This is a genomic window from Microbacterium sp. NPDC090014, assembly GCF_044748285.1.
GTDB lineage: Bacteria > Actinomycetota > Actinomycetes > Actinomycetales > Microbacteriaceae > Microbacterium.
Window position 1 is genome coordinate 226257 of the sequence record NZ_JBIVFS010000002.1, and the last position, 109115, is coordinate 335371.

116 protein-coding genes (2 of these 116 cut by a window edge) are annotated in these 109115 nt (G+C 69.3%); 59 read left to right on the forward strand and 57 right to left on the reverse strand.

What is annotated here, in order from left to right; translation table 11 throughout:
- The 9 genes from ACIPV5_RS14435 to ACIPV5_RS14475 all read left to right on the forward strand — a co-directional run.
- Positions 1-979: the 3' portion of an MFS transporter gene (locus tag ACIPV5_RS14435; RefSeq protein WP_083569375.1), read on the forward strand. It extends 383 nt beyond the left edge of the window; only the last 979 of its 1362 coding nucleotides appear in the window; the start codon falls outside the window, past its left edge; the stop codon is at positions 977-979.
- A 27-nt stretch (positions 980-1006) separates the two neighbouring features.
- Complete coding sequence (locus ACIPV5_RS14440; protein WP_187250226.1) at positions 1007-1834, forward strand: SDR family NAD(P)-dependent oxidoreductase; 828 nt, start codon at positions 1007-1009, stop codon at positions 1832-1834.
- A 78-nt stretch (positions 1835-1912) separates the two neighbouring features.
- Positions 1913-3706: a beta-glucuronidase gene (uidA, locus tag ACIPV5_RS14445; protein ID WP_400341561.1), complete on the forward strand. Its 1794-nt coding sequence runs from the start codon at positions 1913-1915 to the stop codon at positions 3704-3706.
- A 29-nt stretch (positions 3707-3735) separates the two neighbouring features.
- The gene (manD, locus tag ACIPV5_RS14450) at positions 3736-4974 is read left to right on the forward strand and encodes a D-mannonate dehydratase ManD (RefSeq protein ID WP_072591781.1); all 1239 of its coding nucleotides are present in this window, start codon (positions 3736-3738) and stop codon (positions 4972-4974) included.
- Positions 4971-5486 carry a gluconokinase gene (locus ACIPV5_RS14455; protein WP_232224474.1) on the forward strand — a complete coding sequence of 172 codons (516 nt, stop codon included), beginning with the start codon at positions 4971-4973 and terminating at the stop codon, positions 5484-5486. The genes manD and ACIPV5_RS14455 overlap by 4 nt, the downstream gene beginning before the upstream one ends.
- Before the next feature lie 23 nt (positions 5487-5509).
- The gene (locus tag ACIPV5_RS14460) at positions 5510-6547 is read left to right on the forward strand and encodes a LacI family DNA-binding transcriptional regulator (RefSeq protein ID WP_400341564.1); all 1038 of its coding nucleotides are present in this window, start codon (positions 5510-5512) and stop codon (positions 6545-6547) included.
- A gap of 141 nt (positions 6548-6688) precedes the next feature.
- Positions 6689-8128, forward strand: a complete 1440-nt coding sequence (locus tag ACIPV5_RS14465) for an MFS transporter (protein ID WP_400341566.1) — start codon at positions 6689-6691, stop codon at positions 8126-8128.
- On the forward strand, positions 8121-9092 hold the full coding sequence (locus ACIPV5_RS14470; protein ID WP_400341568.1) for a Gfo/Idh/MocA family protein: 972 nt from the start codon (positions 8121-8123) through the stop codon (positions 9090-9092). The genes ACIPV5_RS14465 and ACIPV5_RS14470 overlap by 8 nt, the downstream gene beginning before the upstream one ends.
- Positions 9093-9121: 29 nt before the next feature.
- Positions 9122-9922: an SDR family oxidoreductase gene (locus ACIPV5_RS14475; protein ID WP_072591778.1), complete on the forward strand. Its 801-nt coding sequence runs from the start codon at positions 9122-9124 to the stop codon at positions 9920-9922.
- Positions 9923-9958: 36 nt separating this feature from the next.
- Here the strand turns inward: ACIPV5_RS14475 and ACIPV5_RS14480 are convergent, their stop codons facing one another.
- The 3 genes from ACIPV5_RS14480 to ACIPV5_RS14490 are packed head-to-tail and all read right to left on the reverse strand — an operon-like array spanning position 9959 to position 11802.
- Entirely contained in the window at positions 9959-10819 is an 861-nt protein-coding gene (locus tag ACIPV5_RS14480; RefSeq protein ID WP_400341570.1) for an NAD(P)H-hydrate dehydratase, read from the reverse strand.
- On the reverse strand, positions 10803-11531 hold the full coding sequence (locus ACIPV5_RS14485) for a histidine phosphatase family protein (RefSeq protein ID WP_400341572.1): 729 nt from the start codon (positions 11529-11531) through the stop codon (positions 10803-10805). Before ACIPV5_RS14485 ends, ACIPV5_RS14480 begins: the two co-directional genes overlap by 17 nt.
- A gap of 1 nt (position 11532) precedes the next feature.
- Positions 11533-11802: a hypothetical protein gene (locus ACIPV5_RS14490; protein WP_053097657.1), complete on the reverse strand. Its 270-nt coding sequence runs from the start codon at positions 11800-11802 to the stop codon at positions 11533-11535.
- A 109-nt stretch (positions 11803-11911) separates the two neighbouring features.
- Here ACIPV5_RS14490 and ACIPV5_RS14495 point away from each other — a divergent pair, with 109 nt between their 5' ends.
- From ACIPV5_RS14495 to ACIPV5_RS14505, 3 genes are all read left to right on the forward strand, one after another.
- Positions 11912-12304 (forward strand): hypothetical protein, encoded by a 393-nt coding sequence (locus tag ACIPV5_RS14495; RefSeq protein ID WP_400341575.1) that lies wholly within the window; start codon positions 11912-11914, stop codon positions 12302-12304.
- A gap of 17 nt (positions 12305-12321) precedes the next feature.
- On the forward strand, positions 12322-12942 hold the full coding sequence (locus ACIPV5_RS14500) for a cyclodeaminase/cyclohydrolase family protein (protein WP_400341576.1): 621 nt from the start codon (positions 12322-12324) through the stop codon (positions 12940-12942).
- 84 nt (positions 12943-13026) lie between these two features.
- Positions 13027-14022, forward strand: coding sequence for an NADP-dependent oxidoreductase (locus ACIPV5_RS14505; RefSeq protein ID WP_400341578.1), 996 nt, complete (start codon positions 13027-13029; stop codon positions 14020-14022).
- Positions 14023-14102: 80 nt separating this feature from the next.
- Here ACIPV5_RS14505 and ACIPV5_RS14510 read toward each other — a convergent pair whose 3' ends face one another.
- On the reverse strand, positions 14103-14819 hold the full coding sequence (locus tag ACIPV5_RS14510) for an SDR family oxidoreductase (protein WP_400341580.1): 717 nt from the start codon (positions 14817-14819) through the stop codon (positions 14103-14105).
- A gap of 154 nt (positions 14820-14973) precedes the next feature.
- Between ACIPV5_RS14510 and ACIPV5_RS14515 the strand changes: the two genes are divergently transcribed.
- A complete protein-coding gene (locus ACIPV5_RS14515) occupies positions 14974-15576 on the forward strand; it encodes a TetR/AcrR family transcriptional regulator (protein ID WP_053097652.1) in 603 nt (200 codons plus the stop codon).
- A gap of 7 nt (positions 15577-15583) precedes the next feature.
- On the opposite strand, the gene ACIPV5_RS14520 is transcribed toward ACIPV5_RS14515, so the two are convergent.
- Genes ACIPV5_RS14520 through ACIPV5_RS14540 form a run of 5 tightly spaced genes read right to left on the reverse strand, consistent with a single transcriptional unit; the run spans position 15584 to position 20246 of the window.
- Complete coding sequence (locus ACIPV5_RS14520; protein ID WP_233277240.1) at positions 15584-16111, reverse strand: hypothetical protein; 528 nt, start codon at positions 16109-16111, stop codon at positions 15584-15586.
- A 52-nt stretch (positions 16112-16163) separates the two neighbouring features.
- On the reverse strand, positions 16164-17006 hold the full coding sequence (locus ACIPV5_RS14525; RefSeq protein WP_056279528.1) for a galactosyltransferase-related protein: 843 nt from the start codon (positions 17004-17006) through the stop codon (positions 16164-16166).
- Positions 17003-18013 carry a glycosyltransferase gene (locus tag ACIPV5_RS14530; protein ID WP_400341583.1) on the reverse strand — a complete coding sequence of 337 codons (1011 nt, stop codon included), beginning with the start codon at positions 18011-18013 and terminating at the stop codon, positions 17003-17005. The genes ACIPV5_RS14525 and ACIPV5_RS14530 overlap by 4 nt, the downstream gene beginning before the upstream one ends.
- Positions 18010-19149, reverse strand: a complete 1140-nt coding sequence (locus ACIPV5_RS14535) for a glycosyltransferase (protein WP_320490530.1) — start codon at positions 19147-19149, stop codon at positions 18010-18012. The genes ACIPV5_RS14530 and ACIPV5_RS14535 overlap by 4 nt, the downstream gene beginning before the upstream one ends.
- The gene (locus ACIPV5_RS14540) at positions 19146-20246 is read right to left on the reverse strand and encodes a hypothetical protein (protein WP_400341585.1); all 1101 of its coding nucleotides are present in this window, start codon (positions 20244-20246) and stop codon (positions 19146-19148) included. Before ACIPV5_RS14540 ends, ACIPV5_RS14535 begins: the two co-directional genes overlap by 4 nt.
- An 85-nt stretch (positions 20247-20331) precedes the next feature.
- Between ACIPV5_RS14540 and ACIPV5_RS14545 the strand changes: the two genes are divergently transcribed.
- Genes ACIPV5_RS14545 through ACIPV5_RS14560 form a run of 4 tightly spaced genes read left to right on the forward strand, consistent with a single transcriptional unit; the run spans position 20332 to position 23858 of the window.
- Positions 20332-21261, forward strand: coding sequence for a WcbI family polysaccharide biosynthesis putative acetyltransferase (locus ACIPV5_RS14545; protein WP_400341587.1), 930 nt, complete (start codon positions 20332-20334; stop codon positions 21259-21261).
- Positions 21258-22232, forward strand: a complete 975-nt coding sequence (locus ACIPV5_RS14550) for a hypothetical protein (RefSeq protein WP_187250241.1) — start codon at positions 21258-21260, stop codon at positions 22230-22232. The genes ACIPV5_RS14545 and ACIPV5_RS14550 overlap by 4 nt, the downstream gene beginning before the upstream one ends.
- Positions 22226-23548 (forward strand): glycosyltransferase family 2 protein, encoded by a 1323-nt coding sequence (locus ACIPV5_RS14555; protein WP_400341590.1) that lies wholly within the window; start codon positions 22226-22228, stop codon positions 23546-23548. The genes ACIPV5_RS14550 and ACIPV5_RS14555 overlap by 7 nt, the downstream gene beginning before the upstream one ends.
- A 16-nt stretch (positions 23549-23564) precedes the next feature.
- Positions 23565-23858 carry a hypothetical protein gene (locus tag ACIPV5_RS14560; protein WP_053097644.1) on the forward strand — a complete coding sequence of 98 codons (294 nt, stop codon included), beginning with the start codon at positions 23565-23567 and terminating at the stop codon, positions 23856-23858.
- Positions 23859-23868: 10 nt separating this feature from the next.
- Here ACIPV5_RS14560 and dinB read toward each other — a convergent pair whose 3' ends face one another.
- Together dinB and ACIPV5_RS14570 are read right to left on the reverse strand one after the other, a co-directional pair.
- Entirely contained in the window at positions 23869-25065 is a 1197-nt protein-coding gene (gene dinB, locus ACIPV5_RS14565; protein ID WP_400341592.1) for a DNA polymerase IV, read from the reverse strand.
- A gap of 60 nt (positions 25066-25125) precedes the next feature.
- A complete protein-coding gene (locus ACIPV5_RS14570; RefSeq protein ID WP_315985312.1) occupies positions 25126-25788 on the reverse strand; it encodes an ArsR family transcriptional regulator in 663 nt (220 codons plus the stop codon).
- Positions 25789-25904: 116 nt separating this feature from the next.
- On the opposite strand from ACIPV5_RS14570, the gene ACIPV5_RS14575 reads away from it, so the two are divergent.
- From ACIPV5_RS14575 to ACIPV5_RS14590, 4 genes are all read left to right on the forward strand, one after another.
- Positions 25905-26165 carry a DUF6458 family protein gene (locus tag ACIPV5_RS14575; RefSeq protein WP_053097641.1) on the forward strand — a complete coding sequence of 87 codons (261 nt, stop codon included), beginning with the start codon at positions 25905-25907 and terminating at the stop codon, positions 26163-26165.
- Between the two features lie 7 nt (positions 26166-26172).
- Positions 26173-26847, forward strand: a complete 675-nt coding sequence (locus ACIPV5_RS14580; protein WP_053097640.1) for a phosphatase PAP2 family protein — start codon at positions 26173-26175, stop codon at positions 26845-26847.
- Positions 26844-27656, forward strand: a complete 813-nt coding sequence (locus ACIPV5_RS14585) for a DUF1206 domain-containing protein (RefSeq protein ID WP_053097639.1) — start codon at positions 26844-26846, stop codon at positions 27654-27656. Before ACIPV5_RS14580 ends, ACIPV5_RS14585 begins: the two co-directional genes overlap by 4 nt.
- A 95-nt stretch (positions 27657-27751) precedes the next feature.
- Entirely contained in the window at positions 27752-28108 is a 357-nt protein-coding gene (locus tag ACIPV5_RS14590) for a hypothetical protein (RefSeq protein WP_053097638.1), read from the forward strand.
- Between the two features lie 66 nt (positions 28109-28174).
- Here the strand turns inward: ACIPV5_RS14590 and ACIPV5_RS14595 are convergent, their stop codons facing one another.
- Both ACIPV5_RS14595 and ACIPV5_RS14600 read right to left on the reverse strand, forming a co-directional pair.
- Positions 28175-29200, reverse strand: coding sequence for a zinc-dependent alcohol dehydrogenase family protein (locus ACIPV5_RS14595; protein WP_056280243.1), 1026 nt, complete (start codon positions 29198-29200; stop codon positions 28175-28177).
- A 41-nt stretch (positions 29201-29241) separates the two neighbouring features.
- Positions 29242-30486, reverse strand: a complete 1245-nt coding sequence (locus tag ACIPV5_RS14600; protein WP_400341596.1) for a multidrug effflux MFS transporter — start codon at positions 30484-30486, stop codon at positions 29242-29244.
- A 102-nt stretch (positions 30487-30588) separates the two neighbouring features.
- On the opposite strand from ACIPV5_RS14600, the gene ACIPV5_RS14605 reads away from it, so the two are divergent.
- The 11 genes from ACIPV5_RS14605 (at position 30589) to ACIPV5_RS14655 (ending at position 39786) form a co-directional block, all read left to right on the forward strand.
- Positions 30589-31479: a helix-turn-helix transcriptional regulator gene (locus ACIPV5_RS14605; protein WP_372984907.1), complete on the forward strand. Its 891-nt coding sequence runs from the start codon at positions 30589-30591 to the stop codon at positions 31477-31479.
- Positions 31480-31586: 107 nt separating this feature from the next.
- Positions 31587-33308, forward strand: a complete 1722-nt coding sequence (locus ACIPV5_RS14610; RefSeq protein ID WP_082297877.1) for an MDR family MFS transporter — start codon at positions 31587-31589, stop codon at positions 33306-33308.
- A 1-nt stretch (position 33309) separates the two neighbouring features.
- Positions 33310-33765, forward strand: coding sequence for a MarR family winged helix-turn-helix transcriptional regulator (locus ACIPV5_RS14615; protein WP_053097635.1), 456 nt, complete (start codon positions 33310-33312; stop codon positions 33763-33765).
- 124 nt (positions 33766-33889) lie between these two features.
- Positions 33890-34624: an ABC transporter permease gene (locus ACIPV5_RS14620; RefSeq protein WP_400341598.1), complete on the forward strand. Its 735-nt coding sequence runs from the start codon at positions 33890-33892 to the stop codon at positions 34622-34624.
- Positions 34621-35391 (forward strand): ABC transporter permease, encoded by a 771-nt coding sequence (locus tag ACIPV5_RS14625; RefSeq protein WP_072591759.1) that lies wholly within the window; start codon positions 34621-34623, stop codon positions 35389-35391. The genes ACIPV5_RS14620 and ACIPV5_RS14625 overlap by 4 nt, the downstream gene beginning before the upstream one ends.
- Entirely contained in the window at positions 35388-36335 is a 948-nt protein-coding gene (locus tag ACIPV5_RS14630; RefSeq protein ID WP_053097631.1) for an ABC transporter substrate-binding protein, read from the forward strand. Before ACIPV5_RS14625 ends, ACIPV5_RS14630 begins: the two co-directional genes overlap by 4 nt.
- A gap of 84 nt (positions 36336-36419) precedes the next feature.
- The gene (locus tag ACIPV5_RS14635; protein ID WP_053097630.1) at positions 36420-36893 is read left to right on the forward strand and encodes a MarR family winged helix-turn-helix transcriptional regulator; all 474 of its coding nucleotides are present in this window, start codon (positions 36420-36422) and stop codon (positions 36891-36893) included.
- A gap of 92 nt (positions 36894-36985) precedes the next feature.
- Positions 36986-37561: an NADPH-dependent FMN reductase gene (locus ACIPV5_RS14640; RefSeq protein WP_053097629.1), complete on the forward strand. Its 576-nt coding sequence runs from the start codon at positions 36986-36988 to the stop codon at positions 37559-37561.
- Positions 37562-37594: 33 nt separating this feature from the next.
- On the forward strand, positions 37595-38230 hold the full coding sequence (locus ACIPV5_RS14645) for a DUF1684 domain-containing protein (protein ID WP_056279558.1): 636 nt from the start codon (positions 37595-37597) through the stop codon (positions 38228-38230).
- 62 nt (positions 38231-38292) lie between these two features.
- Positions 38293-39381 carry an alkene reductase gene (locus ACIPV5_RS14650; RefSeq protein WP_400341601.1) on the forward strand — a complete coding sequence of 363 codons (1089 nt, stop codon included), beginning with the start codon at positions 38293-38295 and terminating at the stop codon, positions 39379-39381.
- Between the two features lie 60 nt (positions 39382-39441).
- Positions 39442-39786, forward strand: a complete 345-nt coding sequence (locus tag ACIPV5_RS14655) for a cupin domain-containing protein (protein WP_400341603.1) — start codon at positions 39442-39444, stop codon at positions 39784-39786.
- 19 nt (positions 39787-39805) lie between these two features.
- Here ACIPV5_RS14655 and ACIPV5_RS14660 read toward each other — a convergent pair whose 3' ends face one another.
- Both ACIPV5_RS14660 and ACIPV5_RS14665 read right to left on the reverse strand, forming a co-directional pair.
- Positions 39806-41209 (reverse strand): threonine/serine exporter ThrE family protein, encoded by a 1404-nt coding sequence (locus ACIPV5_RS14660; RefSeq protein WP_053097625.1) that lies wholly within the window; start codon positions 41207-41209, stop codon positions 39806-39808.
- 66 nt (positions 41210-41275) lie between these two features.
- Positions 41276-41620 (reverse strand): hypothetical protein, encoded by a 345-nt coding sequence (locus tag ACIPV5_RS14665; RefSeq protein ID WP_053097624.1) that lies wholly within the window; start codon positions 41618-41620, stop codon positions 41276-41278.
- 192 nt (positions 41621-41812) lie between these two features.
- Between ACIPV5_RS14665 and ACIPV5_RS14670 the strand changes: the two genes are divergently transcribed.
- Positions 41813-42997 carry an alcohol dehydrogenase catalytic domain-containing protein gene (locus ACIPV5_RS14670; RefSeq protein ID WP_056280245.1) on the forward strand — a complete coding sequence of 395 codons (1185 nt, stop codon included), beginning with the start codon at positions 41813-41815 and terminating at the stop codon, positions 42995-42997.
- Positions 42998-43000: 3 nt separating this feature from the next.
- Here the strand turns inward: ACIPV5_RS14670 and ACIPV5_RS14675 are convergent, their stop codons facing one another.
- Both ACIPV5_RS14675 and ACIPV5_RS14680 read right to left on the reverse strand, forming a co-directional pair.
- The gene (locus ACIPV5_RS14675; RefSeq protein ID WP_400341605.1) at positions 43001-43825 is read right to left on the reverse strand and encodes a lysostaphin resistance A-like protein; all 825 of its coding nucleotides are present in this window, start codon (positions 43823-43825) and stop codon (positions 43001-43003) included.
- Between the two features lie 62 nt (positions 43826-43887).
- The gene (locus ACIPV5_RS14680) at positions 43888-44325 is read right to left on the reverse strand and encodes an SRPBCC family protein (RefSeq protein WP_072591755.1); all 438 of its coding nucleotides are present in this window, start codon (positions 44323-44325) and stop codon (positions 43888-43890) included.
- Positions 44326-44500: 175 nt separating this feature from the next.
- Here ACIPV5_RS14680 and ACIPV5_RS14685 point away from each other — a divergent pair, with 175 nt between their 5' ends.
- Together ACIPV5_RS14685 and ACIPV5_RS14690 are read left to right on the forward strand one after the other, a co-directional pair.
- Entirely contained in the window at positions 44501-45859 is a 1359-nt protein-coding gene (locus tag ACIPV5_RS14685; protein WP_400341607.1) for a cytochrome P450, read from the forward strand.
- An 89-nt stretch (positions 45860-45948) separates the two neighbouring features.
- Positions 45949-46110 carry a hypothetical protein gene (locus ACIPV5_RS14690; RefSeq protein ID WP_285364633.1) on the forward strand — a complete coding sequence of 54 codons (162 nt, stop codon included), beginning with the start codon at positions 45949-45951 and terminating at the stop codon, positions 46108-46110.
- Positions 46111-46225: 115 nt separating this feature from the next.
- On the opposite strand, the gene ACIPV5_RS14695 is transcribed toward ACIPV5_RS14690, so the two are convergent.
- Both ACIPV5_RS14695 and ACIPV5_RS14700 read right to left on the reverse strand, forming a co-directional pair.
- Complete coding sequence (locus ACIPV5_RS14695; RefSeq protein WP_400341609.1) at positions 46226-47206, reverse strand: cation transporter; 981 nt, start codon at positions 47204-47206, stop codon at positions 46226-46228.
- Positions 47203-47793: a hypothetical protein gene (locus tag ACIPV5_RS14700; RefSeq protein WP_320490499.1), complete on the reverse strand. Its 591-nt coding sequence runs from the start codon at positions 47791-47793 to the stop codon at positions 47203-47205. The genes ACIPV5_RS14695 and ACIPV5_RS14700 overlap by 4 nt, the downstream gene beginning before the upstream one ends.
- A 39-nt stretch (positions 47794-47832) precedes the next feature.
- Here ACIPV5_RS14700 and ACIPV5_RS14705 point away from each other — a divergent pair, with 39 nt between their 5' ends.
- On the forward strand, positions 47833-49116 hold the full coding sequence (locus tag ACIPV5_RS14705; RefSeq protein ID WP_400341611.1) for a hypothetical protein: 1284 nt from the start codon (positions 47833-47835) through the stop codon (positions 49114-49116).
- Positions 49117-49466: 350 nt separating this feature from the next.
- Here ACIPV5_RS14705 and ACIPV5_RS14710 read toward each other — a convergent pair whose 3' ends face one another.
- The 7 genes from ACIPV5_RS14710 to ACIPV5_RS14740 form a co-directional block, all read right to left on the reverse strand.
- On the reverse strand, positions 49467-50024 hold the full coding sequence (locus ACIPV5_RS14710) for a hypothetical protein (protein WP_400341613.1): 558 nt from the start codon (positions 50022-50024) through the stop codon (positions 49467-49469).
- Complete coding sequence (locus ACIPV5_RS14715) at positions 50021-50722, reverse strand: hypothetical protein (protein WP_400341615.1); 702 nt, start codon at positions 50720-50722, stop codon at positions 50021-50023. The genes ACIPV5_RS14710 and ACIPV5_RS14715 overlap by 4 nt, the downstream gene beginning before the upstream one ends.
- Before the next feature lie 37 nt (positions 50723-50759).
- Positions 50760-51542 carry an endo alpha-1,4 polygalactosaminidase gene (locus ACIPV5_RS14720; RefSeq protein WP_400341617.1) on the reverse strand — a complete coding sequence of 261 codons (783 nt, stop codon included), beginning with the start codon at positions 51540-51542 and terminating at the stop codon, positions 50760-50762.
- A gap of 32 nt (positions 51543-51574) precedes the next feature.
- Complete coding sequence (locus ACIPV5_RS14725; RefSeq protein ID WP_400341619.1) at positions 51575-52270, reverse strand: DUF899 family protein; 696 nt, start codon at positions 52268-52270, stop codon at positions 51575-51577.
- A 61-nt stretch (positions 52271-52331) separates the two neighbouring features.
- Positions 52332-53738 (reverse strand): MFS transporter, encoded by a 1407-nt coding sequence (locus tag ACIPV5_RS14730; protein ID WP_053097614.1) that lies wholly within the window; start codon positions 53736-53738, stop codon positions 52332-52334.
- A 38-nt stretch (positions 53739-53776) separates the two neighbouring features.
- On the reverse strand, positions 53777-54847 hold the full coding sequence (locus ACIPV5_RS14735) for a YbdK family carboxylate-amine ligase (protein WP_372984025.1): 1071 nt from the start codon (positions 54845-54847) through the stop codon (positions 53777-53779).
- A gap of 10 nt (positions 54848-54857) precedes the next feature.
- Complete coding sequence (locus ACIPV5_RS14740) at positions 54858-55124, reverse strand: Rho termination factor N-terminal domain-containing protein (protein ID WP_053097612.1); 267 nt, start codon at positions 55122-55124, stop codon at positions 54858-54860.
- Positions 55125-55247: 123 nt separating this feature from the next.
- Between ACIPV5_RS14740 and ACIPV5_RS14745 the strand changes: the two genes are divergently transcribed.
- Positions 55248-55412, forward strand: coding sequence for a hypothetical protein (locus tag ACIPV5_RS14745; protein ID WP_167347464.1), 165 nt, complete (start codon positions 55248-55250; stop codon positions 55410-55412).
- A gap of 48 nt (positions 55413-55460) precedes the next feature.
- On the opposite strand, the gene ACIPV5_RS14750 is transcribed toward ACIPV5_RS14745, so the two are convergent.
- Positions 55461-55667, reverse strand: coding sequence for a CsbD family protein (locus ACIPV5_RS14750; RefSeq protein ID WP_053097611.1), 207 nt, complete (start codon positions 55665-55667; stop codon positions 55461-55463).
- Between the two features lie 167 nt (positions 55668-55834).
- Complete coding sequence (locus ACIPV5_RS14755; protein ID WP_232224473.1) at positions 55835-56095, reverse strand: hypothetical protein; 261 nt, start codon at positions 56093-56095, stop codon at positions 55835-55837.
- Between ACIPV5_RS14755 and ACIPV5_RS14760 the strand changes: the two genes are divergently transcribed.
- The gene (locus tag ACIPV5_RS14760; RefSeq protein ID WP_232224472.1) at positions 56094-56273 is read left to right on the forward strand and encodes a hypothetical protein; all 180 of its coding nucleotides are present in this window, start codon (positions 56094-56096) and stop codon (positions 56271-56273) included. The two genes, ACIPV5_RS14755 and ACIPV5_RS14760, sit on opposite strands and share 2 nt — an antisense overlap.
- A gap of 24 nt (positions 56274-56297) precedes the next feature.
- Here the strand turns inward: ACIPV5_RS14760 and ACIPV5_RS14765 are convergent, their stop codons facing one another.
- Entirely contained in the window at positions 56298-56645 is a 348-nt protein-coding gene (locus tag ACIPV5_RS14765; RefSeq protein WP_400341623.1) for a hypothetical protein, read from the reverse strand.
- 311 nt (positions 56646-56956) lie between these two features.
- On the opposite strand from ACIPV5_RS14765, the gene ACIPV5_RS14770 reads away from it, so the two are divergent.
- Positions 56957-57442 carry an FBP domain-containing protein gene (locus tag ACIPV5_RS14770; RefSeq protein ID WP_053097609.1) on the forward strand — a complete coding sequence of 162 codons (486 nt, stop codon included), beginning with the start codon at positions 56957-56959 and terminating at the stop codon, positions 57440-57442.
- Positions 57443-57446: 4 nt separating this feature from the next.
- On the opposite strand, the gene ACIPV5_RS14775 is transcribed toward ACIPV5_RS14770, so the two are convergent.
- From ACIPV5_RS14775 to ACIPV5_RS14790, 4 genes are read right to left on the reverse strand one after another with little or no spacing between them, the layout of a single operon-like run.
- Positions 57447-59747: a beta-glucosidase gene (locus tag ACIPV5_RS14775; protein ID WP_400342156.1), complete on the reverse strand. Its 2301-nt coding sequence runs from the start codon at positions 59745-59747 to the stop codon at positions 57447-57449.
- 52 nt (positions 59748-59799) lie between these two features.
- Positions 59800-60690 carry a carbohydrate ABC transporter permease gene (locus tag ACIPV5_RS14780; protein WP_400341625.1) on the reverse strand — a complete coding sequence of 297 codons (891 nt, stop codon included), beginning with the start codon at positions 60688-60690 and terminating at the stop codon, positions 59800-59802.
- Complete coding sequence (locus ACIPV5_RS14785) at positions 60687-61718, reverse strand: carbohydrate ABC transporter permease (RefSeq protein WP_400341627.1); 1032 nt, start codon at positions 61716-61718, stop codon at positions 60687-60689. The genes ACIPV5_RS14780 and ACIPV5_RS14785 overlap by 4 nt, the downstream gene beginning before the upstream one ends.
- The gene (locus ACIPV5_RS14790) at positions 61699-62994 is read right to left on the reverse strand and encodes an ABC transporter substrate-binding protein (protein WP_400341629.1); all 1296 of its coding nucleotides are present in this window, start codon (positions 62992-62994) and stop codon (positions 61699-61701) included. Before ACIPV5_RS14790 ends, ACIPV5_RS14785 begins: the two co-directional genes overlap by 20 nt.
- A gap of 163 nt (positions 62995-63157) precedes the next feature.
- Here ACIPV5_RS14790 and ACIPV5_RS14795 point away from each other — a divergent pair, with 163 nt between their 5' ends.
- Positions 63158-64156, forward strand: a complete 999-nt coding sequence (locus tag ACIPV5_RS14795) for a LacI family DNA-binding transcriptional regulator (protein WP_053097606.1) — start codon at positions 63158-63160, stop codon at positions 64154-64156.
- Here the strand turns inward: ACIPV5_RS14795 and ACIPV5_RS14800 are convergent.
- From ACIPV5_RS14800 to ACIPV5_RS14825, 6 genes are all read right to left on the reverse strand, one after another.
- Complete coding sequence (locus tag ACIPV5_RS14800; RefSeq protein ID WP_400341632.1) at positions 64134-65021, reverse strand: PaaX family transcriptional regulator C-terminal domain-containing protein; 888 nt, start codon at positions 65019-65021, stop codon at positions 64134-64136. The genes ACIPV5_RS14795 and ACIPV5_RS14800 overlap by 23 nt on opposite strands.
- Positions 65011-66276, reverse strand: a complete 1266-nt coding sequence (locus tag ACIPV5_RS14805; RefSeq protein ID WP_400341634.1) for a kynureninase — start codon at positions 66274-66276, stop codon at positions 65011-65013. Before ACIPV5_RS14805 ends, ACIPV5_RS14800 begins: the two co-directional genes overlap by 11 nt.
- A 1-nt stretch (position 66277) precedes the next feature.
- Positions 66278-67336, reverse strand: coding sequence for a hydrolase (locus ACIPV5_RS14810; RefSeq protein ID WP_400341636.1), 1059 nt, complete (start codon positions 67334-67336; stop codon positions 66278-66280).
- The gene (locus tag ACIPV5_RS14815; protein ID WP_053097603.1) at positions 67336-68190 is read right to left on the reverse strand and encodes a tryptophan 2,3-dioxygenase; all 855 of its coding nucleotides are present in this window, start codon (positions 68188-68190) and stop codon (positions 67336-67338) included. Before ACIPV5_RS14815 ends, ACIPV5_RS14810 begins: the two co-directional genes overlap by 1 nt.
- A 98-nt stretch (positions 68191-68288) precedes the next feature.
- Positions 68289-70004: an amidase gene (locus tag ACIPV5_RS14820; RefSeq protein WP_400341638.1), complete on the reverse strand. Its 1716-nt coding sequence runs from the start codon at positions 70002-70004 to the stop codon at positions 68289-68291.
- The gene (locus ACIPV5_RS14825) at positions 70001-71041 is read right to left on the reverse strand and encodes an agmatine/peptidylarginine deiminase (RefSeq protein WP_400341640.1); all 1041 of its coding nucleotides are present in this window, start codon (positions 71039-71041) and stop codon (positions 70001-70003) included. Before ACIPV5_RS14825 ends, ACIPV5_RS14820 begins: the two co-directional genes overlap by 4 nt.
- 91 nt (positions 71042-71132) lie before the next feature.
- Here ACIPV5_RS14825 and ACIPV5_RS14830 point away from each other — a divergent pair, with 91 nt between their 5' ends.
- Together ACIPV5_RS14830 and ACIPV5_RS14835 are read left to right on the forward strand one after the other, a co-directional pair.
- A complete protein-coding gene (locus ACIPV5_RS14830; RefSeq protein WP_053097600.1) occupies positions 71133-71840 on the forward strand; it encodes a TetR/AcrR family transcriptional regulator in 708 nt (235 codons plus the stop codon).
- Positions 71841-71849: 9 nt separating this feature from the next.
- Positions 71850-73223, forward strand: a complete 1374-nt coding sequence (locus ACIPV5_RS14835; protein ID WP_400341642.1) for a pyridoxal phosphate-dependent decarboxylase family protein — start codon at positions 71850-71852, stop codon at positions 73221-73223.
- A 41-nt stretch (positions 73224-73264) separates the two neighbouring features.
- Here the strand turns inward: ACIPV5_RS14835 and ACIPV5_RS14840 are convergent, their stop codons facing one another.
- Both ACIPV5_RS14840 and ACIPV5_RS14845 read right to left on the reverse strand, forming a co-directional pair.
- A complete protein-coding gene (locus ACIPV5_RS14840; RefSeq protein ID WP_400341644.1) occupies positions 73265-74317 on the reverse strand; it encodes an alpha/beta hydrolase in 1053 nt (350 codons plus the stop codon).
- A 108-nt stretch (positions 74318-74425) separates the two neighbouring features.
- Positions 74426-74950 (reverse strand): TetR/AcrR family transcriptional regulator, encoded by a 525-nt coding sequence (locus ACIPV5_RS14845; protein ID WP_400341646.1) that lies wholly within the window; start codon positions 74948-74950, stop codon positions 74426-74428.
- 82 nt (positions 74951-75032) lie between these two features.
- Between ACIPV5_RS14845 and ACIPV5_RS14850 the strand changes: the two genes are divergently transcribed.
- Entirely contained in the window at positions 75033-75743 is a 711-nt protein-coding gene (locus ACIPV5_RS14850) for an MBL fold metallo-hydrolase (protein WP_400341648.1), read from the forward strand.
- On the opposite strand, the gene ACIPV5_RS14855 is transcribed toward ACIPV5_RS14850, so the two are convergent.
- Genes ACIPV5_RS14855 through ACIPV5_RS14865 form a run of 3 tightly spaced genes read right to left on the reverse strand, consistent with a single transcriptional unit; the run spans position 75740 to position 79064 of the window.
- Complete coding sequence (locus ACIPV5_RS14855) at positions 75740-76291, reverse strand: cysteine hydrolase family protein (RefSeq protein WP_400341650.1); 552 nt, start codon at positions 76289-76291, stop codon at positions 75740-75742. The two genes, ACIPV5_RS14850 and ACIPV5_RS14855, sit on opposite strands and share 4 nt — an antisense overlap.
- The gene (locus ACIPV5_RS14860; protein WP_400341652.1) at positions 76288-77733 is read right to left on the reverse strand and encodes a purine-cytosine permease family protein; all 1446 of its coding nucleotides are present in this window, start codon (positions 77731-77733) and stop codon (positions 76288-76290) included. Before ACIPV5_RS14860 ends, ACIPV5_RS14855 begins: the two co-directional genes overlap by 4 nt.
- 47 nt (positions 77734-77780) lie before the next feature.
- On the reverse strand, positions 77781-79064 hold the full coding sequence (locus ACIPV5_RS14865) for a M18 family aminopeptidase (protein WP_394194593.1): 1284 nt from the start codon (positions 79062-79064) through the stop codon (positions 77781-77783).
- A 262-nt stretch (positions 79065-79326) separates the two neighbouring features.
- On the opposite strand from ACIPV5_RS14865, the gene ACIPV5_RS14870 reads away from it, so the two are divergent.
- The 3 genes from ACIPV5_RS14870 to ACIPV5_RS14880 all read left to right on the forward strand — a co-directional run bounded on the left by ACIPV5_RS14870 (position 79327) and on the right by ACIPV5_RS14880 (position 82747).
- Positions 79327-80190 (forward strand): EamA family transporter, encoded by an 864-nt coding sequence (locus ACIPV5_RS14870; RefSeq protein WP_072591732.1) that lies wholly within the window; start codon positions 79327-79329, stop codon positions 80188-80190.
- Between the two features lie 162 nt (positions 80191-80352).
- On the forward strand, positions 80353-80754 hold the full coding sequence (locus ACIPV5_RS14875) for an N-acetyltransferase (RefSeq protein ID WP_261987849.1): 402 nt from the start codon (positions 80353-80355) through the stop codon (positions 80752-80754).
- A gap of 466 nt (positions 80755-81220) precedes the next feature.
- Positions 81221-82747, forward strand: coding sequence for a DUF222 domain-containing protein (locus ACIPV5_RS14880; RefSeq protein WP_400341656.1), 1527 nt, complete (start codon positions 81221-81223; stop codon positions 82745-82747).
- Positions 82748-82902: 155 nt separating this feature from the next.
- Here the strand turns inward: ACIPV5_RS14880 and ACIPV5_RS14885 are convergent, their stop codons facing one another.
- A complete protein-coding gene (locus tag ACIPV5_RS14885; protein ID WP_222839407.1) occupies positions 82903-83556 on the reverse strand; it encodes a response regulator transcription factor in 654 nt (217 codons plus the stop codon).
- Between the two features lie 226 nt (positions 83557-83782).
- Here ACIPV5_RS14885 and ACIPV5_RS14890 point away from each other — a divergent pair, with 226 nt between their 5' ends.
- Positions 83783-84925, forward strand: coding sequence for a sensor histidine kinase (locus ACIPV5_RS14890; RefSeq protein ID WP_187250275.1), 1143 nt, complete (start codon positions 83783-83785; stop codon positions 84923-84925).
- A gap of 316 nt (positions 84926-85241) precedes the next feature.
- Here ACIPV5_RS14890 and ACIPV5_RS14895 read toward each other — a convergent pair whose 3' ends face one another.
- Positions 85242-85985 carry a GntR family transcriptional regulator gene (locus ACIPV5_RS14895; RefSeq protein WP_400341658.1) on the reverse strand — a complete coding sequence of 248 codons (744 nt, stop codon included), beginning with the start codon at positions 85983-85985 and terminating at the stop codon, positions 85242-85244.
- Between the two features lie 170 nt (positions 85986-86155).
- On the opposite strand from ACIPV5_RS14895, the gene ACIPV5_RS14900 reads away from it, so the two are divergent.
- From ACIPV5_RS14900 to ACIPV5_RS14925, 6 genes are all read left to right on the forward strand, one after another.
- Positions 86156-87085 (forward strand): phosphate/phosphite/phosphonate ABC transporter substrate-binding protein, encoded by a 930-nt coding sequence (locus ACIPV5_RS14900; RefSeq protein ID WP_053097587.1) that lies wholly within the window; start codon positions 86156-86158, stop codon positions 87083-87085.
- Positions 87086-87214: 129 nt separating this feature from the next.
- Complete coding sequence (gene phnC, locus ACIPV5_RS14905) at positions 87215-88060, forward strand: phosphonate ABC transporter ATP-binding protein (RefSeq protein WP_363521041.1); 846 nt, start codon at positions 87215-87217, stop codon at positions 88058-88060.
- Entirely contained in the window at positions 88057-89793 is a 1737-nt protein-coding gene (locus ACIPV5_RS14910) for an ABC transporter permease (RefSeq protein WP_056279620.1), read from the forward strand. Before phnC ends, ACIPV5_RS14910 begins: the two co-directional genes overlap by 4 nt.
- Positions 89790-90938, forward strand: coding sequence for a TIGR03364 family FAD-dependent oxidoreductase (locus ACIPV5_RS14915; protein WP_400341661.1), 1149 nt, complete (start codon positions 89790-89792; stop codon positions 90936-90938). Before ACIPV5_RS14910 ends, ACIPV5_RS14915 begins: the two co-directional genes overlap by 4 nt.
- A complete protein-coding gene (locus ACIPV5_RS14920; protein ID WP_400341664.1) occupies positions 90935-91666 on the forward strand; it encodes an HAD family hydrolase in 732 nt (243 codons plus the stop codon). The genes ACIPV5_RS14915 and ACIPV5_RS14920 overlap by 4 nt, the downstream gene beginning before the upstream one ends.
- A gap of 9 nt (positions 91667-91675) precedes the next feature.
- Positions 91676-92764 carry an alcohol dehydrogenase catalytic domain-containing protein gene (locus ACIPV5_RS14925; RefSeq protein ID WP_285363914.1) on the forward strand — a complete coding sequence of 363 codons (1089 nt, stop codon included), beginning with the start codon at positions 91676-91678 and terminating at the stop codon, positions 92762-92764.
- Between the two features lie 33 nt (positions 92765-92797).
- Here ACIPV5_RS14925 and ACIPV5_RS14930 read toward each other — a convergent pair whose 3' ends face one another.
- Both ACIPV5_RS14930 and ACIPV5_RS14935 read right to left on the reverse strand, forming a co-directional pair.
- Positions 92798-93376: a CinA family protein gene (locus ACIPV5_RS14930; protein ID WP_400341666.1), complete on the reverse strand. Its 579-nt coding sequence runs from the start codon at positions 93374-93376 to the stop codon at positions 92798-92800.
- Complete coding sequence (locus ACIPV5_RS14935) at positions 93373-93894, reverse strand: FHA domain-containing protein (RefSeq protein WP_053097580.1); 522 nt, start codon at positions 93892-93894, stop codon at positions 93373-93375. The genes ACIPV5_RS14930 and ACIPV5_RS14935 overlap by 4 nt, the downstream gene beginning before the upstream one ends.
- Positions 93895-94065: 171 nt before the next feature.
- Here ACIPV5_RS14935 and ACIPV5_RS14940 point away from each other — a divergent pair, with 171 nt between their 5' ends.
- The 3 genes from ACIPV5_RS14940 to ACIPV5_RS14950 all read left to right on the forward strand — a co-directional run bounded on the left by ACIPV5_RS14940 (position 94066) and on the right by ACIPV5_RS14950 (position 96470).
- Positions 94066-94416 carry a hypothetical protein gene (locus ACIPV5_RS14940; protein ID WP_053097579.1) on the forward strand — a complete coding sequence of 117 codons (351 nt, stop codon included), beginning with the start codon at positions 94066-94068 and terminating at the stop codon, positions 94414-94416.
- Between the two features lie 153 nt (positions 94417-94569).
- Complete coding sequence (locus ACIPV5_RS14945) at positions 94570-95454, forward strand: SDR family oxidoreductase (protein WP_400341669.1); 885 nt, start codon at positions 94570-94572, stop codon at positions 95452-95454.
- A 44-nt stretch (positions 95455-95498) separates the two neighbouring features.
- Entirely contained in the window at positions 95499-96470 is a 972-nt protein-coding gene (locus ACIPV5_RS14950) for an EamA family transporter (protein ID WP_400341671.1), read from the forward strand.
- 12 nt (positions 96471-96482) lie between these two features.
- On the opposite strand, the gene ACIPV5_RS14955 is transcribed toward ACIPV5_RS14950, so the two are convergent.
- Together ACIPV5_RS14955 and ACIPV5_RS14960 are read right to left on the reverse strand one after the other, a co-directional pair.
- On the reverse strand, positions 96483-97244 hold the full coding sequence (locus ACIPV5_RS14955) for a membrane protein insertase YidC (RefSeq protein WP_053097576.1): 762 nt from the start codon (positions 97242-97244) through the stop codon (positions 96483-96485).
- A gap of 62 nt (positions 97245-97306) precedes the next feature.
- Positions 97307-97579, reverse strand: a complete 273-nt coding sequence (locus ACIPV5_RS14960; RefSeq protein ID WP_053097575.1) for a DUF6412 domain-containing protein — start codon at positions 97577-97579, stop codon at positions 97307-97309.
- A gap of 103 nt (positions 97580-97682) precedes the next feature.
- Here ACIPV5_RS14960 and ACIPV5_RS14965 point away from each other — a divergent pair, with 103 nt between their 5' ends.
- Positions 97683-98729, forward strand: coding sequence for an NAD(P)H-dependent flavin oxidoreductase (locus ACIPV5_RS14965; RefSeq protein ID WP_400341673.1), 1047 nt, complete (start codon positions 97683-97685; stop codon positions 98727-98729).
- 96 nt (positions 98730-98825) lie between these two features.
- Here ACIPV5_RS14965 and purU read toward each other — a convergent pair whose 3' ends face one another.
- Positions 98826-99677 carry a formyltetrahydrofolate deformylase gene (gene purU, locus ACIPV5_RS14970; protein ID WP_056279633.1) on the reverse strand — a complete coding sequence of 284 codons (852 nt, stop codon included), beginning with the start codon at positions 99675-99677 and terminating at the stop codon, positions 98826-98828.
- 93 nt (positions 99678-99770) lie between these two features.
- Here purU and ACIPV5_RS14975 point away from each other — a divergent pair, with 93 nt between their 5' ends.
- Entirely contained in the window at positions 99771-100985 is a 1215-nt protein-coding gene (locus ACIPV5_RS14975) for a cation:proton antiporter (protein WP_053099225.1), read from the forward strand.
- Positions 100982-101440 carry a hypothetical protein gene (locus ACIPV5_RS14980; protein WP_053097572.1) on the forward strand — a complete coding sequence of 153 codons (459 nt, stop codon included), beginning with the start codon at positions 100982-100984 and terminating at the stop codon, positions 101438-101440. Before ACIPV5_RS14975 ends, ACIPV5_RS14980 begins: the two co-directional genes overlap by 4 nt.
- 54 nt (positions 101441-101494) lie before the next feature.
- Here ACIPV5_RS14980 and ACIPV5_RS14985 read toward each other — a convergent pair whose 3' ends face one another.
- The 6 genes from ACIPV5_RS14985 to ACIPV5_RS15010 form a co-directional block, all read right to left on the reverse strand.
- Positions 101495-102217: a glutamine amidotransferase-related protein gene (locus tag ACIPV5_RS14985; protein WP_053099224.1), complete on the reverse strand. Its 723-nt coding sequence runs from the start codon at positions 102215-102217 to the stop codon at positions 101495-101497.
- 100 nt (positions 102218-102317) lie between these two features.
- The gene (locus ACIPV5_RS14990) at positions 102318-103058 is read right to left on the reverse strand and encodes a LysR substrate-binding domain-containing protein (protein WP_285363933.1); all 741 of its coding nucleotides are present in this window, start codon (positions 103056-103058) and stop codon (positions 102318-102320) included.
- A 52-nt stretch (positions 103059-103110) separates the two neighbouring features.
- A complete protein-coding gene (locus tag ACIPV5_RS14995; RefSeq protein ID WP_053097570.1) occupies positions 103111-103518 on the reverse strand; it encodes a DapH/DapD/GlmU-related protein in 408 nt (135 codons plus the stop codon).
- 81 nt (positions 103519-103599) lie between these two features.
- Positions 103600-104373 carry a DNA-formamidopyrimidine glycosylase family protein gene (locus ACIPV5_RS15000; RefSeq protein ID WP_056280260.1) on the reverse strand — a complete coding sequence of 258 codons (774 nt, stop codon included), beginning with the start codon at positions 104371-104373 and terminating at the stop codon, positions 103600-103602.
- On the reverse strand, positions 104373-105212 hold the full coding sequence (locus ACIPV5_RS15005) for an EI24 domain-containing protein (protein WP_400341677.1): 840 nt from the start codon (positions 105210-105212) through the stop codon (positions 104373-104375). The genes ACIPV5_RS15000 and ACIPV5_RS15005 overlap by 1 nt, the downstream gene beginning before the upstream one ends.
- A 33-nt stretch (positions 105213-105245) precedes the next feature.
- Positions 105246-109115 carry the 3' portion of an ATP-dependent helicase gene (locus tag ACIPV5_RS15010; RefSeq protein ID WP_056279639.1) on the reverse strand. The gene runs 723 nt beyond the window's last position, so the window shows 3870 of its 4593 coding nt (coding positions 724-4593); its start codon lies off the right edge, out of view; it ends in the stop codon at positions 105246-105248.

The window sequence follows — 109115 nt, forward strand, 5'->3', positions numbered from 1 at the left end:
CGGTCTGCTGATCGGTGCGGCCTCTGTGCCGGTCATGGCCCTCGCCCCGGATCTCAGCGTGCTCACGATCGGGTGGACGCTCTCGACTGTGGGGTGGGGAACGGCGGCTGCGTCACTCGGAAACTGGCAGGCGGATCGTCTGCCGCCGCACCAACGCGGCCGTGTGTCCGGCCTCACCGGCGTCACCATGCAGGTCGCGCCCGTTGTCGGGATCATCCTCGTCGGACTCTTCCGCGATCAGGTCATCCTCGTGTTCGCGCTCCCTGCGGCGATCGGTGTCGTACTGGTGATCGCATTCCTCGCGGTGGTGCACGACCCCGACAGCAGGGGGATGCTGATCGAGCGGCGGCTGACTGTCGGCGGACTGCTGCGGAGCTACGGCTTCGATCCGCGTGAAGCCCCGGACTTCGCATGGAACTGGCTCGGGCGCTTCATCTTCTTCTCCGGGCTGACCCTCACCACCAGCTTCACCGTGTTCTTCGTCGCCCAGCGCCTCGAGCTGCGCGTGCCCGATGTAGCCGGAGTGCTCGCGATCGTCTCGGCGTCGAGCATCGTGACGGCCACCGTCGGCTCCCTCGGGGGCGGATGGCTGAGTGACCGGGTGGGCAGGCGCAAGCCGTTCATCCTCGCGGGTGCCGCTCTCTTCGCGGCGGGATGCAGCGTCTCGGCGTTCGCCCACGACCTGCCGACGCTCATGGTGGGCACCCTGCTGAACTCCCTCGGCATCGCCACCTTCTCGGCTGTGGCTCAAGCCCTTCTGCTCGACGTGCTGCCCGATCGCGAGAGGGAAGCGGGTCGCTACATGGCCATCGCCCTGTTCGCGCAGAAGATACCCGGCGTCTTCGCGCCGGTGCTCGGCGGGGCGGTGCTGGCCATCGGTGCCGGCGCCGAGAACTTCACCGCGCTGTATCTCCTCGCTGCCGCGCTCGCCTTCGCCGGCGGTCTCCTCATCACCCTCTCGGTGCGCAGCGTCCGCTGAGCATCACCCATTCGAAACGGAGCAATGATGTCCTTTCCCTTCCCCGACGTCTCGTCGACCCCCCTCGGCTCGCTGATCGATCTGACAGGACGCACCGCGCTCATCACAGGAGGCGCTCAGGGCCTCGGTCGTGCCATCGCGGATCGGCTCGCCGAGGCCGGTGCGAGCATCGTGATCGCCGACCTCGACGAGGGCCGTTCGCGAGCGGCGGCAGACGAGATCGGCGAGCGCTTCTCGGTGCGGACGGTGGGCGTGCGCATGGATGTGACCGACTCGGCGTCGGTGGCTGCGGCGACCGACGCCGCGGCGGCTGAGGTCGGTGCCCCGGATGTCTGGGTGAACAATGCCGGAATCTTCCCCAGCCAGTCCCTTCTCGAGATGAGCGACGAGACCTGGGAGCAGGTGTTCGCCGTCAACACCCGAGGTGTGCGCAACGGTGCTCGCGAGGCGGCCCGTCGGATGCCGCAGGGCGGCGTGATCGTCAATATCGTCTCGACCGCAGGCTTCCGGGGGACTGCGCCCGGTCTGTCGGCCTATGTGTCGTCGAAGCACGCGGTGCGGGGGCTCACGAAGCAGCTCGCTCTGGAGCTCGCGCCCCAGGGGATCCGCGTTCTCGGTGTCGCTCCCAGCTACGTGCCGACCGAGGGGAACATGGCGATGGCAGCTGCGGCGATGGAGCAGATGGCAGCAGCCGGCATCGACCCCTCGACCATGCCTTCGGCGATGTCGCAGAGTCTGATCGGCCGTCAAGGCACGCCCGACGACATCGCGCGCGTGGTGCTGTTCTGCGTCAGTGACCTCTCGGTGGTGATGACCGGCAGCACGCTGCTCGCAGACGCTGGCGAGACGATCTGACTGGCAATCGGTTGCCATTTCTCCCGAACTCTGCTGTACTGAAACCAAGAACGCAAAGAAGCGCACGAAAGGCCATTGATGCTCAAGCCCATCGCCACCGCGACCCGTGACCTCGTCAAGCTCGACGGAGTCTGGAAGTTCGGGATCGACTCCCGCCTCCCGGAGGAGCCCTGGCTCGCCTCTCTCGACACGCCTCTCGAAGCAGCCGTTCCCGCGAGCTACAACGACCTCTTCACCGATCCGGCGATCCGCGACCACGTCGGCTGGGTGTATTACCAGCGGTCGGTGCAGGTGCCGCGCGGCTGGGCGGGGGAGCGGATCCTCCTGCGTTTCGACGCCGCGACGCACTCGGCGAAGGTCTATGTCGACGACCGGCTCGTCGGTGGACACGTCGGCGGGTACACGCCGTTCGACATCGACGTCACCGATGTCGTGAAGCCGGGCACTGCGTTCCGGCTCACGGTCGCGGTCAGCCCCGACCTCAGCAACACCACCATTCCGCCGGGCAAGATCGAGGTCGGCATGACCGGTGCCAAGACCCAGACCTACTTCCACGACTTCTACAACTACGCGGGCCTCGCCCGGTCGGTGTCGCTGTACTCGCTGCCGCAGGTGCATGTCGACGACGTCACGGTCGTGACGACGTTCGAGGGCTCGACCGGATTCGTCGACTACCGCGTCGAGACCGTCGGCGGCGCCGCCGTGCGGGTGAGCCTGGCGGATGCCGCGGGCAGCATCGTGGCCACGGCATCCGGCCCGGAGGGACGGCTCGAGATCGCAGACGTCGTGCTCTGGAAGCCGGGTGCCGCGTACCTCTACGAGCTGACGGTCGAGGCCGTCGACGGAGAAGACGTGCTCGACACGTACTCCGTGGCAGTCGGCGTACGCACGGTCGCGGTGCGAGGGGAGGAGTTCCTCGTGAACGGCGAACCGTTCTACTTCACCGGATTCGGCAAGCACGAAGACACGTTCGTGCGCGGCAAGGGGCACGACGACGCGTACATGGTGCACGACTTCCAGCTGATGGAGTGGACGGGCGCCAACTCGTTCCGCACCTCGCACTACCCGTACGCCGAGGACGTTCTCGACTTCGCCGACCGCCACGGCATCCTGGTCATCGACGAGACCGCGGCCGTGGGTCTCAACATGGGGGTCGTCGGCGGTCTGAGCGGCACCCCGCCGTTCCCCACCTTCTCGGAGCAGTATGCCGGGGCGGAGACGCACGCGGCGCACGCGCAGCATCTGCGTGAGCTCATCGGACGCGACAAGAACCACCCGTCCGTCGTGCTGTGGTGCATCGCCAATGAGCCCGCCTCGAACGAGGACGGCGCACGCGAGTACTTCGAGCCGCTGGTGGAGCTGGTGCGCGAGCTCGACCCGACGCGTCCGATCACCTATTCGATGGTGATGTTCGCGACCTTCAAGAACGACCAGATCATCGATCTGTTCGACGTCGTGAGCCTCAACCGCTACTACGGCTGGTACATCAACGCGGGCGATCTCGCGACGGCCGAGATGTATCTGCAGGGCGACATCCAGGGCTGGATCGACCGCACGGGCAAGCCGATCATGATGCTCGAGTACGGCGCCGACACGATGCCGGGCCTGCATTCGGTGTGGGACCAGGTGTGGACCGAGGAGTACCAGACCGACCTGCTCGCGATGTACCACCGCGTCTTCGATCGCTTCCCGCAGTTCGTCGGCGAGCAGATCTGGAACTTCGCGGACTTCGCCACGACCAACGGCCTGCACCGTGTGGGAGGCAACAAGAAGGGCATCTTCACCCGCGAGCGCCGACCGAAGTCCGCGGCCTTCGCTCTGCGTCAGCGCTGGCGCGGACTCGACGGACGCAAGCCCGGCTCGGACGCCTGACCGATCGCCTTCACGCAGAGGAGAAGCACATGACCATCGACAGGGCCGACGTCATCGTCACGAGTCCCGACCGCAACTTCGTCACGCTCAAGATCACGACCGCAGACGGCGTGACCGGACTCGGTGATGCGACGCTGAACGGACGTGAGCTCGCGGTCGTCGCCTACCTCACCGAGCACGTGGTGCCGTTGCTGATCGGCGCCGACGAGTCTCGCATCGAAGACACCTGGCAGTTCCTGTACCGCAGCGCATATTGGCGTCGCGGACCCGTGACGATGGCGGCCATCGCAGCCGTCGACATGGCGCTGTGGGACATCAAGGGCAAGGTTGCCGGGCTTCCCGTGTACCAGCTGCTCGGCGGAGCCAGTCGGAAGGGCTTGATGGCCTACGGTCACGCGTCCGGCAAGGAGCTGCCCGAGCTGTTCGACTCGATCCGGGCGCATCAGGCACAGGGATATAAGGCGATCCGGGTGCAGACCGGGGTGCCGACCCTCAAGGCGATCTACGGCATCGCCGCGCAGGGTGCGGACGTCGGCGATGCCAGCGTCCGGTACGACCACGAGCCGGCGCGTCGAGGCGCGAAGCCCGTAGAGGAGGACTGGGACACGCGCGCCTACCTGAATCACCTGCCGGGTGTCTTCGAAGCCGTGCGCAACGAGTTCGGCCCTGACATCCCGCTGCTGCACGACGGCCACCACCGGATGACGCCGATCCAGGCCGCACGCCTCGGCAAGGACCTCGAGCCCTACGACCTGTTCTGGCTCGAGGACTGCACTCCGGCCGAGAACCAGGAGGCGCTGCGCCTCGTGCGCCAGCACACCACGACGCCGCTGGCGATCGGCGAGATCTTCAACACGGTCTGGGATTTCAAGGACATCATCCGCGATCAGCTCATCGACTACGTGCGTGGAGCCGTCACCCACATGGGTGGCATCAGCGCCCTGAAGAAGACTCTCGACTATGCGGCGATGTACCAGATCAAGTCGGGCATGCACGGGCCGACCGACATCTCGCCGGTGGGCATGGCGGCGGCGATGCACCTCGGTCTCGCGATCCACAACTTCGGCATCCAGGAGTACATGCAGCACGGGTCGCGCACCGACCAGGTGTTCCAGCAGTCGTTCACCTGGACCGACGGCTACCTGCACCCCGGCGACAAGCCCGGTCTGGGTGTCGACCTCGACGTCGACGAGGCGGGCAAGTACCCGTACGAGCAGGCCTACCTGCCCTACAACCGGCTGCTCGACGGCACCGTCCACGACTGGTGAGCGCACACGCATCGCCCCCGATCGTGGTGATGGGGGTGTCTGCCGCGGGCAAGTCGACCGTGGGGCGGCTGATCGCGACGAACCTGGGCGCCGAGTTCCTCGATGCGGACGACCTGCATCCCGCATCCAATCGGGCCAAGATGACTGCCGGCATGCCGCTGACGGACGATGACCGGATGCCGTGGCTCGACCGTGTGAGCGACGAGCTCGCCGCGCGATCGGCAACGGGAGCGGTGATCGCGTGCTCGGCGCTTCGGCGCGTCTATCGGGATCGGATACGCGGGCGAGTGCCGGGCGTCGTGTTCGTGCACCTGCACGGCAGTGATGCGCTGCTCGCGGAGCGCGCGGCGGGCCGGACCGATCACTTCATGCCTCCTTCGCTCCTCCGATCTCAGCTCGACACCCTCGAGATGCTCGACGCGGACGAGGTCGGGATGGTCGTCGATGTCGGTCGACACCCCACGGAACTCGCCCGCGCCGCCGTCGAATGGCTCGAATCGCGCCCGACATGACACGCTGGGAGCTGGGAGGAACCATGGACGACGATCTGCCCGGCGAACTCGCGGAGCGCATCAGGCGGCGCGGCGGCGCCGCGACCATCTACGACATCGCGGAGCTCGCCGGCGTGAATCCGTCGACGGTGTCGCGTGCGCTCAGCAAGCCCGGGCGGATCAGCAAGAAGACGGAGGAGCGGATCCGTCTCGCCGCCGACCGCCTGGACTTCCAGTTCAACCCGATGGCGCGTGCCCTGCCGACCGGACGCAGCCACACGATCGGGTTGATGGTCGCGGACATCACCAACCCCGTGATCTTCGGCATCGTCCGCGGCGCGGAGCACACGGCAGCCGCGGCCGGATACACGCTGGTGATCGCCGAATCGCAGGAGTCCGGTGAAGCGGAGGCCGAGGCCGTCTCACGGCTGCTGCCGAGCGTCGACGGGCTGATCCTGGCCACGACCCGTCTCTCAGACGACCGGATCAGCCGGATCTCCGAGCGCAAGCCGGTCATCCTGATCAACCGGCAGGTCGACGGCGTCGTCGGCGTGCTTCCGGCAGTGGAGCAGGGCGTCTCCGACCTCGTCGCCCATCTCGCCGACCTCGGACACCGCTCGATCGCCTACCTCTCGGGCCCCGAGACGTCGTGGATCAGTCGCAGGCGGTGGGAGTCGATGCTCGATGCGGCCGAGGCCCGCGGCATCGCCGTCGTCGAGATCGGACCGCTCATGCCCACGATCGAGGGTGGTCGCGAGGTTCTGCGGCGCGTGCAGGCGTCGCGGGCGACCGCGGTGATCGCCTTCAACGACCTCATGGCGATCGGGCTGATCCAGGCCTCCGCGGCCGCTGGCATCGTCGTGCCCGACGACCTGAGCATCGCGGGTTTCGACGACATCTTCGGCAGCGAGCTCATCGTCCCCGCGCTGACGACAGTGCGGGCCCAGCTGCAGCTCGCGGGCGAGCGCGCGGTCGGCAAGGTGCTCCAAGCCCTCGGCGACGCGAGCGAGCCGGTGAGCGACGACCCGCTGGCGACGACGCTGGTGGTGCGGGAGAGCACGGGCCACGCGGCGCGAACCTGAGCGGACGCCGCTGACTGCAACGATTCTGCATCCCGTAGTGGCAATCGGTTGCCGAATCGGGAGAATCCTGCTTTGATGGAACCGTCTCGAGAGCGAGGCGGTCTGGAGTCCTTCGATGAAGAATGCACAGAGGCTGCGGGTATGAGCGAGCAGATGACCCATCCCACCGGCGAAGAAGCGCGGTGGACCTCGAACATCGGCGTGCACTACGACGCGAAGAAGCCGCTGTCCCGCTACATCCGGTGGTATCTGCTGCTCTCGCTCGCGGTCTCGGCGGTGTGGGCGGCGACCAACGGCATCCTCATGCCGAACCAGATCCAGATGATCGAGTTCGGGTCCTTCTTCAGCGGGGCAGACGCCGGCGTCGATCTGCAGGCCCTCACCGAACTCGGGCGAGCCGTGGCCGCCGGCGACATCACGCCTGACGCGGACCAGGCGCGACAGCTCGCTCTGCTCTCGGACTTCGAGGCGGCCCGAGCGAACGGGCTCGCGTTGGTCACGACGACCAGCGCCATCATCGTGATGATCCTGCAGCCGGTTATCGGGGTGCTGTCCGATCGCACGCGCTCCCGACTGGGGCGCCGGGCTCCCTGGATCCTCTACGCCGGACTGATCGGCGCCGTCCTGCTCGTCGCCGTCCGCTACGCACCTTCGCTCGTCGTGCTCGTCGTGCTGTGGTCTGCCACCGAGCTCGCGTTGAACGTCGCTGGCAACCCGCTGCAGGCCACGGTCGCCGACAGAGTGCCGCGCGACCGACGCGGCCGCGTGACGTCATGGACCAGCATGGGGGCGATCATCGGCGGCATCCTCGGCGGCATCGGTGCCGGCGCGCTGTTCGGACTCGTCGGCCTGGACTTCTATCTGATCCTCGGTCTGCTCGTGGCGATCGCGACGGTTCTCTTCGTGACGCGGAACCGTGACGCATCGTCGGTGGACGTCGAGCGCGAGCCCTTCGCCTGGAAGCCCTTCCTGCTCGGCTACGCGAGCGCTCTCAAGGCCCGCAATTACCGGTGGCTGTGGATCTCCCGGGTGCTCTTCTTCTTCGGCTACAGCACGTCGACGGTCCTCAACCTCTACATGCTGCAGAGCTACATCTCCCCGGCGCTCAGTGCCGCCGAGGCATCGGCGATGGTCCCGATCCTCGGGCTCGCGGGCATCCCCTTCACGCTCATCGCCGTGGCGATCTCGGGGCGGCTCTCCGACCGTGTCGGCCGTCGCAAGCCCTTCATCGTCGTTGCGTCGCTGCTCATGGCGGTGTCGATGGCGATCCCGCTGATCTCGCCGACGCTCCCGGCCCTCTTCGCCCAGGTGATCATCACTGGCCTCGCCTTCGGCATCTACCTGCCGGTCGACAACGCGATGTTCATCGACGTGCTCCCTGATCCGGCGCGCGCAGGGCGGGATCTCGGTCTCGCGATCGTCGCCATGAACCTCGGTCAGGCGCTGGCACCGGCGCTCGCTGCGGTCGTCGTCTCGGCGACCGGCGGCTATCAGCTCGTCTGGGGAGCCGCGCTCGTGCTCGTCGCCCTCGCGACCCTCACGGTGGCACCGATCCGCGAGCGGAAGGCCGTCGATGCCTAGGTGGGGCATCGTCGGCACCGGCGACATCTCCGATCGCCTCGTCTCCGATCTGCTCGCCATCGGCGGTGGCATCTCAGCCGTCTGGGGGCGAACCGCCGAGCGCGCGTCCGACTTCGCGACGCGGCACGGCATCCCGACGTCGACCGACGATCGGGCAGCGCTGTTCGCTCGCGACGACGTCGACGTCGTCTACATCGCCACCCCTGCCGTCACGCATACTGCGATCACGCTCGAGGCCCTCGACGCGGGTAAGCATGTGCTGGTCGAGAAGCCGATCGCGACCTCGGCCGCTGACGCCGAATTGCTCTTCGCCCGCGCGGCTCAGGTGGACCGATTTCTCATGGAGGCGATGTGGATGCGGTTCAACCCGCTGCACGTCGAGATCATCGACCGGATCGCCGCGGGAGAGCTCGGTGCGATCAGAAACGTGCGGGCGAGCTTCGGCACCCCGTTCTTCCCGCGCCCGGGCAAAGAGCGGCCGGAGGACGGCGGAAGCATCCTGCGCGACAGGGGGATCTACCCGGTCACGCTGGCCCATTGGTTCCTCGGTGCGCCCGACGTAGTGCAGGCGCGAGGAGTCCTCTCTGAGGGGGTGGATCTCGCGGGGCATGCCACGCTCGAGCGCGCCGACGGCGCCTTCGCGCAGCTCGCGTGGTCAGGAGTGGACTTCCTTGATCTCTCGGCGGCGATCAGCGGCGAGCGCGGCTGGATCACGCTCGATCCCATGTTCTGGGCGGGCAGCGACGCCCGAGTTCATGCAGGGTCGGCGGAGCGTATCTTCCGCGAGCCGGAGCAGCTGCGGCATCCGCGGGTCGGCAACGGCTACGGCCCGATGCTCGAGGCAGTGACCGCGGCGATCGCATCCGGTCTGCGCGAGCACCCCTGGCACGATGCGGCGACGACGATCTCGATCACCCGTACCCTCGACCGCATCCTTGCGGACATCTCCTCCGAGTCGCGCTGATCGCGGCCCGACCCACCCAGAAGGAAACCATGGACATCTCAGGCAAGGTCTTCGTCGTCACGGGCGCAGGAAACGGCATCGGACGCGAGGTGACGCTGCGTCTGCTTGCCGGTGGCGCCTCGGTTGCCGGCGTCGACCTGAACGCCGCAGGCCTTGAAGCGACCGCAGCACTCGCGGCTGTCGGCACGCGATTCACTCAGCACGCGGTGAACATCACCGACCGGAATGCGATCGACGCGCTTCCCGACGCTGTGATCGCGGCTCATGGACAGGTCGACGGCGTCGCGAACATCGCGGGGGTGATCCAGAAGTTCGTCACGGTGAACGAACTGCCGTTCTCGGAGATCGAGAAGGTCATGAATGTGAACTTCTGGGGAGTGATGAACGTGTGCAAGGCCTTCCTGCCTCACCTTCTCGCCCGACCGGAGGCGTCGCTGCTCAATGTCGCGAGCATGGGTTCGTACGCCCCGGTGCCCGGTCAGGCGGTCTACGGGGCATCCAAGGCCGCGGTGAAGCTCCTCACCGAGGCGCTCTATGCCGAGCTGCTCGAGACGAACGTGCATGTCACGGTGATCTTCCCCGGCGCGATCAGCACCGGCATCGCTGCGAATTCCGGAGTCGATCTCGGAGGGGACGCGACGGCGGAGAGCAGCGCCTACAAGACGACGACGCCGCAGGAGGCGGGCCGCGTGATCGTCGACGCGATAGTGAAGGATCGGTTCCGCGCCACGATCGGTTCGGATGCCGCCGCGATGGACCGCCTCTCACGCCTCAACCCGAAGTTCGCGACGAGGATGATCGCGAAGCAGATGAGCGGTCTTCTCGCCTGAGCATCCGGTCGACGGGACCCAGCCGTGGTGACGCCGTCAGTCGACGTCGCCTCGAGCCCCGTCGACGTCGAGCACGGCGGCGGGGAGTTCGCGCACCAGCTCGCGGGCGAGGTAGCCGAGACCCCTGCGCTCGGCGAGTCGGTCTCCTGCGCGGGCGTGCGCCCATGCTCCCCAGACGGCGGCGCGTTCCGGGGCGAGTCCTCGGGCGGCGAAGCCGGTGATGGCGCCCGCGACGACGTCGCCCGATCCGGCCGTGCCGAGGCCGGGGCCGCCGTCGTCGAGTCGCCATGCGGCGCCCGAGGGTGAGACCACGGCGGAGTAGCAGTGGATCACGGCGTCGAGCTCCTGAGCGAGTCCCGGCAGCTCCGAGAAGAGGTCGTCGACGGGGCGGCCCAGCAGGAGCTCGGCCTCGTCGAGATTGGCGTTGACGATCAGGGACGCCGGAAGATTCGAGCGCGGCACGTCGCGCAGTGCACCGACGGCGAAGGCGTCGACCACGAGGCAGGAGATGTCGTGGCCCGCCAGCCGCCGCAGCCACCCGAGGGCATCCTCGGGGTCGTCCAGCCCGGGCCCGACCAGCACCGCATCCGCTCCCTCGCAGGCGCTGCGCAGGTCGTCGGTCATCGGTTCGCCCGGATCGGGCGATTCGTAGACCCCGGCCTCGGGGAACGCGATCCGCACGACATCCGCGACCGAGGCGTCGGTCGTGACCGCGACCTTGCCCGCTCCGACGCGCAGCATGGCCTCTCCGCCCAGCACGACCGCGCCGGCCGAGAGAGACGAGCCGCCGATGATCATCGCCGTGCCGCGGGACTTCTTCGAGTCGCCGGGGTCGGGCAGACCCCACTCCTGCAGCAGCTGCGGCGTCACCCGCGTCGGCTCATCCCGGGCCGACATCGGGGCTTCCCGGGTGCACGGTGATATCGGCGCCCAGCTGCGCGAGGTGGCGCACGTCGGAGAAGTCCTCGAGCTGCCACTGCCGGCCGTCCAGGCGCAGCCGCGTCACCGAGGCGTTGAGCACCGGGTTCGTCGAGGCGAACTGCATGAGGCGCGTCTCGTCCATCCCGGTCAGCAGTGCGACCAGCAGCATCACGACGGCGTCATGCGCGACGACGAGACCGACGCGGGCGTCGTCGGCCAGTGCGTCTCGCAGGAACGACCGCAGGCGCAGGGACACATCGGCCCACGACTCTCCTCCGGGCGGCCGGTGGTAGTACTTGCCCAGTCGCGCCCGACGGTCGGCCTCTTCGGGATGCCGGGCGGCGACGCCCCACCGGGTCAGCAGATCGAGGATGCCGAGCTCTCTGTCGCGCAGCCGTTCGTCGGTGAGCACCCGCTCGACGCCGGCGACGCCCTCCACGCCCTCCATGCTGAGCGCGAACGTCTGCTGGGCCCGCACGTACGGCGACAACCAGGCGACCTGGGGCGTGACAGGGCCGCCGTGCAACGCGGCCGCCAGCGCTCGCGCCTGCTCGGCACCGGTGGTCGACAACGGCACATCGGCGTCTCGGGTCGCGAGGTCGATCACCTCGGCGCGGACGGTCTCCGCGGCTGTCGCGGCGACGTTGCCGATACTCTCTCCGTGCCTGACGAGCCACAGCTCCTGCACGTCACATCTCCCAGTCTTCGAACGGGAGGTCCCATGAGGCGTGGTCCGGCTCGATGCGTCCGGTCGTATCGACGTGCGCGGCCTTCTCGACCGAGATCACCACGCGCGTCGTGGGGCGGATGAGCACGCTGATGCTGCGGTCGTCGCCCGACAGGGTGATGAAGGTCGGCGCTGCGGATGCGGCGGCCTCGATCTCGTCCATCACCTGCCTCAGAGGGCGATCGTCACGCAGCACGAAATTCCGGCCGTCGATCTCGATGTTCGTGCTCATTGTGCGCTCCTCCCTCTCGTGTGGCCGACGCTATGCGATCGAAGCGAGTGTGCCGAGGGCCTTGCGTCAGAGGCCGACGAGGGTTAACCGAACTCTCTACGATGAGATCATGCAGATGCTCGACACCCTCGCGCTCGTCGGCGAGGTGCTGTCGTGGGTCGGCCTCGGGCTCGGTCTGCCGATGCTGCTGATCGCTGTCCTCATCCGGACGATCGAGGGGCCGTGGCTGCCCGCAGAGATCGCCGTCATCGAGCGCGACGGGGCGTTGCTCGCCCGCTGGTTCGCCGGGGGAGACTTCCATGAGCGACCGCTGAGCCGGCAGGAATCGGCGACCGCGGAGGCCGGCTGGGCCGACGGAGTGGTCAGCGCGAACAACCCCTCCCGCGCACGAGTGGGGGAGCCGCCGCACGCACGGCGCGTCGTCCTCACCCTCGGGATCGTGTTCGCCGGCGTCGGGTTCGTGGGTCTCGTGGTGTCGCTGCTCCCGCTGCTCTGGTCGTAGCTCGTAGGGTGACGGTCATGGAGGACTCCGCCGACATCCCCGCATCCACCCCGATGGACGACTGGTTCGACGCGCTGAGTCGTCCGACCGGTTCTCCCGGGGGAGGCGCCGCGTCGGGAGTGATGCTCGCGATCGCCGCCTCGCTGATGAGCATGGTGGGCGGGTACTCCGATGACGACCCTCGAGCATCGGAGCGCCTCGATCCGCTCACCGGGCGACGCGTCGAGGCGCTGCGGGCGGTCGAGGCGGACGGCGTCGTCTCGGCCTGCTTCGGGGCTGCCCTCGCACTGCCGAGCGACGACCCGTCCCGCGACGAGCGCGTCCGCGAGGCGGCCGTCGAGGCGGCCGAGTCCGCGGCGCAGGTCGGTGGCATCGGCGTGCGGATGCTGCGCGACGTGCGGGTGCTCGTCGAGGCGGGCAACCCTCACATCGCCGTTGATCTCGCCGTCGCCGCAGAGGCCCTGGGCGCCGGATTGTCGGGGGCGTCGCTGAACGTCCGGGCGAACCTGCAGATCGCACGCCGTCACGGATCGTCCGACACCGCGCTCGCCGGCCTCGACGCGGAGATCGAACGGTTGGCGGATGCGCGACGCGAGGTCGCGCAGATCATCGAGGAGCTGTCCTCTCGACTCGACTGAGAGCATCTCGCCGTTGACAATAAAACTGAGTGCGCTCATAATAGAGTTCAGTCGTTATTCTGCGACGGATTCCGGAGATCACCCATGAGAGCTTTCGTCCTCTCGAAGTACGACACCGCCGTGCACGCGGCCGACGTGCCCGAGCCCTCCGTGGGCGAGCGCGACGTGCTCGTCCGCGTGCAGGCGGCGGGTGTCAACCAGCTGGATGAGAAGATCCGCGCCGGCGAGTTCAGAGCGATCCTGCCGTACCGTCTGCCGATCGTCCTCGGGCACGACGTCGCGGGGACGGTCATCCGCGTCGGCGCCGGCGTGAGCCGTTTCGCGATCGGCGACGAGGTCTACGCGCGTCCACGCGATCGTCGCATCGGGACCTTCGCCGAGCGGATCGCGGTCGACGAGAGCGACGTGGCGCTGAAGCCCGCGTCGATCACGATGGACGAGGCGGGGTCGCTGCCGCTCGTCGCGCTGACGGCCTGGCAGGCCCTGGTCGAGATCGGCGAGGTGCGGCCGGGCCACAAGGTGCTGATCCATGCGGGAGCCGGCGGCGTCGGATCGATCGCGATCCAGCTCGCGAAGCACCTGGGTGCGGAGGTGGCGACGACCGCGAGCGGCGCGAACGCCGACTTCGTGAGGATGCTCGGCGCCGACCATGTCGTCGACTACCGGTCTGAGGACTTCGAGGAGGTCCTCAGTGGATACGACGTCGTGCTCGACAGCCTCGGCGGCGAGAACCTCGAGAAGTCGCTGCGCATCCTGCGGCCGGGAGGCAGGGCGGTCGGGATCTCGGGTCCGCCCACACCCGAGTTCGCCCGCGCAGCCGGCCTCAATCCACTGCTCCGACTGGCCATGGCCGTGCTCAGCCGCAAGGTCCGGGCCCAGGCGAAGCGCCTGGGCGTCGCCTACACGTTCCTCTTCATGCGGGCGAGCGGCGAACAGCTGCGCCAGATCGTAGAACTCGTCGACGCGGGAGCCATCCGCCCGATCGTCGGTCGCGTGCTCCCGTTCGAGGAGGCCGCCGACGGCATCGCGTCGCTGACCCGGGGCGGAATCCGCGGCAAGGTCGTGATCAGGGGAGCCTGAGTCCTGATCGCTGCAGAGCATCCGGACGCACGAAGGCCCCGGGAGCGATCCGATCGCTCCCGGGGCCTTCGCCGTGTGGACTACTGCTCCGAGGTGCGCGCCAGCTGCGGGTAGAGCGCCTCGAGCGGGGCGCTCAGGGCGGCCCTGACCTGCACCGAGGTGTCGTCGGCGAGCACCTCGTACTCGCCCGCCTCCGTGGCATCCAGCACCTTGGTCACGAGCACGGCCGGGTCGAGCTTCGGGTCGGTGACGTTCGCCGCCATGGCCGTGTCGACGTATCCGACGTGCACCCCGACGACGTGCACTCCGGCCGGGGCGAGCTCGAGGCGCAGCGAGTTCGTCGCCGACCACAGCGCCGCCTTGGTCGCGCTGTAGATGCCGGCGACGGCGTACCAGCTCAAGGCCGAGTGGATGTCGATGAGCGCCGACTGCGGCTGGGCCGAGAGGATCGGCGCGAAGGCGCGAGCGAGGAACAGCGGGCCGAGGAAGTTGGTCTCGACGTTCGCGCGGATCTCCTCGTCGCTGTGCGAGAGGATGCCGGGGCTCGAGGGCGAAGCGCCGGCGTTGTTGATGAGCACCGTGACGTCGGGTGCGGCCGCGACGGCTGCGGCGATCGATGCCGGATCGGTGACGTCGAGGGCGAGCGGCACGATGCGCTCGTCATCCCACTCGCGGGGCGTGCGTGCGGAGGCGTAGACCTTCGAGGCGCCGCGCGCGAGGGCTTCGCGGACGAAGTGCGTGCCGATCCCTGCGTTCGCGCCGGTGACGAGGACTACTGCTCCAGAGAGAGAAGGCATGAGGGTGGGCTTTCTGTCGGAGGGATCGAACGGATGCCGTCACGGCTTCACCATGGATCGATGAGGCGCTCGTGGGAGAATGGGCGGACCGAGCCCACGCCCTGGTGACTATGATCAGAACTGAGCGTGATCATTATTTATTCCGGAGGACGCCATGACTGTCGACTCCCGCCCTCTCGGTCGACGTGAGCGCAACAAGCTCGACAAGCTCGAGCGCATCACGACCGCTGCCGGCGAGCTCTTCGCCGAGCGAGGGGTGGACGACGTCACGACGCAGGAGATCGCCGATCGCGCCGACATCGGCACGGGAACGCTCTTCCTCTATGCCAAGACCAAGGGCGAGCTCCTGCTGCTCGTGCAGAACTCGATGTACGCCGAGGCGCTCGAGCGCGGACGCGCCGCCGCCGCCGACGCGGACGGTGTTCTCGAGGGTGTGCTGGCGGTGATCCGGCCGGTCATCGAATGCAACCGCACCCAGATCGACAACGGCCGCACCTACCTGCGTGAGATCGTGTTCGGCGACCCCGAAGAACCGCATCACGGTGAGGCGCTCGCCCTCACCGGGCAGACCGAGCAGCTGGTCGCCGACGTCATCGCCCGTGATACGCGGGTCTCGGCCGACGAGGCCGCGGCGCTCGCCCGCATCGTCTCGGCCGTCATGTTCCTGACCATGTCCGCCACGATCAACATCGCTCACTCGGTCGAGCAGATCGTCGACGAGGTCGCCGCGCAGATCAGAGTGATCCTGCCGGCCTGACCGGACGTCAGTGCACGAACGCCTTCAGCACGACGAAGGCCACCCCGAACAGCGCTGTGCTCAGCGCCCCGAGGATGCGGACGGGGATGGAGCTGCCCCGACGGAGGAAGGCCACGTAGCCGAGGAAGGCCAGGATGACGGTTCCTGACCACAGGGCGACGTCGTTCGCGGCATCGTCGGGAATGACCCGCGTCGTGCCGGCGACGAGGATGAGCGCGGGGATCCCGGCCGAGCTCAGCATCCCGAGTGAATGGCGCACCGAGCGGCCGATGGCCGTGCGCACGCCCATCTGCTCGGGATCGTCTCGGCCGAGCCGGGCGACGGCACCCGCGTAGACATGCGCCGCCCAGAAGACGATGACGGTCACTCCGACCGACAGGAGCACCGCGGCAGACGTCTCTCCGTGTGCGGACGAGACGGCGATCAGTCCGCTCACGAGGATCGTTCCGTAGACCGCCGCTTCGGTGCCGAATCCCGGACGCAGGGTGCGGTGCGCGCGAAGCAGCGGGTGCTCATCGGGGGAAGACGCCGTCATGCTGCCGAGCGTAGTGCGGATTCCCCGGCATCCGAACCTCCCGTCGAGCGGTTCAGCGACGGGATGCGCTCGCGCGATCGACGCGGCGGAAGCCGTCGCCGTGAGGTTCCACGGCACCGCCCTCGATGAAGCTGTCTATCCAGCCGCGCATCGGCCACTCGCCCCATCGCTCGGCGAACAGAGCGCCGTTGCGCAGGATGTCGTCGAGGTGGCGCCAGGGCGGAGAGCCGGCCGGATGCCACTGGTGGTAGGCATGCGCGCCGCCGACCCAGCGCAGCCCGATGCCACGCGCCCGTGCGCGTCGACCCAGGTCGGTGTCTTCGGCGCCGTAGCCCTCGTACACCTCGTCGAATCCGCCGAGACGCGTCCAGGTCTCGGGGGTCACCGCGAACGAGAGCGACCAGAACAGGTCGAACTCGTCATCGGTCGCCGCCACGACGGCGTCACCCGCGGGCAGCGGGCGAGCAGGGTGCGGACGGGTCAGGATGCCGAGATCGTGCGGTGTCGACGGGCGCTGCACACTGTGGAGATAGGTCACCGGGCCGCAGAGGAGGTCCTGCGGGTGCGTTCGCGCGGCACCGATATATCGCTCGACGAGCCCCGGTCCCGGCAGGCAGTCGACATCGAGGAACACCAGCAGGTCGACGTCCTGAGCGAGCGCGAGCGAGGCCGCCGCGTTCCGCGCCGCGCCGACGCGCATGCCGTGGTCGCCCGGCGGCACATGCACGAACCGGGCTGCGGGCGGTGACGGCGGCGCGTCCGCATCCAGCCACGCCTCGATGCGGACGATCTCGACGCCGGGCGTGCTCACCTCGTCGAGGAACCGCCGCTGACGCTGCAGATGGTCGAGACGGTTGACCGAAGCCGGCGTGATGACGGCGACGCGGACGCTCATCGCGCCACCTCCTCGATCGCGCTCGCGGCGCGGGCGGCAGCCCCGTGCACCTGCCACGCGTGCCAGCGGGGAGCGGTCTCGGCAGCTCGGCGGATGCCGTCCCCGACCTGGGAGGGCTCCGCATCGACCGGAAGACTCTGGGCGAAGCCCTGTGCGGCGAGCACGCGGGCCATGTCCTCCTGCTCGCCGAAGGGCCTCTCCTGGGCGATCACGACGGCGCGGGCATCGGCGGCGGCGAGGTCGGCGATGCTGTTCTGGCCCGCCGCGCTCACCACGACCGTGGCACGGCACAGCAGGGGCCAGACGTCGTCGACCCGGTCGTCGCCGTTCACACCGGCGGTCTCGACGTCCCACCCGTCCGCTCTGAGCAGCTCGACGGTCTCCGAGAGCGCGTCACGGTCGAGAGCGCGACCGAGGAACAGCACGCGACGAGGGTGCTCATCGCCGGTGTCGACGCGGGCTCGGCCGTCATAGCGAGACACGCCGCCGACCGCTCGCACGCGCTCGCGGCCGACGAGCGCCGTCGCCTCGATGGTTCCCTGCGGCCAGGGCGTCAGGATGAGGTCGGCGAGGTCGTATCCGAGCCGGTGCGGGGCGTCGGTGCGCTCGCCCGGTTGAGCGAAGACGATCGTCGGCACGCCCATCAGGCGGGCGAGCATCGTGATCTCGACGCTGACGTCGACGACGAAGGCCGCGGTCGGGTGGACGGCCACCCAGTCGGCGATCACCGAGAGGCGAGCCTGATGCCCGGGATGCCCGAGGGGTGCCCAGTGCAGGCTGCCGTTCGCGGTGACATCGCCGAGCTCGTGCGCCTCTCGGCGCACTCCGTCGGCCCCGACGACCGGGTCGGAGTCGGAGGGCAGCTGCACCCATGTCGTCCGCGGTGCCAGGGACTCGGGCTCAGGCAGGCTCGAGAACACCGTGACCTCGTCGGCGAGATGCGGGCGGATCGCCTGCATCCGCGTCAGGTGGCCCCACCCGTGATGGTGCACGTACCACGCGATCATGCTCCGACCGCCTCCACGAACTCGTGGGCGGGCATCGCGCTCTGAGCGGCGACGGTGAGGACCCGTTCGATCTCGCGATGCCGATGGTCGAGCGAATGCCGCGCGGAGGCGGCGTCGCGCACATCCCGTCGGCGCAGTCCGCTGCGCGACTGCGCGACCAGGTTCGTCGCGGCGCGCGCGAGCGCCTCGGTGTCGGCAGACGGCACCACGGCGGTGCCGGGGATTCCGGCGAGCACCTCACTGGTGCCTCCCGAGTCGAACGCGGCGACGGGCGTGCCGGTCATGAGCGCCTCGGCCATCACCAGCCCGAAGGGCTCCGACCACACCGGTGTCACGAGGGCGACCGATGAGGCCCCGACGAGCGCGGCGAGCTCGGGCTGTCGCAGCGCGCCGACGTAGTCGATGCCCCGGCCGAGACGTGGGCGCACCTCGCGGTCGAAATAGGCGGCGTCGCCGACGCGGCCCGCGAGCTTCAGCCGCGCGCCGGCGCGTCGAGCGGCGTCGATGGCGAGATGGGGTGCCTTCTCGGGCACGATCCGGCCGAACCACACCCAGTCCCCTCCGCCCGATCCCAGACTCCACTGTGCGGTGTCGACGCCGTTGGTGAAGACGAACGCCTCGACGCCCTCGGCCGACCACGCGCGCGCCGTGTACTGGCTGACCGCGAGGAACCTGTGCGGCGACGAGCCGTCGAGAGCATTCGACGCGATCACCATGTCGGCGAGGGGAGGGGTGTGCAGCGTCGTGACGACCGGAACCCCGATCTCACGGCTCCACAGGATCGGATCGCCGTGGAGGCTGTGGTTGTCGACGACATCGACGCGGGTCTCCGGCGCGTCGAGCCGATCCCGTACCCGCGCGAAGGCGTCGGTCATGAGACGGCGGTGCCCCTCGGGGAAGTCGGTGTCGGACGCATCCCGCGCCCGGTGCCACCGCGGACTCGGCAGGTGCAGGTCTATGTCGGCGTCGAGGAAGTCCGATCCCTCCGCCGCGCACAGCTCCACATGGTGGCCGCGGCTGCGCAGCCAGCGCACGCGGTTCCAGACCACGGCCTCCAGCCCGCCCGCGTGCGGTTGGCGAAGAGGATGACGTTCGGGCGCCACGACCAGCACCCGCAGCTGCTCGCGACCGATCATGCGCGGGCCCCCTCGGTGACGCGCGCACATGCCTCGGCATACAACCGCGCATGGGCGGTGCGCACCGCCTGCCGCTCGGCCAGCCTCTCGGACCTGCGCGTGTCCATCGGCGACCTGGGCGGCGCGTCCGACGCGCGCGACACGGCCTCGGCCAGCGTCCGCGCGTCGTCGAACCCGATGATGAAGAAGTCGTCGGGATGCTGCGAGCCGATGTGCCCCACCTCGGTCCCGGCCACGGGGACCCCCAGGTCGTGGCAGAGCTCGACCCATCCCGAGTGGGTTCCGTGCAGGTACGGCAGGACGAAGAGGTCGAGGCCGCCGATCCACGCGGCGATGTCCGCGTCGCTCAGCCGCGGGGTGCGCCGCACGTGCACGGACGGGTGGTCGGCCGCGGCGGCGACCACGCGGGCTGCCGCCTCGTCATCCCGCGTGCGCTCGTTTAGCAGGATCTCGAAGTCGACGGCGCGACCCGCCTCGGCGAGCTGTCCGGCCGCGTCGACAGCCGTGCGGACCGCACGCTCCGCGTCGATGTTGGGACGCAGGTCGCGCAGGTGGATGCCGACCCGCACGGTCGCGTCGTCCGAGCGCCCGATCACAGGCGCATCGTCGAGCAGGGTGGGGTGCGCCAGCACATCGCTGCTCCGGTGCCACCGTCGTTCGATCTCGGCCGTCGCCGTCGCGGTGAGCGTGACCAGGTGATCGGCCGACGGGATGATCACATCGAGCAACTCTCGGTACGGCGCCTGGTCGACCAGCTGCGGGTTCTCGAGGTCGTGCACGGTGTACACGACCGGGCGGCCGAGCCGGTGCGCGGTCTCGAGCGCCTCGCGCAGCTCGTCGGGCGAGAAGGATTCGAGGCCGAAGTGCACGTGCAGCACATCGAACTCATCTGCGTGCGACACCAGCCACTGCGGGGTGAGAGCCACCGGAGGCCACCAGACGCCCGCAGCTGCGCCGGGAACGGGCGGATCGGGGAGGACCTTCACTCGCTCCGTGTCGGCGATGGCGCGCACGTAGGGATGGGTGGCCGGGATCGAGGCGACGCGGATGAGGGCGGGTTCGGTGACGATGTGGTTCTCCGTGGGCGGGCAGAGCATCGACGTGCGGGGTCGCGATGACGGGGGTGACCGCACAGCAAAGGGGGCGCACGACTGATGCGATCGAAGGGGGTACGTTCGAATCATGAGCCACGATCCCGAACCGCGCACGGGCGTTGCGCCGACCGGCTCCGTGGTGCTAGCGCGTCAGAGGCACTACTCGGAGTTCTACGGGCTCACCCCGCTTCCCGAACGATTCGGCGTCGTCCTCGGCAACTGCCAGGCCGAGTCGCTGCGCGTGGTGATGGATGCGCCGGAGCACCGATTCGTGCGCGTCCCCGCCGTGCACGAGATGACCGCCGCCGACGCCGCGCGCCTGCACGAGATCGCCGGCCTCGCCGACGTCGTGGTGAGCCAGCCGATCCGCGACGACTATCGCGATCTGCCGCTGGGGACGCAGCAGATCGCCGCAGTGACCGATGCCCGGGTCATGACCGTGCCCCCGGTGCGCTTCGCCGGACTGCATCCCTTCCAATCCGCCTTCCGGGTTCCCGGCGTCGAGGGAGATCCGCCCGTCGTGGCGTACCACGACGTGCGCACTCTCGCCGCCGCCGCGGGCATCCCCGTCGTCGCCGCGCTCGCGCCCGCTGAGGTGCGGGCCGTGGGACAGACGTCGATCGACACGCTGCGCCTGCGCGAGCAGAGCGCCGACGTGGCGGTCTCCGACCTCTTCGACTCCGTCACGGCCGATCACATGCGCACGGTCAATCATCCGGGCGATGCGGTGTGGATGCCGTTGGGTGCCCGCATGCTCGAGATGCTCGGCCATACGGGCGGCCCGACCGACCCCGGGCGCCCGCTGCTGAACTCGGTGCGCGCGCCGTTGGAGCCGGAGGTCGTCGACGCGTGGGGGCTGGCGGACGAGCCGCGCGCGCACTGGATCGTCGACGCCGTTGCGGTCGACGACGCCGAGGTGCGTGCCGCTCACCGCGAGTGGTACGCCACGCACCCGGAGTTCGTCGACGCCGCCGTGACCCGTCTCGCGCCCCTTCTCGACGTCTGGCGAGCACGATGAGCGTCACCCCGCTGCTGCTCGTCCACCCTGGGACGCACGGCGTCGCCATGTACGGACGGCAGATGGCCGATGCGGTCCGCGTCGCGGATCCGTCGATCCGCACCGTGGAACCGCACGACCTGGATGCGGACGACGACCGCGCCCCGTTGCACGTGCACTTCACCGACCGGCTCTGGGGTCGCTCTCCCGAGGAGGCGGCGCAGGCGTTCGGGGACCTCGCCGCCGGGCGCGCGATCAGCGTCACCCTGCACGATGTGCCGCAGGCGTCGGACGGCGAGCGCAACCTGCCCCGGCGGCGGGCCGCGTACGCGGCGGTTGCGGCGGCGGCGCGTGGAGTGGCGGTGAACAGCGACCACGAGCGTGCGCTGCTGCGCGAAGAGCGGGTGTGGACGGGCCCGGCGGTGAGCATCCCGCTGCCCGTCGAGCTGCGGCCCGACGTGCCGCGGACGCCGGCTGACGCGTCGATCGGAGTGCTCGGCTACTTCTACCCGGGCAAGGGACACGACGAAGCGGCCCGCGCAGCCGCGTCCGCGGGCATCACGAGGATGACGGTTCTCGGCCGGGCGTCCGACGGCCACGCCGCGGAGCTCGAGGAGTTCGTCCGTCGCGCGGGCGCCCTCGGGGTCGAGGTCGACGTGACGGGCTGGCTCGACGACGAGGAGATCGCCCGGCGGGGACGCGCGGTGTCGGTGCCGGTGATCGCCCATCGCCATGTGTCGGCGTCGGGGTCCCTCGCATCGTGGATCGGCTGGGGGCGTCGTCCCGTCGCCGTGCGCAATCGCTACATGGACGAGATGGCGGCGCTGCGTCCGGGAACCGTGCAGACCGTCGACGGATCAGAGCTCGCCACCGCGGTGCGGGCGGCGTTCGAACGACCCGAGACGACCTGGCACGGACTCACTCGGCTGCCGATGTCGTGGCCGGACGCGGCGGAGGCCTACGTGCGCTGGTGGGGCGGGCTGGCGTGGTGACACGGCGCCCGTGGGTCGTCGGCAACAGGTGGGACTCGCTCGACGGGGTCCGGCCGCAGACGCTGCCGAAAGTGTCGGTGATCGTCGCCCACTACGAGCAGCCCGGGGAGCTCGCCCGCACGCTGTCGGCGCTGTCGACGCAGGACTATCCGCGCGAACTCCTCGAGATCGTCGTCGCCGACGACGGCTCCGCCGGGGATGTCCTCGTGCCGCCGGGGGTCACCCTCGTGCGGCAGGACGACCGGGGCTTCCGCCTCGCCGCTGCGCGCAATCTCGGCGCACGAGCGAGCACCGGGGACGTGCTCTGCTTCCTGGATGCCGACACCGCTCCGGAACCCGGATATGTGCGGGCTCTCACCCGTCTTCCGGCGCTGCTTCCCGAGGCGGTCACGGTCGGACGGCGTCGCCACGCCGACTTCTCGGGCATCGATGCGGAGACGCCCGTGATCGAGGCGGTGATCGGCCGTGAGCTCCCGGAGCCGGCCTGGCTCGCCGAGGAGTACGCGCGCAGCCGTGACCTGCTCGACGCCGACGACCGCTCGTACCGGTTCGTCATCGGCGCGGTGATCGCCTGCTCGCGTCGCCTGTTCGAGGAGACCGGCGGCTTCGACGAGTCGTTCTCGACCTACGGCGGGGAGGACTGGGAGTGGACGCATCGGATGTGGCAGGCCGGCGCCGTGCTGGCGCACGTGCCGACGGCCGTGGCCTGGCACGACGGGCCCGAGTGGGCCGAGCGCACGGATTCCGGGCTCGAGCGCGCGAACGCCCAGACGATGACACTCGTCTCGTCGATCCCGGTCGACGGCTCGGCTCCGCGGGGACTGCTGTCGGCGGTCCCGGATCTCGTCGTCCGGCTGCGCGGCACGCACACCCGGGAGGCGCTGTTCATCGCGGTGGACTCGATCCTCACCGCGTTCCCGCGGTCGCGCGTGATGCTCGATGCGACGTCCGGACTCGACATCGACGACCCGCGCATCGTGATCGACGGCGACGGCGACGGCGACGGCGACGAGCCCGAGGCCAGGGTGCTCTGGGAACTCGACCGCCCGGTCGTGGTCCTCGAGTCGGCAGGGATCGCCGAGCTCGTCGCGGGCCTCGGTGCGGGTGACGTCGGCACCGTCGATCTCGTCGACTCCGCCGGCTCGTCCGCCGGTGTGCTGCACTCGCGCCGAGCGCTGCGGCGAGCCGCGCGATGGGGCACGGCAGAGGGATTCGAGACCCTGACCGTCCGTGCGGAAGGCGTGCATCTGCTGCGCTCCAACCCGCACGTGGAGGCATGGGTCGGAGGATGGGGCGGTCCCGATCGGTTCCGCTGAGCGTACAGTTCTCATCATGGGGAAATTGGAGTACAACAGCTCGCGGCCCGCGATCGAGATCGAGGACGCCACTCTGGCGCACGTGAAGATCGTGATCGGCACGAAGCTGCGCCGCAATGAGAGCTTCATGATGACCTGGCTCTCGAAGCCCGAGGCATCGTCCGGCCGCATGACCATCTGGGTGCACCCCAGCATCCCATTGGTGCTCGAGTTCGATGATCCGACGATGCCCGCGATCGACCCCAAACGGGTCGCCCACATGATGGATCAGCTGAACTCGCGCGGCGAACTGGTGCTCGACCAGCTCTGACGTCGAGCGCTCACTCGTGCTCGGGGAGGATCGGAGTCGACCACCCCGGGTCGCGCCCCAGCTGAGCGGCGCGCGAGACGGATGCCGCGCCGAAGCGACCGCGCAGGGTGTCGAGCACCGTGTCGAGCCGTTCGTCGTCGCCCCAGTCGATCGGCAGTTCGGGTGGCGCGTACTCGGCGCGGTCGAGCTGCGACAGCGAGATCCCGATGAGGGTGATGCCCCGCGCCTCGATCTCGGGCCAGGCCGCGGCGAGCAGGGTCCGCGCGACGTCGAGCAGGATCGCGGTGCGATCGGTCGGCACTCGGAGAGAGCGTGATCGGGTCGCCTTGGCGAAGTCCCCGTAACGAAGGCGCAGCACGACCGTGCGGCAGACGCGCTCGCCGTCGCGGAGCCGGCGGGCGAGCCGGTCGATGATCTGCGTGAGGAAGAGGTCGAGCTCGTCCGCTGTGCGGGCGCGCGAGCCGAGGGCGCGCTGCGAGCCGATCGAGCCGCGGCGCCGGGTCGTGTCGACCGGGCGCGGGTCGCGCAGGCGGGCGAGGGCGTGCAGGTGCGAGCCCGCAGCCTTGCCCAGCACCCGTTCGGCCGTCGCCGCCTCGAGCTCCGCCAGCTGACCGACCGTGTGCACCCCGTAGCGGTGCAGCTTCTCGGCCGTCACCGCCCCGACGCCCCACAGGCGCTCGACCGGCAGCGGCAGCAGGAACTGCTCCTCCCGGTCGGGTTCGACCACGAGCAGCCCATCGGGTTTGCTGACCGCGCTGGCGACCTTGGCGAGGAACTTGGTGCGCGCCACGCCCACCGAGATGGCCAGGCCGACCTCGGTGCGCACCCGATTCCGCAGCCGCACTGCGACCTCTTCGGGGGTGCCGACGATGCGCCTCAGCCCGCCGACCTCGAGAAAGGCCTCGTCGATCGAGAGGCCCTCCACGAGCGGGGTCGTGTCGCGGAAGATCGCGAACACGTCCTTGCTCGCCGCCGAGTACGCCTCCATGCGCGGCGGGACGACGACGGCATCCGGGCAGAGCTCGAGCGCCTGGCGGCCGCCCATCGCAGTGCGCACCCCTCGGGCCTTGGCCTCGTAACTCGCCGCCAGCACCACGCCTCCGCCGACGATGACGGGCCGGCCGCGCAGAGCAGGCGCATCGCGCTGCTCGACCGAGGCGTAGAACGCGTCGAGATCGGCGTGCAGCACGGTGGCTTCGCCCCGCATCGTGTTCTCCCGTCGACGTGCAGATCGTCGCACGGGCCGGGGACATCCGGGCCGGGGCTGTCAGGCCGCGATCAGCCGCGACGACAGCGCGCGGATCCTCTGGCAGAGCGTGTCGAAGGCGCTCTCGAAGGCGGCGGCCGTGCCGACCCTGGCAGGATCCCGCACCGACCAGTGCAGGTCGTCGCCCGTGAGCATCCGCTCGTGCGCGTCGTCGCACACCGTGATCACCAGGTCGTCGTCGGTGCGCACCTCGTCGACGTGGCGGGGTGGCCGCGCCGGGTCGATGATCAGCCCGTGGCGTTCGGCTGTCGCCAGCGCCTCGGGGTTCACCGCGGAGGCGGGCTGGGTGCCGGCGGAGGCCACGTCGATCGCGCTCATGTCGCGCCAGATGACCTCGGCGAGCTGCGATCGTGCCGAGTTCGCGGTGCACACGAACAGCACCCGGCGCGGGGGAGCGACGCTCGGCGGTGCGAGCGTGTCGAACACCTCGGGGCGGAGCCCGATGTAGCTGCGCCGCCTGTCGAACTCCGAGCGCGTGCGCGTGATGATGCGCGCGGACTCGAGGACGCCGAGATGGTGGGCGATCAGGTTCGATCTCAGGTCGAGCGTCGTGCCGATCTCCGACGACGAGAGGTCGCCGAGGGTGAGCAGGTCGACGATGCGCAGGCGCGTCTGATCGGCGAGTGCGGCGAAGATCGCCACGCGGCGTTCGAGATCAGTCATCGTTCCCATCCATATCACGGGATGATGGACGTGTCCACGGGTATTGACTCAATCGGTGTTGACCATATTCTGGTCGTCGCGAGACCGCGGACGCGGTCTCGGAGAGGAATGGACATATGGGCATCGGCAGCGGCATCGCGCTCTTCGTCATCGGAGCGATCCTGGTCTTCGCACTCAACATCGACACCGGCGGCTACGTCGATCTCGATCTGATCGGCTACATCCTCATGGGCGCAGGAGTCGTCGTCTTCCTGATCAGCCTCATCCTCACGATGCGCAGCCGTCGCACCGAGACCGTCGACCGCACCGCCGTCGACCCGGCGACCGGCGACCGCGTGACCCGTCGCAGCATGCGCGACAACGAGCCCCTCGCCTGATGTCGGCGTGACCGAGGTGCAGCGCGGCACCGGCGCGATCGTCGTCGGTGTCGCGGCGACCCTCGCCTTCGTCGTGCTGCGGGCGGTGGTCGCCCTCGGCGGTCACGAGCCGCTCGCGATCGACGTCTGGTGGCACGACCTCATGGTCGCGCTGACCAGCGACATCTGGGTCGTCGTCGCCTGGGTCCCGGCGGTGGTCGGCGGCACCATCGGCATGATCGTCGTCGGAGCGCTGCTGATCGCTGCGCTCATCTGGCGCGGTCGGCGGTGGGATGCCGCGACGCTGGCGATCGCGATGGTCGCCGTCGTGGCGATCGGCGCGACCATGGCGGCAGTGATCGGGCGCACGCGGCCGGCGGATTCGCTCGCCGAGAGCGTCGCGACGTCCTTCCCGTCCGGGCACACGGCTGTCGCCACGACCGTCGTGGTCGTCCTCGCACTCGTGCTCCGTCGTCGATGGGTCTGGGTCGTGGGCGTCGTGTGGGTGCTCCTCATGATGTGGAGCCGCACCTACCTGCATGCCCACTGGCTCAGCGACGTCGTCGCGGGAATGCTCGAGGGCGTCGCCGTCGCGACATTCGTCTGGGCCTGCATGGAGGCGATCCGTGCGCGGCGCCTCGCGTCTGCGACCCCCACTCCCGACATCTCCGAAGAACCGATCGAAAGCACCGTGAACCCATGAACACTCGCGACTCGGCCGCCTCCACCGCGAGAGCTGCCCAGGACTCGACCGCCTTCCGCGTCCTCGCCCGCGTCGGCTACGTCGTGCTCGGCATCCTGCACATCCTCATTGGGGGCATCGCGATCTCGATCGCGACCGGCGGCGGCGGCGAGAACGCCGATCAGGGCGGTGCCATGCAGCAGATCCAGGAGTCTCCCGCCGGCGTGTTCCTGCTGTGGCTGATCGTGCTCGGCCTGCTCGCTCTCGCGATCTGGCAGATCGCCGAGGCGGTCGTCGAGCGCGATCCCGATGCGAAGAAGAAGTGGGCGCACCGGGCGAAGTTCCTCGGCACGGCTGTCGCCTATCTCGCGATCGGCGCGACGGCTCTGGTCTATGCGCTCGGGGGCCAGTCGCAGTCGTCCGAATCCTCCCAGTCGTTCAGCGCGAAGCTGCTCGCGGTGCCGGCCGGCGTCGTGCTCCTCGTGCTCGTCGGACTCGGAGTGGCGGCCGTCGGCGTCGCCTTCGTCGTCCGGGGCATCACTCGCGCGTTCATGGAGCATCTGTCCGTGCCGTCCGGAAAAGCGCGATCCGGCATCGCCGCCTTCGGAACGGCCGGCTATGTCGCCAAGGGCATCGCGGTCGGGGTCGCGGGTGTGCTGTTCGTCATCGCGGCGCTCACGCATGACCCCGAGACCGCCGGCGGCCTGGACTCGGCGCTGCGCGCTCTGGCCGGACTCCCGTTCGGCGCCGTCATCCTGTGGGTGGTCGGTGCCGGCCTCGCTCTGTACGGCCTGTTCTGCTTCGCCCGCGCCCGCTACGCCCGGATGTGAGCTGACCCCGCCGGTCGGGCTTCGCCCGCATATCGAACCGTGCGTCGCCGCGCAACCCTGCGCTGCGGATCGGCCGAGTCGGCCAGAATGGATCCATGAAGATCGTCTCGTACGCAGGCCAGCAGCTGGTGACCACGGATGACGTGGCGGACTCTCTCGTGACTCTCGCCGCAGCCGTCGCCAAAGAGGGGGAGGCCGACGCCGTCGAGATCCCCATCCTCGTCGGCGGGCGCGAGGACTGCGCCGACCTCGTGATCGGCGTGGGGAACGACCTGCTGGTCGGGCCGCACGAGTTCGATGACGACGAGCCCGACTTCAGCGAGCACGCGGCGAAGCTGCAGGCGCACCGCCTCTATCCCGATTCTCCGGACTCGGGAGAGCACGGCGGCCACAGCGACTGGTACGTCGATGTGGACCTCGACCTCGACGGCTCGGCCGCGGCGGCACGCTGACCGCGAGGTTCCTTCGCCGACGGCGGAGGGCACGAGGAAGGCGCCCGCCGCCGTCGGAGGTTCTGATCAGTCGGTGGTGAGCAGCACCTTGGTGGCGCGGCGCTCGTCCATGGCCCTGTAGCCCTCGGCCGCCTGCTCGATCGGCAGCGTCAGATCGAAGACGGCCCCCGGATCGATCTGATCGGTCATGATGAGGTCGATCAGCTGGGGCAGGAAGCGGCGCACCGGCGCCGGCCCGCCCAGAAGGCTGACGGTCGAGAAGAACAGGTCCAGGCCGTCGAGCTCGACGCCGTGGCTCACGCCGACGTACCCCACGTGTCCACCCGGACGCGTGGCGTGGATGGCCTGCATCATCGACTCCTGGGTGCCGACCGCCTCGACGGTGGAGTGGGCGCCGTATCCTCCGGTGAGCTCCTTGATCTTCGCGACGCCTGCGTCGCCGCGCTCCTCGACGATGTCGGTGGCCCCGAACTTCGTCGCCAGAGCCTGACGGTCGGCGTGGCGGGACATGGCGATGACCCGCTCGGCTCCGAGCTGCCTGGCCGCGAGGATCGCGAGCAGGCCGACGGCTCCGTCGCCGACCACGGCGACGGTCTTGCCCGGCCCCGCCTCGGCGGCCACGGCGGCGAACCATCCGGTGCCCAAGACGTCGGATGCCGCGAGCAGGCTGCGCGTCTGCGCGGGGGTCGGATCGCCCTCGACGGCGACGAGAGTGCCGTCGGCGAGAGGGATGCGGGCGTAGTCGGACTGGGTGCCGACGCCGCCCATCATGACCTGGTGGATGCAGCGCGACTGGAATCCCGCCTGGCAGATCTCGCACGTGTTGTCGGACGCGACGAACGACCCCACGACGAAGTCGCCGACCGCGATGTCACGGACCTCGTCGCCGACCTCCTCGACGACGCCGATGTACTCGTGACCCATCGGTGTGGGGTGGTCCACCGGCTCGATGCCGCGGTAGGGCCAGAGGTCCGAGCCGCAGATGCAGGCGGCGGTGACGCGGATGACCGCATCCGTCGGCTCGACGACGGAAGCGCGGGGGACCTCCTCGACGCGGACGTCTCCGGGGGCGTGCATGACGACGGCGCGCATGGTGCGGGTGCTGACGGTGTCCGTGCTCATGATGTTCTCCTTCAGTGGGTGAGGGCGGCGGATGAGGTCGTGTGCGGCGAGTGCCGTGGCGTGCGCCCGCGTGCGGTGCCGATCAGCACCAGGGTGACGGCCGCGAGCACGGTCGCGGAGACGGTGACCACGCCGAGCGGCAGGATGCTCAAGGCACCGGCGACGCCGACGAGCGGGGCGGCGATGCCCCCGAAGCCGAACCGCACCATCCCGAGAAGCGACGAGGCGGTGCCGGCGATCTGCGGGTATCCGACCAGAGCGAGGGTCGTGGCCGGGGGAGACGAGATGGAGACGCCCGCGGCGAGGGCGAACAGCGACGCGAGTACGACCCACAGCGGCATCGTCGTGAGTCCGGCGGCGAGCAGGCCGAGAGCGCCGGCGGTCGCGACCACGGCACCGGCGGCGAGGACGGCGTGCACGTGCCCTCGTTCGGAGAATCGGCCGGCCAGGTGGCCGAAGACCATGAATCCCGCGGAGTTCGCGCCGAACGCGAGGGCGTAGCCGAGGGGCGACAGGCCGTAGATGTCCTGCAGCACGAACGTCGCGCCGGACAGGTAGGCGAAGAGCGCGGCGTACATCAGCCCCTGATTCAGGACGGCGCCGACGAAGACGCGGTCTCGCAGGAGCGTCCGATAGTCGCTCAGGGTGCGGGTCAGACCGCCGGTCGTCCGTGCCTCGATCGGCAGGGTCTCCCCGAACCGCGCGAGCGCGATGATCAGGATGGCGGCGCCGATGACGGCGAGGAAGACGAAGAGTCCCCGCCAGTCGATGATCGTGTTGAGGAGGCCCCCGAGCAGCGGGCCGACGATCGCCGCGAAGCCGCCGACGACGGTGAGCCGCGCGTAGAAGCGGATCAGCGTCCCGCCGGAGAAGACGTCACGCCCGGCCGCCTGTGCGATCACGATGCCGACGCCGCCGGCGAGTCCCTGCACGAATCGGGCGGCGATCAGCAGCTCGACCGTCGGACTGATCGCGCACAGCATCGACGTGACGATGTACGCCACGATGCCGATGAGCAGGACGCCGCGGCGGCCGTATCGATCCGACACCGGCCCGGCGATGAGCTGACCGGCCGCCAGACCGATGAGGCAGGCGGTCACGGTGAGCTGCGCGACCGACGTGGCGGCGCCCAGCGCTGCCGTGAGAGCCGGAAGAGCGGGCAGGTAGAGGTCCATCGAGATCGGCCCGAAGACGGTCAGCAGAAGCAGCAGGGCGGGGAGCACCCGGTCGACGGAGGGGCGGGCTGCGGATGTCATGCTGTCCACTCTGCGCCTGTCGGGTGCTCCGAGGGAGTCCCTGTCGAGGGGTGTACTGCGAGAACCTCCCTCCGAAGCACGGTCGGGGGTAGCGTCCTGAGCATGGACAACAGATCCGAGGTCCGCGAGTTCCTGATGACCCGCCGCGCGCGTGTCGCGCCCGAGTCGGTCGGCATCCCGGCCGGCGGGAACCGACGTGTCGCCGGCCTGCGGCGCAGTGAGGCCGCAGCGCTCGCCGGAGTCAGCGTCGAGTACTACGCGAAGCTCGAGCGCGGCGCGATCGCCGGCGCCTCCGCCGCGGTGCTCGACGCGCTCGCGTCAGCCCTTCAACTCGACGACGCCGAGCGCGCGCATCTGCTCGATCTCGCCCGCGCCGCCGACGGCATCCCGTCGAGCGGCCGCTCGCGTCGCCGGTCGGCGAAGCCCGGGGCTGCACGACCCAGCCTGCAGTGGGCGCTGTCGTCGATCACCGATGCGATCGCGTTCGTCCGCGACCCCCACCAGAACCTGGTCGCCACGAACGATCTCGCCCGAGCCTTCTATTCGCCGGTGATCGGCGACGGCGGCCGCACCCCGAATCTCGCGCGCTTCCAGTTCCTCGACCCGGCAGCGCACGACTTCTATCCCGACTGGGATCTCTTCGCCGAGATGTGCGTCGCGATCATGCGAGCCGAAGCCGGGCGGGATCCGCACGACAAGGGTCTGCAGGATCTCGTCGGCGAGCTGTCGACGCGCAGCGAGACGTTCCGCCGGCTGTGGGCGGCGCACGATGTGCGCATCCACGGCGCGGGCACGAAGCGATTCCGGCATCCGCTCGTCGGCGAGCTGACCCTGGCGTACGAGGAGCTCGCGATCACCGCCGAGCCGGGCAATGTGCTGCTGATCTACTCGGCCGAGCCGGGCTCGCCCTCGGCCGAGCGTCTCGCGCTGCTCGCGTCCTGGTCTCTGGACCAGCGCGTCGTCGAGCCGACCAAGGACGAGAGCCGCGGCTAGCGTCCCACTCCATCGACAGATGGTTGCCTCCGGTCTACAGTTGCACTTTCGCAACCAATAGGCGTATAGTTGACTCTTATCAACTTTCTACACAGGAGCTCTCCACTGTGACACACATCTCACCCACCTCCTCAGGCGACGCGGTGCGCTCGCCTCGCGAGGTCTTCACCGCGATCTCGGGCCTCGTCGTCGGCATGTTCGTCGCCGTGCTCTCGGGCACCGTGGTGTCGACCTCCATGCCGGTCATCATCGCCGACCTCGGCGGCACCCAGTCGCAGTACACCTGGGTCATCACCGCCAGCCTCCTCGCGACCGCCGTCTCGACCCCCATCTGGGGCAAGCTCGCCGACCTCGTCGATCGCAAGATCCTCGTGCAGCTGTCGCTGATCATCTTCACGGTCGGCACCGTGATCGCCGGCTTCTCGACCGACACCAACATGCTCATCGCGGTCCGCGTGATCCAGGGCATCGGCGTCGGCGGACTGATGTCGCTCGTGATGATCGCGGTCGCCCTCATCATCTCGCCGCGCGAACGCGGCAAGTACATGGGCGTCGTCGGCGGAATCATGGCCCTCGGCACCATCGGCGGCCCGCTGCTCGGCGGACTCCTCACCGACGTCTGGGGCTGGCGCTCCAACTTCTTCGTCGGCGTGCCCTTCGCCATCCTCGCCCTCGTGCTGCTGCAGTTCACCCTGCACCTGCCCAAGCCCCAGCGCGACCGCAAGGTGTCGATCGACTACTTCGGCATCGTGCTGCTCGCGGTCGGCGTCTCGACCCTGCTCATCTGGGTCTCGATGGGCGGCAGCCAGTTCGACTGGGACTCCTCGACCAGCATCATGCTCGCCGTCACCGCGGGTGTCGCGATCGCCGCGTTCATCACCGTCGAGTTCTTCGTCAAGGAACCGATCGTGCCGATGTCGCTGTTCCGCAACCGCACCTTCACGCTGTCGGTCATCGCGTCGATCGCCATCGGCGTCTCGATGTTCGCGACCTCGGTGTTCCTCGCCCAGTACTTCCAGCTCGCCCGCGGTGCCACACCGACCGAGTCCGGCCTCATGACGATCCCGATGATCGTCGGACAGATGGGTGCGTCGATCATCATCGGCCAGCTCGTCAGCCGCTTCGGCAAGTGGAAGGGATGGATGCTCACAGGCTCCGTGCTGACCACGATCGGCGTCAGCCTGATGGCGACCCTGCGCTACGACACCCCGTTCCCGCTGGTCGCGACCTACATGTTCGTGCTCGGCGCAGGTCTCGGCATGGTCATGCAGAACCTCACGCTCATCGTGCAGAACGACACCGCGCCGCAGCAGCTGGGCGCCGCCTCGTCGAACGTCAACTTCTTCCGCACGATCGCCGGCACCATCGGCGTGACGGTCATGGGCGCCTCGCTCTCGACCAGCGTCGGCAACTACATCTCCGACGCGCTCGAGGGATTCACTCCCACGACGCCCGATGAGATCGACGCGCTGAAGCACCTCGCCTCCGGCGATGTGCCCAAGGTCACGCAGCTGCCCGACACGATCCGCACGATCGTCGAGGGAGCCTACGGCCACGGCATCGCGGATGCGTTCATCATCGCCATTCCGCTCGCAGTGATCGCCATCATCGCGATCGCGTTCATCAAGAACAAGCCGCTGTCGACGAAGAACGCCGCCGAGCAGCTGCGCGAGCAGGCCGAGGAGTCCGTTCTCGAGGTCTCCGAGGCCGAGGTCGGCGCCACCATGTCGACCGGAGCCATCCGCATCTCGGGCACCGAGTCCGCCTCACCCTCGACCGGCTCGGTGACGACCGTGCTCGAGCGAGACGAGCGGGAGTCGGGGCGCTGACATGGTCACCTCCGAAGCGGCGGCGCCCGCCGACGTCGACACCGCCCTCGGCGACCTCCAGACGCATCTGAATCTCATCTTCGCGAGGACTCGGACGCTCTGGAGGGAGTCGGCGGCGCGCATCGACCCCGAGCTGCAGGTGGGCGGCTACAAGCTGCTGACCTTCATCGATCGGGCGGGCTCCGCCAGCGCTCACGAGCTCGCCGAGCGCTTCGAGATGGACAAGTCCGTCATCAGTCGCCAGGTGCGGATGCTGGAGGAGCTGGGCCTGATCGAGTCGAGGCCGGACGAGCGTGACGGCCGGCTGCGGGTCCTGACGGCGACGCCGTCGGCCTGCTCCGCCCTCACCGAGCTGCGCAGCGACCACGCCTCGCGCCTGCGCACGGTCGTGGCCGAGCTCACGCAGGACGAGATCCACGCGGCATCCAAGGTGTTCCGTCTGCTCTCAGAGGTCTGACCCAGAGCCCGGGCCGATCACGCGACGTGTCGGCCCGGGTTGTCGAGAGCGATATTCTGTGGTTCAGTCGAATGTCTTGACTTCGCGATTCGGCGTCCCAAGACCGTAAAGAACGGTACTTCGGATGAACTGGATCGCCTCCAACCTCGGATTGATCGTCGATCTGACGATCAATCACGTGCGTCTGGCGATCATTCCGATCATCCTCGGCTTCCTGATCGCGGTGCCGCTGGGCTGGGTGGCCAGCCGCAATCGCGTCGCCCGGACGTTCATCATCACGACGGGCAGCCTGCTCTACACGATCCCGTCCCTGCCGCTCTTCGTCATCCTGCCGGTCATCCTCGGCACCCGGATCCTCGATGACACGAACCTGGTCGTGGCGCTGACGATCTACGCGGTCGCGATCATGCTGCGCTCGGCGACCGACGCCTTCGGATCCGTCGATCGGTCGATCATCGAGTCGGCGAAGGCCATCGGCTTCTCGCGCAGCGGCCGGTTCTGGCGCGTCGAGTTCCCTCTCGCCGGCCCCGTGCTGATCGCCGGTCTCCGCGTGGTCTCCGTGTCGACCATCGCCCTCGTCTCGGTGGGCGTGATCATCGGCTCGGAGAACCTCGGCTACCTCTTCCAGAACGGCAAGCAGCGCGGCATCCTCGAGGAGGTCGTCGTCGGGATCGTCATGAGCCTGCTCATCGCTCTCGTCTTCGACCTGATCCTCGTGGCGATCGGGCGGGTCCTCATGCCCTGGAGCCGCGCCGCCGGCGTGCGCGGCAAGAGCGGCGACCCGACCGACCCCGACCCCGCGACCGACAGTGTCAGCACCCGTCGGGTGCTCGCGCCCCCGGGGGCTGGTGTCCGATGAACTTCTTCCTCGACGCCATCGCCTGGATCCTCGACCCCGCCAATTGGGTGCCGGGCTCGCAGAGCCCGCTGCCCATCGGCGACCGACTCGTCGAGCACCTCATCTACTCGGGCGTCTCGCTCGTCATCGCGATGCTGATCGCTCTGCCGCTCGGCTTCTACATCGGGCACACCGGGCACGGTCGCCAGTTCGTGATCGGCTTCACCGGTGCGATGCGCGCTCTCCCGACGCTCGGGCTCCTGTTCTTCCTCACGATGGTGCTGCGCTCCGGTCTCAGCACCACTCCGGCCGTCCTCGTCGGCTCCGTCGTCGCTTTCGTGCTGCTGGCGATCCCGTCGCTGCTCGCCGGCGCCTACGCCGGGCTCGAGAGCGTCAGCCGCGAGTCGATCGATGCGGCGCGCGCGATCGGGATGACCGAGATGCAGATCCTCCGCAAGGTCGAGATCCCTCTCGGGCTGCCGGTGATCATCGGCGGGATCCGCTCGGCCACGCTGCAGGTCATCGCGACCGTGACGATCGCGTCGTACGTCGGACTCGGCGGCCTCGGGCGGATCATCTCGTCGGGCATCGGCCTCAACGACTACACCGTGATCCTCGGCGGGGCGCTCCTGGTGACCGTTCTCGCGCTGAGCGTCGACGGCGTCTTCGCGCTCCTCCAGCGCCTCACCCGTACTCGGGGGCAGACGAGCCGTCCCCTCCGCAGTGTGCAGCGAAACAGGTCGGAGGCCGCTGTGGCGCCGATCGTCGACGAAAGGACCCCCGCATGACCTCTCGAGCCCGTAAGACCTGGCTGACGGCCTGCCTGCTCGCCGTCAGCACCACCGTCGCGCTCGCCGGCTGCGCGACCGCCGACCCGACGTCCTCGGGCGGTGACGCCGCCGAGGGCGACGCGATCGTCGTCGGCTCCTTCGCCTTCCCCGAGAGCGAGATCCTCGGCGAGATCTACGCGCAGGCGCTCGAGGCCGAGGGCTTCGACGTCTCGACCAAGTTCAACATCGGTCCGCGCCAGCAGACGATCCCCGCGCTGCAGGACGGGTCCATCAACCTCATCCCGGAGTACAACGGCAACCTGCTGGCGTACTACGACACGGCGTACGAGGAGCGGACGACCGAGGACGTCGATGCGGCGCTGCCGGATGCGGTGGGCGCGGACGACCTGCAGGTGCTCGACTCGGCCGAGGCCGAGGACAAGGACGCCTACGTGGTGACGAAGAAGACCGCCGAGGACAACGACCTGACGGCCATCGGCGACCTGAAGGCTCTCGAGCCGTTCTCCCTGGCGTCGAACCCGCAGTTCGGCGAACTCGGCTACGGGATCCCGGGGCTGCGCGACGTCTACGGCGTGGGCGTCGAAGCGGGACAGGTCACGTTCGTCCCGTACGAGGACTTCGGCGGTCCCGACACGGTGCAGGCGCTCGTCGACGGCACGGTGCAGGTGGCCGACATCTACACGACGTCGCCGGCGATCAAGTCAGAGGACCTCGTCGTCCTCGAGGACCCGGAGAACATGATCTCGGCGCAGAACGTCATCCCGCTGCTCTCGAAGGACATCTACACCGACAAGCTCGCCGAGGTGCTCAATGCGATCTCCGCGAAGCTCACCACCGACGACCTGATCGACTTGCGCGAACGGGTCGAGGGCGACGAGAAGGCGTCGGCTGCGACCGCGGCGGAAGAATGGCTCACCACCGCAGGTCTGCTCGACAAGTGATCGTGCGGACGGATCACGAGTCGGTGATCTGATCGAAGCCCCGCCGGCACAGCGCCGGCGGGGCTTCATCGTAAGCTGGCGAGCATGAGTGCCTCGTCCGACGAAGTCGCCCCGAAAGACGGCGCCGCAACCCCTGACCTCGATCAGGCGATCTCGAGGGTCGAGCACGAGCTGGGCAGGCTCTTCGCCCGCATCCGGGTGAGCTGGCGCGAAGCCGCGACCACCGTGCATCCCGACCTGCAACCTCTCGGATACCAGGTGCTCACGTCGATCGCCACCGGCAAGGCGACCTCGGCCGGCGCCATCATCGAGCGGCTGCAGACCGACAAATCGGCCGTCAGTCGGCACGTGCGCCAACTCGAGCAGCTCGGTCTCGTCGAGAGCGTCCCCGACCCGGACGATCGCCGCGCGCGGGTGCTCGTCGCCACGGAGCTGGCGCAGGAGCGGGTGGCCCTCGCCCGCGCTCGGTACGAAGAGCGCCTCGGCGAGAGGCTGCGCCGCTGGACGGCCGAGGATCTCGACCACTTCGCGGAGCTGCTCGCCGCCTTCGGCGACTGAGCCGAAGGCGGCGGACCGTTCGCCACGGGGGCTGGACGCAGACGCGAGCCCGGACGAGACTGATCTCACGACTACGGGAATGAGGAACAGTCATGGCATACAGGGTCGGATACTTCGTCGGAAGCCTCTCGTCCACCTCGATCAACCGCATCCTCGCGACGGCGCTGATCAGGCTGGCGCCGGATGATCTCGAGTTCTTCGAGATCCCGATCCGAGACCTCCCTCTCTACAGCCAGGACTATGACGCCGACTACCCCGCGGTGGCCGTCGATCTGAAGGAGTCCATCGCCTCGGCGGATGCCGTGCTCTTCGTGACGCCCGAGTACAACCGCTCGATCCCCGGCGGCCTCAAGAACGCGATCGACTGGGCGTCGCGGCCGTGGGGGCAGAACTCCTTCGACCACATCCCCGCCGCGGTGATCGGCGCCTCGGTGGGCGCGATCGGCACGGCGGTCGCCCAGCAGAGCCTGCGCGGGGTGCTGAGCTTCTGCAACGCCCGTCAGATGACGGCGCCCGAGGCCTACATCCAGTTCTCGCCCGACACCTTCGCCGATGACGGGACGGTCCACAACGAGGGCACCGCGACCTTCCTCCGCGACTACCTGGTCGAGTTCCGAGACCACATCGAACGCGTGCTCACGGTGCTGCCGCGCGACACCGACGTGTGAACCCGGGGGCGCGAGCCGCGTAGCCTGAACCACATGACGCTCACGAAAGCCCGCACCGCCGCAGAGGTCGTCGACTGGCGACGCCGTGTCTTCGCCCTCTACGACGCCGTGCGTCGGGCGGACTCCGCCGAAGACGCGCACGAGCTCTGGCGCATCGAGCGCGACGACCTGCTGCTGCACCATGCGGCGACCCCGCTGATGGCCGACGATCGACCGCTGTTCGAAGGGCTCCCGATCGCGTCGTACGATCCGCAGTGGCGCTTCGAGCTGCCGATCCTCGAGGCCGAGCCCGGGGGCTTCGAGTTCGCGACCGGCACCGACGGCGTGGTTCCCTTCGAGCGCATCGGCAGGGTCGAGGTCCCCGACACCGGGTCGCTCGACGTGTGGCGTCTGACGACCTACGGCGGCGGGATCTTCATCCCCGTGCGCGACGCTCTCGCCGGTCGTCCGGGAGGAACCTACGGAGGCGGCCGCTATCTGATCGACACGATCAAGGGCGCCGACCTCGGGTCGGATGCCGAGCGCGGCACGATCGTGCTCGACTTCAACTTCGCCTACAACCCCTCGTGCGCCTACGACCCGGCGTGGGCCTGCCCGCTCGCCCAGCCGGGCAATGTGCTCGAGGTCGCGGTGCCCGTGGGGGAGATGTACGGCCGCGTCGCCGACTGAGCATCCGGTCTGCATATCTCCGCAGGGGAATACTCGGCACCCCAGGGCGCTTGTCCCTGAGCGTGACCCTCTTCGAATCGGCCGTCTTCGGCGCCCTCCCGCTGTCCAACCGCGTCGTCATGGCGCCCCTCACCCGCACCCGTGCGGATGACGACGGTGTGCCCACCGAGACGATGGTGGAGTACTACCGCCAGCGCGCTGGCCAGGGTCTCATCATCTCCGAGGGCACGTGGCCGGCTGCCGAGGGCAAGTCGTACTCCGGGCAGCCCGGCATCGTCACTCCCGCGCAGATCGACGGATGGCGGCGGATCGCCGACGCCGTGCACGAGGCCGGCGGCACGATCGTCATGCAGCTGATGCACGGCGGCCGCGTCTCGCACCCCGAGATCTCCGGTGAGCCGCGTGTCGTGGGCCCGAGCGCGCTCGCCGCCCCCGGCCAGACGCACACCCCGGTCGGCAAGGTCGACATGCCGGTCGCTCACGCTCTCACGCTCGACGAGATCCCGATGGTCGTCGAGCAGTTCGTCCAGGCCGCACGCAACGCGATCGCCGCGGGCTTCGACGGCGTCGAGGTGCACGGCGCGAACGGCTACCTCGTGCAGGAGTTCCTCTCGCCGGTGTCGAACATCCGTGACGATCAGTACGGCGGATCGCCCGAGAACCGCGCGCGGTTCGCGATCGAGGTCACGTCGGCGGTGGCTGAGGCGGTCGGGGCCGACCGCACCGGCATCCGTCTGTCGCCGCAGCACAACATCCAGGGCGTCCTCGAGGGGGACGACGCCGACGCACTCGCCACCTACCTCGCCGTCGCCGAGGGCCTCGCACCGCTCGGCCTCGCATTCATCGACGTGCTCAGTGCCGTGCCGACCAGCGAGCTCGTGCAGCGCATCCGCCGCACGGCCGGTGCCCCGCTGATCGTCAACTCCGGATTCGCCGCACAGACCACCCGCGACGAGGCCGAGATGCTCGTCTCGGAGGGATGGGCCGACGCCGTGGCAGCGGGCCGTCCGGTGATCGCGAACCCCGACCTCGTCGAGCGCTGGCGTCAGGACGCCGAGCTCAACGAGCCGCGCCCTGCGCTGTTCTACGGACGCACGGCCGAGGGATACACGGACTACCCGTCGCTCGAGAGCGTGCGCGCCGACGCCTGACGCGCGCGGCTGCGCGAAGTACCCCTGTCGGCGCGGAATATCGGGGCGTACTGTGACCGCATGGTCACCGACGATCCCACTGTCACCAACCCCGATCACTACCGCACGCTCTGGGAGAACGATCTCGTGCGCGTGCTCGAGTACACGGATGAGCCGGGCGACCGCACGACTCCTCACGATCATCCGAACAGCGTGATGGTGACCCTCAGCGATTTCTCGCGCCGTCTGTCAGCGGGGGAGCGCACCTTCCACACGTCGTTGACCGCGGGTCAGGCCGTCTGGCTGCCGGCCCAACGCCACTGGGGAGAGAACACGGGGGCGACGTCGACGCACACCATCCTCGTCGAGTTGAAGGGCGACGCCGCGGGGGAGCCCGGCGGCGGCGCGCTCGGACCCCAGGTCTGAGGCGCGCGCGTCGTTCAGCTCAGCGCCGGACGACCCGCGCCCGGTTCTTCGCGACGCTGCTGAGGGTGGCGCGCACGGGCGTTCCCAGATACAGGCCGAGCGATGCGCCCGAAGCCAGTGCGATTCCGATCACCGCGGCATCCACCAGAGAGCCGCCGATGCCGACGACCCCGGATGCCGACCCTGCCGCGTGGATCATCTCGAGCAGGCCCTGGAACACCGCGACACCGGGCACGAGCGGCACGATCGCGGCCGTGGTGACCGCGACCGACGGGACGTGCAGCTTCACCGCGATCAGCATCCCGATGAAGCTCGCGAGCAGGGCGCCGATCGCGCTCGCCGCAGCCGGATGCAGGTTCAGACCGACCATCGTCGAATAGCCGGCGATGGTGACGGCGCTGAGCAGCGCGCTGACGAGGATGATCCGAAGACCCGCGCCGTTGAAGACGGCGACGGCGATCGCGATGATGATCGCCCCCGCGAACTGGTTCAGGAGCGGACCGAACGGGGCCGGGTCATCGGGCAGACCCATCGTGAAGCCGAGCACGCTGCCGAGTTCGAGGCCGACGAGGATGCCGATCACGACTCCGAGCGTCTGCATCGTCAGATCGAGGATGCGTCCGCCTGCGGTGAGCGCGAATCCGTCGATCGCATCCTGCGCGGCCCCCACCACGGTGAGTCCGGCGAGCATGAGCACGATTCCCGACGCGACGATGATCGATGGTCGGATGCCGACGAAGGGCTCGATACCGGCGGCCCCGAGGGCCGAGACGGCGACCGCGACGACCGTGGTGACGAACCCTCCGGCGATCTGACTGAAGAACAGCGGAACGCGCACGCGCGCGAGGCCGGCCTGGGTCAACGCCGCGCAGAGCGCCGCGATGAACGTGAGCCCGACGATGAGCGGCGAGGCCCCGAGCATGATGCTCACTCCGACGGCGAGCAGCGCTCGTGCCACGATGACCACCGGCTGCTGGTAGCCGAAGGGCACGCGCCGCAGGGCACGGAACGTCGAGCGGGCCGATTCGAGATCCAGTCCGTCGTCGATGTCGGCGACCAGGGCCTGCACTCTCTGCAGCTTGGCGTGGTCGGGTGCGGCGACGCGCACGACCCGCACGAGCGTCTCGGGCCAGACCTCGCCGCTCAGGTGGAACGAGACCGTGATCGAGTTGTAGGTGACATCGACCTGCACGTCCCGCATGCCGTACGCGGCGCAGATGCGGGTGATGGCGAGCGTGACCTCGTGCGCCGAGGCGCCGACCCCGAACATCGATTCGCCGATGCGGGTCGCGAGGTCGAGCACACGCGGCACGGTGCGTTCGTCGATGATCGGCATCGCCTCGGTGTGGGCGACGGATGAGGGGTCGGTGTGCAGGATCCTGCGCACGGAGGCGAGCAGTCGCCGCTGGGGATTCGGGGACACGATCCCATTCTTCCTCCTCGCGACCGGTGCATCCGACGCCGCGAGGACTGGGGAGGAGAAGATCCGTCAGGCCTGCGCCGGAACCTCGACGCGCTCGACCGGCGGCGCCGTGCCTTCGGCCGGCTCGCTCACCAGGCGCAGACCGCCGGGGGCGTTCGCCGTGAATGCCAGCGCTTCGATCCACGCGCGGTTGATCTGCGGCTGACGGCTCCCGCTGTACTTGAAGACGAGGGAGCTGCCGGCGTGCACCCAGACAGTCGTCCGACCGCCGCCGACAGCCATGTCCTCGCGCCAGGAGAACGAGAAGGGCTCGCCTCTCCTGAGCTTCGCCGTCATCACGAGCTGCAGGTGCGTGAGCGCCCTGTCCTCGATGTCCGATTTGACGGTGCCCTCGTAGATGAACTTGCCCATGATTATCTCCCCAGTACGCCACAGTGCCCGCGAGACGAGGCGTATCGAATGATCACCGATGGTGGATCCAGTTTCCCATATTCCGATGTGCACCGCGCCTGTCGAACGTTCAGGAACCGCCTGTCAACCCTCTGTCACTTCGCGCGCCGTCGATGGAGGGTGGCCGTTCGACACGTAACGAGGAGGATGACGATGAAGGCACTCACCTGGCAGGGAACGCGCAACGTGGCGGTCGAGGAGGTACCGGATCCGACCATCGAGCACGCGACCGATGCGATCGTCCGGATCACCTCCTCGGCGATCTGCGGTTCGGACCTGCACCTCTACGAACTGCTCGGACCGTTCCTCGACAAGGGCGACATCCTCGGCCACGAGCCGATGGGGGTCGTGGTGGAGGTGGGCAGCGGTGTGCGCGACCTCGCGGTCGGCGATCGCATCGTCATCCCCTTCAACATCTCGTGCGGGCACTGCTTCTTCTGCCTGCGCGGCCTGCAGTCGCAGTGCGAGACGACGCAGGTGAAGGAGTACGGCAGCGGCGCCGCGCTGTTCGGCTACACCAAGCTCTACGGCCAGGTGCCGGGCGGGCAGGCCGAATACCTGCGCGTCCCGCTCGCCGACTACAACCACATCAAGATCGCGTCCGATCTCCCCGATGAGCGGTACCTGTACCTCAGCGACATCCTGCCGACGGCCTGGCAGGGTGTGGAGTACGCGAACGTGCCGGAGGGCGGGACGCTCGCGGTGATGGGGCTCGGCCCCGTCGGGCAGTTCGCAGCCCGCATCGGAGCGCACCGCGGATACCGGGTGCTGGCCGTGGACCCTGTCGCGGAACGCCGGGAGATGGCGGCACGCCACGGAGTCGAGGTCTTCGACCTCACGGACGACGTCGTGGCCGAGCTGCGCGACCTCACCGACGGACGCGGCGCGGATTCCGTGGTCGACGCCGTGGGCATGGAGGCGCACGGCAACGCCGGCGTCGCCCTCGTGCAGAAGGCCGTCGGACTGCTGCCGGATCCGGCCGCCCGCGCCGTGTTCGACAAGGCCGGGATCGACCGACTCGCCGCCGTGTACGCATCGATCGACGTCGTGCGCCGGGGTGGCATGGTGTCGCTCAGCGGCGTCTACGCGGGCGATGCCGACATCCTGCCGATGAAGACCCTGTTCGACAAGCAGATCGGCATCCGTATGGGCCAGTGCAACGTGAAGCGCTGGACCGACGATCTGATGCCGCTCGTCGAAGACCTCTCCGACCCCCTCGGCGTGATGGATCTGATGACCCACGATGCCCCGCTCGAGGATGCGCCGGAGCTGTATCGCACCTTCCAGCGCAAGGAGGACGGCTGCATCAAGGTCGTGCTGCGACCGTCGGCCGCGTGAGAGTCAGGCGGCGGCCCCGACACCCGGGGCCGCCGCCTGCGTCCGCTCGACGCGACCGCGGATGAAGAACAGGCAGATCACGCCGACGACGATCACCACGATGTTGCCGAGGTTCGCGATCGAGCCGAACGCGCTCTCCGCCGGGTACGCCGTGTGCAGGAAGATGCTCGGGTCGGTGCTGGCGTGCAGCAGGATCGGCGCGACGATGGTCCCGGTCACGCGCATCGCGAGGTACATGCAGATGCCGAACGCGAAGGTGTAGGCCAGCTGGATGAGGGTCGCGAACAGGGACTGGCCGGTGAGCAGATTGCCGGCGTGGAGCAGGGCGAACAGGGCCGAGGAGATCACCGCGACGACGAGCTCGCGCTGACCCGCCTTGCGCAGCAGGTTCACCACGAGGCCGCGCGTCAGCACCTCCTCGGCGAAGCCGATGAACAGTCCGGCGAGGAGCCAGGTCGCGACGACCTCGAATCCGGCCGCTCCGTAGTCGATGGCGAACAGGTGGAGCACGTTGAAGAGGAGCACGACGGCGATCGCGATCCACATCCATCCGCGTCCGCGGATCGGCTGCGGACGGAAGATCTCACCCAGCCAGCCGACGGATGCCGCGAAGCCGATGAGCAGCAGGCAGCCGACGAGAACCGGGATCGCGTAGAACACGAGGATCCCCGCCGCGCTCTGCGGATCCTCGATCTGAGCCGCGAACGGGGTCAACAGCAGCGACAGCCCGTTGTAGAGCACGAAGTAGACGACCACGAGGATGACGGCCCGCCACCAGCCGCCCTGTTCCCAGAAGCGTCGCCAGGCGGACTGCGTCACATCGGTCATCGTGCGTCCCTCCGCATCCGCGGAGGTCGCGGCTCACAACCCAATATATGGGCAGGAGTGGGTCAGGACGCGCGCCCCTCCGCGAGGTAGGCGAGGCGGTGCAGGGTCTCGGAATTGCGCCAGCGCAGCAGGGGAGCGGTCACCAGACCGGGCAGCAGCGTGGCGGGGCCGTTCACGGGTTCCTCGTCGATGCGCACCATCGTGCCGCCGTCATACGACCGCACCCGCAGAGTGACGCGGGCCTCGCCGATCGGCCAACCCTTCGCGCGCATGACCATGCGGTTCGGCGGCGACCATTCCTCCACCACGGTCGTGTCGTCGAGCAGAGCGGGCCAGACGCCGACCGAGTGATGCAGCTCAGCGCCCGGCTGCGGCCACGACTCATCGACGTCGCGCATGCGCGAGGCGCCCACCACCCACGCCGGGTACAGCCAACCGTTGCCCAGCACCCGGAAGACATCGTCGGGCTGACAGTCCATCGTGCGCACGTTCTTCGCCATGTCGGAACTCCTCTCGCGTCGTGACGATGATCGCGTGGCTTCCGATTCGCAGACAGGGGGTTGACGACCGCGCGTGGGGGAGTGCGGGTCGCGAGGCACGAGTGAGGCACTAGCACAGAGGCCCCGCTCGCGCCTCCCCCTGGTTCGGCGACCACGTCTCTGCGAACGTCGCAGCATGGCACTCATCGACATCCCCGCGCGTGCGGCGCGAAAGCTCGGCGCACTGGCACAGGACGACGCTCCCACCCTGCTGACCCGCGGCTACGGGTTCGGGGCTCGGATCTGGCGACGGGTGCCGCCGGGTGCGAGATCGGCGCCGATGCGGCTGCTCGGCAGTGACGCGGTCTTCGTCAGGGGAGTGGAGGGGGTCGAGCTCTTCTACGACGAGACCCGCATCGCGCGCTCCGGAGCCATGCCCGCGATCGTGCAGGAGAGCCTGTTCGGGCACGGCTCCGTGCACAGCCTCGACGGCACAGCCCACCGGCACCGCAAAGCCGCCTTCGTCGGCGCCCTCTATGAGGACGAGCAGGTCGCACGACTCACGCCCTGGCTCGAGCGCGAATGGCAGAGCGAGCGCCGGGCGTGGCTCGACGGCGGCACCCGCAGCGCCTACGACGCGGCCGTCGGCGCGCTGGGCCGGGCGATCATGGGCTGGGCGGGTGTGCCGGGCACGCCGGCGGCCCAGACCCGATGGGCGGCGCGGCTCGCCCAGATCGTCGACGGCTTCGGCTCGCCGTACTCGCCGTTGTACATCGCCGCCCTGGCGAACCGGTGGTGGTCGGACCGTCATTCCGCTCGGCTCATCGAGGCGGTGCGACACGGCTCGCTGCGCGCCGAATCGGGCACGGCGCTCGAGGTGTGGGCGCATCACCGCGACGAGGACGGCGAGCTGCTCCCGGCGCGCGTCGCCGGTGTCGAGCTGCAGAACAGCATCCGTCCGATGATCGCAGTCGCCCGGTTCGTGGCCTTCGCCGCGAAGGAGCTGCACGAGCGTCCCGACTGGCGCGAGCGCATCGCCGCCGAGGCCGTCGAGCGCGGGTCGCTCGTCGGCGGACCGCTGTCGATCATGTTCGCGCAGGAGATCCGTCGCACCTCTCCCTTCGTGCCGATGCTTCCCGGTTGGGCCACCGCGGACATCGAGATCGACGGTCAGACGGTGGATGCCGGAGGACGCGTCGTCCTCGACCTGCAGGGTACCAACACGGACGACCGCTTCTGGGCGCGTCCCCAGCGGTTCGACCCCGAGCGCTTCCGCGACATCGAGGACTACGAAGCGCTCGCCGCATTCGTTCCTCATGGTGGCGCCGACGTCCCGACGGGGCACCGCTGCCCGGGCGAGAAGCTCGCGATCGCAGGGCTGGCCGCGGCGATCACGGTGCTCAGCGACCCCGACTTGCGGATCCTCGACGAAGGGCTCGACGTCGACCGGCGTCGGCTGCCCACCAAGCCGCGGTCCGGCGGAGCGGTGCGCTCGGCGGCATCCGTATCGGCATCGTCATCGGCACCCGCGTCCCGTGGGTGCCCCTTCCACTGAGTGGGTGAGCGCGTTCTGTCAAGGGGCGCGCATCGGCTGCTCCGCCCCGGCATGCTGACCGGACTGCGCACACCGACGAAGGGAGCACCATGTCAGACATCGAATCCACCCCCGACGGCGGGCGATCCGAGGCGGACGAGACGCCGATGATCCCCGACGAGCTCGCGCCGCGTCAGCAGTCCGAGGACCCGGTCCCGAACGATCCGGACGCCGCGGGCTCGGAGGACGGCGACGACGAGGACGACCTCTGACGCCTGCCGAGAGCGGCCGGTCGCCCCGAGCGACCGGCTACGGCGCCCGCCGCACGGACTCCCCCTAACTGGTGCGGTGGGCGTCCTGCCGTCCGGGGTCTCGCTCCGAGCGCGGTCAGTCGCGGCCCGAGGTGTCGACGCCCTGGGGGAGCTCCTCCACCGGCACGACGACCACATCCTGCACCTTCCAGTCGAGGTCGGTGATGCGTGCCGCGAGGTCGGTGACGTCGCCCATCGACACCTTTCCGCGATGCGGGACGACGAACGCCTCGATGTGGAAGACCTGCCCCTGATCCCGCATCCGCACTCCCGCCTGCGCGACCCAGGGGCGGGAGCGCATGGTCGAGATCACGTCACCGGCGAGCGGATGCGGGTGCTTGCTGTCGTACGTCCTGGCGCGCTGGTCCATGAGATCGATCACGGCGGTCTTGGTGTTGCGCCAGCCGTCCCACACGATCCCGAGCGAGATCACGAGAGCCGCAGCGCCGTCGAGCCACCACACGCCGGCACCCACACCGAGCACGCCGACGATCGAGGCGACCGTGGTCTGCCAGTCGGCCTTGGCCATGTCGGCGTCGGCGAAGAGCAGCTTGTTGTGAAGCACGGGCGCGAGCTTCGCCTTCGCCGGTCCGTAGAAGAACACCGGGCCGACGATGACCACGGCCATCACGGCGACCATCAGCCAGCCGAGCCAGATCGTCTGCCCGAACAGCTGCACCGTGCCGATGGTCGGGTGCTCGCGGGCGATGAGCCCGGTCACCGCTTCGACCGCCAGATTGAGTCCGACCGCCAGCAGGGCGACGCCCGCCACGAGGTGTCCGATTCCCATCACGCGGTGCAGGCCGTAGGGATGCTTGACCGAGGGGCGCTTGCGGATGAAGATCAGCGCGACGAGGAAGGCGATCTGCGGGATCAGCGACAGCATGTCCTCGATCCACGCGGTGCGCATCGCCTGCGAGTTGCCGACGACAAGGGCGATCACCGCGATCGTCACCGACGTGTAGGCGATGGTGAACCATTCCCACCCGATCGCTCGGCGCAGCGCTGCGCGCTGCTCGTCCGGCAGCTCGGTGCGGCCGATCCGCTGCACGGTCATCGCGACCCCACCGCCTCGTCGAGGTGACGTTCGAGAGCGCTGAGGAACGCGTTCTCGCCGAGTGGCACGAGCATCACGATCTCGCGACCGTCGGCTCCGTCGATCTCGGGATAGCCGCGGGTGACCCCGGCCTTGTCGATCCAGGGGGTGTCAGAGGTGAAGCCGCCCGCCACGAGGTCGAGGTCGCCGCGCTCGAGCATCCCGACCAGCGTCTCCTCCGACCCGTAGGTCCAGTCGATGTCGGCGTCGATGCTGTCGGCGAAGCCTGTCACGAGGTCGGCGATGCTTCCTGTGGGGGTGTCCCGATCAGTGTCGACCAGCCCGGGATCGGCCGAGACGCCGACCCTCAGGTCAGCGCCGGTCGCCGACGCGAGAGTGCCGTCCGGGTCGGCCGGGATGGTCAGGCCGCAGCCCGAGAGTGCGGCGGCGAGCAACAGCGCCACTGCGGCCGAGACCGCGCGGCGGGGAGTCCACGTCGATGCGTTCACGACGCCATGGTGCCCCCGCAGGGCGGCGGTGAGAACCGGGTTGACGCCCGATGTGGCGCGAAGTATGCCGCTGGCGTGAGCGGGGGTCGGTGTCCTCATGCCGCTCGACGACGGTGATCCACCGGTACGGTAGGGCACATGTCACAGGCCCTCCGCACGTTCGGGCGCATCCTCGCCCGACACTGGCCTGCGCTCATGGCCTGGTATCTCGGGGGCGAGGCGCTGCATCGCGTACTGATCGAGCTCGCCGGCTTCGTCGGCGGTCACACCACGCTCGGGGGCCTGCTGCTGCTGCCGCTGGCGGTCGCCGCCCGACTCGTCGCGTACGTCGCGATGTATCTCACTGTGCGCCCCTCCTTGCCGCACAGCCGGAGGGAGGATGCCGGCGGCCTCCGCGAGTTCGCCTCCGCGACTCTCGCCGCGATCCTGCCGTTCTTCGCCTTCTACACCGCGTGGGGTCTGCTCGATGCCGACCAGATCGAGTTCTTCCAGATCGCGAGCGCGATCGCGCTGGCCGATTCCGGGTACGACCTCGTCCAGATGGGCGATCGCGGTGGTGTCATCGCGGTCGGCGTGCTGCCGGTGACGGTGCTCGTGATCGCGTTGATCGCACGACTGCTCTTCACGCGCTTCGCCGACCGGCTGCCGCGGTGGACGATCATCCTGGCCACCTATGCCGAGGTGCTGTGGACCTTCATGCTCTTCACACTCGTCGCACGGTGGTGGGTCAGCGTCCTGGACTGGTTCGGTGAACGAGAGGCGGCCGGGTGGCTGCAGAGCCTCGGCGACTGGTTCTCGGTGAACATCGAACCCATCGCCGCCGTATGGGAAGGGGCGACCTGGCTGGCCGGAATCCTCGTCGCCGCACTCCTCGTCCCCGCGGCCTGGCTCACGGTCGCCGGTGTGATCTTCGGCACGACCTTCGACTCGACTCCGCCGTTCGCACGCTTCGGCGGGGGAGCGGCGCGAGGGGCGGCCCTGAGCATCGCGCGCACGCTGGTGATGCGACTCGAAGGCCTCTGGGCTGCCGTCGCGGTGATCTGGCGTGGCGGGCCGTTGCTCTTCGGCGTCTACGCACTGGCCTACGCCGCGTGGGGCTTCGCCGAGCAGGCGGGCACCCGGGGAGTCCTGCTGCTGATCGGGGGCCACGAATCGTCGTTCTGGGCGGGGTTCTTCCCGCTCGTCACCGTCGCCATCGGTGCCGTCGCCGAACCGCTCAGGGTGGCGATCGTCGCCACGGCCTATGACGCCGTCATCGGCCGGCCCCGGTCTGGCCTCGACACCCGCCCGTCAGGGCTCGATACGGAAGCGGGCGAGGTCGTCGTCACTGCCCTCGATATCGAGCAGGAACGGGCCATCGGCGTCGTCGGGAAGCAGGAAGGTCAGCAGGATGCGGTACGACGCCGGCTCGGCGATGCATGAGCTCTCGCCCTCGTCGTAGGGCACATCGAGGTCTGCGCGAGAGCTGAGCCAGGTGCGATCGGCGTCGATCTCTGTGAGCGTCGTCTGTCCGCAGAGCGATGCCGCGGATTCGCCGCTCGACGACAGTCGGACGCTGAGGGTGCGGGTCCCCGCAGGCGCCTCGAACTCCGCCCATTCCGTGGGCCCGAGCGTGAGGGTCTGTCCGGCGATGTCGACCGTCGTGTCGGCGTCGATCACCCGATCCGTCGGCCGGATGCTCGGCGCGATGTCGAGCCATGCCGTGGCGCTGACCATCGCGACGGCCGCGATCGACAACGCGATCAGCCCGGTCCGCTGCGTCCGCCACCAGCTCATGGGATCCGCAGTTCGGGGTCATCGAGCTCGAGACTCGGCGTGCGAGGAAGGTCGTCCAGTTCGACCGCGATCGCGATCACGTCGTCGAGCTCGGCGGTGAAGTACGAGGAGATGAGACGCAGGTCCGCCTGCCCCGATGTCAGATCCGCTGGCAGCTCGAAGGCCAGCGTTCCGACCGTGTCGATGCCGAGTCGCAGCGGGGTCGACGTCAGCGTCGCGTCGGGTCGCTCGCTGGCCTGGAACACGCGATCGTCGATCGTCAGCGTCGCGAGCTGGATGGCGGCATCCACCTCCGTGCGGGGCGCCGAGGCGATCACCGTCACGACGAGCCAGTTCCCCTCCGCGCTCCAGTCGCCACCGGACACCGCCACCTGGTCCGCGAACGTCGCGTCCGTCGCTGCCGCGATCAGAGTGCGGGATTCGACGGGGTCGCCGAAGGCGCCACGCACGACGGTCGGACCGATGACGTCGTCATCGGTCGGTGTGACGGCGGTCAGCACGCCGGCCGCGACCACCAGCGCAGCGCCGACCAGCCAGGGGGTCGCGCGTCTCATCGTGTCTCCTGGGCGGTGACCGAGATGCGTGCGCTGAGGGCGGCAGGGCGCCACGTGACCGCTCGTGAGGAGAGGATCACCGCTCCACGCTGGATCTGCACCTCGTGCACGTCGAGCGCGACAGAACCGTCGAGGAATGCGTCCTCGGGTATGGTCCAGGCGAAGGTCACCTGGCTGGGGACGCCCGGCTGCAGGATGACCTGGCCGGATGACCCGTCCGCTCGCCAGACCGCCACCGAGTCACTCGCGGGGACGCCTGCGAGGTCGAGAAGCGGACGGCCGGTGTTGACGAACCCGGTGCTTATGCGGTCGACGGTGGTGCCGACTCCGATCGGAGCATCCGAGAGATTCTCCATGCGCGTGCTCATCACGAGCAGCTTCTCGCCGGGCTCCGCCTCGAGATACTCCGACTCGACCTCGGTGGCGAACTCGGCGTCGAGCACGGTGATCGCGTACTGCGAGGTGCGCACTTCCTCATCCGCGCCGAGCAGCGTCGGCGAAGCCTCTGCACGGGCGAACCCGCCCATCGCCGCGACGACGATGGCCACGGCGGCGACCGCGACTGCGGCGAACCAGATCCATCGGGGCAGCTCGGCGATCCCGCGCTTCCACCGGGAGGCAGCGTGCCGCACGACCTGCGCGGGCGCCGGGCGCGAGGCCGCAGGCGTGGCGCCACCGTGATCCCCCGTCATGCTCACGGGGCCAGCATATCGATGTGCATTGCTGAGGCGACGGTCAGCGATCGCAGGTCTCGAACACGTACCCGTCGTCCGACGGCGTGACGAGGTCGCGGTCTCGCAGCACCATCGACGAGGGGGCGTCGTCGTCGGCGCACATCTCGTCGAACGACCGCGGCAGCTCGTCGGAGTACTCGATGTCGATCACGGCGTCTCTGTAGACGTCGGTGAACGCCCCGCACTCGTCGAAGACGCTGCACTCCTCGACGACGGCGAAGTCGAATCCCGCGCGCTCGCGCAGCACCGGTGCGTCTTCGGCGGCGTTCTTCTGCCCGGCCGCGAGTCCGGAGTCGTGGGCGACGTCGACAAGCAGCGCCGCGAGGGCGAGGTTGTCGTCGAGAGTGAGCGCGTCGTCCGAGCGGGTGTACGAGTCGAGGTTGTCGAACTCGACCGCGTCGAATCCCGACTCGGCGCACCCCTCGATCCACGGTCCGACGATCTCGGCGATGCGCTCGCGGCGCTCGTCCGTCGACGTGTCGAGCAGAGCCTCATCGGGCCAATCGGGGTCGAACACCGGCTCGCCGTCGCTCTGCAGCACGAGGTCGTCGGGCCAGGTGTCGAGCTCGCCCGGCTGGGTCTGGAATCCGTTCACGTAGCAGACCGAGTACAGCCCGTCGGCGGGCTCATCCGAGCGGTCCCGGCCGACGATGCCGACTCCGTCGGCGGGGTCGTAGCCGCCGCCGAGCTGATAGTCGGGGGTCGCCCCCGCGGGGGGAAGGGCGAACTGCGCCGGAGGGTCGGAGATGGTCGTGACGCACCCTGTGAGCGTGAGGACCAGCACGGCGATGGCGGCGACCGCGACCGTCGCGCGCCTCAGCTGCCGGCCCCGTACAGTGCGGCGATCTCTTTCGAACCCATCCCTTGAGAATACGTCTCATGCTGGGGCCAGCCGGCGGGGGAGTCCTCCCACTCCTCCTGTCGGCCGAAGGGCAGCAGATCGACGAGACCCTGCAGCTGGCTCATGCGCTCGGTGCCACGGCCGTTCGTGTGCCACGTGCGATAGACCGTGTCGCCGTCGCGGAGCAGCACGTTCACGCCGAAGCCCTCGTTCGGCCCGGCGTCCATGTCGGCACCGAAGGTGCTGTCGGCGCTCGAATACCAGGTCATGCGGTTGCCCACCATGTCGCGGTAGGCCAGTGCCTCATCGATCGGTCCGTTCGTCACGATCACGAAGCGGGCGTCGTAGTAGCGCTCGAGGAAGTCGAGGCGGGTGAACTGCGACGTGAAGCCGGTGCAGCCGGGGCATTGCCACTCATTGCCGTCGGTCCACATGTGGTTGTAGACGATGAGCTGGCGGTGCTCGCCGAAGATCTCGGGCAGCCGCACCGGCCCGTCTTCGCCGACGAGCGTGTAGTCGGGCAGCTCGACCATCGGCAGTCGTCGTCGTTGCGCCGCGATCGCATCCAGTTCTCGCGTCGCCGCCTTCTCACGCACGCGCAGTGCGTCGAGCTCGCGACGCCACGTGTCGACGTCGACGACGGGCGGAAGGGGCGTCTGGGGCGTGCTCACGGTGGACCTCCGGGTGCTCGGTAGGACGATGCCCCCAGTGTGCGCCCGACCACCGACATCGTCAACCGATCGGCGAGGGCGCCCCGTCGACGGCCGGAGCCTCGGCCTCCTCGGCCGGATTGCGGCGGATGCCGATCCACGACACCACACCGCCGAGCACGAGCAGCGCGGCGGTGACCCAGGCCGCGTTGTGGAAGCCCGCGAGATCGAGCGTGCCGCCGATGATGGTCGACAGCATCGCGACGACGAGCAGCCCGGCGACGCGGGAGACCGCGTTGTTGACCGCGGAGGCGATGCCCGAGCGGGATTCGTCGATGGCGCCGAGGATCGCCGAGGTGAGCGGAGCCACGGTGAGCGAGAGCCCGAGGCCGAGCACGATCATCGCCGGCAAGACCTGCCACCAATAGTCGAAGTCCTCGCGGACGAGCAGCAGCATCAGCGCGCCGACCGCCATGATGAGCGGACCGACGGTCATGAAGATGCGGGGCCCGAAACGACCGGCCCAGGATCCGGCGCGCGAGCTGACGAGGATCATCAGGATCGTCATCGGCAGGCTCGCGAGGCCGGCCGCCGTGGCACTGAGACCTGCGCCCTGCTGCAGGTAGACGCCGACGACGAAGCCGTTGAGCGACAGTGCGGCGTAGACGAAGAGGGTGGCGAGGTTGCCCCAGGCGAAGTCGCGCACCCGGAACAGCGACAGCGGCATCAGCGGCGAGGCCGAGCGCTGCTGGCGCACGAGGAACCAGGCGAACAGCGCCGCTCCGGCGATGCCGGGCATCCAGATCGCGGGGGACTGCCACCCGAGGTTCGGCTGCTCGATCAGCGCGAAGACCACAGCGCCCAGACCGATCGCGCACAGCGCCCCGCTGAGCCAGTCGACCCGCACACCGCTGGGGTGCTCCTTCAGCTTCAGGCGCGAGAGCAGCACGAGCGTGACGGCGATCGGCACCACGTTGATGAGGAAGACGAATCTCCACGAGAGGAAGTCGACGAAGAGCCCGCCCAGCAGGGGGCCGACCAGCTGGGCCGCCGTCGTGAACGCGGTCCAGACGCCGATCGCCCGCGACTGCACGTCGGCGCGCATGGTCGCCGTGATCAGCGCGAGCGAGCTGGGCACGAGCAGCGCACCCGCGGCGCCCTGCGCCGCGCGCGCGATGATCAGGATGAGGGGATCGGGTGCGGCGGCCACCGCGACCGATGCCACGCCGAAGGCGATCAGACCGATGCGCATGACGAGCACCCGGCCGTAGGCGTCCGACAGCGACCCCGCGAGCAGGATCAGCGCGCTGAGGGTGATGAGGTACGCGTCGACCACCCACTGCTGAGTGGTGATGCCGCCGCCGAGCTCTCGGCTGATCGCGGGCAGGGCGACGGTCACCACGGTGCCGTCGAGGAAGGTCACGAAGGACGCGAGGACGGCGACGGATATCACGAGCCGCTGCAGCGGCGCGAAGCGAGAGGATGCCACACGGCGACACTACTGCCGCCGGGAGACCTCCGGGGCGGTCAGCGGGTCGCGGTGCTCGTCCGATACAGCTCGCGGAGTCCGGCGGCGCCGTCATCCGCGTAGGCGCGGTGCTGGCGCTGGGCGCCGGTGCCCTCGGATCGGAGGCGGGCGAGGCCGTCGACCACGAAATCGTCGTCGCCGAGCTGGGCGAGCGCCGGGCGCAGCCGTTCGAGCAGCCGGTCGGCGATCGTCCAGGCCGGTTCGATCGATCCGTCCACCGGGTCGACGAGGCGAGCATCCGTGCCGTATCTGGCCGCGGTCCACAGCGAGGCGTCGATCGCGTCGAGGCTCAGACCGTGACAGTCGTCGAGGGCGTCGCTCACCAGCAGCGCGCGAGTCAGGGCCACGGCGAGCAGAGTGTCGTCGACCGTCAGCTGCGCATCGAAGACGCGCACCTCGACGGTGGGGAACCTCTCGGACAGGCGGACGGTCCATGACAGCGAGCTGGCTTCGGCGATGGCCCCCATCGAGACCAGCTGATCGACGTGCGAGCGGTAGTCGCTCAGATCGTGGAAGAGAGGAGGACTCCACGAGGCAGGAAGTCGACGGATCAGGATGCTGCGCCAACTCGCGTAGCCCGAATCCCGCCCGTGCGCGAACGGCGCATTGCCGGTGATGGCGAGCAACGGAGGCAGCCAGGCCCGCACGCGGTTGACCACGCGGACGCGCTCCTCCTCGTCCGGCACCTCGACGTGGATGTGCAGGCCGTTGACCTCGTGCTCACGCGTGATCTCGACGAGCTGGGCGGACACCGCGTCGTAGTGGGGCGACGACGAGACCACGAGGCGGTTGGGCGAGATGAAGGGGGTGCCGGAGGCGGCCACGATCGATCCCTGCTCCGCAGCGACCTCGCCGAGAATCCCTCTCGTGCGACGCAGCTGCCCCTCGGCATCCGCTCGCGTGACGCACGGCTCGGTCGCCGACTCGAGCTGGCAGGTCAGATACTCAGGGGTGAGACCGGAGCCCGCCGCGTCGAGGATGCGCTCGCGCGTCTCGGGAGTCATGGCCGACGGCACGAGTGTCTGTTCGTCGAGGAGGACGAACTCCTCCTCGACACCGAACCGGGCCACAGACGCGGACCTAATGATCGCGCAGCGCCGAGATGAGCTCGGCCTTGCGCTTGCCGCTGTAACCGGTGAGGCCGATCTCCTTGGCGCGCTTGCGCAGTTCGTCGACGGTCCAGTCCTCGTAGTCGCCGTGCTCGCCGCCTCGGCGCCCGACCGTGCTGCGGCCGTCTCTGGCTGCGGCGTTCGAGATCCTGGCGGCCTTCTCCTTCGAGGCGCCGTCATCGCGGAGCTCTTCGTACAGCTCCGGATCCTTCAGTGAGTTGTTCCTGCGTCCTGGCATGTCGTCTGCTCCTCTCGCACGGCGGGAAGCCCCGCGTCAAGGCCCTCCGGTGACAGGCCCCGGGGGTCTAGGTTGAGTGACCGATGGGCGCACTCCCCCGCGCCCCCAAGAAGGGAAAGACCGATGAACATCCTGCTGATCATCATCATCGTGGTCGCCATCATCCTGGCGATCACCGGCGGGCTCGTGCAGTCCCTGCAGTTCCTCCTGTGGGTCGGCCTGGTGCTGCTGGCCATCGCGGTCATCGCCTGGTTGATCCGAGCGATCTCCGGCAGCCGCACCCGCTGATCCACGCAGTGAGGCCCGCTTCGGCGGGCCTCACTCCGTTTCAGGGGATCAGTCCCGGGAAGCGTCCCGCAGACCGTCGCCGACGTTGTGTGCGGCGTCCTTGACGTTCTCTCCGGCCTGCTTGACCGAAGCCTTCGTCTGGTCGGCGCGACCCTCGGCTTCGAGGCTCTCGTTGTCGGTCGCCTTTCCGACGCCCTCCTTGATCTTTCCGCCGGCCTTCTCGGCTGCGTTCTTGATGTCGTCTGCTCCACTCATGGCGCGATTCCTTTCATCAGTCGATCAATGGATGTCCACCGTCGCACGGACCGAGAATCCTGCACACGGGATTGACAACCGCGGTCGGGCGTGACAGCGCCACCTCCCCGTCGACGCGGACGTCGGCGACGACTAGCCTGGCCCCAGGCGGGTGGTCCTGCCCGCTCTCACCTCGGCTGCGGTCGACGAAGGAAGCGGTAGAACATGGACTCGATGATGATGGGCGCCATGCGCTCGAACATGATGTCGATGCCCGACATGGCGACCATGGACATGTCGGTCATGCAGGCCTGCATGGACGCGTGCTCGGCCTGTGAGCAGGCGTGCACGGTGTGCTCGACGCAGATGATGGACTGCTCACCGGCATGCATGAACTGCGCGGACATGTGCAACACCATGATGCGGTCGATGATGCGGATGCAGGGCATGACCCCTGCGTCGATGATGGCGATGCTCGACGCCTGCATCGCGATGTGTCAGACGTGCATGGACGAGTGCATGGCGCACGCCGACCACAGCGAGGTGTGCAAGATGTGCGCTCAGACCTGCAAGGACTGCATGGACGCGTGCATGGCCGTCAAGGACATGATGATGGCGACCGCCTGAGCGGCAGCGAGGCGCACGGCGCCCTCAGGAGAGCGCGACGTTGAACTGCGTGCGACCGACGGCCAGCACGCCGTAGCGCACGTGCAGCGCGATCGGCGTGCCCGCAGGAGCCTCGAGCGCTGCGCCGCCGCTGTTCCACAGTGCGTGAGTCGCCCCGTCGAGGGTGCGCACGGTCAGCTCGCCGGTCGCCGCATCGGCGTGCTCGACGATCGCGTCGGCCCACTCGGTCGGGGTCGCCGATGCGATGCGCGCCTGGATCAGGTGCAGCGCGTGACCCGCCTGGAACGAGGAGCACGCGAAGCCGTGGTGGCACATGCACGCAGAACGCTCACGCACCGAGAGGGGCGAAAGGCGGTTCAGCGGCGTGGACACGATGGTCTCCTTCATGAGCGGACGTTCCGGCAAGAGTAGGTCGGCCGTGGCATCGAGGAAACCCGAGCCGACATGCTCCGAAACAAACGGGCGTAGACTCTCGGGGTGCTGTTGTCGAAGAGCGCTCTCCGGATTCCGGATCGAGCGCGGAATGGAGTCGTGGGCGCGTTCAGCGCCACGGACAGAGGCTGACGATCGGCCGGAGGCGGAACATCCCGTCCCCGGAACCACGTCGTACCCGGCGTCCGTGCGGATGCCGTCCTCCATTCCTCTTCCGCCGCCCGCTGCGGCCCACACGAAAGCACCGACCCATGCGTCCCATCGACGAGCGCACCCTGCGCGCCTCCTTCATCAACGCCTCCCGCAAGGAGGTCTCCGATCTCACCCTGCCCGCCGGCTTCGCCGACCTCGACGTCGAGAAGCTCGACTACCTCGGCTGGGTCGACCCCAAGCTCCCTCGACGTTCCTATGTCGTCGCCTGGGTCGATGACGTCCTCACCGGCGTGATCCTGCAGCGCGCCGAGCAGCGCGTCACGGCCAGAGCCCAGTGTTCCTGGTGCGAGGACGTCACCCTGCGCAACGACGTGCAGCTGTACGTCGCCCGCAAGGCGGGTCCGGCCGGCCGCAAGGGCGACAGCATCGGCACTCTCGTCTGCGCGGAGTTCGGATGCTCGCAGAACGTGCGCGTGCTGCCGCCGCTCGCGTACGAGGGCTACGACCGCGAGCTCGCCCGCGAGATGCGCATCCTGAAGCTCCAGGAGCACGTGAGCGCGTTCATCGCGGGTGTGAAGGGCTGACGCCTCACACGATCTCGAGCCGGGCGACCGTCTCCTCCTCGTCACAGGCGCCGCCGACCCACAGGCGTATGGCTCCTGCTTCGACCCGCTTGACGCCGTCGAGCCCGGTGAAGGCCAGCCGGTCGATGGGCACGTCGAACTCGACGATCTGCTCGGCGCCGGGCGCGAGCGCGACCCGCCGGAAGTCCAGCAGCTGGGCGACCGGACGGGTCACGCTCGCGACCTCGTCGTGCGCGTAGAGCTGCACGACGTCCGTGGCAGCGATCTCGCCGGTGTTGCGCACGCGCACCGTCGCCCGGAAGTTCTCCCCCGAGGTGACCGATGCGGGTGCGGTGAGCTGATCGTGGGCGAAGGTCGTGTAGCTGAGACCGAAGCCGAAGGGCCGCACGGGCGTCGAGTCGGCGCTCGTGACATCCGTGAGCCCGCCCAGCACGGGGTGCAGATACGAGTACGGCTGCGCTCCCGCCGAACGCGGCAGCGATACCGGCAGCCGACCCGACGGAGCGACGCGACCGCTCAGCAGCCGCGCGATCGCGGGGCCGCCCTCCTCGCCGGGGAAGAACGTCTGCAGCACAGCCGCGGGGATGCCCGCGGATGCCTCGTTCGCCACAACAGAGCCGTCGACCGCTCCGAGGCCGGTCATGGTCCCGGCGGCGCCCGCGCGGGTCGGCAGCGCCCAGTCGAGGACGTACGGACGTCCGGTCATCGCGATGAGGATCACAGGAGTGCCGGTCGCGACGACAGCCTCGACCAGCTCGCGCTGGACGCCGGGGAGCTCGAGGTCCTCGACGTCGTTGCCCTCGCCCACGGTGCCTCGTCCGAAGAGGCCGGCGCGATCGCCCACCACGACGACGGCGACGTCGGCAGCGGAGGCGGCGTCGACCGCGGCGGGGATGCCGGAGCGATCGGAGCCCTCGACGTCGCATCCGATCGCCGAGACGATCTCGGCGGCGGGGAACTCGTCGCGCAGCGAGCCGGCGACCGTCGGCAGATCGATGCCTGCGGGGGTGTCGGGGTGATGCGCGAGCACATGGTTGACGAACGAGTAACACCCCATCAGCGCTTCGGCGCTGTCGGCGTTCGGCCCGATCACGGCGATCCTGGCGGTGGTCGAGGGCGCGAGCGGCAGGGATCCGTCGTTGCTCAGCAGCACGATCGACTCCTCGGCGAGACGGCGCGCGAGCGCACGGTGCTCTGCCGGATCCAGGTCGATCGCGGTCGGAGGGGTGTCGAAGTCGGCATCCAGCAGCCCGAGCTCCTCCTTCTGCGCGAGCACCCGGCCCACGGCCCTGTCGAGGATCTCGACCGGGAGCCGACCGTCCCGCACCTGATCGGCGAGCGTGACGAAGGCGTCGGGCGAGGGCAGCTCGACATCGATTCCCGCTGTGAGCGCGAGCCTGGCGGCGTCCGCTGAGTCCGCGGCTGCGCGGTGCATGCTGTAGAGGAAGTCGACCGCGAAGTAGTCCGACACGACGACTCCGTCGAACCCCCAGCGATCGCGCAGGATGCCGGTCAGGTAGTGCGCGTCTGCCGTGACGGGAACGCCGTCGATGTCGACGTAGGAGTTCATCACGCTGCGGGCGCCGCCCACGTGGATCGCCATCTCGAACGGCGGGAGCAGCACGTCCTCGATCTCTCGCACGCCCGCGCTCACGGGCGCGTGATTGCGTCCGGCCTTCGAAGCGGAGTATCCGATGAAGTGCTTCAGGGTCGCGTGCACGCCCTCGGACTGGAGGCCGCGGACATACGCCGTGCCCACCCGGCCGACGACCAGCGGGTCCTCGGCGATGCACTCGTCGACCCGGCCCCAGCGGGGGTCGCGGATGACGTCGAGCACGGGAGCGAGGCCCTGATGGATCCCGAGTGCGCGCATCGATGATCCGACCGCTCGGCCCACCTCCTCGACGAGCTCGGGGTCGAACGCGGCGCCCCAGGCGAGCGGCGTCGGGAAGGTCGCTGCCTTCCAGGCGGCGAGACCGGTCAGGCACTCCTCATGCACGATGGCGGGGATGCCGAGTCTGGTCTGCTGCTTCAGGCGGCGCTGCTCGGCCCACAGCCACTCGGCGCGTTCCACAGGGTCGACCGGACGCGTGCCGTACACCCGGGTGAGGTGGCCGATCCCGTGCTCCGAGGCGTCCTCGTAGCGGGTCGAGCTCTTCTTCTCGCCCGACATCGGCGCGACGACCTCGACGCCCTGGTCCACCCAGAAGCCGACGAGCTGCGCCTGCTTCTCCTCGAGGGTCATCCGCGCGAGGAGCTCCTCGACGCGGGGGGAGCGCGGCGCGGCGCCTGCGTACTGCGACATCGTGTTCTCTTTCTCGTTCTCGTCGACGTGCGGGGTCGCGACGGCGACCGTGTCAGCCCTTGACAGCACCGGTCAGCCCTCCCACGATCCGCCGTTCGAACAGGCTGAAGAAGATCAGCGCAGGGATCATCGACAGGGAGGTGAATGCCAGCACTTTCGCGGTGTCGACCGAGTACTGCGAGGCGAACGACTGCACGCCGAGCGGCAAGGTGAACGCCGAGGCGTCGTTGAGGATGAACAGCGGCAGCAGATAGCCGTTCCAGCTGCCGATGAACGCCAGGATGCCGGTGGTGATCACTCCCGGCAGGGAGAGCGGCAGCACCATCCGCCAGAAGAACCCGATGCGGCTGCATCCGTCGATGAACGCGGCCTCCTCGATCTCATCAGGGATCGCCCGGAGGAACGGCACGAGGATGATGATGGTCGTCGGCAGGGCGAAGGCGATCTGCGGCAGGATCACTCCGCCGAGCGAGTTCATCAGCCCGAGACTGCGCACCACGATGTACAGCGGCGTGATCGCCACGGTCAGCGGGAACATCAGGCCCGCGGCGAAGAAGGCGTAGAGCACGCCGCGACCGGCGAACCGGTATCGAGCGAGCACGTATGCCGCCATCAGCGCGAGAGCGACGGTGCCCACGGTGGTCGCGAGGGCGACGATCGTCGAGTTGCCCACGAGCCGCCAGAACACGTCGCCGGTGAGGACGTCGAGGTAGTTCGACACCACCCAGGGAGACGGGAACCCCGACGGGGCGGTCGTGATCTGCGCGTTCGTGCGGAACCCGCCGGTGATGATGTACGCGATGGGCGCGAGCATCAGTCCGACGGCGATCAGCGCGACGAAGTACACGGTCGGATGCGCCCACGGGAGCTTCGGCGTGGCGGTTCGACCCGGGCGTCCGAGACGTGCGGGTCGCTGGGTGACGAGCACCGAGGTGGCGGTCATCGGACGTACTCCTTCTGTGTGGTGGCGTCTGCACCGGAGTCGGCGTCTGCGTCTGCGACGGCATCCTGCGGGACGGCATCCTGCGACGCGCGCGACCGGGAGCCGCGCTTGCGACCCGAGGCACCCGTGAGGGCGCCGTCGGTGTCCTTGCGCAGCACCGCACGCTGATAGATGAGAGCGACCACGAGCGAGATGAGGAACAGGACGACCGCGACCGCGTTGCCGTAGCCGTAGTTGCCGGCGTTGCGGCCTTCGGAGACCATGTAGGTCGCCATGGTCGACGTACCCGCGGTGGACGCGATGTACTGGCCCCAGATGATGTAGACGAGGTCGAACAGCTGCAGTGAGCCGATGATCGACAGGAACGCCCAGATGCGCAGAGTCGGCGCCAGGAGCGGCAGAGTGATGCGCCACTGGATCTGCCAGTAGGACGCGCCGTCGATCGCCGCCGCCTCGTGCAGCTCCTCCGGGATGCCCTGGAGGCCTGCGAGGAACAGGATGACCGCGAAGCCGATGTACTTCCACGTGATGATGGCCATCAGCGTCCAGATCGCGATGCCGGGATCCGACAGCCAGTCGGTGGCGAGGAACCCGAGGCCCATGTTCGTCAGCATCGCGTTGATCGCGCCGTTGGTCTGCAGCATCAGGCTCCACCCCGTGCCCACGACGACCTCGGAGATCACGTACGGGACGAAGATCAGCACGCGGATCAGCGACTGGCCGCGCATCTTGCGGTTGAGCAGCAGCGCCAGCACGATGGCGATCGGGCCCTGGAGCACGAGGGAGAACACCAGGATGAACCCGTTGTGCGCGAGCGCGTCGTGGAACAGCGGGTCCTGGAGGATCGTGAGGTAGTTCTTCAGCCCGACGAAGTCGGTGGGAGGGCCGTAGCCCTGCCAGCTGAAGAACCCGTAGTACGCCGCCATCAGCACCGGGAAGATGACGAAGGCGAGGAACACGAGCAGGGCGGGCCCGGCCAGAAGGATCACTTCCAGCCGGGCACGCGTGTCACGCTTTCGCTGCGGCATCCTGCACAGCCTTGACGAGGTCTTCCGCGCTGCTGTTGCCGGCGAGCAGGTCGACCACGGCGACGTTCAGCGCGTTGCCCACGTTCTGGCCGTAGACGGTGTCGAGCCACTGCGTCGCGTAGGGGGCAGCGTTGTACGCCTCGAGGATCGTCTGCAGGTAGGGCTCGGTGACGGCCTCCTGAGCGACCGTGTTGACGGGCGGGGCGTTGAACGCCTTGTAGTACGCGGTCTGCACGTCCGAGGTGCCGATGTAGTTCAGGAAGTCGACGCAGGCGTCCGGTGCATCCATCGAGCACGAGTAGCCGTCGACGCCACCCATCATGGAGCCGGGTTCGCCGTCTCCGCCCTCGACCTCGGGGAACGGGAACCAGCTGAGGTCGGCCAGCGGCTTCTGATCAGGGGTGAGGGAGCCGATCACGCCGGGGTTCCAGGCGCCCATGAGCTCCATGGCGGCCTGGTGGTTCGCGATGAGGCCGGCCGAGCTGCCCGCGCCCTGCTGTGCGGGAGTCGTCAGGAATCCGGAGTTGAAGGGCTCGGTCTCGGCGAACGCCTGCAGGTCCTCACCGGCACGCACCCAGCAGTCGTCGCTGAAGTCCATCTCGTCCGCCGCGGCGGCGAGGGTGTCCGAGCTGCATTCGCGCAGCGCCAGCCAGTAGTACCAGTGCGCGGCGGGCCAGGCGTCCTTGGCGCCGAGTGCGATCGGGTCGATCCCTTCTGCCTTCAGCGCCTCGGTGGCGACCTCGAGCTCCTCGAGGGTCGTCGGGTTCTCGGTGATGCCGGCCTGGTCGAAGAGGTCCTGGCTGTAGAAGAGGCCGCCGGGCAGCACGGCGACGGGCATGGCGTAGATCTTGCCGTCAAGGCTGTTCGCCGAGTACGACGCATCGGGGATCTCGTCGGCGGCCGGGCCGTCGATGGCGTCGGTGAGGTCCTTGAGCTGGCCGGCTTTGACCATCGCCGCCATCTTGCCGCCACCGCGCTGCAGGAAGATGTCGGGGGCGTCGCCGGAGTTGAGGGCGGTCTGCAGCTTGCCGTCGAGATCCTCGTTCTGAATCGACTGGATGTCGATCGTGACGCCCGGGTTGTCCTTCTCGAAATCCGCGACGGTCTGTTCCCAGAACTCCACTCCGGGGCCCGTCGTCGAGTTGTGCCACAGGGTCATGCTGGTGTCGCCGCCGTCTCCGGAGCCGGACGAGTCCGCGGTGCAGCCCGAGAGCGCGAGCGCTCCGACGGCCAGGACCGTGACTGCGGAGGCGAGGGGGAGCCTTCTGCTGTTCATGTGATCGTTCTCCTCATCGAGTTGCGCGCCGCGTCACTGCGGGGCGCCTGCGGACACTCTGGTGAGACCGCAGTGGCATGAGTCTCCGGCGGACGCGCTCGATCGTCAAACGTTTTCGAAAACAGTTTCCATCGCGATCGGCGGGAGACTACGCTGGCGTCTCATGGGGGCACGCACGACGATCCATGACGTCGCGAAAGCGGCGGGAGTGTCTGTGTCGACCGTCTCGAAGGCGGTGAACGGTCGGTACGGGATCGCGGATGCCACGGTGCAGCGCGTACTCGACGCGGTGAAGGAGCTCGGCTACGAGTCGAGCCTCGTGGCGAGCAGCATGCGCGCGCGGCGCACCGGTGTGATCGGCGTGCTGCTGGCGGACTTCGAACCCTTCAGCGCCGAGATCCTGAAGGGCGTCGGCTCGGCCGTGCACGACACCTCCTTCGATCTGCTCGCGTACAGCGGCTCCCACCTCGGCGCGGGCGACGGATGGGAACGCCGATCCCTGAGCAGGCTCTCCGGCACGCTGATCGACGCCGCGATCATGGTCACGCCCACGGTCGTCAGCGCCGGCACCGAGATCCCCGTCGTCGCGATCGACCCGCACACGGGCCGGGCCGACCTGCCCACGGTCGAGTCGGACAGCTTCGGAGGCGCGCTCGTCGCGACCAGACACCTCATCGAACTGGGCCACCGCCGCATCGGCTTCCTCGCCGGTCGCCCCGACCTGCGCTCCGCCGGGCTGCGCGACGCCGGGTATCGCAGGGCTCTATCGGACGCGGGGATCCCCCTCGATCCGTCGCTCATCGGTGTCGGTCGCTACGAGCTCGACGCGACGAGGGAATCCGCTCGCATCATGCTGAGCGGCGACTCGCGTCCCACGGCGATCTTCGCCGCCAACGACCTCTCCGCGATCGCGGTCATCGATGTCGCCCACGAGCTCGGTCTGCGGGTGCCCGACGATCTGTCGGTGATCGGATTCGACGACGTGCCGGAGGCCACCAGAAGGGCGCTGCCGCTCACGACCATCCAGCAGCCGATGCGGCGACTCGGCGCGGTCGCGGCTGACATGGTGTTCACGCTGCTCGCGGGGCAGGAGGTCGACGAGATGCACGTGATCCTGCCGACGCGGCTGGTGGTGCGGGCTACGACCGCCCCGCCGCGGTGAGCTCGGCGCCGGTCGCGGAGCTTCCGGCCGCGGGGTGTCGCGTGACGTCGCGCACACGCCGCCACGCGGCATCCGACAGCTCTGTCGACAGCCTCTGGAACTCGGCGACGCTGCGCCGACCGGGCCACTCGGCCGGCAGCATCGACGGCGGCAGCCCCGGATCGACGTAGGGCAGCACTCGCCAGCGGTCGAGCAGCTGCACATACGCGGCGAACGGCGCGGTGGGCAGCGTCGCGAGCGAGGCCTGGAACGCGAGGTGCTCGGCGCGCAGCGACTCGAGGTCCCACCAGTCGGCGGCGGCCGCGGGCAGTGTGCGGGCCGTCGTCGGCGTGCCGGCCTGGAACAGGGTCACCCACTCGCTCGCTTCGAGGTCGTCGACGATCTCCTGCACCTCGCCCTGCAGATGCCCCGGACAGATCCACAGCGCAGGCGAGACGACACCCGCCCCGATCCACTGCAGGCGACGGCGAAGCTGGTGCCGGGTGGCTCGCGCGCTCTCGGGCATCGAGAACGAGATGAGGCACCAGCTGTCGGCATCCGTCATCTCGCGCATCTCGAAGATGCGCCGATCGCCGCGCTCGAGCATCGTCGCGGCATCCGGATTCAGCAGATACCCGGCCGCGTGCCTGCGCTCGGCGAGCAGCAGCCCCTTCTGCTTGAGACGGGTGACGCCGGTGCGCGCCTGCGCCGTGGGGATCCCGAGATCGCCGGCGAGGGCGACCAGGTCGGCCGTCGAGATCCAGCCGCCGAGAGGTCGCAGATACAGCCCGACCAGAGTGCGCAAGAGGGAGGCGGTGCTGCCGGGGCGCGCATCGATGTCATCGAGCACGGGGCCTGTGGTCGCCTCTGCGCGGTCAGCGGTCATGCGACTCCAGTGCGTCGCGCACGGCGAGGACGCCGGTGAGCGTCTCGACATACGACGTGCTGAGAGGGGAGAGCCCCAGACGGATGCCGTCGGGGAAGCGGAAGTCGGGGATGATGCCGTCGGCCCACAGTCGCTGCGTCACCGCGCGGAAGTCGGGGTGGCCGATGGTCACGTGGCTTCCGCGCTGTGCGGCGTCGCGGGTGCTGAGCAGGCGCACGCCGAGAGGCGCGAGCACCTCGTCGTGGGCGCGGACCGCGAAATCGGTGAGCGAGAGCGACTTCTCACGGATCGCCTCGACCGACGCCTGCTCGATGAGGTCGAGCATGCCCTGCATCGCGAGCATCGAGGTGATCGGGGGAGTGCCGCTGAGCAGCTGACGGATGTCGCCGGCCGGCTCGTACTGCGGACCCATCGCGAAGATGTCGGCGGCGCTCCACCACCCCTGGATCGGCTGGCGCAGCACGCCCTGATGCTCGCGCCGCAGGTAGGCGAACGCGGGGGAGCCAGGGCCGCCGTTGAGGTACTTGTAGGTGCACCCGACGGCCATGTCGACGCCCCAGTCGTCGAGCTGCATGGGGATCACGCCGGCCGAGTGGCACAGATCCCACATCATCAGCGCGCCGACCTCGTGCACCGCGGTGGTGATCGCCGGCATATCGGCGAGGGCGCCGGAGCGGTAGTCGACGTGGCTCAGCGACACGAGCGCCGTCTTCGCAGAGATCGCAGCGACCACATCGGCCATCTGCACCCCGAGCACCGGATCGGGCTCGATCCACCGCACCGTCATGCCGGTCTCGGCGGCGACGCCCTCGGCCATGAACCGGTCGGTCGGGAAGTTGCCCGCCTCGATGACGAGCTCGGTGCGCGAGGGGTCGGCGGTGGCGGCCGCGCGCATCAGCTTGTAGATCAGCACGCTGGTCGAGTCGGCGACCATGGTCTGACCCGCGGCGGCGCCGAGGGTGACACGTCCGATACGATCGCCGAGCTCCATCGGAAGGGCCATCCACTGCTCGTCCCACGAGCGGATCAGGCGGGTGCCCCAGTCGTCGCGCACGAATGCGGCGAGCTTCTCGGGGGTGTCCTTCAGGGGCCGGCCGAGCGAGTTGCCGTCGAGGTAGGCGCCGACGCCGGGCGCTTCGGCGAAGGCGGAGAGGTGCGAGTGCAGCGGATCGGCCGCGTCGAGAGCCTGCGCGAGGTCGAGGAGGGTGCTGTCGGCGGTCGGAGCGGCGGTCGTGGTCTCGGGTGAGTCGGTCATGTCATGCCTTCAGATCGGCGCTGGTCAGCGGGCGGGCGAGTGTCGGGTCGGCGGCGGTGCCGGGGAGTCTCAGGAGCAGAACGGCGGAATCGAGCGGGTCCAGCGGCGCGAGAGCGCGCAGGAGGTCATCGCCCGCGATTCCTGCCTCGCGGAGCGCTGCGAGCTCGGCGGGGTTCAGGCCCACGGGCGTCGGACCGTTGCCCATATCGGTGCCGTAGAGCACCACTCCGCCGGCGGCGTGGAAGCGGCGGACGTTGTCGACCGCGGTGGCTCGCTCGTCGCTGTCTGCATCGTGGATCGCGAGCGTCGAGATCCACGAGACGGATGCCGCCTGTCGGGCGATCTCGTCGTCGGCGAGCCGTTCGGTGAACGGTGCATGGGCGAGACGGGCGGCCCCGAGGCGAGCGGCGCGCTGCGCCTGGCCCGGTCCCTCGGCATGGGCGACCACGGACAGCCCGCGGGCCGAGGCGGCGTCGACGATCGTGCGGAACAGGTCGTCGTCGAAGACGGGGCCCGCGGTGGCGTTGCTCGCCACCTTGATGCAGGATGCCCCGGCATCCGCCATCGCGGTGACGGCCGCGCGCGCCGTCTCTGCGTCCGTGATCTCGCGGAAGGATCCTGTGGGGGCCCAGTCGCGGTCACTCGGGTACCCGCCGACGGGAGTGAGGAATGCGCCGGCGAAGTCGACCTGGACACGGTGCGAGGCGTCGGTTCGCCGGAACTCCGGCATCCCCGCGTCGGCTCGGCTGACATCCGCAGAATCCGGGATGGTGTGGCGCAGATCTCCGGAGTCGTGGAGCGCCGATGCCCGGGACAGCGCTTCGATGACTGCCGGGTCCGCCCCGAGGTCGACCACGCGGCCCAGGGTCGAGCTCGCGAGCAGCGTGTGGTCGACGAGCTGAAGGTGCACGTGGTGGTCGGTGAAGCCGCCGATGACCACGCCGACCAGACGGGGCAGATCGCGGGCGGGAGGCTCGGCACGGAGTCGCATCCGCTCGCCGTCGCGGTCGATGATGCCGTCGCGCCATCCTTCGCCGTCGAAGAAGGTCGCCGCGTGCATCAGCCGCCGATCTCGGTGCGCACGGTGTAGAGCTCGGGGAAGAACGTCAGGTCGAGGGCGCGCTGCAGGAATCCGACTCCGCTCGAGCCGCCGGTGCCGACCTTCATGCCGATCGTGCGCGCGACGGTCTTGAGATGACGGAAGCGCCAGAACTGGAAGTTGTCCTCGAGGTCGACGAGGTCTTCGCACGCTTCATACAGATCCCAGTGCTGCTGGTGGTTCTGGTAGATCTCGCGGATGGCCGGCACGAGTGCGGGCGTCTCGCGGTAGGGGAGACGCACGTCCCGGTCGAGGATCTCGGTCGGGATCGGGAGGCCGCGTCGCGAGGCGTAGCGCAGGAACTCGTCATAGAGCGTCGGCTTGTGCCATTCGGCGGTGAGCAGCGCGAGGTTCGCGGGGTGGTCGCTGAAGACGCTCAGCATCTTCTCGTTCTTGTTGCCCAGCGCGAACTCGACGGCGCGGTACTGCACCGACTGGAAGCCGGAGGAATTGCCGAGCGCTCCGCGGAACTGCGCGTATTCGGTGGGCGTGAGCGTCGCGAGGATCGCCCACTGCTGGGTCATGACGTCCTGGATGCGCTTGACCCGCGCGACCCTCTTCAGCGCCTCGCGGAGGTCGTCGCTCGCGAGCAGCTGGCGTGCGGACGACAGCTCGTGCAGCAGCTGCTTGAGCCAGAGCTCGGTCGTCTGGTGCTGGATGATGAACAGCAGCTCATCATGGTGCTCCGGGACGCTGACGGGATTCTGGGCGGTGAGCAGCTGGTCGAGCGACAGATACGACCCGTACGTCATGCGTCCGGACAGATCGGTGACGATGCCGGCCTCGAGCTCGCGCTCGTTGTTCTCGGTGCTCATGGGTCGCTTCCTGTCGTGACGGACAGGAAGAACATATAACAATCGTAACGAGCGTCACAATAGTGAAATGTCGCGCGGTGGGACCGGCTCCGCCGAGGTCAGAGCCTCGGCGTGCGCAGCGGGGGAGTACGCCGCTCGCCGGGTGCGCCGACGGCTTCGAACCCGGCCGCGAGTCGCAGCAGCGACGAGTCGTCGTAGGCGCGGCCGGCGAACGTCAGGCCGATCGGCATGCCGATGTCGGCCATCAGACCCATCGGCACCGTCACGGTCGGAATGCCGAGATGACGGATGGTCAGGTTGCCGTTCGCGATCCAGGTGCCGTTGCGCCAGCCGAGGTCGGCGGATGACTCGTTCACATCCATGTCAGCCGGCCCGACGTCGGCCACCGCGGGGAAGACGACCGCGTCGAGCTCGAGCTCGTCCATCCACTGCTCGAGGTCGACCCGGCGGGTCTCCTCGAGTCCGCGGAGGCCGTCCGGCAGCTCGGGCATGTCCTCGAATCCGACGCCGGGGTTCTCGCGCACCCATTCCGGGTACTCGGCGATGTCGTCGTCGAAGCCGGTGTAGCGGTCGGGCAGCGCACCCTCAGGGTGGGGGAAGATCGATGCCCCGTCGACCTCCGCGAGAGTGTGCAGCCGCGGGTCGCCGTTCGCCTGCAGGAAATCCTCCCAGGCCCAGGCCGACAGGTCGACGATCTCGCGGTGCAGGTACTCCGGCGTGACGAGCCCGCGGGTGGCGATGGTCGGGGCGCCGGGTCGATCGCCCTCGTAGTTCGACACCACCGGGAAGTCCACGTCGACGACCGTCGCGCCGGCCGCCTCGAGGCTCCGTCGGGCCGCCTGCCACCGGTCGATCACGGACGGACGCGTCGCGATGCGCCGGCCGGTCGGGCCGCCGATGCCCGCATCGTCGGCGGTGCCCGCGTCGGAGTCGGCGTTGATGTACATGCGCGGGATTCCGATGCGAGCGCCGTCGAGAGCTGCCGCCGCATCGGTGGAGAGCGCGCGGTACGACGCGGGGCGGACCTCGGAGGACTGCGGCAGCGACACCCAGGGCTGTGCGCGCCAGAAATCGCCGCGGACCTCGGCGTCGTCGGCGACGATCACCTCGAGCACCTCCAGCAGATCGGCCATCGTGCGGGTGTGCGGCACGACGACATCCATCGTCGGCACGAGCGGCCAGTTGCCCCGCGTCGAGATGACGCCTCGCGAGGGCGTGTAGGCGCACAGGGCGTTGTTCGTGGCCGGGCCACGACCGCTCGACCAGGTCTCCTCGCCCAGACCGAACGCGCCGAAGCTGGCAGCCGTCGCCGTGCCCGAGCCGTTCGACGACCCGGAGGCGAAGGGCGCGGTGAGGAAGTCGGCGTTGTAGGGGCTCTCGGCGCGGCCGTAGACGCCGCGCTGCATGCCGCCGTTCGCCATCGGCGGCATGTTGGTCAGCCCGAGGCAGATCGCGCCTCCCGACCGCAGGCGCTCGATCGTGAACGCGTCGCGCTGCGCGACGAGGTCGGCGAAGGCGGGGCTGCCGGCGGCCGCCGTGAGCCCTCGCACGAGATAACTGTCTTTCGCCGTGTAAGGGATACCGTCGAGCGGCCCCCGCGTCTCGCCACGGGCACGTCTCGCGTCCGATGTCTCGGCCTCCGTGCGCGCCTCGGGATTCGCGACGACGATCGCGTTCAGAGCCGTGTCCGTATCGGGGCCGTCGTAGGCGGCGATGCGCGCGAGGTAGGCGTCGACCAGTTCGACGGAGGTGGCAGCGCCCGTCTCCAGCGCTCGCCGCAGGTCGGCGATCGAGGCCTCGACCACGTCGATCATGCGAACACCCCCACACTCGGCTGCTGCTGGGTGATGCAGTGGATGCCGCCGCCGCGGTCGAACAGCGGGCGCGCGTCGACGGTGACGACCCGGCGGCCGGGATAGACGTCGGCGAGGATGGCCCTCGCGGCGGCATCGGCCTTCTCGTCGCCGAACCCGCACGCGACGACGCCGTCGTTGGTGACCAGATGGTTGACGTAGCTCCAGTCCACGAACCCCTCGCCGTCGCGCAGGGTCGCGGGCGCGGGCAGGTCGACGATCTCGAAGCGGCGACCGGCGGCATCGGTCTGATCGCCGAGGTGCGCGCGCAGCTCGCGGGTGACCTCGTGGTCGGGGTGCGCGGGATCCTGCTGATCGTGCAGCAGCAGCCGACCGGGGGAGACGATCGTCGCCACGATGTCGACGTGGCCGTTCGTGCCGAAGTCGTCGTAGTCGCGGGTGAGGCCCCGGGGCAGCCACACGGCCTTCGAGGTGCCGAGAGTGCGGGCCATCTCGGCCTCGACGCGGGCCTTGTCGGCGTAGGGGTTGCGGCGCGGATCGAGCTGCACGGTCTCGGTGAGCAGCACGGTGCCCTCGCCGTCGACGTGGATTCCGCCGCCCTCGTTGACGAGGGTCGAGCTCACGAGCTCGGCGTCGACGGCCCCGCCGATGATGCGCGCGTGCTGCGCCGCCTTCTGCCACTGCGCCCAGGCCGGTGCGCCCCACCCGTTGAAGATCCAGTCCACCGCGCCGAGCACGCCGGGTCGCTCGTCGTCGATGACGAACGTCGGCCCGGAGTCGCGCATCCAGAACTCGTCGACCGGCGCCTCGACGATGTCGATGGCACCGCTGAGCATCCGCCGGGCGCGGGCGATCTCCGCCGGGTCGACGATCATCGTGACCGGCTCGAACTCGGCGACCGCATGGGCGACGGCGGTCCAGGTCTCGTAGCCCTCGTCGCGCTCGGCCGCCGTCTCGCCGAGCGTCGGCCCCTCGGCGGGGAACGCCATCCAGGTGCGGTCGTGCGGTGCGGTCTCGGCGGGCATGTGCCAGGCCATGGTTGTCTCCCTCGCTGCTGATCACGACCTCGGCAACGAGAGTCGCCGTCGCTATTGAACACGCGATCAACGAGTGATACGGTAACCCGTGATGAAGACCACGTCAAGAGCCGCCGCACCGCGCAGGCTGCCGCCGGAGGAGCGCGAACGCTCGATCCTCGACGGCGCCGTATCGCTCGCCTCGGAGAGCGGCCTCGAGGCCCTCACCGTGCGCGCCGTCGCTGCGCGGGTCGGCGTCACACCCGCTCTCGTCGCCCACTACCGGCCCGTGATGGAGTCGTTCGTCGCCGAGGTCTTCACGACGATCGTCGCGGCCGAGCGCGAAGAGGTCATCTCCTCCTACGACCCGACTGTCGACCTGCGCACGAATCTGCTGCGTCTCATCGAGACGCTGCTCGACGACTCGCGCGACGACGTGGCGATGGTGTGGGTGCAGTCGTGGGCGCTCGGAGCCCGCAACGAGGCGCTCGGCACCCGGGTGCGCACCGAGATGGACCTCTGGCACAGCGCCCTCGAAGACCTCATCGCCCGGGCGATCGCCGAAGATCCGGCAGTGCGGGTCGATCCCGATTCGTCGGCGTGGATGCTGCTCGCCATGGTCGACGGGATGAGCGCCCACTCGCTCGTGCACTGGGCGCCGCGCGATCGGGCGGCACTCGCTCGCCGCACCCTCTCCGCCGTGCTCGATGTCCCCGTGACGGACGTTCCGGAGCCCTCCGTTCCGGTGTCGGACGATCTCGAGCCCGGCGCAGCACGACGGGCAGCACAGCCCGCACAGCCCGCAGAAACCCTCAGGTAAGGACAGCTCATGGGAGCAGAACGCATGCACGCGGCCTCGGCCGAATCGACGGCGATCGTCGATGCAGTGCTCGACTACTCGCGCCGGCGGATGCTCGCGGCCGATGTGCCGCTCGACAAGCCCCAGTCGCCCGCCGAGCTCGACCGTCTGGTCGGCACGACGATCACCGATGCGGGTCTCGGATCGCAGCGGGCGCTCAGCGTGTTCGAGCACATCCTCGCTCCCGCCTGCCTGACGACGAGCCACCCGGCGTATCTGTCGTTCATCCCGACGGCGCCGACCATCGCGTCGATCGCGTTCGACCTCGTGGTCTCGGCATCCGGCCTCTATGGCGGCAGCTGGCTTGAGGGCGCAGGAGCCGTGCATGCCGAGAACGAGGTGCTGTCGTTCCTCGCCTCCGAGTTCGGCCTTCCCGACACCGCGGGCGGGGTGTTCGTGCAGGGCGGCACGATCGGCAACCTGTCGGCACTCGTCGCGGCGCGCGAGGCGGCGAAGGCGAAGCTGCTCGACGCGGGCAAGGAGCTGCCTCGTCGCTGGAAGATCGTGTGCAGCGTCGAGGCGCACTCCTCGAACAAGTCGGCGGCGAAGGTCATGGACGCCGACGTGCTGCTCGTGCCGGCCGGAGACGACGGCGTGCTGAGGGCGGACGCGGTGCGCGACGCACTCGCCGAGCACGGCGACGAGATCTGCGCGGTGGTCGCCACCGGCGGCTCGACCAACTTCGGCATCGTCGACGACATCGCCGGCATCGCCGCGCTGAAGGACGAGTTCGACTTCTGGCTGCACATCGACGGCGCGTACGGGCTGACCGCCATGCTGGCCCCCGAGGCCCGGGGTGTCTTCGCCGGGGTGGAGCGAGCCGACTCGGTGATCGTCGATCCGCACAAGTGGCTGTTCGCGCCCTTCGACTGCTGCGCGCTGATCTACCGTGACCCCGATGCGGGTCGTCGCGCGCACACCCAGCACGCCGAATACCTCGACACGCTCACCGACGCGGGCGACTTCAGCCCGTCGGACTACTCGATCCAGCTCACCCGGCGCCCCCGGGGGTTGCCGCTCTGGTTCTCGCTCGCGACGTACGGGGTGACGGCGTATCGCGAGGCCGTGAGCGCGACGCTCGCTCTGACGCAGCGGATCGCCACCGAGATCGCCGCGCGGCCCGAGCTCCGTCTCGTGCGCGACCCCCAGCTGTCGGTCGTCGTCTTCGAACGCGAGGGCTGGGAACGCGGCGACTACGACCGGTGGTCCGACGAGCTCCTCGACTCGCAGCGTGCGTTCGTCGTGCCGAGCTCGCACGGGGGCCGACCGAACACCCGCTTCGCGATCCTCAATCCGCTCACCACGTTCGACGACCTCGTCGGCATCCTCGACACGATGAAGTAGGCAGCGGGACACGAAAGACGGCCCACGCCGACCCCGCCCCGTCAGCGGGTGGTGTGCGCGTCCAGGAAGTCGATGGTCTTCTGCAGGGCCGTCTGCGCATCCGGCATGTCGAGATGGAACTGGTATTCGTGGGGCAGCTGCGGCTCGTGCGGCGCAGGCCAGAAGAGGGTCGTCACGTCGACGCCGAGCGCGTCGAGCCGCTGGGCCATGGGGATCGACTGCAGCCAGGTGAGACCGTCGCCGTTGCCGCCCGAGATGTAGGTCGTCGGGAAGTCCTCGGTGACCCAGTCGATCGTCGACATCGTGGCACCGGTCGAGTCCTCGGCCCAGGTCTTGGTGCCTGAGTACGCCCACATCGAGGTCTTCAGCCCCCAACCGGCGATGCCGTCGAGCGTCGCGAGTGCGGCCAGGTCGTAGACGCCGCAGTTCAGCACGGTCGCCACCACCTGCTCGGCCTCGAGCGCCGGGGTGACGTCCATGATCTCGGCGTAGTCGGGGCTCGTGATGAGCGTCGCCATCTGACTGGCCAGCTGACCTCCGGCGGAGTCGCCCGCGAGCACGATCTGGGTCGGGTCGACGCCCAGCTCGTCGGCGTGCGCGTCGATGTAGGCGAGCGCGTCGTTGAGCTGGTGCACGGCGAGCGGATACACCCCTTCGGGTCCGATCGTGTAGTTCACGGCGATGGTCGTGTAGCCCTCCGCAGCGAGGATCCGCATGTACGGGTCGACGTTCTCCTTCGATCCCGAGATCCAGGCGCCGCCGTGAATCCAGACGACGGTCGGAAGCGGGCCCGTGGCGGATGCCGGTGTGAAGACGTCCATCGTGGTGTCGGCGCCTCCGTCCGCATACGCGAGATCGAGCTTCTCGGTGAGTTCGGTGTCGGGCACGTGCTTGTCCATCTCGGCGGCAGTCTCGTCGCCGCCCCGGGTGAACACCGCGCGAATGACCATCGCGGACGGCCAGGGGGTGAGCGCGCCGATGATCGCCACCACGGCGACGACGATCAGTACGATTCCGACCGCCACCTTCGTGCGATGCCAGGGGCGACGACCCTTCGGGTGGACGGATCCGTCGTCGTGCGTGCTCGCCGTCATGGAAACCCCTCTCCGCGCATCATCTTGGCAGTATTCCGGTTGCTCTTCGGCGCAGCCGCTCGCCGAGCGGCGAGATCGGCAGGCCGCCGGGGCGGGTGCTCCGACCTCTCAGGCGGTCAGTCCCGCGAGTATGCGCTCCACCGCGTAGTCGAACGCCTCGTCGACGTCGCCGCCCAGACGGAAGGCTCCGGCGAGTTCCATCTGCAGGAACCCTGTCGCCCAGGAGGTGAAGAGCCGGGCCGCATCGAGCGCCCGATCCGGCCCGACGAGAGCGGCGCATGAGCGCAGCACCGGAACAGACGTCCGGTGCAGGGCGTCTTCGGGCGCGGAGGCGGTGAACAGCAGGCGGAACGCGTGCGGGCGCTCGTGCGCGAAGGTGCGGTATGCGATGGCGAGGAGGGGGAGCTCGTCGCCTGCCGCGTCGAGCCTGACCGTCAGCGCGTCGGCCGAGGCCTCCGCCACTGCGGAGAGCAGAGCGTCACGATCGCGGATTCGCTTGTAGAGGGAAGGTGCGCGGACGCCCACCCGCTCGGCGACCGCCTGCATGGTGAGTCCCGCGGGTCCGGCGGACTCGAGGATGTCGCGACCGGCGTCGATGATGGCCGCCAGCGAGGTTCGTTCGGGGGTCGGCATCCGGGTCTCCTTCATGGCTATTGACATTAGCTATGATAGCTACGTAGTCTAGCCATCATAAGCCACCGCGAAGGGAACGGCCATGAAGCTCGCACCGCACCTGCATCGACTCGGCAACGACATCGTCGCGTCATACCTCATCGATCTGCCCGAGGGGATCACGCTCGTCGACGCCGGGCTGCCCGGCCACTGGAACGATCTGCAGCGCACCCTCGCAGAACTGGGGCGCCCGCTCTCCGACATCCGGGGTCTCGTCCTGACCCACGGCGACAGCGACCACATCGGGTTCGCCGAGCGGCTGCGCAGCGAAGCAGACGTGCCGATCTTCATCCATAGCGCAGACGCGCACCGCATGCGCACGGGTGAGAAGCCGAAGACCCCGATGGGACCCGCTCGCGTCGGTCCACTGCTCGGCTTTCTCGCGTACGGCGTGCGCAAGAACGGGCTGCGCACGCGCCATGTCACCGACGTCATGACGGTCGCCGACGGCGAGGTCCTCGACCTGCCGGGATCTCCGGTCATCATCGGCATGCCGGGACACTCGCCGGGCAGCATCGCGGTGCACATTCCCGCAGCGGACGCGGTGTTCGTCGGCGACGCCCTCACCACGCGCCATGTGCTGACGGGGCAGGTCGGTCCTCAGCCCGCGCCGTTCACGGATGAGCCGACCGAGGCCATCGCGTCTCTCGACAGGCTGGCTGCCGTGTCGGCATCATGGGTGCTGCCCGGGCACGGAGCTCCGTGGCGGGGGTCGCCCGCCGACATCGCGGCCGCGGTGCGCGCGGAGAGCTAGAGCCTCGACAGCACGGAGGCGGTGTCGCTGATCGTGATCTGCGGCGGGTAGAGACCCATCACCTGCATCGCGGCCGCATGATTCTCCGCCGTCGATCCCGCGCAGGCGTCGCCGACCACGGTGACGTGCGCTCCGGCATCCGCTGCGGCCAGTGCGGTCGAGATGACGCAGCAGTCGGTCGCGACACCCGTCAGCACGACGTGCGCCCTTCGGCCGACGACCGCCTCGATCTCTGTGCCCCACTTGCCGAAGGTCGGCAGGTCGAGAGTCGGATGCGGCGACAGCCCGGCCGCGTCGGGGACGAGGTCGAACAGTGGATCCGTCGGCGGCTGGTCGGCGAACGGCCACGCGGCGAAGTAGGCGCCCCACGAGGTCGAGCGGTCTGCCGTCGGCATCCAGCGCGTGACGATCACGCGGTCGCCGAAAGCCGTGGCCAGCTCGCGGATGCGCGGCATCGTGTCGGCGAAGAACGGCGATCCCCACGCAGATCCGGGCGACGCGAAGATCTGCTGAGGGTCGATCACGATCAGCCAGGGACCGTCGCTCACGCCGAGGCCTCCTGCGCGCGGATCTTTCCGGCCCGGGCGAACCAGGTCACGACGAACGACAGCACGAGGGCGAAGAAGACCCCGAGGTTGGCATAGGCCCAGTCGCCGTCGACACCCCCGACGAGGCCGAGGAGGTAGCCCTGCCAGTTGTTCCACGGCGCCGCATCCGCGAATCCGTTGAGCACGAAGCCCCAGCCGATCACGCTCGCGATCACCATCGTGCCGATCGAGATCCAGTCCCACGCGCCGTAGCGGCCGCGGCTGTCGAAGAGCGCCTCGTCGTCGTAGTCCTTCTTGCGGCGCAGGATGTCGGCGATCAGGATGCCGGCCCATGACGCCAGCGGCACGCCCAGCGTGATGAGGAAGCTCTGGAACGGACCGAGGAAGTCGGTCGCGAAGAACACCACGTAGATCGTGCCGATCGTGAGGATCACGCCGTCGATCGCCGCCGCGGACGGGCGGGGGATGCGGATGCCGAGGCTCAGCAGCGTGAGGCCCGAGGAGTAGATGCCCAGCACCGCGCCGGAGACGAGCGCCAGCACGGCGGTGAGCAGGAACGGAACGAGCACCCAGATGGGCAGGATCGTCGCGAGCGCGCCGATCGGGTCGGCGGCGATCGCCGCGCTGAGCTCGTCGTCGGATCCGGCGAGCAGCAGACCGAAGATCACGAGGACCACAGGAGCCACCGAGCCGCCGATCGTGTTCCACAGGACGATCGCTCCGTCGGATGCCGTGCGCTTCTGGTACCGCGACCAGTCGGCGGCGATGTTGATCCAGCCGAGGCCGAAGCCGGTCATGACCATGACGAGAGCGCCGGTGACCTGGCCGATCCCGCCGTCCGGACGCGCGAGGACGGCCGCCATGTCGATGCTCGGAGCGGCGAGGACGATGTAGAGCACCGTCACGATGCCGGTGACCCAGGTGAGCACCGACTGCAGCTTCATGATCGTGTGATAGCCGAGCACGGATGCCGCGACGATGAGCGCGGCGACGATCACGGTGGCGGTGATCTTCAGCGCGATGCTGTCGCCGTCACCGCCGAGCTGCGTGATGACGGTGGCCGTGGCGAGCACGGCCATGATCGCGAGGAACGTCTCCCAGCCGATCGACGTCAGCCACGAGACGATGCCCGGAACCTTCTGCCCCTGCACGCCGAACGCCGCACGGGACAGCACCATGGTGGGCGCCGAACCGCGCTTGCCGGCGATCGCGATCAGTCCGCACAGCAGGAACGACACGACGATGCCGATGATCGACACGAGGGTCGCCTGCCAGAACGAGATGCCGAAGCCCAGCACGAACGAGCCGTACGACATGCCGAACACCGAGACGTTCGCCGCGAACCACGGCCAGAAGAGGTCGCTCGGCTTCGCGGTGCGCTCGGATTCGGGGATGATCTCGATGCCCGCGCGCTCGATGAGAGCAGGCTTGATGTCCGTCATGCCATCATCCTGGCACTGCGCAGGGCCCGCGAGGGCGTCGGCAGGGCTCAGCCGGCGAAGAAAGCTCCGGCGACGCGGGTGAGGTCGTGCAGGTCCGAGACGCCGGCGAGCTCGCGCGCCGAGTGCATCGACAGGATCGGGATGCCGACGTCGACCGTGCGGATGCCGAGACGCGTGGCCGTGATCGGGCCGATCGTCGAGCCGCACGGCACGTTGTTGTTCGACACGAACTCCTGCGTGACCACGTCGGCGGTCTCGCACCAGCCGCGCCAGGCGGCGGAGCCGACGGCATCCGTCGCGTAGCGCTGGTTGGCGTTGAGCTTGAGGATCGGTCCCGAGCCGAGCACCGGCTGCACGACGGGGTCGTGCTTGTGCACGTAGTTCGGGTGCACCGAGTGGCCCACGTCGCTCGACAGGCACCACGACGCGGAGAACGCGCGTCGACGCTCGGAGGCGTCGGCGCCGAGCGCGTCGTAGACGCGGCCGAGGATGTCTTCGAGCAGGGGGCCGCCCGCGCCGGAGCGGGAGTTGGAGCCCAGTTCTTCATGGTCGAACGCCGCGAGGATCGCGATCGGTCCGCTGACGGCCGTATCGATCTTCTCGAGCGCGACGACGCCGGCGTGCACCGAGGCGAGGTCGTCGAGTCGGCCGGAAGCGAAGAACGCGCGGTCCTTGCCGAAGATCGCGCCGCGCGCTGTGTCGGCGATCACGACGTCGTAACCGCGGATGTCGGATGCCGAGACGCCGGCCGAACCGGCGAGCTCGGCCAGGATGTCCTCCTGGGTCGGGTCGCCGAGGCCCCAGACCGGCTGCGTCTGGAACTGCTTGTCGAGCGCGAGGCCCGTGTTCGCCTCGCGGTCGAGGTGGATCGCGAGCTGGGGAAGCCGCAGCAGCGCTCCCGTGTCGGCGAGCACCACGCGTCCGTCGGCGAGGGCCAGCCGTCCGGCGAGACGCAGCTCGCGGTCGAGCCACGAGCTCAGCAGCGGACCGCCGTACACCTCGACGGCCGCCTGCAGCCAGCCCCTCGAACCGGTCGTCGGCTGCGGCTTGAGCTTGAAGCCGGGGGAGTCGGTGTGAGCACCCAGGATGTGAGCGGGCGTGGTCGCGGTGGCGTCCCCCGGAACCGTCCACGCGATCGCGGCACCGTCTCGCACGACGACATAGCGTCCGCCGGGGGCGACATCCCAGGCCTGATCCTCTTCGAGACGCGCGAAACCGGCATCCTCGAGGCGCCTGGCCACCTCGGCGGCGGCGTGATAGCTCGAAGGCGAGGCGGCGACGAAGTCGGCGAGATCCTCGGCGTGGGCGAGAGCGTCCGGGGTGACGGGCATGAGCGACCTTCCTGCAGGGGCGGTCCTTCGATCGTAATCGGCGACTCGATGCGCGATCTCCGCGACGGTCGGATGGCGGTCGTTCACCTTCTCGTCACCATCGGCCGGTACGGTCGATCTCGATAGCGCCTAGGGTTCCGGGGTTCGTCCCGTCTGGTCCGAGCGGCGCCACGGTGCTCCTCCGCAGGAGCGCCGTCATCTGACAGGACAAAAGCCCGGAGGACCCTGTTCGTCGCGCCCGCGAAGAACGGAAGGGTCTCTGATGTCCGCTCTCGCCTTCGCTCTCGTCCTCGCCGCAGCCGTCACGCACGCCGCCTGGAACATCATCGCCCACGGCGTGAGCCGCGCAGGGACGCCGTTCCTCTGGTGGGGGGCCGTCGGAGGAACCGCCGTCTGGATCGGGGTCGTGCCGTTCACCGGCGGGCTCGGCACCGACGACGTGCTGGCGTTCCTGCTCGGCGTCGGAGTCTCCGGTGTGCTGCACGTCGCCTACATGGCGGTGCTGCAACGCGGATATCGCGAAGGCAATCTCTCGACCGTCTACGCGACGGCTCGGGGAACCGGGCCGTTCCTTTCTGTGATCGTCGCCGTGCTGGTGCTCGGGGAGCGTCCGTCGGCCCTCGCGCTCGCCGGCGTCGCGGCGATCATCCTCGGAGTCGTCGCGATCGGTCTCGTCGACCGAGGACGCGCCGACCGGTCGCGTCGCCTGGATCCCGGGCTCGTGTTCGGTCTGCTCACCGGCGTCGCGATCGCGGTCTACACGATCTGGGACGCCAACGCCGTGCGCACGTGGAACCTCTCGCCCGTCGCCTTCATGGTGGGGACGATGCTGCTCGAGATCCCGTTCTACTCGCTCGGCGTCCGAGGCCGATGGGCGGCCGTTCGCGCGCTCGGCCGCACGCAGTGGAAGCGCATCGTGGCTTTCAGTATCCTGTCGCCGCTCTCGTACATCCTGGTGCTCACGGCCATCCAGATCGCTCCGGTCGCACTGGTCGCGCCGCTGCGCGAAGTCAGCGTCGTGCTGGTCAGCCTGTTCGGCGTCTTCGCCCTGAAGGAGAGCAGGCCCGGATGGCGTCTCGCCGCGTCCGCGGTCGTCGCCGGCGGGATCGTGCTGCTCGCGCTGTAGCGGTGGGTCTGCAGCGGTGGGGCTGTGGTCGTGGTTCTGTGGTCGTGGTCGTGGTCGTGGTCGTGGTCGTCGTCGCTTCGGGTGCGTGGCCTGCGTGATTGTATGGATGCTGTGTGCGCCGCGTGGGGTCTTCGAGAGAGCAGTCCGTCGGATGCGCACTGGATGTCGGAGCTGCGAGCGATCGTCATGCGCGCCGATCTGGAGCGTCTCGGACGCTTCGACCCGGTGCGTGTGCGGCAGCGGTTCCTCGATGGGTTCGTCCCGCAGAACACGCGAGTGATCGTGGTTGCCGGGCAGGACGTGGGGCTCATCGCGGTGAGGCCCGAGAGTGACGCGGTGTGGATCGAGCACTTCTACCTCGATCCCGCTCAGCAGGGCCGCGGCCTCGGCTCCGCGGTGCTGGCGGACGCCTTGGAGACGCGTCATGCGGGCGATGACCGGCCGTTCCGCCTCAATGTGCTGCAGGGCAGTCCGGCGCGACGGCTGTACGAGAGGCACGGCTTCGAGCTCGAGAGCGAAGACGCGGTCGACGTCTTCATGAAGGCCGAGCCGCTCCGGCGCTGATCGGGTACCCCAGTGACGGGTGCTTCGCGGCGGGCGCTCCGTGGCGGGCGTTCGGTGTCGCGCGCACGGTGTTCCGTTGTCCGGCGTTGTCGACTGGCTTTGTTGTGGGGCGTTGTCGACTGTCTTTGCTTCCTGTTCTTGCCGTCTCGTCTCCTGTGTTGCTTGTTTTCTCGAGTCGCGTGTCTCGTTCCTGGGGTCAGCGGCCTGGGGTCAGCGGTCTGGGGTCTCGTTCCCGTTGTCTCGTTCCTCGTGTCTTGTTCCTCGTGTCTTGTTTCTCGTGTTGTTCCGTGTGTCTCGTTCCTCGTTCCTCTTTTCCGTCTCTTCCTCGCTTGTCGACTGGTCTCTCCGCTCCTCTTGTGCCTGCGTTGTGCGGCATTCCGGGAGATTGGAATACGTGCTCTGATCTGGTCTAAATCGGACTGGTTTCGGGGGTCGAATGTCGGTGGTTCCGTGTTGACTCGAGGGTATGAACAGCATCGTGGGGCGTCTGGGTCGGGTCGTCGCTGACCTTGATGCGGTGCTGTGTGATGACGCGCTGGCGGGGTTGAGCGATGCGGAGCGTGTCGCGGTGCTGCAGGCGGCGGGGGCCGTGTTCCGGCGGGCCGAGGCGGTGATCGTGGCAACCGTGGCGACCGGGGATCCTGTGGATTTTCCGCATGCGGCAGGGTGTCGCGGGGTGAACGAGCTGGTGCAGCGGATGGTGGGCGTGGATGTGCGGGGTGCGTCCCGGGTCGACAGGGTCGTCGATCTGGTGCGCCGGCCGGTGAGTCTGGCGGGGGAGCGGATGCCGGCGCGGTGGTCGGAGATGCGCGTGGCCTTGTTGGATGGTGTGGTGGGTGTCACGGGGTTTCTGGCGGCGACGGGCCCGATCGAGCGGGTGTGGGACCGGTTGAGCGTGGATCAGCGGTTGGCGGCGGATGTGGCGTTGGCGGGGTGCGCCCGCGGGCACGGGATCGGCGGGGGCGCGGATTCTGGTCCGGCGCCGACGGTGCAGGATCTGAAAGCTCTTGCGGAGGATCTCGCCTCGATGTTCGACCCGGACGGGGAGGAGCCGAAGGATGAGGACGCGCGGCGCAAGCGCGGGATCACGATCGGTCGTCTCACGGACGGGATGCATGCGATCCGGGGGTATCTGACTCCGGATGCCGCGGCCCAGTTGCAGCTGATCCTGGACGCGATGCTGAACCCGAAGGGTGACGGCCCGCCCATGCCGGGAGTGTTCTTCATCCCCAGCGGTGACACCGGTCACACAGACACAGACACAGACACAGACACCGACACCGGTGTTGACCCGGGTGTTGATCCGTTCAATATGGATGAGCGCAGCGTGCTCGATGATCGCACCGCGTCGCAGAAACGCCACGATGCTCTCGCCGCCGCTCTCGCGATAGCCGCCCGTCACAAGGACATGCCCACGCTCGGTGGCGCATCCCCGGTGCTCGTCGTCACCGTCGACGCGACAGACCTCGCCCACCATGCGGAAGGTTCTGCTTTCGGTGCGGGCATCGCCGGCGCGGGTGGTGGTGCGGGCAGCGGCGGGTGGGCGACGATCCCTGGATCCGGTGCGCATGTGCCTGTGTCCGTCGCGGCGCAGACCGCATGTGCGGGGGCGATCCAGCGGGTGCTCCTGGACGAGGGGCGCATCATCGGGATCAGCACCACCGACCGCGTGTTCACCGTGCATCAACGCCGGGCGATCATCGCCCGCGACAAGGAATGCCTCATCCCCGGGTGCCACGTGCCCGCATCCTGGTGCGAGATCCATCACGTCACCGAACACGCCCGCGGGGGGCCGACCCATACCGACAACGGTGTGCCGCTGTGCTGGTGGCACCACCGATCCCTGGGCACCTCGCAGTGGGAGATCCGTATGAAGAACGGGCTCCCCGAAGTCCGTGGACCGAACTGGTGGGACCCCGACCAACGCTGGCGCACCCCACAACACAGCCTCCCCGCGGACCGTGACCGAAGGCGCCTCGTTCGAACCGGGTGATACGCGGCGGCATCCTCACGGCAAGTGCTGCTGATCCCGAACAGCCGGCCAGACTCAGCGAGCCGGACTCACAGTGCCCGGCTCAACGGGCTCGCCTCAGCAGTCTCACTCCAATGATCCCGCCGGTCAGCGATCCCGCCGGTCAGCTGCCCGCTTCAGCGGAAGTCGACCAGCCCGGCGTGCGCTGCCGTGACGAGGATCTGCACGCGATCGCGCACGTGCCACTTCGACATGATGCGGCCGAGGTGGGCCTTCACGGTTCCCTCCGACACGATCAGTGTGCGCGCGATCTCGGCGTTGGACATCCCCTGCGCGAGTCGCTGCAGCACCTCCTGCTCTCGATCCGTGAGCGCCTCCAGGGTGTCGTCGCCGCCGACGGGCTCCGTATCCCGCACGTGCTTGATCAGCAGCGACGCGATCCGCGGCGACAGCGAGCTCGCTCCGCTGTACACCTCTCGCACACCTTCGAGAATGCTCGCCGCGCTCGAGTCCTTCAGCAGATAGCCCGACGCACCTGCGCTGAGCATCGGAAGCACGGTGTCGCTGCCGTCCAGCGTGGTGACCGCGAGGATCTTGATCTCAGGCCAGCGTTCGCTGATCACCGCCGTCGCCTCGATGCCGTTCATCTCCGGCATCTGCACGTCCATCATCACCACGTCGGGACGCTCGCGTTCCACGACCTCGATGCCCTCGAGCCCGGACTCCGCCTCGGCGATCACCGTGATCTCCGGGTCGCGGGAGACGAAGTGAGAGAGCGCTGAGCGCACCAGGGGATCGTCATCGACGATCACGACGCGGATTTGGGACATGGAGGAAGCCTAACCGGGGTCTACCTGCGGCGCGAGGTATTAGACCTTTGGCTATCGAGGTGTAGCCGTGAGACAGATGTGCCGCTCGCAGATCACCGAGAAGATGAGTACATCGCTAGTCAAAAGTGCAATAAAGGAGGTGAACGTATATGTCTTTCTGGAACCAGGTTGGTCACTTCTTCGGCTTCTACCGCTAATATATATGGCGAAAAGGAGATACTGAAGTATGGCTTCAAGTCTTTCGACGGGTGACCGCTCTGACGTCACCCGACTCGGCAGGGGCGAGAAGCTCAGCACGATAGAACGCATCGCCGTTTTGGCGGTCGTCGGGACCATCGTCATCTTCGACATCGTCGGACTGTTCCTCCCTCCGGGGCTGGAACCTCTGACAGCGGCAATCGGGATCGCATCCACTGCAGTCCTCGGCCTCTTCCTCTGGTCGCCACTCATCGCGACATACGCCCTCGGCGTCGTGTTCGCCCTATCCTTCATCCCCGGCATCGAAGCCCAGGTGCTGACCGTCGCCGCTTTCGCGGCCGGCTTGATCGTGCGCCTGGGGTGGACCTCACTGGTCCTGTCCTATGTCGGAGTCTTCCTCGTCGCATCCGCGTTGGTCGCCATGGGCGATTCGACGGATGCGTTCAACATCGGCATCTTCCTGGTCGGCGCCGCAGTATCCGGAGCTGTCGGCTATGCGCTTCGCCTGGCATTCGCTCGAGGGCGGACGCTCGAGATGCAACTGGCCGAGAAGGCCGAGCAGGAACGCCAGGCAGTACTCGCTGAGCGGCGCTGGATCGCCGGCGAGCTGCACGACAGCATCGCGCACCACCTCACCGTGGTGGCGCTGCACGTGCAGATGCTCGACGACGATCGCACGAGCAGAGATTCGCAGGAGGCGATTCGCATCGCCGCACGTAAGGCGATGACCGACCTCCGCTTCGTGATCGACCTCGCAGACGACGGACCCCGCTCCGAGGGAATGCCCTCCGGTGATCTGGTGGCCTCCGTCGAGGAGGCCGCGCAGGAGTTCGAAGCCGCCGGCCATGCCGTGGCCGTCATCGGCGACCCCTCCGATGAGCGCGTCCCGCGGGCCGCCGAGATCATCCTCGCGCGCATCATGCGAGAGTCCGCCACCAACGTCCTCAAGTACGCCGGCGCGGGCGAAGTCGAGATCCGATTCGACATCGACGACGACGCCGCGAAGATGGCGGTGAGCAGTCCGCTCTCCATCACGCCGCGTCGCGAGCTCTCCTCGAGCCGCACGGGCATCGGCCGCATGGCCGAACGAGTTCTCGGTGCCAGCGGCGAATTCAGCGCCGGCGAAGTCGACGGCCGCTGGGTCGTCTCGGCGCTGCTGCCGATCGTCTGACGCCTCCAGCATCCCAGCATCCCGGCTTGAAAATGGCAGGGGATTGCGTACCGGTATTCCGGTACGCTGGGAGCAGGATCCGCGGAATTCCGGGGTTTTCGACGTGAAACCTAGACGAAAGTCCAGGGTAGATCTCGACTATAGACCGTGTTCCATGGTGTAGCCGGGCGCTTACATTGGGTATACCCCAGAAATAGCGCATCCCCAGCGCTGTGATCGCGAGCGCGGTCTTTGGAATCTGATCCCCATCGCGCTCGCGATCGGCTTCTTCCGACGAGTCACCTCGAGGAATCGATGCCGATCGACTGGCCGGCTGTCAGCCGCCCACCGCACGCATGTAGTGCCCGTCCGTCGAGATCCCCGACGCCGCGACCGTGAACCGCACTACCTCGCTGAGGTAGCGATCTTCGGATGCCTCGAAGATGCGCCCGCCCGCATCACGGGAGATGCGGCTGAGTCGAAGGATCGGCGTTCCCTGCGGCACGCGCAGCAGGGCGGCATCCTGCTCGTCGGCGGCGACGGCGTCGATCTGGTGCTCGAGCCCGACGATCGGGTGTCCCACCGACCCGAGGTACTCCGTGATCGAGATCTCGTCCGTGTCGACGTCGAGCAGTCGTCGTCCTACTGCCTCGGTGTAGAAGAGCCGCTCGAGCATCGTCGGCCTGCCGTCCAGCAGGCGCAGTCGCACGACGCTGACGATCGTGTCGTCGGGCGACACTCCGAGCAGTTCTGCGCGGTCACCGGCCCTGCGAAGGCTCAACTCCTGCGTCTGCGCGCCCGGAGTCACCCCGAGATCGCGGGCCCAGCGAGTGAACGGCACCGACACATCGACCGCCTGGCTGGCCTTGCGCGACACGACCCGCGCGGGGCGTCCCCGCCCCGTCTCGATCAGGCCCTCTCCGCGCAGGGCGGCGAGAGCGTTCCTGATCGGACCCCGCGAGGTGCGCCACCGTTCGGCGAGCTCCGCCTCGGTCGGCACGTCGTCGCCGGGGCGCAGGGTGCCCGCCGCGATCTGCGCGCGGAGGTCGTCTGCGATCTGGGTGTATACAGCTTCGGCCACATAGGCATACTACTTCGCTATCAAGGCGGAAGGGTTGCGCGTTCCCTCGACGTTCATCCGAGGAAAGACCGGGTGAACGGACCTTGAACTCTTCCAAGTTAGGTACATATCTTGGCTGTTGCCCTGTCAGAGTGGCTCGTGGATCACCCCTCCCACTCTGAAAGGTCCTCATGAAGCTCCGCGCTCTCCCCGTACTCGCCGGCGCCGCGATCCTCGCGCTCGGCCTCGCCGCCTGCTCCGGCTCCGCAGAGGCCACCGGCGCGTCCGGTGCCGACGCATCATCGGCCGCCGGCGGATTCGCCGTCGACGAGAACACGCTCGTCTTCGGCGTCGTGCCCGACTCGGTCGACACCGAGACGAACTACCAGCCGCTCATGGACTACATCGCCGAGATCACCGGCAAGACGGTGGAGTACCACGAGTCCACCGACTACGCGGCGCTCATCGAGGCCGCGGTCGCCGGCAAGGTCGATGTCGCCTCGTTCTCGGGTTTCACCTACGTCACCGCCACGAACAACGGCGCGAAGCTCACCCCGATCTCCTCGATCGTGACCGAGGAAGGCCAGGAGCCCGGGTACTACTCCCAGGCCATCGTGCCTGCCGACAGCGACATCTCGAGCATCGAGGACTTCGCCGGCAAGAAGGTCTGCTTCGTCGATCCCTCGTCGACGTCGGGATACCTCTTCCCCTCCTACAACCTGCTCGAGGCGGGCATCGACCCCAAGACCGACATCACGCCCGTCTTCGCGGGCAAGCACGACGTGAGCGTGCAGAAGGTCGGCGAAGGCGTTGAGTGCGAGGTCGGATTCGCCGAGGACTCCGAGGTCGAGAAGTCGGATGCCGTCAAGGTCATCGACGAGACCATGGTCCCCGGAGCGCCGCTCGTCTACTCGTCGACTCTGCCGGACGACGTCGCGCAGGAGCTCATCGACGGACTCTCCGAGATCACGATCGACGACATCATCGCCGCCGGCATCGAGGGCGCGGACACTGATGCGTTCCGCAGCGTGTTCTACGCCACCAAGCCCGTCGACGACGCGTACTACGACCTGATCCGCGACATCTGCAAGGAGACCGAAGCGGAGCAGTGCCAGGGCTGACGCCCGATCGCTGACCGCAGCGTCAGCCGAGCGCCCCCGTTCCGCAGTGTGCTCCCACCCCGGGGCAGCGGAGCGCGGGGCGCTCACCCGCAAGAACCACGCTCGACGCCACGACCCTGGAGAACTGACATGAACACGGCATCCGATGCCCTCATCCGCCTGGACGGTGTGACGAAGACCTTCGGCTCGACCACCGCGCTGAAGAACGCATCGCTGCAGGTCTCACGCGGCGAGATCGTCGTGCTGCTCGGGCTCTCCGGCTCGGGCAAGTCGACGCTGCTGCGCCACCTCGACGGTCTCGAGGTGCCGACCTCGGGCGAGATCGAGGTGCTCGGCGCGAAGGTCCCGACGCTCAAGGGCAAGGCGCTGCGCGCCCTCCGCAGCCGGGTGGGATTCATCTTCCAGCAGTTCGAGCTCGTGCCCTCGCTGACGGTGCTCGAGAACGTGCTCACCGGATCTCTGTCGGAGGTCCGCGGCCCGCGGCTCGGCCTCTGGGGCTACTCGAAGGCGGCGAAGCTGCGCGCCCTCGAGCACCTCGATCGCGTCGGGCTGCTCGACCGGGCCTATCAGCGCAGCGACACCCTCTCCGGCGGCCAGCAGCAGCGCGTGGCGATCGCCCGCGCCCTGATGCAGAAGCCCGACATCCTGCTCGCCGACGAGCCCGTCGCATCCCTCGACCCGGAGTCCAGCGACCAGGTGATGGCGCTGATCCGTGAGATCGCCGCCGACGAGGGGCTCACGGTCGTCTGCAGCCTGCACCAGGTCGACCTCGCGATCTCGTGGGCCGACCGCATCGTGGGGCTGCGCCACGGCGAGATCGTGCTCGACACCCCGACCGGCGACCTGACCAAGGCCGAGGTCATGGAGATCTACGGCCGCGTCGCCACGACCACCGCAGAGATCCGCGCCGTGCAGGACGAACTCACTGAGATCACGGTCGACGTCGCCCAGCTCGACAAGGCGCGGGCCTCATGACCGTCCTCTCGGACCCGCCTCGGGCGCACGCGACCCCCGCACGCACGAGTGTCGCCGATCGAGCTCCTCGCCGCCCGATCTCCGCCGAGCGCATCGCCGCCGGGCTGACGCTGCTGGCGCTCCTGGTGCTCGGCATCCTCGCCGTCGACGAGGTCGGCATCTCGATCCCGGCGATGGTGCAGAGCTGGGGCAACGCCGAGAACTTCATGGCCCGAGTCGGCGGCCTCTCGTTCCCTGAACCGGCCGACCTCGCCTGGCTGATCGCCCTGACCGTGGGGCTCGTGCTCGTCGGCACGTTGCTCGCCGCCGCCCTGTCGGTGCCGATCGCCTACCTCGCAGCCTCCAACACGACCCCCGGCAACGGATGGCGTGCCGCCGCGCGGTTCGTGGGAGTGCTCACCCGAGCGCTGCCGGACGTCGTGCTCGCGATGGCGTTCGTTCTCATGTTCTCGCTCGGCACCCTGCCCGGCATCCTCGCCATCGGCATCCATTCGATCGGGATGATCTCGAAGATGTTCGCCGACGCGATCGAGCAGATCGACGAGGGCCCCCGGCTCGCGATCCGCGCCGCGGGCGGATCGAAGATGCAGGAGTTCGCCTCAGGAATCCTTCCCCAGGTGCTGCCGAGCTGGGTCGCGACGGTGCTGCACCGCAACGACATCAACCTGCGCGGCAGCGTCGTGCTCGGCTACGTGGGCGTGGCCGGCCTCGGACTCGAGATGTCCTACGCCTTCAAGTCGCTGAACTACGGCAAGGGCCTCGGCATCGCCCTGGTCATCTTCATCCTGTGCGTCGTGATGGAGATCGTGTCGAGCCTGGTGCGCGGGGCAATGCTCGGCCAGCAGCGGCAGACGCGGTCGTGGATCGACCGCATCATCCACCCGCGACTGCGCGGGGCGACGGGCGCGGCGACGACGGAGCGCCCGGAGTGGGCGGCCAGCCCGCAGACCGCCGTGCGTCGACCGTGGACCGCGGAGCGGGTGCGCAACACGATCGGCATCGGGACGGCGGTGCTCGTCGTCATCGGCAGCGTCGTCGTCAGCCAGATCAACTGGATGGACTTCTTCACCTTCTGGGCCAAGCTCCCCGAGGTCGCAGCGAAGTTCTGGCCGCCGTCATTCGGCAGCTATGAGGCGTCGGCGATGATCGCGGCCATGCGGGACACGGTCGCGATCGCACTCGCGGCGACGGTGCTCACGCTGCTGCCGTCGCTGATCCTCGGCTCCCTCGCCGCGAGCAACGTCGCACCCGGAGCGGGAGCGCGGGGCATCGCGCGCTTCCTGCTCGTCGGCATCCGCGGCATTCCCGAGCTGATCCTCGCGATAGTGCTCGTCGTCATCACCGGCCTCGGCGCCCAGGCGGGAGTCATCGCGCTGGCCATCGGCGGCATCGGTCTGCTCGGCAAGCTGATCGCCGATTCCCTCGAGGAGGTCGACCGTGGGCCCGAACGGGCCCTGCGGGCGGTCGGCGCCACCCGGCTGCAGACCTACGCCTCGGCGACCGTGCCGCAGGGCATGCAGGCGCTCATCGGGCACAGCTTCTACATGCTCGACACGAACATCCGCGCCGCGACCATCCTCGGCATCGTCGGCGGAGGCGGTGTCGGGTACTACCTGCTCAACGCCAGCCAGGGTTCGCGCTATGAGACCGTGACGGCGATCGTGCTGATGATCCTCGTCACCGTGCTCGTCGTCGAAGGGCTCGCGATGTGGATGCGCAAGGTGTTCCGATGAGCGGCCGCGCCGGCTCGACCGACTCCGTCGACCTCGTGGTCGTCGGCTCGGGGATCATCGGCCTCGGCGCCGCGTACGCGGCGGTGCGGCGGGGTCTGAGCGTCATCGTCGTCGACAGAGCGGATGCTCCCGTCGGCGCGACGATCCGTAACTTCGGCCACCTCTGCATCGGCGCGCAGACGGGGGAGGCCCGGCGCTACGCGGACCTGTCCAGAGACCTGTGGCTGCGCCTCGCTCAGGATGCGGGGTTCTGGATCCGCGAGTCGGGGACACTGGTCGCCGCCCGCCACGCCGACGAGATCGCCGTGCTCGAGCAGGCGGCGGCCGATGGCGGCATCCGGATGCTCGATGCGGATGAGCTGCTGCGCCTCGCCCCGCTCCGTCGCCGGGGACTCCTCGGTGGAGCGCACATCGAGACCGACCTGCAGACCGATCCGCGCACCGCCGCCGCGGCGATCGTGCGGCACCTCGCAGGACTGGGCGTCGACTTCCGCTTCCGCACGGCGGCGACCTCCGTCGCCGGACGCCGCGTCGAGACGACGAGAGGCGCGATCACCACAGGCGCGGTCGTCGTCGCGGCGAATCACGACATCGACCAGCTGCTGCCGGAGGTGGCGGAACGGTCAGGCGTCGTCCGGTGCGCTCTCGACATGATGCGTGCAGCGGTGAGTCTCCGGCATCCGCTCTCCGCCCCGCTGCTGACCGGGTGGTCGCTCGTCCGCTACGGAGGCTTCGCCGACGGTGCCGCCACCGCCGCGCTCCGCGATCGCCTGCATTCGGAGCGTCCGGACCTCGCCGCGCTCGATCTCAATCAGATGTACACGCAGCTGCCGGACGGCACGCTCATCATCGGCGACTCGCACGCCACATCGACCGCGCCGGAGCCGTTCCAACCCGAGGCCGCGTTCACGGCGTTCCTCGCCGAGGCGGAGGCGCTGTTCGAGATGCCGGCCCCACGGGTGCTGGAGCGCTGGCAGGGCGTGTATGCGAAGGCGTCGAAGGACTTCCTCATCGACACGGTCGACGAGGGGGTGCTGGTGCTCGCCGCGACCACCGGCATCGGAATGACCACGGGTCTGGGGCTCGCCGAAGAGAATCTCACCGCCGCCTTCGGGTGGACACCTGCAATGGAAGGAACCCCATGACCACTCAGCTCGACGCAGCTCCGGCACCGGCGCTCGAACTCATCGTGCTCGACATGGCCGGCACGACCGTGCTCGACGACGGGGTCGTCGAGACGGCGTTCCAGCGCGCCGCCGAACGCACCGGAGTCGCCGATCGGATGCCGTGGGATGACGCGCTCGCGCACGTGCGCGCCACCATGGGGCAGTCCAAGATCGAGGTCTTCACGCATCTCGCGGGAGGAGACCGTGCCGCCGCCGAGCGCGCGACGGCCGCATTCGAAGGCGCCTACGCCGAGATCGTGGCCGAGCAGGGGGTCACCGAGATCCCCGGGGCGGCCGATGCGATCCAGGGGCTGAAGGACGCCGGTCTGCGGGTCGTGCTCACGACCGGATTCGCGCCGGTCACCCGCGATGCTCTGATCGACGGTCTGGGCTGGCGCGGGCTCATCGACCTCGCCCTCTCGCCGGTGGACGCCGGGCGCGGGCGTCCGGCACCCGATCTCGTGCTCACGGCGCTGATCCGCACGCAGACCTCGTCGGTCGCCGCTGTCGCTGTCGCCGGAGACACGATCAGCGACGTCGAGTCGGGCCGCCGCGCAGGCGCCGGTCTCGTCGCCGGCGTCCTGACGGGCGCCCACGACGCGGGCGCGCTCGAGCTCGCCGGTGCCGACGTCGTGCTCGCGGACGTGACGCATCTTCGCGGCACGCTCACCGAGCGCGGGCTGCTCCCTCTCGTGCCCACGGTCTGAGGTCCTGACATGGGAACTCTGCTGATCCGTCCTCCCGGCCACCGTCGCGACGTGGCCCTGCGGCCCGCGGCCACAGCGATGGTGTGGATCGGTGAGGGCCACCCGCACGAGATGATCGCCGTGCCCGGTGTCGCGCTCGGTGAGCACGACGTGCTCGTCGCCGTCGAGATGTCGACGATCTGCGGGTCCGACGTCCACACCGTGCACGGACGTCGGTCCGCCCCGGTGCCGCTGGTGCTCGGACACGAGAGCGTCGGACGTGTGATCGCCCTGGGCGACGGCGGGGCCTCGACGGTCGACGGCGTCCCCGTGCGCATCGGGGATCGGATCGTCTGGTCGGTCACGATCTCGTGCGGCACCTGCGACAGGTGCGCCCGGGGTGTGCCGCAGAAGTGCCGCACGCTCGGCAAGTACGGTCATGACCGCATCGGCGTGCACGGCGACCTCACCGGCGCGTTCGGCTCGCACGTCCAGGTGCGGGCGGGCACCGCGATCGTGCGGGTGCCCGAGTCCCTGCCGGCCGCGGTGCTCGCTCCGGCATCGTGCGCGACCGCGACCGCCTGGGCCGCCGTCGCCCGGGCTGCGCGCGATCACGACCTCGACGGCGCGACCGTCCGCATCCACGGAGCCGGACTCGTCGGGCTCTCGGCCGCGGCGATCGCGGTGGAGCACGGCGCGACGGTCGAGGTGCTCGACCCCGCACCCGAACGGCTGGCTCTGGCCGCACGCTTCGGCGCCGGTCCGATCGATCGTGATCCGGATGTCGTGATCGAGGCCTCGGGGCATGCCGTGGCCGAGGCGCTCACCGGCGTCGCCACCGGGGGCACGGTCGTGCTGGTCGGGAGCGTCTTCCCTGCCGAGCCGGTGCCCCTCGACGCCGAGAGCATCGTTCGCCGGCTGGTGACCGTCACCGGCGTGCACAACTACACGGGATCGGAGCTCGCCGAGGCTGTCGCATTCCTCGCAGGACGAGGACGCGCCTACCCGTTCGTGGACGCGGTCGGGGAAGTGCGGCAGCTCGCCGACCTCGACGAGGCCATCACCGCGGCATCCGCACCCGGCGCGCCGTTGCGCATCGGCGTCGTACCCGGACGCTGACGGGAGACGGGTCGAGCGCAGGAGAGCCAGGGCTCAGGCCGTGGGCTCTGCCGCGCCATCTCCCTCGGCGTCGTCTTCGGCGTCGTCTTCGGCAGCCGCGGATGCCGAAGACTCCGGTCCCGAGCGCCGCGGCCCCGCAGGGCGGATGCCCTCGGCATGGAACGCGAGCAGCCGCATGGCGGTGTCGACCGTCTCGTCGAGGACTTCCTGCGGATCGCCGCTGAGCGCCAGCCTGCGGTGACCGACCCCGTCGCCCGTGGCCCATCCGACGTAGACGGTGCCGGGCTCGTGCCCGCCTTCAGGATCGGGCCCGCCGACCCCCGTCGTCGAGATGCAGACGTCGGCGTCGAACAGCCGCAGTGCGCTCGCGGCGAGATGCTCGGCGCACTCGGGGGAGCACGGATCCGTTCCCGGCGTGAGTCCGAGCAGTCTCTCCTTCACATCGGTGAGGTAGGCCACGATGCCGCCGGCGAACCACGAACCGGCGTCGGCCCCCGCGCCGATCGTGCTCGCCAGACGTCCCGAGGTCAGGGATTCGACCACGCAGATGCGCAGTCCGCGCTCAGCGGCGACGTCGCTGACGCGGTCCAGCGGTGACTGCTCTGCTGTCACTTCTCTTCAGCGGAGTCCGCGTGCGTCGGGGCGTCGGACTCGATGGTCGCCTCGTCGGAGTAATCGGGCCGCGGGGGCTGCAGCGGCTGGTCGGAGTACTCGCCGCCGAGGCGTCCGCCGTACGGGCGCCCGTGGTCGGCGAACTCGTCGCGTGCGTAGACCAGCTCCCACTCGCCGACGGTGAAGCGTGCGCCGGTGCGCAGCGTCTGGGTGCGATCGCCGGGGTGGGTGGCGGTGGCGTCGGGGTTGCTGTTCATCTCGCCCTCGCCGTGGAGTTCGAGGACGTACTCGTCACGGTCGTCGTGCGTGATCGTGGCGTGCACGGGGTCGGCGCCGTCGAGCCGCAGCTCGTTGTCGGCAGCGGAGCCGATGCGCACCACGTCGACCTCGAGGGCGAACTCGGCGCGCTCGCCGTCGCGCGTGACGCGCAGGCGCGGGTTGCCCTCGCCGAACTCGGCGTGAGTGGTCGTGGGGGTGTAGCCCTCATCGGAACGGTCGTCGATGTGTCGTGCGTTCATGGTGGGTCTCCTCGCGGTTCCTGCCAGGATATCGGCGAAGGGATCCGCACGCAGGGGGTTGACTTCGGCCCGCTCCGACCCCGTCTGGACAGCCCGCTCGGGCCGACGCATCGAGGGCCTGCGGTCCCATAAACTGCATGACGAAGACCTGCACACCAGAGGAGAGGGCGAATGGGCAAGTTCATCTACGAGGGCAGCGTGAAGACCGAGATCGAGGATCGCGCCCTCACCCACCTGCAGCTCGTGATGACCGCCAAGCTGCGACGCGCCGAGCCGTTCCCGTTCAGCTGGCGCGAAGACGCGAGCGTCGGCGGCGGCCGCACGACGGTGTGGGTGCAACCGGGCAGCTCGCTCGTCTTCAAGTACTTCGGCAGCAGGCAGCCGTCGATCAACCGCGCCTGGATCGAGGCGCTCGCCTTCACCGCGAACGCGCCGAGCGGGCTGTATCTCGTTCCCGAGCCACAGGACACGTCCGGCCCCGTCGCGCCGGCCGACGACGAGCCTGCCGCTCCCGGGGCCTGAGCGGCCCGAGCCATTCACCTGTCGAACTCCGATCGTCGATCGAGGTGTCGATTGTCAACCCCCTCCCGAGGGCGCCGACGGGCCGCGAGTCTCGTTGAACGCCCGACTCAGGCCACGCACGATGATGGCGAGTCGCGAGGAAGAGGAGACACCATGGCAGACAGCACCCCCGACCCCCGCAGCCAGCATCGCGACGAGGAATTCCCCGGTCAGCAGCAGAACCAGCCGGGACTGACCGACGACATGCGCCCGACTCCGGACCACGGCGAGGAGTCGTACGTGGGCCACGGGCGTCTTGAGGGGCGTCGAGCCCTGATCACCGGCGGGGATTCCGGAATCGGCCGAGCCGTCGCGATCGCCTTCGCCCGCGAGGGAGCCGACGTGGCGATCGTGCACATGCCGGAGGAGCAGGCGGATGCCGACGAGACCATCGACCTCGTGCGCGCCGAAGGCCGCCAGGGGCTGAGCCTCGCCGGCGACGTCCGCGACGAGGCCTTCGCCACCGAGGTGGTGACCGAGACGCGGAGCGCCTTCGGCGGCCTCGACATCCTGGTGCTGAACGCCGCGTACCAGCACGACATCGACGGCTTCGAGAATCTCGAGACCGACCGCCTCCGCCGCGTGTTCGAGACCAACCTCTTCGGCCTGCTGTACTCGGCCAGGGCCGCGTACCCGCATCTGGAGTCCGGCTCCAGCATCATCGTCACGTCGTCCGTGCAGGCCTTCGAGCCGTCGCCCAACCTCATCGACTACGCGATGACCAAGGCGGCGCAGGTCGCGTTCGTCAAGGCGCTCGCCGAGGAGGCGGGAGAGCGCGGCATCCGCGTGAACGCCGTCGCTCCCGGCCCCATCTGGACGCCACTGATCCCGGCCACCGGCTGGTCGGACGAGCGGGTGAAGACCTTCGGATCCGACACGCCTCTCGGCCGGGCCGGACAGCCCGCAGAGCTCGCCGGCGCCTACGTGTACCTCGCGTCGGCGGAGTCGTCGTACACCTCCGGCGCCGTGCTCGCGGTCACCGGCGGCAAGCACCTCTGACGGGGCCGGTTCGCCGGCATCCGCGCGCGCCGTAGGCTGGCTGGGTGAAGCAGTCCACGCCGTCCCGTCCGCTCGTGGGCGTCGTGCTCGTGGTCTGCTCGTGTCTGTCGCTGCCGTTCGGGGCCGCGGTCGCGGCCCAGCTCTTCCCGGTGCTCGGCCCGTGGGGTGTGACCTCGCTGCGCGTGGCGATCGCGGCGCTGCTGCTGGTCGTCATCGTGCGCCCGAGACCGTTCCGGTGGACGAAGTCGCAGTGGCTCGCCGCCGTGCTGTTCGGGGTCTCGCTCGCCGCGATGAACGGCTTCTTCTATGCCGCGATCGACCGCATCCCGCTCGGTCCGGCCGTCGCGATCGAGTTCCTCGGGCCGCTCGTCCTTGCCGCCGTGCTGACCAGGCGCCTCGTCGATGCCGCCTGGGTGGGGGTCGCGCTGCTCGGGATGGTGCTGCTCGGCGTCGACGGACTGATCGGCGCCGAGCCCCTCGATCCGCTCGGGATCGTCTTCATCCTGATCGCCGCCGGCTTCTGGGCCATGTACATCCGGATGAGTGCCCGGGTGGGTGCCATCATCCCCGGCAGCAGCGGACTCGCGGTCGGCCTGGTCGTGGCCGCGATCCTGCTGATCCCGGTCGGTGTGCCGGCCGCGGTCACCGTCGCGGGCGACATGCAGCTGCTGCTGCTCGCCGCGGTCACCGCCGTGCTGTCGTCGGTGATCCCCTACAGCTTCGAGCTCGCCGCGCTGCGTCGCCTGCCGCAACGCGTGTTCGGCGTGCTCCTGAGCCTCGAGCCCGCATTCGCGACGCTCGCCGGGTGGCTGATCCTCGGGCAGTCGGCGACTCCGCTGCGGATGCTTGCGATCGCCCTGGTGGTGGCAGCGAGCGTCGGCACGACGCTCGGCGTGCGACGTCAGCGCCGTCGAGACGATGCGGCCGCAGCCCGAGAGGTCGGGACCGGGCCCGACGGCGCCCGCCGCGACGACGAGCCCGGTCCCTTCACCGCGCCGATCCCGCTGCCCGAATGACCGGCCGACCCGTCAGGCGCTGACCGCAGCAGGCACGGGCAGCGGATAGCGGCGCCGCAGCAGCATCCGCTGCACCAGCGTCCAGACCACGGTCACGGTGAGATACAGCGCGGCGGCGAGCGGCACGAACATCGCGAAGACGGCCGTCAGATAGTGCAGAGCGCTGGTCACACGCAGCATCGTCGGCGAGTTCAGCGGCGAGTCGTCGTCGACCACGGCCGGCCGGAAGACCCGTCGTGTGATCTCGGCCACCACGATCATCACGGCGATCAGCGCACCGAAGACCCACAGCGTCTCCGGCGTCGCCGTGCCGCCGAAGACGGCGGAGACGAGACTGGTGCCCAGCGGTGCACCGAACAGGTCGTGCGTGAGCAGGTCGTTCGGGTGCCCGGCGATGTCGGGGCGGATGAACAGCGTGTACAGGATGCCGACGACCGGCGCCTGAGCGAGGACCGGCAGCATCCCGGCGAACGGAGACGTGTTCTCGGAGCGGTAGAGCTCGAGCATCTCCTTCTGCAGGCGCTCGGGATTCTTCTTGTGCCGGCGCTGCAGTTCGCGCAGCCGAGGAGCCAGGCGCGCTCTGGTCTGCTCGGCCTTCGCCTGCGAGACGCCGACGGGAATGAGCAGGGCGCGCACGAGAAGCGTGACGAGCACCACGGCGAGTGCCGCGGCGGATGCTCCGGCGAGCGGTTCGAGCAGTGCGGAGAGCCCGGCGAGGGCGCCGTACGCCGCGTCGAGCAGGAAGGTCAGGGGTGGGAAGGCGAAGATGTCCATGGAAGTCCGTTCGTGTGTCGGGAAGGGTCGGCGAAAGCCGCGCAGTCCCGTACGAGGACGGACTACGCGGAGACGGCGACTCCCGGCGCACGAGGACGCGGGTGACCGGCGGCGTCAGGATCGCTCTGGGCGAGCAGGGTCGAGACGTCGATCGCCCGCAAAGGGTGCGGGGCGCTGCGTGGAGAGGGCGGTGCGACGCTCAGCGCCACGGCGATCGTGAGGGTCGTCAGGGCGATCAGCGCGATCGCGACACCGAGTGCCGCGGCATCCGGCACCGCGATGACCCCGAGCGCGGCCGCGACGAAGCCGAGCATCTGCCCGAACCATTCGCTCATGCGCGCCTCCCTGATCCCTCACGCCGAGATTATCACCGGCATCCGAGTGCGGCATCGGTCGCGCGCCCGCCTCGGGGCAGGGGAGCGGAGATAGCCTCGAGGCATGAGTGATCTGCGCGCACTGCTCGGCATCGAACACCCCATCATCCTCGGTCCGTTCGGCGGGCTCTCCTCCGTCGGGCTCACGGCGGCGGTCAGCGAGGCCGGCGGCCTCGGCGGCTATGGACTCTACGGCTACGACGCCGACCGCATCGACGCGACGATCGCGTCTCTGCGGGAGGCGACCTCGCGTCCTTTCGCGGTGAACATCTGGCTGCCGACCGGCGACGAGGTCGAGCCGAATCCGCAGCACACCGTGTTCGCGCAGGCGCTGCAGCCGTTCTACGACGCGGTCGGACTCGAGGTGCCCGCCCGCCCCGAGCGCTACCTGCCTCCCCTCGACGAGCAGCTCGACGCGATCTTCGAAGCGGCACCACCCGTGCTGAGCACCGTCTTCGGGGTTCCGTCCGGGGCCGTCGTCGACGAAGCGCACCGCCGCGGCATCCGTGTCGTGGCAACCGCGACGACCGTCGCCGAAGCCGTCGCACTCGCGGGCGCCGGGGTCGACGCCGTCGTCGCGACCGGCTTCGAGGCCGGCGGCCATCGGGTGTCGTTCCTCCGTCCGGCCGAGGAATCGCTCGTCGGGACCTTCGCACTCGTGCCGCAGGTCGTGGATGCCGTCGATGTGCCGGTCATCGCGGCCGGCGGCATCGCCGACAGGCGCGGAGTCGCCGCCGCGTTCGCGCTCGGAGCGTCAGCCGTGCAGGTCGGCACGGCCTTCCTCGCGACGGCGGAGTCGGCGGCGAACCAGGCGCATCGCGACGCCATCCGCTCCACCGCCGCCGACGGCACCGTTCTCACGAAGGCGATGAGCGGACGCCTCGCCCGCGGCACCCGCAACCGCGCGGTGCGGGCGATCGAGGCGAGCGGGACGATCGCCCCGTTCCCGATGCAGAACTGGCTCACCGGCCGATTCCGCGCGGCAGCGGGCGAACAGAACCTCGGCGAGTTGCAGTCGCTCTGGATGGGTCAGGGCGCGGCGCTGGCCGGTCATGCGACCGCGGCCGAGGCCTTCGCCGAACTGCTGGCGGGAGCGCCGGAGGCCCGGTGAGGGTCGTTGTCGATCCGGGCTATGAAGCTGGCCAGGTCCCGGGGGCTCGCCGTCGACGTCATCGGCAAGAGGCGTCGCACCCCTCTCAGCGCCCCCTCAGAGGATGACGGTGGACCGGCCGTGGACGATCACACGGTCCTCGGCATGCCACTGCACGGCGCGGGCGAGAACGAGGCGTTCGACGTCGGCGCCGCGCTGCTGCAGATCGGCGGCCGACTCCGAGTGCGTGACACGGGTGACGTCCTGCTCGATGATCGGTCCCTCATCGAGATCCGCCGTCGCGTAGTGCGCGGTGGCTCCGATCAGCTTCACACCGCGGTCCTTCGCCCTGGCATACGGGTTCGCGCCGATGAACGCGGGCAGGAACGAATGGTGGATGTTGATGATCGGGGCGCCGAGACCCTCGATGAAGTCGTCGGTGAGGATCTGCATGTACCGGGCGAGGACCACGAGATCCACGTTGCCGCGCAGGAGCTCGAGCTGACGCTGTTCCATCGTCTGCTTGTCGCCTGAGGGGATGTGCACGAACGGCACCCCGAACGAGCGTACGGACTCGGCGAGGTCGGGGTGGTTCGAGACGACCATCGTGACGTCGATGTCGAGCTGGCCACGCTGCGTGCGCCACAGCAGCTCCATCAGGCAGTGGTCGTACTTCGAGACGAAGATCGCGACGCGCTTGCGCCGCGCGGTGTCGTGCAGCGACCACTCCATGCCGAACCGCTCGGCGACCTGAGCCAGATCGGCTTCGAGAGCCGTGCGCGCCGCAGAGAGCCCGGGGAGGTGGATCACCGTGCGCTGGAAGAACCGGCCGCCCTCGGAGTCGGTGGAGTGCTGGTCGAGCGAGATGATGTTCGCGCCGTGGACGGAGAGCACGCCGGCGACGGCGGCGACGATGCCGGGCTGATCATCGCAGGCGATCAGCAGGCGGGCGGTGTCGGGCTGAGACATGAGGGCTCCTCGGGGGTGTGCATCGATTCTGCCGTGGATGCGACCACCGGGCGAATCGGACGCATCGCGACGACGGGTCGCTACTCTGGGAGCGTGGACGCGGGCGATCTCGGACTGGTGCTGATCCCGCTGCTCGCCGTGGCAGCGCCGCTGCTGGCGCGCGGCATCCGGCCCCTCATCCGCGTGCCGATCATCGTGTTCGAGCTCGTCCTCGGGATTCTCGCGGGGCCCGCGGTGCTCGGCTGGGTCGAGCCGACGCCCATCCTCGAGAAGCTCAGTGATTTCGGTCTCGCGATGCTGTTCTTCATCGCGGGCTCCGAGATCGACTTCCGGGCGGTCGCCGGACGGCCCCTCGTCCGCGCCTCGATCGGGTGGGCCATCAGCGTGGTGCTGGGCATCGGGATCGGCTTCCTCCTCGCCCCGGGCGAGGGGATGGTCGTGATCGCGATCGCCCTCAGCTCCACCGCACTCGGCACGCTGATGCCGATCCTCAGGGATGCGCAGGAGACCGACACCCCGTTCGGGCGAGCGGTCACCGTGATCGGCGCGGTCGGCGAGTTCCTGCCGCTGATCGCGATCTCGCTCTTCCTCAGCACCCGCACCACCCCGCTCGCCACCGCGGTGCTGCTCGCCTTCGTCGTGCTCGCGGGGCTCGCCGTGCTCATGGCTCGGAGGATGCCGCACGGGCGCCTCCACTCGTTCGTGCGTGCGACGCTGCACACCTCCGACCAGTTCGGCGTGCGGTTCGTGCTGCTGCTCATCGCGTCGCTGGTCGGTCTCAGCGTCGTGCTCGACCTCGACATGCTGCTGGGTGCATTCGTCGCCGGAGCGGTGTGGCGCATCATCATGGCGCGCGCGCCCGAGAAGGACGCCGAGGCGGTCGAGACGAAGCTCGAGGCCATCGCGTTCGGCTTCCTCGTGCCGATCTTCTTCCTCTACACGGGCGTGAACTTCGACCTGCAGGCGCTCACCGGCTCGTCGTCGGCGATGCTGATGCTTCCGCTGTTCCTCGTCGCGCTGCTCGTGCTCCGCGGCACGACCGCGCAGCTCTCCGCGCCGACGGGCGCGAGCGCCAGGGACCGCACCGCGATCGGGCTGCTGGCCGCCACCGGGCTGCCCATCATCGTCGCCGTGACGGCGATCGGGGTGGATCAGAAGATGATCGACACCGGCACGGCGGCAGCACTCGTCGGGGCCGGGATGCTGTCGGTGCTGCTGTTCCCCCTGATCGGGATGCTGATCCGCGGCGAGGCGGCACGACTCGTCGACCCGGCGCTCGTCCGCGAGACACCGCAGGGGGAGCTGTGACGGCCGCGTCCGCGCTCGTCGCCGACGCGGTGCGTGCGCTCGCCGGCCTTCCGAAGGAGGGACTCGGTGAAGAGCGCGAATCGCGCTGGCGCGGACGCCGCATCGTGCGGGTGGGCGAGGCGTGGCACCTCGGCGTGCTGCTGCTCACCGAGACGCACGCACTGGCGACCGCCGAAGTGCTGAGGGCCGCCGATCCGGGGCGCCGCGGCTACACGGCGGAGTCCGCGCGCGAGCGCGCAGAACGACGTGCTCTGGCACTGCGGGGCGGGTTCGACGAGGGCGATGTCGTGCACGTCGGGTGGTCGGTGATCGACCTCGCCGCCGTGGACGCGGGCGGAGCGTCCGGGCCTCTGGCGATGGTCGACACGGTGCCATCCGTGCGATGGAGCACGGCAGGCGGTTGGATGCCGCTCGAGGCATACCTCCGCGAACGGGTGGAGCTGCTGCGCGGCTGAGGCGACGGGCTCGGCTGACCGGCCGAGCCCGCGGCTCGGCTGAGCCCGCAGGCGTCAGGCTGCCGCGAACGTCTGCGCGAAACGGCGCAGCAGCGCCGCACCCTCCGTCACGGATGCCGACAGCACCTGCCCCTGCACGGCGTCGAACTCGTCGGGGTCGAAGTACCCGGTGGTGCGATAGAACGTCATCCGATCGGCGAAGTCCCGCGGAGTCGGCTCCGGATGGAACTGCGCCGTGTAGAGGTGGGTGCCCACCCGATACGCCTGCACGGGACAGGTGTCATTCGTGGCGAGCAGCACCGCGCCCTCCGGCAGAGCCGCAGCGCTCTCCTTGTGAGCGGTGAAGACGGTGAGCGCGGGGGAGCTCGGACCGAAAACGGGGTCCGCGGCGCCGGCGGCGGTGGTCTCGATCACGGTGGCGCTCGCCGACTCGGGGGTGTCCGACGTGACCTGGCCGCCGAGCATCCGCGTCACCACGCCGATGCTGAAGCAGGTGAAGAAGGCGGCGACCTGCGAGTCGATCGCCAGCCGCGCGATGTGCTCGAGATCCGCTTCGACCCTCAGCTGCACAGCGGACTTCTCGACGTCGCTGACGTTGAACGGCGAGCCGCCGACGACGACGCCGCTGTATCGAGCGAGGCGCGCGGGGTCGAGGCGCTCGGTGAGCAGGTCGAGGCGGTCGACGACGTCGACGCCGAGCGCCCGTCGGAACGAGGCGTGCTCGGCATCCGCCGCCCCGAGTTCGGGGCGCACACAGACGTAGAGAAGCGAGACCACCACGAGAGTCTAACGACGACGGGACACGGTCGACGTCGCCGCCGACTCCGACCACATCACGGAGCCGCCGCGGAGCCGTCGCGGTGGCGGCGCGCTCGCGTCATCGGGACGAGTTGGACGTGCGGCCGCGCACGATCCCGATGAACGTCTCGACGTCGGGGGTGGTGTGATCGCGGCGCCAAGCCAGGGCGACCGTCGAGGTGGGGCCGTCGGCCAGGGGTCGGTGGCCGACATCCTTGCGGTGGTGCAGGCGTGCGAGCGACATGGGGACGATCACGATGCCCGTCCCGGTGGCGGCGGTCACGATGGCGTCCGCGACCGACAGCGGTGCGAAGGCCGGCGCGACGGCACCCGGGATGTCGATCGGACCGAGCGCATCGTCGGTCGGGACCATCACGATCTCGCCCGACAGATCGGCGACGGTCAACTCGTCGGCCGCGAGGAGGTGCGACTCGATCGATGCGACCACCACCGGCACCTCGTCGTACAGCGTGATGATGTGCAGGTTCTCATCTGCCAGCGGCAGGCGCACGAGGGCCGCATCGAGGTCGCCGATGGCGTCTCGCTGATCGGCGACCTCGATCGTCACCAGCTCGATGGGCACATGCGGCATCCGCTGCTTCCAGGCATCGATCCACTTGCCCGGCGTCGCGCCGGGGACGACCCCGAGACGGAATGTGCGCGGCTGCTCCGGTTCGGTGTCGGGCGCGTCGAAGACGACCTTGGCGGTCTTCTTCGGAGGCTTGGGCGGCGGGAACCGCTGAGCCGGTGCGGCCTTGTTGCGCCGCACGGGCGAGCCCTTGCCGGCACGTCCTGCCGGTCGTCGTCCCTGAGTCGCCATGTGCTCCAGGGTACCCGGCGGATGAGGTGAGACGTTCTGAGAGCGCGGCCGATCAGGCCGCGAGCCACAGGCCCTTCGGGTCGGTGGCGACCGTCAGTCCGGCCGCGACCGTCTCGTCGTCGCCGATGCGCGCACCGCGGACGATCCGCGCTCCCGCGCCGACCTCGGTGCGGACGCCGATGTGCGCGCCGTCTCCGACGGCGGCACCCTGGCCGATGTGTGCGTGCGCGTCGACGTGCGCACCCTCGCCGATCACGGCATCCGGTTCGATCCATGCGCCGCGGGCGATGGTCGCCCCCGCGCCAATACGGGCGCCGGGTTCGATGTAGGCGCCCGCTTCGATGTGCGCCTTCGGATGGACCTTCGCGCCGTGCGCGACGAGACCGCGACCGTTGGCGTGCTTGCGGTATCGCAGCGTGGCGCCCTGGTCGTTCTCGATGTCGACGTAGTTCTTTCCCACGATTCCTCCCGTGTTCCGGAGTTCTCCGGATATATCAATAACCACGGGGGTGCTGGATTCATTCCCGAGCATGGATGCGGGTCACCGCTGACACACGGGGCACCAGAATGTGATCCTCTCGCGGGTCGGATCCGCGCCCTGCTCGCCGCGTCTGATGGGGGTTCCGCAGCGGCGGCACTGGCGTCCGGCACGTCCGTACACCCACGTCCCCTGACCGGGGCGATCGACTCCGGTGAAGGTGCGATGGCGACGATCGCGGTTCGCGCGGATCGTGCGCACGCCGAGGTCGAGCAGTGCGGGAACGTCGACCTCCGGTGCGGGGGTCGTCGGCAGGATTCCGCGGAGGAACAGGAGTTCCGCGGCGTATTCGTTGCCGAACCCCGCGACGTTCCGCTGGTCGAGAAGGGCGACGTGGATGCTGCGGGTGTCGGCGCTCACGCGTCTGGCGGCCTCCACGGCATCCCAGTCCGGGCCGAGCGGATCGGGGCCGAGATGGCCGACGAGCTCGTCCTCGTCGCGGGTCGGAACGACCTCGATCTCGGCGAGGTCGATGCCCACCGCCTCGCGCTGCGCCGTGCCGACGATCGCGCGGACCTTGAACGCCGGATGCCGCCACTTCTCACCCGCCCGGTAGACGAGCCAGGCGCCGTCCATGCGCAGATGGGAATGCAGCGTGCTGTCGCCGATCCGCAGCAGCAGATGCTTGCCGCGCGCGATCGACGAGAGGATCGGCTGACCCGTCAGATCGAGCGTCGCGAATCGCGGCACCCGAAGGTCGAAGCGCGCCACCTCGCCGCCGACCAGCGCCTCGTCGAGACGTCTGGCGGTGCGGAAGACGGTATCGCCCTCGGGCATCAGGCGTGCCCTGACCCGGGGGGTGGCGGCAGCGGCGCCGAGACGCTGCCCGGCAGGGGAGGCGGAGGAGTCTGCTGTGGAGCGTGCGGCGGAGTGTGCTGTGGCAGCGGCGTGCGCTGCAGCATGGTGCGCGCGAGGGCAGTGGCACCCGCGACAGCGGCGGGCATGACCGCGACAGCCCCGCCGGGGATCAGAAAGCACAGCTGCGTGGCGACACCGAAGCCGAGCACGCGCGCGCGGCTGCCGCGGAACAGCACCGCCCGGTCGGCAGGGCTGAGATCGCGGGCGTCGAACGCCCGCCCGGTGAGCTCGCGGGCGAGCATCCGTCCCGACAGCACGACGCCGCCCACCGCACCGAGGAATCCGCCGATGAGAGGGATGAGACCGAGGAGCAGCACGGCGATCGCGATCAGGATGCCGAGGACCACGAGTCTCAGGCCCTCGCCGACCGCCATCCAGAATCCGCCGCCGTCCGAGGGCGGGGCGTCACCGAGATCGGCCTCGACAGCGCGCCAGATGCGCTGGTAGAACGGGTCGCCGATCGTCAGGGCGAGGGCGCTGAACACGGCGCTCGCGAGTGCGAGCGCCGCGGCGAAGATCACGATGCCCACGGCGGTGCGCAGCACCGAGCGCCAGGCCGGGATCCAGCCGTCGGCGAAGGGCGTGAGACCGTCGGAGATCGGCCCGAGAGTGAGCGCGAGCGGCACGAGTCCGGCGAGCAGCACCAGCGCGGCGATGAAGCCCGGTACGAGACCGAGGGCCATGAGCCCCGGTCGGCGCCGCCATGTGCCGAAACCGCGCAGCAGGGTGCGGACGCCGCTGATGAACTCCCCGATCATGCGTCCAGCCTAGAAGCAGTGGTCATGGGCCGGTCAGATCGCCTTGCGCAGCGTGTAGCCGCGGGGGGTGGCCACGAATCCGGACTCCTGCAGAGCGAGGGCGAGCTCGGTGCCGTACACGCCCTCGCCGTTGACCTTCTCGACCGTGAGGGTGTCGAGGCGCCGCGCGCGGGCGGTCGCCGCGAGGTCGGTCGCTGCCGCGCGCAGCACCTCGGCGTCGTCGGTGAAGCACAGCACCGTGCGTCCCCCGCGTTCGAGGTAGAGGACGAGCGATCCGTCGACGATCACCACCAGGCCTCCGGCCTTGCGCCCGGGGCGATGCGAGACCTCGTCGCGCTTGGGCCATCCGAGCGCCGCGCCGTAGGGGTTGGCGGGATCTGTCGCGGCGAGCGTGACGGCATTGCGGGGAGGCGGATCGGCGAGCCCGGCGAACGTGCGAAGTCGGTCGACGGTGGCGGATGCCGCGAACTGCGCCGCGCCGAGCCTCTCGATCACATAGCCGCGGCGGCAGTGCCCAGCCTCCTCGAAGCCGGCGAGCACCCGGTATGTCTGCGCGAACCCGCCCGGCACGCCCTCGGCCTGCACGGCTCCGCGGGTGACCACGCCGTAGCGGTCGAGGAGCAGCCCTGCGGTGACGGTCGCACGACGAGCGGCATCCGTGTCGACGGTGGGCAGCAGCGACCAGCGCCCGCCGATCGACGTCGGTCGGGGCGCGGTCCGTGCCAGCGACATCCCCCGATAGGTGCGCGTGCGCGGAGCGCGTCGGGTGACCCGGTGCGCCTGGGAACCACCGGCCAGCAGCGACCGGATCGGGGCGAAGGTGTCGTTGGTGACCCGGCCGCCCCACGTCAGCGCCCACAGCGCCTCGAGCACGGACTGCTCGTTCTCGGCGCCGGTCATGTCCTTCAGCTGACCGGCGAAGTACGCGCCACCCGCATCCAGCGCGATCAGCACTCGGGCCTCGAGCGAGTCGGCGGCGATCTCGTCGTCGGGCTCGGGCAGCGTGAACGGCGCGAGGTCTGCGGGATGCAGCGAGACCCAGCCGTCGCGCCCCGGCAGCGTGCCGTGGCCCGACCAGATGACCTCTCCCGAGGCAGTGAGCTCGTCGAGCAGGGCGGGGGAGTAGTCGCGCACCCGAGAGGGCAGCACGAGCGACTCCCACGCGCTCGCGGGCACGGGCACCCCGGCGAACTGCTCGATCACCGCGAGCACCCCGTCGAGTCCCTCGAGCGGGCGTCCCAGGTGCTGCCAGTCCGGCAGGAAGCGCGCATACGCCTCGGGCGACACGGGCTCGACGCTGCCTCGGATCGCGGCGAGCGACCGCATCCGCAGGCGGCGCAGCACCTCGGTGTCGCACCATTCGGTCTCGTTCCCCGTGCCCGAGGCCTCGGGCAGGAAGTAACCGCTGGTCAGTCTGCCCGAGTGCTCGAGCCGCTGCAGGGTATGCCGCGCGACGGCGGCGCCGAGCCCGAATCGCGTCGCGACGGCATCCGTCGTGAAGGGACCATGCGTGCGGGCATAGCGCGCGATGAGGTCGCCGAGCGGATCGGCGAGCGGTTCGAGGAATGCGACGGGGATGCCGGTGGGCAGCGCGGCACCGAGTGCGTCACGCAGCCGACCGGCGTCCTCGATGGCTGCGACGCGCGTGGTGCCGGCGACGGTGACGGGGATCGCGCGGCGTGCGGCGATCAGAGCGTCGAGGTGGTCGGATGCGGACCCCGTCTCCGGGTCGAGTCGTGCGTCGATCTCGGCGGCATCCATCGGACCGAGCATCCGCAGCAGATCGGCGACGCCTTCGAGACCTCGCGCTCGTCGCTCGGGGTCGAGGCGCTGCGCTTCTCTCTCGAACTGGGCGATGACGTCGGGGTCGAGCAGCTCGCGGAGCTCGATTGTGCCGAGCAGTTCGCCGAGCAGTGCGGGGTCGACCGAGAGGGCGGCCGCCCGGCGCTCGGCGAGGGGGGAGTCCCCTTCGTACATGAAGGCGCCGACGTAGCCGAACAGCAGGTCGCGGGCGAAGGGCGAGGGCTGAGACGGCTGCGTCTCGACGAGCCGGATGCGCCGGTCGGCGATCGACACCGCCAGCGTGCGCAGCGAGGGCAGGTCGTAGACGTCCTGCAGGACCTCACGGAGCGTCTCGAGGATCACGGGGAACGTCGGGTGCCGGCGCGCCACCTCGAGCAGCTGCGCCGAACGCTGACGCTGCTGCCACAGCGGGGTGCGCCGGTTGGGGTTGGTGCGCGGCATGAGCAGCGCGCGCGCCGCGCATTCGCGGAAGCGCGACGCGAACAGCGCCGAGCCGCCGACCTCCTGGGTGACGAGCTGCTCGAGTTCATCCGGGTCGAACACGAAGAGCTCGGCCCCGGGCGGCTCGGCCTCGGCATCCGGGATGCGCACGATGATGCCGTCGTCGCTCGCGACCGCAGAGCCCTCGACTCCGAGTCGCTCGCGGATGCGGGCGTTGATCGCCAGCGCCCACGGTGCATGCACCTTCATGCCGTACGGGGAATGAAGGATGACCCGCCAGTCGCCGACCTCGTCGCGCCCGCGCTCGACCGTCAGAGTGCGATCGGTCGGCAGCGTTCCGGTCGCTTCGCGCTGCTCGGTCAGGTGCGCCATCAGGTTCATCCGCGCCTGCGCGTCGAGTCCGGCTTCGATCAGTCGCTGGGCGGCCTTCTCGGGAGTCGCGGCGGAGACCTCTCGCGAGAACCTCCCCAGCGCCTCGCCGAGTTCGAACGGTCGGCCGATGCCGTCGCCGTGCCAGAACGGCACCTTGCCGGGCTGGCCGTAGGCGGGGATGACGTTGACCCGGTCATGGGTGATCTCGGCGATCCGCCAGCTCGTCGTGCCGAGCGTGAAGACGTCGCCCACTCGCGACTCGTAGACCATCTCCTCGTCGAGCTCGCCGACGCGGGCGCCGGTCGACTCGCCGGCGACGAAGACCCCGAAGAGTCCGCGATCCGGGATCGTGCCCCCGCTCGTCACGGCGATGCGCTGCGCGCCCGGACGTCCGGTCAGGGTGCCGGCGTCTCTGTCCCACACCAGCCGCGGGCGGAGCTCGGCGAACTCATCGGAGGGGAACCGTCCGGCGAGCAGGTCGAGCGTCGCCTCGTAGGCCGATCGCGGGAGCGACTGGAACGGAGCCGAGCGACGCACGGTCTCGAACCACTCCTCGACGCTGATCTCGCCGAGGGCGCTGGCGGCGACCGTCTGCTGCGCGAGGATGTCGAGTGGATTGCGGGGCACCTGGATCGCCTCGATCTTGCCCGCCAGCATCCGCTCGGTGACGATCGCGGTGTGCAGCACGTCGCCGCGGTGCTTCGGGAAGAGGGCGGCCCGGCTGATCTCGCCGACCTGGTGACCTGCTCGCCCGACGCGCTGCAGACCGGAGGCCGCGGACGGCGGAGCCTCGACCTGGATCACCAGGTCGACCGCACCCATGTCGATGCCGAGCTCGAGGCTGCTCGTCGCGACGACGCAGCGCAGGACACCGGACTTGAGCTCTTCTTCGACCTGGGCGCGCTGCTCTTTCGAGACCGACCCGTGGTGCGCCTTGGCGAGCACGGGGTCTGCTCCGGCGGTGGCACCTGCCTGCGCCATCATGGCTGCCGGCACGGAGGCCTCGGGCAGTGCGACGCCGATGCGCTCGGAGTAGATCTCGTTGAGTCGCCCGGTGAGGCGCTCGGCGAGGCGACGCGAGTTGGAGAACACGATGGTCGACTTGTTCTGCAGGATGCGATCGACGATCGCCTCCTCGACGTGGGGCCACACGGAGCCGGTGACCTCGGTGTACTCCGCATCCGCCGCGTCTCCGGCATCCTTCGGCGCGCCGGGAGGGGGTGGCGGATTGGTCATGTCGTCCATCGGCACCACGACGCCCAGCTCGAACGTCTTGGACGCCGGCGG

Bases quoted from the DNA above. Each gene is read 5' to 3' on its own strand.
- ACIPV5_RS14440 (WP_187250226.1), top strand. From the start codon at position 1,007: ATGTCCTTTCCCTTCCCCGACGTCTCGTCGACCCCCCTCGGCTCGCTG.
- uidA (WP_400341561.1), top strand. From the start codon at position 1,913: ATGCTCAAGCCCATCGCCACCGCGACCCGTGACCTCGTCAAGCTCGAC.
- manD (WP_072591781.1), top strand. From the start codon at position 3,736: ATGACCATCGACAGGGCCGACGTCATCGTCACGAGTCCCGACCGCAAC.
- ACIPV5_RS14460 (WP_400341564.1), top strand. From the start codon at position 5,510: ATGGACGACGATCTGCCCGGCGAACTCGCGGAGCGCATCAGGCGGCGC.
- ACIPV5_RS14465 (WP_400341566.1), top strand. From the start codon at position 6,689: ATGAGCGAGCAGATGACCCATCCCACCGGCGAAGAAGCGCGGTGGACC.
- ACIPV5_RS14470 (WP_400341568.1), top strand. From the start codon at position 8,121: ATGCCTAGGTGGGGCATCGTCGGCACCGGCGACATCTCCGATCGCCTC.
- ACIPV5_RS14475 (WP_072591778.1), top strand. From the start codon at position 9,122: ATGGACATCTCAGGCAAGGTCTTCGTCGTCACGGGCGCAGGAAACGGC.
- ACIPV5_RS14480 (WP_400341570.1), bottom strand. From the start codon at position 10,819: ATGTCGGCCCGGGATGAGCCGACGCGGGTGACGCCGCAGCTGCTGCAG.
- ACIPV5_RS14490 (WP_053097657.1), bottom strand. From the start codon at position 11,802: ATGAGCACGAACATCGAGATCGACGGCCGGAATTTCGTGCTGCGTGAC.
- ACIPV5_RS14495 (WP_400341575.1), top strand. From the start codon at position 11,912: ATGCAGATGCTCGACACCCTCGCGCTCGTCGGCGAGGTGCTGTCGTGG.
- ACIPV5_RS14500 (WP_400341576.1), top strand. From the start codon at position 12,322: ATGGAGGACTCCGCCGACATCCCCGCATCCACCCCGATGGACGACTGG.
- ACIPV5_RS14505 (WP_400341578.1), top strand. From the start codon at position 13,027: ATGAGAGCTTTCGTCCTCTCGAAGTACGACACCGCCGTGCACGCGGCC.
- ACIPV5_RS14510 (WP_400341580.1), bottom strand. From the start codon at position 14,819: ATGCCTTCTCTCTCTGGAGCAGTAGTCCTCGTCACCGGCGCGAACGCA.
- ACIPV5_RS14515 (WP_053097652.1), top strand. From the start codon at position 14,974: ATGACTGTCGACTCCCGCCCTCTCGGTCGACGTGAGCGCAACAAGCTC.
- ACIPV5_RS14520 (WP_233277240.1), bottom strand. From the start codon at position 16,111: ATGACGGCGTCTTCCCCCGATGAGCACCCGCTGCTTCGCGCGCACCGC.
- ACIPV5_RS14525 (WP_056279528.1), bottom strand. From the start codon at position 17,006: ATGAGCGTCCGCGTCGCCGTCATCACGCCGGCTTCGGTCAACCGTCTC.
- ACIPV5_RS14530 (WP_400341583.1), bottom strand. From the start codon at position 18,013: ATGATCGCGTGGTACGTGCACCATCACGGGTGGGGCCACCTGACGCGG.
- ACIPV5_RS14535 (WP_320490530.1), bottom strand. From the start codon at position 19,149: ATGATCGGTCGCGAGCAGCTGCGGGTGCTGGTCGTGGCGCCCGAACGT.
- ACIPV5_RS14540 (WP_400341585.1), bottom strand. From the start codon at position 20,246: ATGCTCTGCCCGCCCACGGAGAACCACATCGTCACCGAACCCGCCCTC.
- ACIPV5_RS14545 (WP_400341587.1), top strand. From the start codon at position 20,332: ATGAGCCACGATCCCGAACCGCGCACGGGCGTTGCGCCGACCGGCTCC.
- ACIPV5_RS14550 (WP_187250241.1), top strand. From the start codon at position 21,258: ATGAGCGTCACCCCGCTGCTGCTCGTCCACCCTGGGACGCACGGCGTC.
- ACIPV5_RS14560 (WP_053097644.1), top strand. From the start codon at position 23,565: ATGGGGAAATTGGAGTACAACAGCTCGCGGCCCGCGATCGAGATCGAG.
- dinB (WP_400341592.1), bottom strand. From the start codon at position 25,065: ATGCGGGGCGAAGCCACCGTGCTGCACGCCGATCTCGACGCGTTCTAC.
- ACIPV5_RS14570 (WP_315985312.1), bottom strand. From the start codon at position 25,788: ATGACTGATCTCGAACGCCGCGTGGCGATCTTCGCCGCACTCGCCGAT.
- ACIPV5_RS14575 (WP_053097641.1), top strand. From the start codon at position 25,905: ATGGGCATCGGCAGCGGCATCGCGCTCTTCGTCATCGGAGCGATCCTG.
- ACIPV5_RS14585 (WP_053097639.1), top strand. From the start codon at position 26,844: ATGAACACTCGCGACTCGGCCGCCTCCACCGCGAGAGCTGCCCAGGAC.
- ACIPV5_RS14590 (WP_053097638.1), top strand. From the start codon at position 27,752: ATGAAGATCGTCTCGTACGCAGGCCAGCAGCTGGTGACCACGGATGAC.
- ACIPV5_RS14595 (WP_056280243.1), bottom strand. From the start codon at position 29,200: ATGCGCGCCGTCGTCATGCACGCCCCCGGAGACGTCCGCGTCGAGGAG.
- ACIPV5_RS14600 (WP_400341596.1), bottom strand. From the start codon at position 30,486: ATGACATCCGCAGCCCGCCCCTCCGTCGACCGGGTGCTCCCCGCCCTG.
- ACIPV5_RS14605 (WP_372984907.1), top strand. From the start codon at position 30,589: ATGGACAACAGATCCGAGGTCCGCGAGTTCCTGATGACCCGCCGCGCG.
- ACIPV5_RS14615 (WP_053097635.1), top strand. From the start codon at position 33,310: ATGGTCACCTCCGAAGCGGCGGCGCCCGCCGACGTCGACACCGCCCTC.
- ACIPV5_RS14620 (WP_400341598.1), top strand. From the start codon at position 33,890: ATGAACTGGATCGCCTCCAACCTCGGATTGATCGTCGATCTGACGATC.
- ACIPV5_RS14625 (WP_072591759.1), top strand. From the start codon at position 34,621: ATGAACTTCTTCCTCGACGCCATCGCCTGGATCCTCGACCCCGCCAAT.
- ACIPV5_RS14630 (WP_053097631.1), top strand. From the start codon at position 35,388: ATGACCTCTCGAGCCCGTAAGACCTGGCTGACGGCCTGCCTGCTCGCC.
- ACIPV5_RS14635 (WP_053097630.1), top strand. From the start codon at position 36,420: ATGAGTGCCTCGTCCGACGAAGTCGCCCCGAAAGACGGCGCCGCAACC.
- ACIPV5_RS14640 (WP_053097629.1), top strand. From the start codon at position 36,986: ATGGCATACAGGGTCGGATACTTCGTCGGAAGCCTCTCGTCCACCTCG.
- ACIPV5_RS14645 (WP_056279558.1), top strand. From the start codon at position 37,595: ATGACGCTCACGAAAGCCCGCACCGCCGCAGAGGTCGTCGACTGGCGA.
- ACIPV5_RS14655 (WP_400341603.1), top strand. From the start codon at position 39,442: ATGGTCACCGACGATCCCACTGTCACCAACCCCGATCACTACCGCACG.
- ACIPV5_RS14665 (WP_053097624.1), bottom strand. From the start codon at position 41,620: ATGGGCAAGTTCATCTACGAGGGCACCGTCAAATCGGACATCGAGGAC.
- ACIPV5_RS14670 (WP_056280245.1), top strand. From the start codon at position 41,813: ATGAAGGCACTCACCTGGCAGGGAACGCGCAACGTGGCGGTCGAGGAG.
- ACIPV5_RS14675 (WP_400341605.1), bottom strand. From the start codon at position 43,825: ATGACCGATGTGACGCAGTCCGCCTGGCGACGCTTCTGGGAACAGGGC.
- ACIPV5_RS14680 (WP_072591755.1), bottom strand. From the start codon at position 44,325: ATGGCGAAGAACGTGCGCACGATGGACTGTCAGCCCGACGATGTCTTC.
- ACIPV5_RS14685 (WP_400341607.1), top strand. From the start codon at position 44,501: ATGGCACTCATCGACATCCCCGCGCGTGCGGCGCGAAAGCTCGGCGCA.
- ACIPV5_RS14690 (WP_285364633.1), top strand. From the start codon at position 45,949: ATGTCAGACATCGAATCCACCCCCGACGGCGGGCGATCCGAGGCGGAC.
- ACIPV5_RS14695 (WP_400341609.1), bottom strand. From the start codon at position 47,206: ATGACCGTGCAGCGGATCGGCCGCACCGAGCTGCCGGACGAGCAGCGC.
- ACIPV5_RS14700 (WP_320490499.1), bottom strand. From the start codon at position 47,793: ATGAGGACACCGACCCCCGCTCACGCCAGCGGCATACTTCGCGCCACA.
- ACIPV5_RS14705 (WP_400341611.1), top strand. From the start codon at position 47,833: ATGTCACAGGCCCTCCGCACGTTCGGGCGCATCCTCGCCCGACACTGG.
- ACIPV5_RS14710 (WP_400341613.1), bottom strand. From the start codon at position 50,024: ATGAGACGCGCGACCCCCTGGCTGGTCGGCGCTGCGCTGGTGGTCGCG.
- ACIPV5_RS14740 (WP_053097612.1), bottom strand. From the start codon at position 55,124: ATGCCAGGACGCAGGAACAACTCACTGAAGGATCCGGAGCTGTACGAA.
- ACIPV5_RS14745 (WP_167347464.1), top strand. From the start codon at position 55,248: ATGAACATCCTGCTGATCATCATCATCGTGGTCGCCATCATCCTGGCG.
- ACIPV5_RS14750 (WP_053097611.1), bottom strand. From the start codon at position 55,667: ATGAGTGGAGCAGACGACATCAAGAACGCAGCCGAGAAGGCCGGCGGA.
- ACIPV5_RS14760 (WP_232224472.1), top strand. From the start codon at position 56,094: ATGACCCCTGCGTCGATGATGGCGATGCTCGACGCCTGCATCGCGATG.
- ACIPV5_RS14755 (WP_232224473.1), bottom strand. From the start codon at position 56,095: ATGCCCTGCATCCGCATCATCGACCGCATCATGGTGTTGCACATGTCC.
- ACIPV5_RS14770 (WP_053097609.1), top strand. From the start codon at position 56,957: ATGCGTCCCATCGACGAGCGCACCCTGCGCGCCTCCTTCATCAACGCC.
- ACIPV5_RS14775 (WP_400342156.1), bottom strand. From the start codon at position 59,747: ATGTCGCAGTACGCAGGCGCCGCGCCGCGCTCCCCCCGCGTCGAGGAG.
- ACIPV5_RS14780 (WP_400341625.1), bottom strand. From the start codon at position 60,690: ATGACCGCCACCTCGGTGCTCGTCACCCAGCGACCCGCACGTCTCGGA.
- ACIPV5_RS14785 (WP_400341627.1), bottom strand. From the start codon at position 61,718: ATGCCGCAGCGAAAGCGTGACACGCGTGCCCGGCTGGAAGTGATCCTT.
- ACIPV5_RS14790 (WP_400341629.1), bottom strand. From the start codon at position 62,994: ATGAACAGCAGAAGGCTCCCCCTCGCCTCCGCAGTCACGGTCCTGGCC.
- ACIPV5_RS14795 (WP_053097606.1), top strand. From the start codon at position 63,158: ATGGGGGCACGCACGACGATCCATGACGTCGCGAAAGCGGCGGGAGTG.
- ACIPV5_RS14800 (WP_400341632.1), bottom strand. From the start codon at position 65,021: ATGACCGCTGACCGCGCAGAGGCGACCACAGGCCCCGTGCTCGATGAC.
- ACIPV5_RS14805 (WP_400341634.1), bottom strand. From the start codon at position 66,276: ATGACCGACTCACCCGAGACCACGACCGCCGCTCCGACCGCCGACAGC.
- ACIPV5_RS14810 (WP_400341636.1), bottom strand. From the start codon at position 67,336: ATGCACGCGGCGACCTTCTTCGACGGCGAAGGATGGCGCGACGGCATC.
- ACIPV5_RS14815 (WP_053097603.1), bottom strand. From the start codon at position 68,190: ATGAGCACCGAGAACAACGAGCGCGAGCTCGAGGCCGGCATCGTCACC.
- ACIPV5_RS14820 (WP_400341638.1), bottom strand. From the start codon at position 70,004: ATGATCGACGTGGTCGAGGCCTCGATCGCCGACCTGCGGCGAGCGCTG.
- ACIPV5_RS14825 (WP_400341640.1), bottom strand. From the start codon at position 71,041: ATGGCCTGGCACATGCCCGCCGAGACCGCACCGCACGACCGCACCTGG.
- ACIPV5_RS14830 (WP_053097600.1), top strand. From the start codon at position 71,133: ATGAAGACCACGTCAAGAGCCGCCGCACCGCGCAGGCTGCCGCCGGAG.
- ACIPV5_RS14835 (WP_400341642.1), top strand. From the start codon at position 71,850: ATGGGAGCAGAACGCATGCACGCGGCCTCGGCCGAATCGACGGCGATC.
- ACIPV5_RS14840 (WP_400341644.1), bottom strand. From the start codon at position 74,317: ATGACGGCGAGCACGCACGACGACGGATCCGTCCACCCGAAGGGTCGT.
- ACIPV5_RS14845 (WP_400341646.1), bottom strand. From the start codon at position 74,950: ATGCCGACCCCCGAACGAACCTCGCTGGCGGCCATCATCGACGCCGGT.
- ACIPV5_RS14850 (WP_400341648.1), top strand. From the start codon at position 75,033: ATGAAGCTCGCACCGCACCTGCATCGACTCGGCAACGACATCGTCGCG.
- ACIPV5_RS14860 (WP_400341652.1), bottom strand. From the start codon at position 77,733: ATGACGGACATCAAGCCTGCTCTCATCGAGCGCGCGGGCATCGAGATC.
- ACIPV5_RS14865 (WP_394194593.1), bottom strand. From the start codon at position 79,064: ATGCCCGTCACCCCGGACGCTCTCGCCCACGCCGAGGATCTCGCCGAC.
- ACIPV5_RS14870 (WP_072591732.1), top strand. From the start codon at position 79,327: ATGTCCGCTCTCGCCTTCGCTCTCGTCCTCGCCGCAGCCGTCACGCAC.
- ACIPV5_RS14875 (WP_261987849.1), top strand. From the start codon at position 80,353: ATGTCGGAGCTGCGAGCGATCGTCATGCGCGCCGATCTGGAGCGTCTC.
- ACIPV5_RS14880 (WP_400341656.1), top strand. From the start codon at position 81,221: ATGAACAGCATCGTGGGGCGTCTGGGTCGGGTCGTCGCTGACCTTGAT.
- ACIPV5_RS14885 (WP_222839407.1), bottom strand. From the start codon at position 83,556: ATGTCCCAAATCCGCGTCGTGATCGTCGATGACGATCCCCTGGTGCGC.
- ACIPV5_RS14890 (WP_187250275.1), top strand. From the start codon at position 83,783: ATGGCTTCAAGTCTTTCGACGGGTGACCGCTCTGACGTCACCCGACTC.
- ACIPV5_RS14900 (WP_053097587.1), top strand. From the start codon at position 86,156: ATGAAGCTCCGCGCTCTCCCCGTACTCGCCGGCGCCGCGATCCTCGCG.
- phnC (WP_363521041.1), top strand. From the start codon at position 87,215: ATGAACACGGCATCCGATGCCCTCATCCGCCTGGACGGTGTGACGAAG.
- ACIPV5_RS14910 (WP_056279620.1), top strand. From the start codon at position 88,057: ATGACCGTCCTCTCGGACCCGCCTCGGGCGCACGCGACCCCCGCACGC.
- ACIPV5_RS14915 (WP_400341661.1), top strand. From the start codon at position 89,790: ATGAGCGGCCGCGCCGGCTCGACCGACTCCGTCGACCTCGTGGTCGTC.
- ACIPV5_RS14920 (WP_400341664.1), top strand. From the start codon at position 90,935: ATGACCACTCAGCTCGACGCAGCTCCGGCACCGGCGCTCGAACTCATC.
- ACIPV5_RS14925 (WP_285363914.1), top strand. From the start codon at position 91,676: ATGGGAACTCTGCTGATCCGTCCTCCCGGCCACCGTCGCGACGTGGCC.
- ACIPV5_RS14935 (WP_053097580.1), bottom strand. From the start codon at position 93,894: ATGAACGCACGACACATCGACGACCGTTCCGATGAGGGCTACACCCCC.
- ACIPV5_RS14940 (WP_053097579.1), top strand. From the start codon at position 94,066: ATGGGCAAGTTCATCTACGAGGGCAGCGTGAAGACCGAGATCGAGGAT.
- ACIPV5_RS14945 (WP_400341669.1), top strand. From the start codon at position 94,570: ATGGCAGACAGCACCCCCGACCCCCGCAGCCAGCATCGCGACGAGGAA.
- ACIPV5_RS14955 (WP_053097576.1), bottom strand. From the start codon at position 97,244: ATGGACATCTTCGCCTTCCCACCCCTGACCTTCCTGCTCGACGCGGCG.
- ACIPV5_RS14960 (WP_053097575.1), bottom strand. From the start codon at position 97,579: ATGAGCGAATGGTTCGGGCAGATGCTCGGCTTCGTCGCGGCCGCGCTC.
- ACIPV5_RS14965 (WP_400341673.1), top strand. From the start codon at position 97,683: ATGAGTGATCTGCGCGCACTGCTCGGCATCGAACACCCCATCATCCTC.
- purU (WP_056279633.1), bottom strand. From the start codon at position 99,677: ATGTCTCAGCCCGACACCGCCCGCCTGCTGATCGCCTGCGATGATCAG.
- ACIPV5_RS14990 (WP_285363933.1), bottom strand. From the start codon at position 103,058: ATGGCGACTCAGGGACGACGACCGGCAGGACGTGCCGGCAAGGGCTCG.
- ACIPV5_RS15000 (WP_056280260.1), bottom strand. From the start codon at position 104,373: ATGCCCGAGGGCGATACCGTCTTCCGCACCGCCAGACGTCTCGACGAG.
- ACIPV5_RS15005 (WP_400341677.1), bottom strand. From the start codon at position 105,212: ATGATCGGGGAGTTCATCAGCGGCGTCCGCACCCTGCTGCGCGGTTTC.